At 61.0% G+C, this 115,343-nt stretch carries 86 protein-coding genes, 1 other RNA gene and 2 pseudogenes (1 of these 89 only partly in view); 44 read left to right on the top strand and 45 right to left on the bottom strand.

What is annotated here, in order from left to right:
* The 6 genes from BFP89_RS12995 to BFP89_RS12970 form a co-directional block, all read left to right on the top strand.
* A protein-coding gene (locus tag BFP89_RS12995) for a DUF1120 domain-containing protein (protein WP_065885880.1) crosses the window boundary here: on the top strand, nucleotides 1–265 show its 3' portion. 356 nt of this gene lie to the left of the window's left edge; the window shows 265 of its 621 coding nt (coding positions 357–621); the start codon falls outside the window, past its left edge; the stop codon is at nucleotides 263–265.
* 3 nt (nucleotides 266–268) lie between these two features.
* Entirely contained in the window at nucleotides 269–952 is a 684-nt protein-coding gene (locus BFP89_RS12990; RefSeq protein WP_065885879.1) for a DUF1120 domain-containing protein, read from the top strand.
* Between the two features lie 33 nt (nucleotides 953–985).
* Nucleotides 986–1,690: a fimbria/pilus chaperone family protein gene (locus tag BFP89_RS12985; RefSeq protein WP_065885878.1), complete on the top strand. Its 705-nt coding sequence runs from the start codon at nucleotides 986–988 to the stop codon at nucleotides 1,688–1,690.
* A gap of 115 nt (nucleotides 1,691–1,805) precedes the next feature.
* Complete coding sequence (locus BFP89_RS12980) at nucleotides 1,806–4,241, top strand: fimbria/pilus outer membrane usher protein (protein WP_176718416.1); 2,436 nt, start codon at nucleotides 1,806–1,808, stop codon at nucleotides 4,239–4,241.
* A gap of 11 nt (nucleotides 4,242–4,252) precedes the next feature.
* Nucleotides 4,253–5,392, top strand: a complete 1,140-nt coding sequence (locus BFP89_RS12975) for a DUF1120 domain-containing protein (protein ID WP_065885876.1) — start codon at nucleotides 4,253–4,255, stop codon at nucleotides 5,390–5,392.
* Nucleotides 5,393–5,417: 25 nt separating this feature from the next.
* The gene (locus BFP89_RS12970) at nucleotides 5,418–6,062 is read left to right on the top strand and encodes a DUF1120 domain-containing protein (protein ID WP_065885875.1); all 645 of its coding nucleotides are present in this window, start codon (nucleotides 5,418–5,420) and stop codon (nucleotides 6,060–6,062) included.
* On the opposite strand, the gene BFP89_RS12965 is transcribed toward BFP89_RS12970, so the two are convergent.
* Nucleotides 6,059–7,324: a CynX/NimT family MFS transporter gene (locus tag BFP89_RS12965; protein WP_065885874.1), complete on the bottom strand. Its 1,266-nt coding sequence runs from the start codon at nucleotides 7,322–7,324 to the stop codon at nucleotides 6,059–6,061. The genes BFP89_RS12970 and BFP89_RS12965 overlap by 4 nt on opposite strands.
* Before the next feature lie 220 nt (nucleotides 7,325–7,544).
* Here BFP89_RS12965 and BFP89_RS12960 point away from each other — a divergent pair, with 220 nt between their 5' ends.
* Together BFP89_RS12960 and BFP89_RS12955 are read left to right on the top strand one after the other, a co-directional pair.
* On the top strand, nucleotides 7,545–7,856 hold the full coding sequence (locus tag BFP89_RS12960) for a type II toxin-antitoxin system MqsR family toxin (RefSeq protein WP_065885873.1): 312 nt from the start codon (nucleotides 7,545–7,547) through the stop codon (nucleotides 7,854–7,856).
* On the top strand, nucleotides 7,853–8,335 hold the full coding sequence (locus BFP89_RS12955; protein WP_065885872.1) for a type II toxin-antitoxin system MqsA family antitoxin: 483 nt from the start codon (nucleotides 7,853–7,855) through the stop codon (nucleotides 8,333–8,335). The genes BFP89_RS12960 and BFP89_RS12955 overlap by 4 nt, the downstream gene beginning before the upstream one ends.
* Before the next feature lie 50 nt (nucleotides 8,336–8,385).
* On the opposite strand, the gene BFP89_RS12950 is transcribed toward BFP89_RS12955, so the two are convergent.
* The 4 genes from BFP89_RS12950 to BFP89_RS12935 all read right to left on the bottom strand — a co-directional run bounded on the left by BFP89_RS12950 (nucleotide 8,386) and on the right by BFP89_RS12935 (nucleotide 12,555).
* Complete coding sequence (locus tag BFP89_RS12950; RefSeq protein WP_003171943.1) at nucleotides 8,386–9,150, bottom strand: amino acid ABC transporter ATP-binding protein; 765 nt, start codon at nucleotides 9,148–9,150, stop codon at nucleotides 8,386–8,388.
* An 11-nt stretch (nucleotides 9,151–9,161) separates the two neighbouring features.
* Nucleotides 9,162–10,259, bottom strand: a complete 1,098-nt coding sequence (locus BFP89_RS12945; RefSeq protein WP_016978216.1) for an amino acid ABC transporter permease — start codon at nucleotides 10,257–10,259, stop codon at nucleotides 9,162–9,164.
* Between the two features lie 10 nt (nucleotides 10,260–10,269).
* Nucleotides 10,270–11,451: an amino acid ABC transporter permease gene (locus BFP89_RS12940; RefSeq protein WP_065885871.1), complete on the bottom strand. Its 1,182-nt coding sequence runs from the start codon at nucleotides 11,449–11,451 to the stop codon at nucleotides 10,270–10,272.
* 72 nt (nucleotides 11,452–11,523) lie between these two features.
* Entirely contained in the window at nucleotides 11,524–12,555 is a 1,032-nt protein-coding gene (locus BFP89_RS12935; RefSeq protein ID WP_016978213.1) for an amino acid ABC transporter substrate-binding protein, read from the bottom strand.
* 345 nt (nucleotides 12,556–12,900) lie between these two features.
* Here BFP89_RS12935 and BFP89_RS12930 point away from each other — a divergent pair, with 345 nt between their 5' ends.
* Both BFP89_RS12930 and rhlB read left to right on the top strand, forming a co-directional pair.
* Nucleotides 12,901–13,557, top strand: a complete 657-nt coding sequence (locus tag BFP89_RS12930) for an alpha/beta hydrolase (protein WP_065885870.1) — start codon at nucleotides 12,901–12,903, stop codon at nucleotides 13,555–13,557.
* A gap of 95 nt (nucleotides 13,558–13,652) precedes the next feature.
* Entirely contained in the window at nucleotides 13,653–15,113 is a 1,461-nt protein-coding gene (gene rhlB, locus BFP89_RS12925; RefSeq protein WP_065885869.1) for an ATP-dependent RNA helicase RhlB, read from the top strand.
* Between the two features lie 145 nt (nucleotides 15,114–15,258).
* On the opposite strand, the gene moaE is transcribed toward rhlB, so the two are convergent.
* The 5 genes from moaE to BFP89_RS12900 all read right to left on the bottom strand — a co-directional run bounded on the left by moaE (nucleotide 15,259) and on the right by BFP89_RS12900 (nucleotide 19,434).
* Entirely contained in the window at nucleotides 15,259–15,708 is a 450-nt protein-coding gene (gene moaE / locus BFP89_RS12920) for a molybdopterin synthase catalytic subunit MoaE (RefSeq protein WP_065885868.1), read from the bottom strand.
* Between the two features lie 2 nt (nucleotides 15,709–15,710).
* Entirely contained in the window at nucleotides 15,711–15,953 is a 243-nt protein-coding gene (gene moaD / locus BFP89_RS12915; RefSeq protein ID WP_065885867.1) for a molybdopterin converting factor subunit 1, read from the bottom strand.
* Nucleotides 15,950–16,423, bottom strand: a complete 474-nt coding sequence (gene moaC, locus BFP89_RS12910) for a cyclic pyranopterin monophosphate synthase MoaC (RefSeq protein WP_065885866.1) — start codon at nucleotides 16,421–16,423, stop codon at nucleotides 15,950–15,952. Before moaC ends, moaD begins: the two co-directional genes overlap by 4 nt.
* A 151-nt stretch (nucleotides 16,424–16,574) precedes the next feature.
* Entirely contained in the window at nucleotides 16,575–17,969 is a 1,395-nt protein-coding gene (locus BFP89_RS12905; protein ID WP_065885865.1) for a PhoH family protein, read from the bottom strand.
* A gap of 340 nt (nucleotides 17,970–18,309) precedes the next feature.
* Complete coding sequence (locus BFP89_RS12900) at nucleotides 18,310–19,434, bottom strand: polysaccharide deacetylase family protein (RefSeq protein ID WP_065885864.1); 1,125 nt, start codon at nucleotides 19,432–19,434, stop codon at nucleotides 18,310–18,312.
* A 121-nt stretch (nucleotides 19,435–19,555) separates the two neighbouring features.
* On the opposite strand from BFP89_RS12900, the gene yaaA reads away from it, so the two are divergent.
* The 13 genes from yaaA (at nucleotide 19,556) to BFP89_RS12835 (ending at nucleotide 38,064) form a co-directional block, all read left to right on the top strand.
* A complete protein-coding gene (yaaA, locus tag BFP89_RS12895) occupies nucleotides 19,556–20,335 on the top strand; it encodes a peroxide stress protein YaaA (RefSeq protein WP_065885863.1) in 780 nt (259 codons plus the stop codon).
* A gap of 1,257 nt (nucleotides 20,336–21,592) precedes the next feature.
* Complete coding sequence (locus tag BFP89_RS12890) at nucleotides 21,593–22,909, top strand: nucleotide sugar dehydrogenase (RefSeq protein ID WP_057724657.1); 1,317 nt, start codon at nucleotides 21,593–21,595, stop codon at nucleotides 22,907–22,909.
* Between the two features lie 83 nt (nucleotides 22,910–22,992).
* The gene (alg8, locus tag BFP89_RS12885) at nucleotides 22,993–24,474 is read left to right on the top strand and encodes a mannuronan synthase (RefSeq protein WP_163001686.1); all 1,482 of its coding nucleotides are present in this window, start codon (nucleotides 22,993–22,995) and stop codon (nucleotides 24,472–24,474) included.
* A 36-nt stretch (nucleotides 24,475–24,510) separates the two neighbouring features.
* A complete protein-coding gene (locus BFP89_RS12880) occupies nucleotides 24,511–25,677 on the top strand; it encodes an alginate biosynthesis protein Alg44 (RefSeq protein ID WP_065885861.1) in 1,167 nt (388 codons plus the stop codon).
* Between the two features lie 80 nt (nucleotides 25,678–25,757).
* Nucleotides 25,758–27,137, top strand: coding sequence for an alginate biosynthesis TPR repeat lipoprotein AlgK (gene algK, locus BFP89_RS12875; RefSeq protein ID WP_065885860.1), 1,380 nt, complete (start codon nucleotides 25,758–25,760; stop codon nucleotides 27,135–27,137).
* A complete protein-coding gene (locus BFP89_RS12870) occupies nucleotides 27,134–28,621 on the top strand; it encodes an alginate export family protein (RefSeq protein WP_065885859.1) in 1,488 nt (495 codons plus the stop codon). The genes algK and BFP89_RS12870 overlap by 4 nt, the downstream gene beginning before the upstream one ends.
* Complete coding sequence (algG, locus tag BFP89_RS12865) at nucleotides 28,621–30,189, top strand: mannuronan 5-epimerase AlgG (protein ID WP_065885858.1); 1,569 nt, start codon at nucleotides 28,621–28,623, stop codon at nucleotides 30,187–30,189. Before BFP89_RS12870 ends, algG begins: the two co-directional genes overlap by 1 nt.
* A gap of 11 nt (nucleotides 30,190–30,200) precedes the next feature.
* Nucleotides 30,201–31,649 carry an alginate O-acetyltransferase gene (locus BFP89_RS12860; RefSeq protein WP_065886443.1) on the top strand — a complete coding sequence of 483 codons (1,449 nt, stop codon included), beginning with the start codon at nucleotides 30,201–30,203 and terminating at the stop codon, nucleotides 31,647–31,649.
* Nucleotides 31,650–31,657: 8 nt separating this feature from the next.
* A complete protein-coding gene (locus BFP89_RS12855; protein WP_065885857.1) occupies nucleotides 31,658–32,767 on the top strand; it encodes a mannuronate-specific alginate lyase in 1,110 nt (369 codons plus the stop codon).
* Nucleotides 32,768–32,985: 218 nt separating this feature from the next.
* Entirely contained in the window at nucleotides 32,986–34,518 is a 1,533-nt protein-coding gene (locus BFP89_RS12850) for an MBOAT family O-acyltransferase (RefSeq protein ID WP_065885856.1), read from the top strand.
* 11 nt (nucleotides 34,519–34,529) lie between these two features.
* Nucleotides 34,530–35,717, top strand: a complete 1,188-nt coding sequence (locus tag BFP89_RS12845) for an alginate O-acetyltransferase (RefSeq protein WP_065885855.1) — start codon at nucleotides 34,530–34,532, stop codon at nucleotides 35,715–35,717.
* A gap of 16 nt (nucleotides 35,718–35,733) precedes the next feature.
* Nucleotides 35,734–36,390, top strand: a complete 657-nt coding sequence (locus BFP89_RS12840; RefSeq protein ID WP_016978194.1) for an alginate O-acetyltransferase AlgF — start codon at nucleotides 35,734–35,736, stop codon at nucleotides 36,388–36,390.
* A gap of 222 nt (nucleotides 36,391–36,612) precedes the next feature.
* Nucleotides 36,613–38,064 (top strand): mannose-1-phosphate guanylyltransferase/mannose-6-phosphate isomerase, encoded by a 1,452-nt coding sequence (locus BFP89_RS12835; protein WP_057724648.1) that lies wholly within the window; start codon nucleotides 36,613–36,615, stop codon nucleotides 38,062–38,064.
* A gap of 98 nt (nucleotides 38,065–38,162) precedes the next feature.
* Here BFP89_RS12835 and BFP89_RS12830 read toward each other — a convergent pair whose 3' ends face one another.
* Genes BFP89_RS12830 through BFP89_RS12815 form a run of 4 tightly spaced genes read right to left on the bottom strand, consistent with a single transcriptional unit; the run spans nucleotide 38,163 to nucleotide 54,172 of the window.
* Nucleotides 38,163–40,817 (bottom strand): RHS repeat domain-containing protein, encoded by a 2,655-nt coding sequence (locus BFP89_RS12830; protein ID WP_065885854.1) that lies wholly within the window; start codon nucleotides 40,815–40,817, stop codon nucleotides 38,163–38,165.
* A complete protein-coding gene (locus BFP89_RS12825; RefSeq protein ID WP_141689085.1) occupies nucleotides 40,814–45,352 on the bottom strand; it encodes a SpvB/TcaC N-terminal domain-containing protein in 4,539 nt (1,512 codons plus the stop codon). The genes BFP89_RS12830 and BFP89_RS12825 overlap by 4 nt, the downstream gene beginning before the upstream one ends.
* 9 nt (nucleotides 45,353–45,361) lie before the next feature.
* Entirely contained in the window at nucleotides 45,362–50,182 is a 4,821-nt protein-coding gene (locus tag BFP89_RS12820) for a Tc toxin subunit A-related protein (protein WP_065885853.1), read from the bottom strand.
* A 36-nt stretch (nucleotides 50,183–50,218) separates the two neighbouring features.
* A complete protein-coding gene (locus BFP89_RS12815; protein WP_065885852.1) occupies nucleotides 50,219–54,172 on the bottom strand; it encodes a Tc toxin subunit A in 3,954 nt (1,317 codons plus the stop codon).
* A gap of 277 nt (nucleotides 54,173–54,449) precedes the next feature.
* Here BFP89_RS12815 and BFP89_RS12810 point away from each other — a divergent pair, with 277 nt between their 5' ends.
* From BFP89_RS12810 to BFP89_RS12795, 4 genes are all read left to right on the top strand, one after another.
* Nucleotides 54,450–54,914, top strand: a complete 465-nt coding sequence (locus tag BFP89_RS12810) for a hypothetical protein (protein WP_014716998.1) — start codon at nucleotides 54,450–54,452, stop codon at nucleotides 54,912–54,914.
* Nucleotides 54,915–54,928: 14 nt separating this feature from the next.
* Nucleotides 54,929–55,741, top strand: coding sequence for an SDR family oxidoreductase (locus BFP89_RS12805; protein ID WP_065885851.1), 813 nt, complete (start codon nucleotides 54,929–54,931; stop codon nucleotides 55,739–55,741).
* Between the two features lie 91 nt (nucleotides 55,742–55,832).
* Nucleotides 55,833–57,179 carry an AAA family ATPase gene (locus BFP89_RS12800; RefSeq protein WP_065885850.1) on the top strand — a complete coding sequence of 449 codons (1,347 nt, stop codon included), beginning with the start codon at nucleotides 55,833–55,835 and terminating at the stop codon, nucleotides 57,177–57,179.
* Complete coding sequence (locus BFP89_RS12795) at nucleotides 57,172–57,801, top strand: retron system putative HNH endonuclease (RefSeq protein WP_065885849.1); 630 nt, start codon at nucleotides 57,172–57,174, stop codon at nucleotides 57,799–57,801. Before BFP89_RS12800 ends, BFP89_RS12795 begins: the two co-directional genes overlap by 8 nt.
* Here BFP89_RS12795 and BFP89_RS29725 read toward each other — a convergent pair.
* Nucleotides 57,798–57,934 (bottom strand): annotated as a pseudogene (locus BFP89_RS29725) (LysR family transcriptional regulator); the annotation flags it as partial. The gene BFP89_RS12795 and the pseudogene BFP89_RS29725 overlap by 4 nt on opposite strands.
* A 4-nt stretch (nucleotides 57,935–57,938) precedes the next feature.
* Nucleotides 57,939–58,106, bottom strand: a pseudogene (locus BFP89_RS29720) (LysR family transcriptional regulator); the annotation flags it as partial.
* Nucleotides 58,107–58,214: 108 nt separating this feature from the next.
* Here BFP89_RS29720 and BFP89_RS12785 point away from each other — a divergent pair.
* Nucleotides 58,215–58,616: a DUF4440 domain-containing protein gene (locus BFP89_RS12785; RefSeq protein WP_065885847.1), complete on the top strand. Its 402-nt coding sequence runs from the start codon at nucleotides 58,215–58,217 to the stop codon at nucleotides 58,614–58,616.
* A 785-nt stretch (nucleotides 58,617–59,401) separates the two neighbouring features.
* Here the strand turns inward: BFP89_RS12785 and BFP89_RS12780 are convergent.
* The 4 genes from BFP89_RS12780 to BFP89_RS12765 are packed head-to-tail and all read right to left on the bottom strand — an operon-like array spanning nucleotide 59,402 to nucleotide 64,162.
* On the bottom strand, nucleotides 59,402–60,262 hold the full coding sequence (locus BFP89_RS12780) for an efflux RND transporter periplasmic adaptor subunit (protein ID WP_065885846.1): 861 nt from the start codon (nucleotides 60,260–60,262) through the stop codon (nucleotides 59,402–59,404).
* 10 nt (nucleotides 60,263–60,272) lie between these two features.
* Nucleotides 60,273–60,473: a DUF1656 domain-containing protein gene (locus tag BFP89_RS12775; RefSeq protein ID WP_003171907.1), complete on the bottom strand. Its 201-nt coding sequence runs from the start codon at nucleotides 60,471–60,473 to the stop codon at nucleotides 60,273–60,275.
* Nucleotides 60,463–62,640 carry an FUSC family protein gene (locus tag BFP89_RS12770; protein ID WP_065885845.1) on the bottom strand — a complete coding sequence of 726 codons (2,178 nt, stop codon included), beginning with the start codon at nucleotides 62,638–62,640 and terminating at the stop codon, nucleotides 60,463–60,465. The genes BFP89_RS12775 and BFP89_RS12770 overlap by 11 nt, the downstream gene beginning before the upstream one ends.
* 10 nt (nucleotides 62,641–62,650) lie before the next feature.
* Nucleotides 62,651–64,162: an efflux transporter outer membrane subunit gene (locus BFP89_RS12765; protein ID WP_065885844.1), complete on the bottom strand. Its 1,512-nt coding sequence runs from the start codon at nucleotides 64,160–64,162 to the stop codon at nucleotides 62,651–62,653.
* Nucleotides 64,163–64,392: 230 nt separating this feature from the next.
* Here BFP89_RS12765 and BFP89_RS12760 point away from each other — a divergent pair, with 230 nt between their 5' ends.
* The 6 genes from BFP89_RS12760 to BFP89_RS12735 all read left to right on the top strand — a co-directional run bounded on the left by BFP89_RS12760 (nucleotide 64,393) and on the right by BFP89_RS12735 (nucleotide 71,233).
* Nucleotides 64,393–66,588 (top strand): hypothetical protein, encoded by a 2,196-nt coding sequence (locus BFP89_RS12760; protein ID WP_065885843.1) that lies wholly within the window; start codon nucleotides 64,393–64,395, stop codon nucleotides 66,586–66,588.
* Nucleotides 66,589–66,662: 74 nt separating this feature from the next.
* The gene (locus BFP89_RS12755; RefSeq protein ID WP_065885842.1) at nucleotides 66,663–67,631 is read left to right on the top strand and encodes a LysR family transcriptional regulator; all 969 of its coding nucleotides are present in this window, start codon (nucleotides 66,663–66,665) and stop codon (nucleotides 67,629–67,631) included.
* A 212-nt stretch (nucleotides 67,632–67,843) separates the two neighbouring features.
* On the top strand, nucleotides 67,844–68,818 hold the full coding sequence (locus BFP89_RS12750; protein WP_065885841.1) for a 2-hydroxyacid dehydrogenase: 975 nt from the start codon (nucleotides 67,844–67,846) through the stop codon (nucleotides 68,816–68,818).
* A 173-nt stretch (nucleotides 68,819–68,991) separates the two neighbouring features.
* A complete protein-coding gene (locus BFP89_RS12745) occupies nucleotides 68,992–69,894 on the top strand; it encodes a chemotaxis protein CheV (protein ID WP_065885840.1) in 903 nt (300 codons plus the stop codon).
* 3 nt (nucleotides 69,895–69,897) lie between these two features.
* On the top strand, nucleotides 69,898–70,380 hold the full coding sequence (locus BFP89_RS12740; protein ID WP_065885839.1) for a GNAT family N-acetyltransferase: 483 nt from the start codon (nucleotides 69,898–69,900) through the stop codon (nucleotides 70,378–70,380).
* Between the two features lie 109 nt (nucleotides 70,381–70,489).
* The gene (locus BFP89_RS12735) at nucleotides 70,490–71,233 is read left to right on the top strand and encodes a YkgJ family cysteine cluster protein (protein ID WP_065885838.1); all 744 of its coding nucleotides are present in this window, start codon (nucleotides 70,490–70,492) and stop codon (nucleotides 71,231–71,233) included.
* Here BFP89_RS12735 and BFP89_RS12730 read toward each other — a convergent pair.
* Both BFP89_RS12730 and BFP89_RS12725 read right to left on the bottom strand, forming a co-directional pair.
* Nucleotides 71,211–72,020, bottom strand: a complete 810-nt coding sequence (locus BFP89_RS12730) for a transporter substrate-binding domain-containing protein (protein WP_065885837.1) — start codon at nucleotides 72,018–72,020, stop codon at nucleotides 71,211–71,213. The two genes, BFP89_RS12735 and BFP89_RS12730, sit on opposite strands and share 23 nt — an antisense overlap.
* Before the next feature lie 165 nt (nucleotides 72,021–72,185).
* Nucleotides 72,186–72,401, bottom strand: a complete 216-nt coding sequence (locus tag BFP89_RS12725; protein WP_065885836.1) for a hypothetical protein — start codon at nucleotides 72,399–72,401, stop codon at nucleotides 72,186–72,188.
* A gap of 211 nt (nucleotides 72,402–72,612) precedes the next feature.
* On the opposite strand from BFP89_RS12725, the gene BFP89_RS12720 reads away from it, so the two are divergent.
* The 6 genes from BFP89_RS12720 (at nucleotide 72,613) to BFP89_RS12695 (ending at nucleotide 82,328) form a co-directional block, all read left to right on the top strand.
* Nucleotides 72,613–73,779, top strand: coding sequence for an efflux RND transporter periplasmic adaptor subunit (locus BFP89_RS12720; RefSeq protein ID WP_065885835.1), 1,167 nt, complete (start codon nucleotides 72,613–72,615; stop codon nucleotides 73,777–73,779).
* A complete protein-coding gene (locus BFP89_RS12715) occupies nucleotides 73,776–76,871 on the top strand; it encodes a multidrug efflux RND transporter permease subunit (RefSeq protein ID WP_065885834.1) in 3,096 nt (1,031 codons plus the stop codon). The genes BFP89_RS12720 and BFP89_RS12715 overlap by 4 nt, the downstream gene beginning before the upstream one ends.
* Nucleotides 76,872–76,902: 31 nt before the next feature.
* Complete coding sequence (locus BFP89_RS12710) at nucleotides 76,903–77,580, top strand: heavy metal response regulator transcription factor (protein WP_065885833.1); 678 nt, start codon at nucleotides 76,903–76,905, stop codon at nucleotides 77,578–77,580.
* Nucleotides 77,570–78,934 (top strand): heavy metal sensor histidine kinase, encoded by a 1,365-nt coding sequence (locus BFP89_RS12705; protein ID WP_065885832.1) that lies wholly within the window; start codon nucleotides 77,570–77,572, stop codon nucleotides 78,932–78,934. The genes BFP89_RS12710 and BFP89_RS12705 overlap by 11 nt, the downstream gene beginning before the upstream one ends.
* A gap of 388 nt (nucleotides 78,935–79,322) precedes the next feature.
* Complete coding sequence (locus BFP89_RS12700) at nucleotides 79,323–80,645, top strand: OprD family porin (RefSeq protein ID WP_065885831.1); 1,323 nt, start codon at nucleotides 79,323–79,325, stop codon at nucleotides 80,643–80,645.
* Between the two features lie 186 nt (nucleotides 80,646–80,831).
* Complete coding sequence (locus BFP89_RS12695; RefSeq protein ID WP_065885830.1) at nucleotides 80,832–82,328, top strand: sensor domain-containing diguanylate cyclase; 1,497 nt, start codon at nucleotides 80,832–80,834, stop codon at nucleotides 82,326–82,328.
* Between the two features lie 73 nt (nucleotides 82,329–82,401).
* Here BFP89_RS12695 and lpxC read toward each other — a convergent pair whose 3' ends face one another.
* From lpxC to rsmI, 18 genes are all read right to left on the bottom strand, one after another.
* Complete coding sequence (gene lpxC, locus BFP89_RS12690) at nucleotides 82,402–83,313, bottom strand: UDP-3-O-acyl-N-acetylglucosamine deacetylase (protein WP_003171886.1); 912 nt, start codon at nucleotides 83,311–83,313, stop codon at nucleotides 82,402–82,404.
* Nucleotides 83,314–83,425: 112 nt separating this feature from the next.
* Nucleotides 83,426–84,631: a cell division protein FtsZ gene (ftsZ, locus tag BFP89_RS12685; protein WP_012722300.1), complete on the bottom strand. Its 1,206-nt coding sequence runs from the start codon at nucleotides 84,629–84,631 to the stop codon at nucleotides 83,426–83,428.
* A 75-nt stretch (nucleotides 84,632–84,706) separates the two neighbouring features.
* Nucleotides 84,707–85,969, bottom strand: a complete 1,263-nt coding sequence (gene ftsA, locus BFP89_RS12680) for a cell division protein FtsA (RefSeq protein WP_057724626.1) — start codon at nucleotides 85,967–85,969, stop codon at nucleotides 84,707–84,709.
* Nucleotides 85,970–85,984: 15 nt separating this feature from the next.
* Nucleotides 85,985–86,854 carry a cell division protein FtsQ/DivIB gene (locus BFP89_RS12675; protein WP_065885829.1) on the bottom strand — a complete coding sequence of 290 codons (870 nt, stop codon included), beginning with the start codon at nucleotides 86,852–86,854 and terminating at the stop codon, nucleotides 85,985–85,987.
* 3 nt (nucleotides 86,855–86,857) lie between these two features.
* On the bottom strand, nucleotides 86,858–87,814 hold the full coding sequence (locus BFP89_RS12670; RefSeq protein WP_065885828.1) for a D-alanine--D-alanine ligase: 957 nt from the start codon (nucleotides 87,812–87,814) through the stop codon (nucleotides 86,858–86,860).
* Nucleotides 87,811–89,256 (bottom strand): UDP-N-acetylmuramate--L-alanine ligase, encoded by a 1,446-nt coding sequence (gene murC, locus BFP89_RS12665; protein WP_065885827.1) that lies wholly within the window; start codon nucleotides 89,254–89,256, stop codon nucleotides 87,811–87,813. Before murC ends, BFP89_RS12670 begins: the two co-directional genes overlap by 4 nt.
* Nucleotides 89,249–90,319 (bottom strand): undecaprenyldiphospho-muramoylpentapeptide beta-N-acetylglucosaminyltransferase, encoded by a 1,071-nt coding sequence (gene murG / locus BFP89_RS12660; RefSeq protein ID WP_065885826.1) that lies wholly within the window; start codon nucleotides 90,317–90,319, stop codon nucleotides 89,249–89,251. Before murG ends, murC begins: the two co-directional genes overlap by 8 nt.
* Nucleotides 90,309–91,532: a putative lipid II flippase FtsW gene (gene ftsW, locus BFP89_RS12655; RefSeq protein WP_065885825.1), complete on the bottom strand. Its 1,224-nt coding sequence runs from the start codon at nucleotides 91,530–91,532 to the stop codon at nucleotides 90,309–90,311. Before ftsW ends, murG begins: the two co-directional genes overlap by 11 nt.
* Nucleotides 91,529–92,875: a UDP-N-acetylmuramoyl-L-alanine--D-glutamate ligase gene (gene murD, locus BFP89_RS12650; protein ID WP_065885824.1), complete on the bottom strand. Its 1,347-nt coding sequence runs from the start codon at nucleotides 92,873–92,875 to the stop codon at nucleotides 91,529–91,531. Before murD ends, ftsW begins: the two co-directional genes overlap by 4 nt.
* Before the next feature lie 6 nt (nucleotides 92,876–92,881).
* Entirely contained in the window at nucleotides 92,882–93,964 is a 1,083-nt protein-coding gene (mraY, locus tag BFP89_RS12645) for a phospho-N-acetylmuramoyl-pentapeptide-transferase (RefSeq protein WP_057724619.1), read from the bottom strand.
* Complete coding sequence (gene murF / locus BFP89_RS12640) at nucleotides 93,964–95,334, bottom strand: UDP-N-acetylmuramoyl-tripeptide--D-alanyl-D-alanine ligase (protein WP_065885823.1); 1,371 nt, start codon at nucleotides 95,332–95,334, stop codon at nucleotides 93,964–93,966. The genes mraY and murF overlap by 1 nt, the downstream gene beginning before the upstream one ends.
* On the bottom strand, nucleotides 95,327–96,790 hold the full coding sequence (locus BFP89_RS12635) for a UDP-N-acetylmuramoyl-L-alanyl-D-glutamate--2,6-diaminopimelate ligase (RefSeq protein ID WP_065885822.1): 1,464 nt from the start codon (nucleotides 96,788–96,790) through the stop codon (nucleotides 95,327–95,329). Before BFP89_RS12635 ends, murF begins: the two co-directional genes overlap by 8 nt.
* Nucleotides 96,790–98,532, bottom strand: a complete 1,743-nt coding sequence (locus BFP89_RS12630; protein ID WP_163001703.1) for a peptidoglycan D,D-transpeptidase FtsI family protein — start codon at nucleotides 98,530–98,532, stop codon at nucleotides 96,790–96,792. The genes BFP89_RS12635 and BFP89_RS12630 overlap by 1 nt, the downstream gene beginning before the upstream one ends.
* Nucleotides 98,532–98,825: a cell division protein FtsL gene (gene ftsL / locus BFP89_RS12625; RefSeq protein WP_057724615.1), complete on the bottom strand. Its 294-nt coding sequence runs from the start codon at nucleotides 98,823–98,825 to the stop codon at nucleotides 98,532–98,534. The genes BFP89_RS12630 and ftsL overlap by 1 nt, the downstream gene beginning before the upstream one ends.
* Nucleotides 98,822–99,769 (bottom strand): 16S rRNA (cytosine(1402)-N(4))-methyltransferase RsmH, encoded by a 948-nt coding sequence (rsmH, locus tag BFP89_RS12620; RefSeq protein ID WP_057724614.1) that lies wholly within the window; start codon nucleotides 99,767–99,769, stop codon nucleotides 98,822–98,824. Before rsmH ends, ftsL begins: the two co-directional genes overlap by 4 nt.
* Nucleotides 99,766–100,221, bottom strand: coding sequence for a division/cell wall cluster transcriptional repressor MraZ (gene mraZ / locus BFP89_RS12615; protein WP_004371993.1), 456 nt, complete (start codon nucleotides 100,219–100,221; stop codon nucleotides 99,766–99,768). The genes rsmH and mraZ overlap by 4 nt, the downstream gene beginning before the upstream one ends.
* A 353-nt stretch (nucleotides 100,222–100,574) precedes the next feature.
* Nucleotides 100,575–100,928: RNase P RNA component class A (gene rnpB / locus BFP89_RS12610), an RNA gene on the bottom strand.
* A 96-nt stretch (nucleotides 100,929–101,024) separates the two neighbouring features.
* Nucleotides 101,025–101,930, bottom strand: coding sequence for a 16S rRNA (cytidine(1402)-2'-O)-methyltransferase (gene rsmI / locus BFP89_RS12605; RefSeq protein ID WP_163001701.1), 906 nt, complete (start codon nucleotides 101,928–101,930; stop codon nucleotides 101,025–101,027).
* A 176-nt stretch (nucleotides 101,931–102,106) separates the two neighbouring features.
* On the opposite strand from rsmI, the gene BFP89_RS12600 reads away from it, so the two are divergent.
* From BFP89_RS12600 to BFP89_RS12585, 4 genes are all read left to right on the top strand, one after another.
* Entirely contained in the window at nucleotides 102,107–103,918 is a 1,812-nt protein-coding gene (locus BFP89_RS12600; RefSeq protein ID WP_065885821.1) for a penicillin-binding protein activator, read from the top strand.
* Nucleotides 103,918–104,289: a YraN family protein gene (locus tag BFP89_RS12595; RefSeq protein ID WP_065885820.1), complete on the top strand. Its 372-nt coding sequence runs from the start codon at nucleotides 103,918–103,920 to the stop codon at nucleotides 104,287–104,289. Before BFP89_RS12600 ends, BFP89_RS12595 begins: the two co-directional genes overlap by 1 nt.
* 92 nt (nucleotides 104,290–104,381) lie before the next feature.
* On the top strand, nucleotides 104,382–104,975 hold the full coding sequence (locus BFP89_RS12590; protein ID WP_003216190.1) for a phosphoheptose isomerase: 594 nt from the start codon (nucleotides 104,382–104,384) through the stop codon (nucleotides 104,973–104,975).
* Nucleotides 104,972–105,553, top strand: coding sequence for a BON domain-containing protein (locus BFP89_RS12585; RefSeq protein ID WP_065885819.1), 582 nt, complete (start codon nucleotides 104,972–104,974; stop codon nucleotides 105,551–105,553). Before BFP89_RS12590 ends, BFP89_RS12585 begins: the two co-directional genes overlap by 4 nt.
* A 68-nt stretch (nucleotides 105,554–105,621) precedes the next feature.
* Here BFP89_RS12585 and BFP89_RS12580 read toward each other — a convergent pair whose 3' ends face one another.
* From BFP89_RS12580 to BFP89_RS12560, 5 genes are all read right to left on the bottom strand, one after another.
* A complete protein-coding gene (locus BFP89_RS12580; RefSeq protein WP_065885818.1) occupies nucleotides 105,622–106,395 on the bottom strand; it encodes an OmpA family protein in 774 nt (257 codons plus the stop codon).
* A 202-nt stretch (nucleotides 106,396–106,597) separates the two neighbouring features.
* Nucleotides 106,598–109,327, bottom strand: a complete 2,730-nt coding sequence (locus tag BFP89_RS12575) for a LuxR C-terminal-related transcriptional regulator (protein ID WP_065885817.1) — start codon at nucleotides 109,325–109,327, stop codon at nucleotides 106,598–106,600.
* 252 nt (nucleotides 109,328–109,579) lie between these two features.
* Nucleotides 109,580–110,944 carry a DUF1329 domain-containing protein gene (locus BFP89_RS12570; RefSeq protein WP_065885816.1) on the bottom strand — a complete coding sequence of 455 codons (1,365 nt, stop codon included), beginning with the start codon at nucleotides 110,942–110,944 and terminating at the stop codon, nucleotides 109,580–109,582.
* Nucleotides 110,945–110,986: 42 nt separating this feature from the next.
* On the bottom strand, nucleotides 110,987–112,846 hold the full coding sequence (locus BFP89_RS12565) for a DUF1302 domain-containing protein (protein ID WP_065885815.1): 1,860 nt from the start codon (nucleotides 112,844–112,846) through the stop codon (nucleotides 110,987–110,989).
* Nucleotides 112,847–113,180: 334 nt separating this feature from the next.
* Nucleotides 113,181–114,863 (bottom strand): fatty acid--CoA ligase, encoded by a 1,683-nt coding sequence (locus tag BFP89_RS12560; RefSeq protein WP_065885814.1) that lies wholly within the window; start codon nucleotides 114,861–114,863, stop codon nucleotides 113,181–113,183.
* Nucleotides 114,864–115,343: the final 480 nt, after the last annotated feature.

Below are 115,343 nucleotides of genomic sequence, written 5' to 3'. Positions count from 1 at the left end.
GCGTAACCCGGTGGCTGACGACGGCGTAGCCGTACAGACAATCGCATCGATTGACCAAGGTAATACTTGGTACAGCGATTATTCCTGGGAGCCGAGTATGTATATGTCGGTAGCCTCGATGGATGACGACACCCAGCCACTGCCGGTCAAGGATTTGCGCATCGATCTGCAAGTCAACACGCTCATCAACCGTACCGATGGCCTGGATCTCAGCAATGAGGTAACCATCGACGGTTCCGCCACCATTGAAGTGAAGTACCTGTAACCCATGGCTGCCCATCCCTTGAATTCCGGCAGGCATGGGCGGCGCCTGGTTTTGCTCATGCACGCCGCATGGATGTGCACCTTGTCGAGCGTGATTGGCCTGGCGGCGATAACCCAAGCCCATGGGGCCTCGGCCGTCGACCTCACAGTCACCGGCCGAGTAACCCCGGATGCCTGCCATGTCGAGCTGACCCATGACGGCACCGTCGATCACGGCAAGATTGCTTCCCACAGCCTCAAGGACGACGAGTTCACCGTGCTGCCGATCCAGATGCTCGAACTGCGCGTGCAGTGCGCCAGGCCCATGCTGTTTGCGCTGGTGGGCATCGATAATCGCGCCGACTCTTCGTCGGCTCCCGATTATTTCTACGGGCTGGGCAGGAACATCCACGTCCCGCAAGAGCGCCTGGGCTCTGTGGCTTTGGCCTATCGCAACGCGGTGGGCGACGCGCAGCCCATGCAGGTATTGGCCTCCGCCGACAACGGCGAAACCTGGTCGCAGGAGCCCAATGCCTACCCCGGTATCCATATGGCCTTTGCACCGACGGGTGACCGTCAACCCGACTTCATCAGCCAGTTGATCGTCCAGCTTCAAGTGAGCACCGCCATCAACTTCTCGCGTTACCTGACCCTGGACCAGGAAGTCCCGCTCGACGGAGCCATCGTTCTGGACCTGCGCTACCTCTGATCGATCCTCTTTTCGGCCTAATGGAAACCCGTCATGACGACGACATTCTCAAACACCGCTGTGGGCCTCCTTGCCTTGTTCCTTGTGCTCGGCAATCAGGTAAAAGCCGACGGCATGGTCCCGGACACCTCCGTGGTGATCGTGCATGAAGAAGACGGCGAAGCATCCGTGTCGGTGACCAACACCGACAGCCAGCTCGCCCTGCTGCATGTCACCTTGCAGGACATTGCCGAGGACACCGAACCACTGCTGGTGGTGACACCGCCGCTGTCACGGGTCGAAGCGTCCAAATCCCAACTGGTGCGTTTCATTTTGCAAAACCAGCAGCCATTGCTCACACAACGGCTTAAACGCGTGGTGTTCGAAGGCATGCCCCAGGGCCGCGCAGCCACCGCCGCCGGGCATGCCCGCGTGGGCGTGACCGTGCGCCAGAACCTGCCGGTGATCGTACACCCCAAGGGCCTGGCCCCCAACCGTACACCCTGGACCGATCTGACCTGGACACTGCGCGACGGCCAGTTGCAAGTGCGCAACGACACGCCGTATGTGGTGCGGCTGGCGCAGGAGCTGCGACTGCTGCCCGGCGACGGCAGGGCCATGCTGCCGCGCACCTACGTGCTGCCGGGGGAAGCCTTGAGCGTACCGGCCAGTGGTGACCAGGCCCATACGGTAAGGCTGCAACCGGCCACCGTGTACGGGTTTGCGGTCAAGGCCTACGACGCACCGATCAGTTTCTGACGGAACATCCAGGCGGCATAACCTGCCGCCGCCTGAGTAACGCAGTGACCGCTCATTGAGCGGCACCCGAACGCCTGACCACAAGTCCCCGGCGTTCACCACTCGAGTACCTTGCGTGAAAACAGTATTGAGTTACCGTGACGGCGAAGCCGTGCCCGATCCCTCTGCCGGCGCCGCCCTGCCGCTGGTGTTGCTGCTGTGTGCGCTGCTACCGGCCAGGGTCTGCGCCGAGGATTCCAGCCCGTCCGGCTTCGATGCACAGACCTTGCATCAACGTGGCATCGATCCGCAGTTGGCCAGCCTGTTGCTGGCCGCACCGCGCTACGCGGCCGGGCAACATACCGTCAATCTGCGCGTCAACGGTCAACCCCGTGGCCGCTTGGCGGTGAATTTCGATCAGCAGGGCAATCTGTGCTTTGACCGCACCTTGCTGGACGGCGCCCAGCTGATGCGTGCCGATGAGGCGGCCGGGTGCGAGGATTTCCTTGTTCGCTACCCGCAAACCCTGGTGGAGCCGGACCCGGCAACGCTGACGGTGTCGCTGGTGGTGCCCACCCAAGCGCTGCGCACCGAACAGCAGGATATCTCCGGCTTCGAAACCGGTGGATTTGCCGGGCTGCTCAACTACGACCTCAGCGGCTTCTACAATCGCTTCGGTGATGACGCCAGTCGCTTTGGCTCGGCCAATACCGAGGTGGGCTTCAATGCCGGCGACTGGATCGTGCGCAGTCGCCAGGTGCAGACCTGGCAGGATGGCCTGTCACGCAGCACCCACCTGGAAGCCTATGCCCAGCGCACCTTCGCCAGCCACCAGGCGGTACTCCAGGCCGGGCAGATCAACCTGTACAACCCGGTGCTGTCCGGCGCGCAGATCACCGGCGTGCAGGTGCTCACCGAACACGCCCTTCAAGAACAGGGCCAGGGCGCGCAGATCCAGGGCATCGCCAACAGCCCGGCCCAGGTGGAGGTGCGCCAGAACGGCGCGTTGATTCATTCCACCGTCGTGCCCGCCGGGCCCTTTACCCTCACCGATGTGCGTCGCTTGAACACGCGCTCGGACGTCGAAGTCACGGTCAAGGAAAGCATCGGCGGCGAGCGGCGCTTTACCGTGCCGGCGGCGATGCTCGGGCTCGGGCTGCCGGCGCCGGGTTACTCCGTGGCGGCGGGCCGGGTGCGCAATGTGGGCGATGCCGAAGGCGATGATCCGTGGGTAATCAGTGGCGGCTGGACCGGCGCCCTGCACCCGCAGTTGACCCTGGGCACGGGCGTGCTGGCGGCCAGTGAATACCGCTCGATGGGCGCCACCCTGGGCGTGTTGCCGTGGCTGGAGAGTCAGCTTCAGTTGTCCACTCAACTGTCCAATACCCAGGCCCGGGAAAAGGTGTCCGGCATACATACCGATGTTTCCTGGTCCCAGCGCCTGGGCGAGCGATGGTCGATCAGCGCGGCCAATTCCTGGCGCAGCATCGGCTACCGCGAACTCGAAGAAAGCACTTACGCGCGCGACGACAACCACCGCGATTCGCGCTACCGCGACCAGCAAAGCCTCAACCTGGGCTGGTCCCATCCACGATTGGGTGCATTCAGCGCCGGGGTGTCGCGCTCGGCCAATTTTGCCGGCGACAGCAGCAGCCGTGCGCTGGCCTCCTGGGGCACAAGCCTGGGCGTGGTGTCGTTGTCAGCCAGTGCCGAGTGGCAAATGGGCGGTCGCCAGCAGCAGGACAACGCGGTGTACCTCACGATCGGCGTGCCGTTGGGCGAGAGTCGCCGGCTACGTAGCTGGGTGCGCAACTCCGGCGGCCAGAACCGCACCGGGCTGGGCATCACGGAACAGATCGACGACCAACTCGGCTATCGCGTCAGCGCCGAACACGACAGCAGCGACCATCAAGTGGAAACCACCCTGGGCCTGTCAGCATTGCCGCGCTACAGCCAACTCGACGTGAGCTACAGCCGCTCCGATGCCGAGCGCTCCAGCTACCAGGGCAGTGCGCGCGGCGGTGTGGTGCTGCACGGCGGCGGCGTGACCTTTTCCCCCTACCCGGTGCGTGACACCTTCGCCCTGGCGTCGGTGGGCGACATGAGCGGCATCAAGCTCAACACCCCCAGCGGCCCGGTATGGACCGACTGGCAAGGCCAGGCCGTGGTGCCGCAAGTGGCTGCCTACGGTCGCAGCCCGGTGGAAGTGCAGACGCGTTCATTGCCGCGCAACGCCGATATCAATAACGGCCTGGCGATGATCTCGGCCGGACGCGGTGCCGTGGAGCGCGTCGAATTCGGCGTCGGCCTGACCCGCCGCCTGTTGCTCACCGTCAGCACGGAACAGGGCGAACCGCTGCCCGCAGGCGCCTCCGTCAGCAGCGCTGACGGCGAGTTCATCACCCTGGTGCAGGACAGCAGCCAGGTGTTCCTGCCCAATGTGCTGGACCAATCGACGCTGTGGATAACCACGCCGCAAGGGCGTCGTTGCCAATTGCGCTACTCACTGCCGGAAAAAGCCGACCCCTCGGTGTACTTCGAAACGGCCCCCGCACGCTGTCATGCACCTTGAGGATTCCCGCAATGTCCCTTGCAACCTGCTTGCGTCAACTGTGCCTGTGGCTGTTGATCGGCGTCGCCGGCACTGCCCAGGCCATGGACGAATGCCAACTGAACGTCAGCGAACCGCTGCTGGATTTCGGCCTGATGAACCGCCTGGCGCAAAGCAACAGCGCGCCGGAACGCCTGCTCGGCGAACGCCGCCTGAGTGTGACCGTCAGCTGCCCGCAGGCCGAAGACCTCAGCCTGTTCTACCGTGCAAAAGCCGCCAGCCCACAGCGCCTGCGGTTTACCGAGCACGGCAGCTATGCCATTGAGGCCGGTAATGCCCTGCTCGATGGCCGGGCGGTGGAGCTGGGTTTGCTGCCGGCCGTGGGTCAGGCACCCGTCGCCAATGGCAGCGTCGTGCAATGGCGACCCGGTCATGGCATCGCGCCGGTCGAACGAGGCGCTGTGCTCACGGGAAAAACCCTGGCGCTGCAATTGACCGTGCGCGCCTGGGCTGACCCTGCCGCCACCCAAGTGCGCGATGCCACCACCTGGGAAATCTCCGACATGCTGTACGGCGCACGCCACGGGCGCTACCGGGAACTGACGCTGCGTGCGCACTTTGCCCCGATCGCCTGCCTGCCGACGCTATCCGACCAGGGTGTGGTGGACTATGGCACTTTGTATGCCAAAGACCTCAACAGCAGCACTGAAACGCCCTTGCCCACTCGCACCCTGCGCCTGAACGTGACGTGCGACGCGCCGATCCGCTTCGCCCTGCACATGAAGGACAACCGCGATGGCTCGGCCACCGGCGGCATCGATGAAACCGCCTATGGCCTGGACCTGGATGCGAGCCGTGGCAAGATCGGGCGTTTTTACCTCACCCTTGATCCGGCGGAGTTCAGCGCCGACACCTTCCCCGCGTTGTACCGCACCGACTCCACCAGCAATGGCGTGGCGTGGAGCAGTTCCACCGCGCGGCAAATCCCCATGGCCGCCAACAGCATCATGGGGTTTACCGACAAAACCGGCGTCACCAGCGGGCCTGTGGCCCTGCAGACCCTGACCGGCACGATGCGCATCAAGACTTATCTTGCGCCCATGCAAACCCTGGACCTGCGCGAGGTCGTGCGGATCAACGGTTCCGGCACGCTCGAAATCGTCTACCCCTGAGCCATCACTGTGAGGAGTCCGTCCCATGAAAACCCGTCTCTTTTCCAGCCTGTTGCTACTGGCCAGCGCCCCCTCGGCGCTGGCCGCCTCGACTGTGGACCTGAGTGTCCATGGCCTGATCACTCCCGCCGCCTGCTCACCGCAGCTGTCCAGCGGTGGCCTGATCGACTACGGCAAGATCGCCCGGCAGGACTTGAACCTGGAGACCGCCACGCGCCTGCCGCCAAAGACCCTGCATATTGGCATCGCCTGCAATGGCCCCGTGCGCTATGCCTTGCGCATGCGCGACAACCGTGACGGTTCAGCCATGGTCAACAGCGAGATTTATTACGGGCTGGGGTTCGATAACAGCGGCAATCGCCTGGGGGTCTACTCCATGACCTTCGACCCAAGGCAAACCCAGGCCGGCAACACCGCGCAGGTCTATGGCACCGAATCCACCACCGGTGGCCTGGCGTGGCGCACCTCCAATCTCAACCCCATCGACATCGGTTCCAGAAGCTACCTGGGCTTTACCGCTGTCGAAGGCAGCGTCAGCGGGCCCACAGCCATCAGTCTCCTGGACGGCATTGTCACGGTGCAGACCGTGATCAATGCCCGGCAGAACCTGGACTTGAGCGTGGAGACCGCGCTCGATGGGTCAGCCACGCTGGAAGTGGTGTACCTCTAGACTTGCTCGCTGGTGACTTGCACGTAGCGCGCACGCCCGGCACCGAGGCCCGCGACGATGGCGCCCAGGCCGATCACGGCGAAGATCCAGCCGATGGCTGTCCAGCCGCCGGTCCAGTCATGCACCAGGCCGACCGCAAAAGGGCCGAGGGACGCCAGGGTGTAACCGATGCCCTGGGCCATGCTCGACAGGTTGGCCGCCACGTGGGAATCGCGTGAACGCAACACGATCAAGGTCAGCGCCAGGCTGAAGGTACCGCCCTGCCCCAGGCCCAGCACAATCGCCCACCCCCATAAGCCCTCCAGCGGTGCGTAAAGACAACCGAACAAACCGCCCAGGGTCAGCAGCATCACCACCACGATTGCCAGGCGCTGGTCCTTGCCACGGGTGGCGAGCCAGGGGGCGGCAAGGGAGCTGAGCAGTTGCACGATGATCGAACCGGATAATGCCAACCCGGCCTCGGTGGCGCTCAGGCCGCGACCGATCAGGATCGACGGCAACCAGCCGAACACGATGTAGGCCAGCGACGACTGCAGGCCCATGTAGAGTGTGACCTGCCAGGCCAGTGGGTCGCGCAGCAGACCCTTTACGCGATAAGCAACGCGGTGGCTGCCGTGCTGTTGGCCGACCTGGGGCAACCAGACCAACGCCGCCGCCAGCGCCGGCAGTATCCAGAAGCCCAGGCCAATGGTCCAACGGTCACCAAAGTAGTGGCTCAACGGCACGGTAGCGCCCGCTGCCATGGCGGCGCCCAGGCACAACGCCATGGTGTAGACCCCGGTCATGGTCCCGGCCTGCCTGGCAAAATCACGCTTGACGATGCCCGGCAACAGCACGCCGATAATGCCGATGCTCGCACCGGCAATCAGGCTGCCGACGAACAGGCCCACTTCGCCGAACGAACTGCGCAGGATGATCCCGGCGGCCAGGGTCAACAGAATGCCCAGCACCACGCGCTCGGCGCCAAAACGTCGCGCCAGCATCGGCGCGGTCGGCGCGAACAGGCCCAGGCACAGCACCGGCAAGGTGGTCAGCAAGCCGGCCTTGGCGGCCGACAAACCCAGGCTGCTGGAGACTTCAGCCAGCAGCGGCGACAGGCTCGACAGCGCCGGGCGCAGGTTCAGCGCCACCAGGACCAGGCCGAGCAACAGCAACCAGGGTCGCGCCACACTCGGCTGCGCGTGTTGCACACCCTCATCGTCGGCCTCGGCGTCAATCAGCAGCTCTTCAAGTTCAGTCTTGCGTTGCGTTTCAGGGGTCATTGATCAACTGCCGGCAGGGGGATTTGGCGCGTTGCGGATCTTGCCGAGCGCAGTGCCTGCTACTCGCCTGCAGTACGGCCAATCATGGGATGAATTTTCCCACAGGCTATTCGGAGCTGCCTACAAAGGCAACGCACTAGGGTTCTTGGGCAGGAAAAGGAGCAGTATTTTCGATTGGTAAAATTACCCTTAGAGGGTAATTATTGGCCTCAGGTGTCTTATGGAAAAGTACACACCTCATTACGATTTGGCGGTGATAAAGGCGGATGTCAGGCGGCTTGGCTTCAGCGCCTTTACCGCGACCGCGCGGCTGAGCGGTAAAGACCTTGGCCTGGATATAGGAGAGATGCAGGCAGTCATCTACGCGCTGAAAAGAACGATGTTGTACAAGTCGATGACAAGTTATGACGATCATCGTGCCTGGCAGGACGTTTACCACATTTGCTCGCACGGTTTGGAGATCTACATAAAGGTGACTTACCGTCCAGGCGACGGACCTCCGGTGATCTCCTTCAAGGAGAAAAACACATGAAAAGACAACAATGTTGCAGTTGCGGAAGGCAGGACGGGATGCTTCATTTCTCGGGACGCAGCGAGACAATGGAAGTGAAAGGCTTGCTTCGCCGTATCGACAATTTGTCTGGGTGGGAATGCGAGGCGTGTGGAGAAGTGCTCCTCGATCCGCAAGACGCAGAACGCTATTCGAACCTGTGCGATGACATAGTCCACACCTTCCGGCGAATGATCGGCACAGAGCTGAAACGCATACGCCGCAAATTGCATCTGTCACAAAAGGAAACCGTGGAACTGTTGTCAGGTGGCGGGCACAACGCGGTTTCTCGCTACGAACGCGGCGAAGTATTACCACCCAAGTCACTGGTCATACTGATGCGCTTGCTTGAGCGTCATCCACACTTGATGGTCGATGCGAAAGTCCTGAGTGAAGGTGCAGACCTGCGCAATTCCAAGAATACGGTACATAGAGAACATGAAACCCTGACAACACCTTGAGAACAGACACAAAAAACCCGGCGTAAAAGCCGGGTTTCTTTAAGCTGCAATCAATGCAAAATCTGGCTCAGGAACAACTTGGTCCGATCATTCTGCGGATTGTCGAAGAAGTCATTCGGCGCCGCCTGCTCCACGATCTCGCCCTTGTCCATGAAGATCACGCGGTTGGCCACGGTGCGCGCAAACCCCATCTCATGGGTCACGCACAACATGGTCATGCCGTCTTCGGCCAGGCCGATCATGGTGTCCAACACCTCCTTGACCATTTCCGGGTCGAGTGCCGAGGTCGGCTCGTCGAACAGCATGATCTTGGGCTTCATGCACAGGGCGCGGGCAATCGCCACACGCTGTTGCTGGCCACCTGAAAGCTGCCCCGGAAACTTGTGGGCCTGCTCCGGGATGCGCACGCGCTCAAGGTAATGCATGGCGATTTCCTCGGCCTTGCGCTTGGGCATCTTGCGCACCCACATCGGCGCCAGCGTGCAGTTCTGCAGGATGGTCAGGTGCGGGAACAGGTTGAAGTGCTGGAAGACCATGCCGACTTCGCGGCGGATCGCTTCGATCTGCTTGAGGTCATTGGTCAGTTCCACGCCATCGACCACGATACGGCCCTGCTGGTGCTCTTCCAGACGGTTGAGGCAGCGGATGGTGGTGGACTTGCCCGAACCCGACGGGCCGCACAGCACGATACGCTCGCCCTGCTTGACGTTGAGGTTGATGTCTTTCAACACGTGGAACTGGCCGTACCACTTGTTAACGCCCTGCATCTGGATAATGCCTTCAGGGCTCACAGGCTGTTTGATCGCTTCGCTCATAACAACAACTCCTAACGCTTGTGGCCTGTGTCGAGCTTGTGTTCCAAATGAATGGAATAGCGCGACATACCAAAACAGAAAATCCAGAACACCAGGGCGGCGAACACGTAGCCTTCGGTGGCCATGCCCAGCCATTTGGGGTCGGCGGCGGCTTGCTTGACGCTGTTGAGCAGGTCGAACAGGCCGATGATGATCACAAGGCTGGTGTCCTTGAACAACGCGATGAACGTGTTGACGATGCCGGGGATCACCATCTTCAGGGCTTGCGGCAGAATCACCAGGCCCATGCTGCGCCAGTAACCCAGGCCCATCGCCGCAGCCGCTTCGTACTGGCCCTTGGGAATCGCCTGCAAGCCGCCGCGCACCACTTCGGCCACGTAGGCCGACTGGAACAGGATCACGCCGATCAATGCGCGCAGCAGCTTGTCGATGCCCATGCCCTCAGGCAGGAACAGCGGCAGCATCACCGAGGACATGAACAGCACGGTGATCAACGGCACGCCGCGCCAGAATTCGATGAAGGTCACGCAGACCACCCGAATCGCCGGCATGTTCGAACGCCGCCCCAACGCCAGCATGATGCCCAGCGGCAACGCGCCGGCAATGCCCACGGTGGCAATGACCAGGGTCAGCATCAAGCCGCCCCACTGGCTGGTGGCCACGTTGGTCAGCCCGAACGCACCGCCGTGCAGCAGGAAGAACGCGATGATCGGGTACAGCACCAGAAAGCTCAGGCCATAGACCGCCTTGCGTTGAAAGCGCGAGATGAACAACGGCGCCACGCCGACAATCGCCAGCCAGACGGTGAGGTCCACGCGCCAGCGCAGGTCGCCGGGGTAGTAGCCGTACATGAACTGGCCGAAGCGCTGTTGGATGAACACCCAGCAGGCGCCTTCCTTGGTGCAGTCGGCGCGCGTGGTGCCGACCCAGTTGGCATCGATGATCGCCCAACTGAGGATCGGCGGCACTACCAGGTAGATCAGGTAGAACGCCAGCAACGTCAGCAGCGTGTTGAGCCAGCTGGAGAACAGGTTGGCGCGCATCCATGCCATCGGCCCGAAGACTTTGTTCGGCGGCGGCATATCAGGTTTGAACGTATGTGAACTCATGGGCGTTTCCTCACCGCTCGATCAGCGCAATGCGCTTGTTGTACCAGTTCATCAGCAGGGAAATGCTGATGCTGATCGCCAGGTACACGCTCATGGTGATGGCAATGACTTCGACGGCCTGGCCGGTCTGGTTGAGCACCGTGCCGGCAAACAGCGAAACCATTTCCGGGTAACCGATACCGGCGGCCAGTGACGAGTTTTTCGCCAGGTTCAGGTATTGGCTGGTCAGCGGCGGAATGATCACCCGCAGGGCCTGCGGGATGATGACCTTGCGCAGCGTCGGCCCGGGGCGCAGGCCCAGGGAACGTGCCGCTTCGGTCTGGCCATGGCTGACCGACTTGATGCCCGAACGCACGATCTCCGCAATAAATGCAGCGGTGTAGACGGTCAGCGCCAGGGTCAGTGCCAGCAGTTCAGGGATCAGTACCCAGCCGCCGACGAAGTTGAAGCCTTTGAGCTCGGGCATTTCCCAGTGCAGCGGCGCGCCGAAGAGCAATGCGCACAACGCCGGGATCACGATGAACAACGCCAGCCCCGCCCAGAATTTATGGAACGGAACACCGGTGGCTTCAAAGCGCTTGTTGGCCCAGCGTGCCATCAGCACGATTGCCACGATGGCAACCACGACGCTGGCCACGAACGGCCAGAAACCATCAGCGGCAATCGCTGCCGGCATGTTCAGGCCACGGCTGCTGACAAAGAAGGTGTCGCCGAAATTGTGACTGTTGCGCGGCCCCGGCATGGTCAGGAACACCGCAAAGTACCAGAACAGGATTTGCAGCAGCGGCGGAATGTTGCGGAATACTTCCACATACACGGTCGCCAGCTTATTGATCATCCAGTTCGGCGACAGCCGCGCCACGCCGATGATGAAGCCGAGCAGGGTCGCCAGGACCACACCGATCACGGTCACCAGCAAGGTGTTGAGCAAACCGATCACAAACACCCGGGCATAGCTGTCCGACTCGGTGTAATCGATCAAGTGCTGCGCGATGCCGAAGCCGGCACTGCGCTCGAGAAAGTCGAAACCCGAGGTAATGCCCCGGTGCTGCAGGTTGGTCTGGGTGTTATTGAAGAGGTACCAGCCCAGCGAGACCACCGCCACAATCGTGATGATCTGGAAGAGCCACGCACGCACTTTGGGATCGCTGAAGCTGAGCTTCTGCTTGGGTGCGCCGATTTGATTTTGCATGAAGTGCCCCGAAAAGAATGGAACAGAACATCACCCGGCGGTTGGCCCACCGGGTGACAGAACCATCAGCGATCAGCGCACAGGCGGTGCGTATTGAATGCCGCCGTTGTTCCACAGCGCGTTCAGGCCACGGTCGATTTCCAGCGGGGTGCTCTTGCCCAGGTTGCGCTCGAACACTTCGCCGTAGTTACCGACCTGCTTGACGATCTGCACGACCCAGTCTTTCTTCACTTTCAGGTCTTTGCCGTATTCGCCGTCGGCACCGAGCAGACGGGCAACGTCCGGGTTCTTGGTGGACTTGGCTTCAGCTTCAACGTTTTTCGAGGTGATACCGGCTTCTTCGGCATTGAGCATGGCGTAGCCAACCCAGCGCACGATGGCCAGCCACTCGTCATCGCCGTTACGCACGACCGGGCCCAGGGGTTCCTTGGAAATGGTTTCCGGCAGCACCACGTAGTCCTTCGGCGCGGCCAGCTTGCTGCGCTGGGCGAACAGTTGGGACTTGTCGGAGGTCAGCACGTCGCAACGCCCGGATTCCAGCGACTTGGCGCTTTCATCGGAGGTGTCAAAGGTGATCGGGGTGTATTTGAGGTTGTTGCCACGGAAGTAGTCGGAAACGTTCAGCTCGGTGGTGGTACCAGCCTGGATGCAGATGGTTGCACCGTCCAGTTCCTTGGCGCTTTTCACGCCCAGCTTGTTGTTAACCAGGAAACCGATGCCGTCGTAGTAGGTGATGAAACCCGGGAATTTCAGGCCCATGCCCGCATCGCGGGAGCTGGTCATGGTGGTGTTGCGCGACAGGATGTCGACTTCGCCGGACTGCAGCGCGGTGAAACGCTCCTTGGCGTTCAACTGGCTGAACTTGACCTTGGTCGCGTCACCGAAAACGGCGGCGGCGACGGCACGGCACACGTCAGCGTCGATCCCGAGGATCTTGCCGCTGGCATCCGGCACCGAGAAACCCGGCAGGCCGTCACTCACGCCACACTGTACAAAGCCTTTCTTCTGCACGGCGTCCAGGGTGGCGCCAGCCTGGGCAAAACCACTGACACCCAATACGGCGGCCGCGGTCACGATGGCCAGGGTGGATTTCAATACCTTCATTCAAACCTCCAGTTGCTCTTGTTGTGTCGGAGCTCCAACCTCAGCGCACCCTTATGAGGCGATATCGACCCGTGTTGGCTTTTTTTGGGGTCAAGCAGCATGAGATCTTTGCGGTAATTCCAGTTGCTTCCCCACAAGCGGCAGTCACTGATAGTGTTACCGCCCTGGGAGAGTTCTGACATCGACCTACACATAGCAAGGCCCGTACCAGAGTGCCGGCTGAGTCGCTGAGTACCCGGTTCAATAGCAAAAGATTCAACCTTGCGACATTCTCTTAACAGATCAACCTGTCGCGCACCGTTGCGACGCACCCAATCGGAGCGCCTGCACATCTATGGAGCAAACATGACCGAACCCTTGATTCTAGAGCCCGCCAAGCCCGCAGACGCCTGCGTAATCTGGCTGCATGGCCTGGGCGCCGATCGCTATGACTTTCTGCCGGTAGCCGAAATGCTGCAGGAAACGTTACTGACCACCCGCTTCGTTTTACCCCAGGCACCCAGCCGCCCGGTGACGATCAACGGTGGCTACGAGATGCCGAGCTGGTACGACATCAAGGCCATGAGCCCGGCCCGTTCGATCAGCCTGGAAGAACTGGAAGCGTCGACCGAGACGGTCACGGATTTGATCGAAACGCAGAAGAGAACCGGGGTAGACGCTTCGCGTGTTTTCCTGGCTGGCTTTTCCCAAGGGGGAGCGGTGGTTTTCCACACAGCCTTTAAAAAATGGCAGGGCCCGCTGGGTGGCGTGATCGCCCTCTCCACTTACGCGCCGACGTTCGACGATGAGCTGGAATTATCCGCCAGCCAGCAGCGCATTCCGGCCCTGTGCCTGCACGGCCAGTACGACGAGGTGGTACAGAACGCCATGGGCCGCAGCGCCTATGAGCATCTGAAGACCCGTAGTGTCACCGTGACATGGCAGGAATACCCAATGGGCCACGAAGTGTTACCCGAAGAGATACGCGATATCGGCACTTGGCTGGCTGAGTGCCTGCGCTGACTCGCGCGTTTATGTAGTTGTATGACAGACGCACTACGCCGCGCCCGATTCTTGCATTACACTGGCCGGCGTACATTCCTTAACCAATTAATGAGATGACCGTGCTCAAAGCACTCAAGAAGATGTTCGGCAAAAGCGAGGCTGAGCCGCTCGCGCCTGTTCCCAGTGCTCCCGTCCCGCCAACCGGCAGCCGCAATGACGGCAGGCAGCCCGCCCGCACGGCACCTGTTGCCCAGCCAAACGTGACAGCGCCTGAACAGACAAGACCGGTTGAGGTCGCTGCCGCGCCGGTCGCGCCGAAGCCTCGCCGCGAGCACGCCCCAAAGCCGGTCGTCATCCCGTGGAAACTCGAAGACTTCGTCGTCGAACCCCAGGAAGGCAAGACCCGCTTCCACGACTTCGACCTGGCCCCGGAACTGATGCACGCCATCCAGGACCTGGGCTTCCCGTACTGCACGCCGATCCAGGCGCAGGTGCTGGGCTTCACCCTGGCCGGCAAAGACGCCATCGGCCGCGCACAGACCGGCACCGGCAAGACCGCCGCGTTCCTGATCTCGATCATCACCCAACTGCTGCAAACGCCGCCGCCCAAGGAACGCTACATGGGCGAACCGCGCGCGCTGATCATCGCCCCTACCCGGGAGCTGGTGGTGCAGATCGCCAAGGACGCCGCCGACCTGACCAAGTACACCGGCCTTAACGTCATGACGTTCGTCGGCGGCATGGACTTCGACAAGCAGCTCAAGCACCTCGAGGCGCGTCACTGCGACATCCTGGTCGCCACCCCAGGCCGTCTGCTCGACTTCAACCAGCGTGGCGACGTGCACCTGGACATGGTCGAAGTGATGGTGCTGGACGAAGCCGACCGCATGCTCGACATGGGTTTTATCCCGCAAGTGCGCCAGATCATTCGCCAGACCCCACCAAAAGCCGAGCGCCAGACCCTGCTGTTCTCCGCGACCTTCACCGAAGACGTGATGAACCTCGCCAAGCAGTGGACCACCGATCCGTCCATCGTCGAAATCGAGGCGCTGAACGTCGCCAGCGAAAACGTCGAGCAGCACATCTATGCCGTGGCCGGTGCCGACAAGTACAAATTGCTCTACAACCTGATCAACGACAACGGTTGGGAACGCGTGATGGTCTTCGCCAACCGCAAGGACGAAGTGCGCCGCATCGAAGAGCGCCTGGTGCGCGATGGCGTCAACGCCGCGCAACTGTCCGGCGACGTGCCGCAGCACAAACGCATCAAGACCCTGGAAGGTTTCCGCGAAGGCAAGATCCGCGTGCTGGTGGCCACCGACGTGGCCGGGCGCGGGATTCACATCGACGGCATCAGCCACGTGATCAACTTCACCCTGCCGGAAGTGCCGGACGACTACGTACACCGTATCGGTCGTACCGGGCGTGCCGGGGCTGCGGGCGTGTCGATCAGCTTTGCGGGCGAGGATGACTCGTACCAGCTGCCGTCGATCGAGACGCTGCTGGGGCGCAAGATCAGTTGTGAGACGCCGCCGACGCACTTGCTGCGGGCTGTAGAACGCAAACGCCCTTAAGCTGAAATGCAATAAAAGTGTGGGAGGGGGCTTGCCCCCGATAGCGGTGGGTCAGCTCGACATAAGCTGGCTGATCCACCGTCATCGGGGGCAAGCCCCCTCCCACACTTTGATCTCTGCTGGTTTTGAGATTTGTCCTGGCTGGCTATTTCCAGCGATCTGCTGCCGAGTGATCACTGGTCCGCCCTTCAACCCAACGCGCACCTTCCGGCGTGTTCTCTTTCTTCCAGAACGGCGCACGCGTTTTCAAGTAATCCATCACAAACGCACAGGCATCGAATGCCGCCTGACGATGCGCACTGGCCGCCGCCACAAACACAATCGGCTCACCCGGCTCCAGCGCGCCGATGCGATGCAGCACCTCCAGCTTGAGCAACGGCCAGCGCTGCTCGGCCTCCACGGCGATCTTGGCCAGGGCTTTTTCGGTCATGACCGGGTAGTGTTCCAGAAACATCCCCGACACGTCGCGGCCATCGTTGAAATCGCGCACATAGCCGACAAAACTCACCACCGCGCCCACGCCCACATTGGCTGCGTGCATCGCATTGACTTCGGCACCGGGATCAAAGGCCTCGACCTGCACACGAATGGCCATGCTCAGCCTCCGGTCACGGGCGGGAAAAACGCGATTTCGTCACCGGCCTCGACCGGCTCGTCGAGATTGCACAGTTCTTCGTTGCGCGCACACATCAGGCTCGCCTCGTTGAGTACCGCGAACTCCGGGTCAGCGGCCAGTGCCAGGCGCACAGCATCAACGGTGGCAAACTCACCTTCCATCTCCAGCGAATCAAAGCCCACCGCTTCGGCGTAACGCGCAAAAAACAATACGTTGATGCTCATGCCTGGTCCGCCTTGAAATGCCCGCTTTTACCGCCCAGTTTTTCCAGCAGTCGAATATTTTCGATGGTCATGCCGCGATCCACGGCCTTGCACATGTCGTAGATGGTCAGTGCCGCGACACTCGCCGCCGTCAGCGCTTCCATCTCTACACCGGTCTGCCCGGAAAGCTTGCAGCGCGCCAGGATATGCACGGCATCCACGCCATCGGCGCGCAGTTCGACCTTGACGCCAGTGAGCATCAGCGGGTGGCACAGGGGGATCAAGTCACTGGTTTTTTTCGCCGCCTGGATCCCGGCAATGCGGGCCACGGCAAACACGTCGCCCTTGGGATGGGCGCCGTCGACAATCATTTTCAGGGTGTCGGGCAACATGCGCACCCGCGCTTCGGCCACGGCTTCACGGAACGTCACGGCTTTGTCGGTGACGTCGACCATGTGGGCGCGACCTTGGGAATCGAGATGAGTCAGCACAGCGATACTCCTGATCAGGAGCAGCGATTGTAAACCCAACACGGAACAAAATGTGGGAGGGGGCTTGCCCCCGATTGCGGTGGGTCAGTCAACAGACATGTTGAATGTGCCACCGGTATCGGGGGCGAGCCCCCTCCCACATTGATCGCGTTTACAGGTGAGACTCGGCGTACTCGGCCAGAATCGAACGTGGTACGCCCTGCAGCGCGATGTGCACGCCGTTCGGGAAGTCCTTGAAGCGTTCCGTCAGGTAAGTCAGCCCGGAGCTGGTCGCGGACAGGTAAGGGGTGTCGATCTGTGCCAGGTTGCCCAGGCACACCACTTTGGAACCGGCGCCGGCACGGGTGATGATGGTTTTCATCTGGTGCGGGGTAAGGTTCTGGCATTCGTCGATCAAAATCAGGCTCTGCTGGAAGCTGCGACCTCGAATGTAGTTGAGGGATTTGAACTGCAACGGCACTTTGCTGAGGATGTAGTCGACGCTGCCATGGGTGTTTTCGTCATCCATGTGCAAGGCTTCGAGGTTGTCGGTGATCGCCCCCAGCCACGGCTCCATTTTTTCCGCCTCGGTGCCGGGCAAAAAGCCGATTTCCTGGTCCAGGCCCTGCACGCTGCGGGTGGCGATGATGCGGCGATAGCGCTTGGTCACCATGGTCTGTTCGATGGCGGCGGCCAGGGCGAGGATGGTTTTCCCCGAACCTGCGGCGCCCGTCAGGTTGACCAGGTGAATGTCCGGGTCGAGCAGCGCATACAGCGCCAGGCTCTGGTAGATGTCACGCGGTTTCAGGCCCCAGGCTTCCTGGTGCAACAGGGGTTCCTGATGCAGGTCGAGGATCAGCAGCTTGTCGACCTGAATCTCCTTGATCCAGCCCACGAAGCCCTGCTCGTCGACGATGAATTCGTTGATATGTACTGCCGGCAGGTTGTCGGTCAGTTGCACCTGATGCCAGGTGCGGCCGTGGTCCTGGCGGGTTTCGACCTTGCTGACACGGTCCCAGAACGAGCCGGTCATCATGTGATAACCCCGGGACAGCATCGACACGTCGTCCACCAACTGGTCGGTACTGTAGTCCTCGGCAGCGATCCCACACGCTCGTGCCTTGAGGCGCATATTGATGTCTTTGGTCACCAGCACCAGACGCAGGTCCTTGTCGCGCGCGTGCAGGTCGATCAATTGGTTGATGATTTTGTTGTCGTTGAGGTTTTCCGGCAGCAGGCTGCTGGGCTCGCTGCGTTTGTTCATCAGGATCGACAGCAACCCCTTGGGCCCGCTCTTGCCACGCTGGATCGGCACGCCGACTTCAACGTCCTCGGGCGAGGCTTCGCCCAGGGTCTTGTCGATCAGGCGGATGGCCTGGCGGCATTCGGCAGCGACGCTGTGGTGGCCGCTTTTGAGTTTGTCCAGTTCCTCCAGCACGATCATGGGGATGGCGACGTGGTGTTCTTCAAAGTTAAGCAGTGCGTTTGGATCGTGAATCAATACGTTGGTATCAAGCACATAAAGGATTGGCTGGTCGGAAGAAGGGGTGCGTCCATGATCATCCATACTCGGTCACCTTTGTGGGAGCCAGTCGACGCAATACCTTGGCGGTGCTGCGCCTCGATTCGACCACCGGCTGCACCTGGTGTGACGTCAAGTGCAGTGCCCACATTAGGAGTCTTGGAAGACGCCACCTGTGCTGCAGGTTTCGGCGGTCTGACTTCGTAATACCGCAAAACCCATGACAGGAAAAAGCACTTTGACGCTTTTTTGAAGTTTATTTTTCAGGATGACGAATAGCACTAGCCGAGTGCCATGCACCCCGTTAAAGTCGGAAGTCCGCCTGCATCGAAATGTCGCGGCAAATTACCCCGAAAATCCCCCTCGACCAACAGGGCCGGGCATTTCATCGAAATGCTTCACGACAGTCCTGCCAACCCAGGCCACTCTGCGCCGTCGACTGCAACAACATTGGCAATGCCACCCGCGCCTTGTCCTGGGGATCGTGGAACACAATCACGCCTTTGCGCCACAGCAGCATCAGCGTCAGCACCCGCTGCGCCGACTCTTCGGCCTTGAGCTTGCCCGGATCGTCCTGGGAATCGATGTCCCATAGCGCCACTTGCAGACCCTGGGCCTGAAAGAAGCCCTGGCTGTCCGCGCGCCGTTGCCCGTAAGGCGGTCGAAACAGCGGCACATAGTTTTCCGGCAGCAGGTTTTGCACCAGTGATGCGCTGCGGGTGATGGAATCCTGCCAATCGACCCAGTGGCTGTGAGAGCGATACTGCCAACCCTGGATACCCACGCACTGCCCCTGGTACAACGCCTGCACATCCGCAGCGGAACTGCGCTCCACACGGGTTTGCAGGCTGCTGCCGAGGGCGAAGAACGTGGCGTTGATCTTTTGCTTGCGCAGGTAATCGGCGAGCCAGTCGGTATTGCCGCCGACCGTAGCCGGGCCGCCATCGAAGGTCAGCAGGAACATGCGATCGTTAAGCTCATCGCCATTGCGCTCGTGGTCGCCAAAGCGCGCCACTTCGCTGCTGATCTGCGGCATCAGCGCGGCCTTGCGCAGCAGTTCATCGAGATAGCGCTCATGAAAGTGCCGGCTGGGCGCGGCCCAGCCTATATAGAACGAGTCGTCACTGACGGCGAACTTGCCGGCCTGCTCGCGCAGGTCGTCCATGTTTTCCACCAGATAACAGAACGAAGCGTCCTCTTCGCAGCTTTGCTGGGCGAACGTGTAGTTCTCCAACAACCGTTGCCAGAGTTGGCGGCGCAGGTCGTCGATTGCGGCCAGGTTGATGATCTTCAGGCCCAGGCGCTGCTTGAGCGCGGTTTCGTCCAAGGCTTCGCTGGCGATCAAACCATGGGCGAACATCAGGATTTCCGCCCGCGAGGCCACGTCGAACAGCGCCGGGCTGCCGAGTTTTTCCGGCCAGGTGGCGCGGTCGAGGCTGGCGACATCAACCGGCGCGGCCTGGGCGTTCAGGCAGAGCAGGCAAGCCGATAACAAAAGCGCTAATCGCACACGGGGTCTCCCTCTCCAGAGTTACCGCCCATCATAGCGGATCGCATCTATTGCCATCATAGGTGGAGTCAAAACGCCCCAACCCCTAGAATCTCGCCCAACGATTCCAGGAGCCAACTTCATGCTGATGGTGATTTCCCCCGCCAAAACCCTCGACTTCGAGTCCAAGCCGGTCACTGCGCGCTTCACCCAGCCGCAGTACCTGGACCATTCCCAGGAACTGATCGAGCAACTGCGCGAACTGAGCCCGGCGCAGATCAGCGAGTTGATGCACGTCTCCGACAAGATCGGCGGCCTCAATGCCGCCCGCTTCGGCAGCTGGACGCCCGCTTTCACCCCGGCCAATGCCAAGCAGGCCCTGCTGGCGTTCAAGGGCGATGTATACACCGGCCTTAACGCCGAAACCTTCAGCGATGCCGATTTCAGCTACGCCCAGGACCACCTGCGCATGCTCTCCGGCCTCTACGGCCTGTTGCGCCCGCTGGATTTGATGATGCCGTACCGCCTGGAGATGGGCACCAAGCTGGCCAACACCCGTGGCAAGGACCTCTACGCGTTCTGGGGCACGCGCATCAGCGAATGGTTGAATGAAGCGCTGGCCGCGCAAGGCGACGACGTGCTGCTCAACCTGGCTTCCAACGAATACTTCTCGGCGGTCAAGCGCACGGCCCTGAACGCGCGCATCATCAACACCGAGTTCAAGGACCTGAAAAACGGTCAGTACAAGATCATCAGCTTCTACGCAAAAAAAGCCCGGGGCATGATGAGCCGGTTTGTGATTGAAGAACGCATCAACGATCCGGCCAGGCTCAAGCAGTTCGATATGCAGGGCTATCGCTTCAATGCGGAGCAATCCAAACCGGATAACCTGGTGTTTTTGCGCGATCACGCACCGGAATAAGACCGTACAGAGACTGACGATCAAATGTGGGAGGGGGCTTGCCCCCGATAGCGGTGGATCAGTCGATACTTTACATAGGTATCTACACAACTCTGTAGCGCCCAACCGTAACCACGATGCGAAGCGAGTCGCTCTGGCTCTGGCTTTTGATCTGCTTTTGATCTTAGGCGCCCCGTTAAACCACGCTGGCCGAACGCAGGCTTGAATCCGTGGGTAACCCGGCAGGACGCCGGGTTAGCCGCACTGGGCCAGGGATGGCCCATTGCGGCGGCCCACGGATTCAAGCCTTCGTTCGGGCACACCGAGCCCAGGCGAGGTGCCGAGTGGTGGGGCAAGAGCCCTTTTGGTTACTTTTGGGGCTCTTTTCCAAAAGTGACCCGCTGTAAAAGCGGAACCAATAGAGGCCGTCACCGCAGAAACGGATATGTACTCGGTCTGATCCAGCATCCTGGTCGGCCCTGAGGCCCCCATCGGGGGCAAGCCCCCTCCCACATTTTGCTGGTATTCCAAACCAGTGAAACGTCATTTATTTGGCGCCATAAAATCATCCAGATACAACCCTAACGATTTATTCACTCGACATTCATCGTTTTTTTTCGTAGTGGCACCAATTTTTTTATTCAGTAGTGGCACAAAACTATCCCCTCGCGCCAACTCCCCATAACTACTGGCCTAAATAGCAAGTGCTATCAATATACTACCAGTGCCATCCTTCCTAATATTTCAAGAAATTTCCGGAAACAGGATGAGTGGCCAGGAACTTCGTCCTGAAGCACCGCTCATACCACCGGTAACGAAATTCTCTGCTGCTGTAAGAGATGACTTACATAACGACCAATGGAAGTAGTCAAGTTGTCTTAAAACACTTTGACTCTATGGTCACACCATCAACTGATCGAGTTAAGGGTGGCGATAAGTACGCATTGCTATCCCCTACAGGCCAAGGCAGCGCTGACCTAAATGAGCCCGTGCAACCACTCAAGGCATTGAAAAAAAAGGCAATTTGCCTGCATCGATACCTTGCCGCACCGGCGCCGAAGTCTTCCTCCAGGGAAGCACGGCTGCATTTCAGGGCAAGCCCCAATAATAAGGCCTGGCTGCGCACAACTTGAGTGCACTAGTGAGTCACTCGTTTATTCAACATGCCTGCACGCGATAAGTCGGCGTCTATTCGCCTAACTTTTGCGGCATCAGTGACGCTTGTAAACATGAACTCCGGCCATCTAATGGCATGATTTAAATATTGAGGTAATTGCGATGCGCATCAGCATATTCGGTTTGGGTTACGTTGGCGCAGTATGTGCCGGTTGCCTGTCTGCCCGTGGCCACGAAGTGGTCGGCGTAGACATCTCCAAGGAAAAAATCGACCTGATCAATGCGGGTAAATCGCCGATCGTTGAGCCGGGTCTGGGCGAGCTGTTGAGCCAGGGTATCCAGACGGGCCGACTGCGTGGCACCACCAACTTCGCCGAAGCCATCCGCGATACCGACCTGTCGATGATTTGCGTGGGCACGCCGAGCAAGAAAAACGGCGACCTGGAACTCAACTACATCGAATCGGTATGCCGCGAGATCGGTTTTGTCCTGCGTGACAAGACCACCCGCCATACCATCGTGGTGCGCAGCACCGTACTGCCGGGCACCGTCGCCAACGTGGTGATCCCGATCCTCGAAGACTGCTCCGGCAAGAAAGCCGGCGTCGATTTCGGCGTTGCGGTCAACCCTGAATTCCTGCGCGAATCCACCGCCATCGCCGACTACGACCTGCCACCGATGACTGTTATCGGCGAGTTCGACACCGCTTCCGGCGATGTCCTGCAGTCGCTCTACGAAGAACTCGACGCACCGATCATCCGCAAGGACATCGCCGTTGCCGAGATGATCAAGTACACCTGCAACGTGTGGCACGCCACCAAAGTCACTTTCGCCAACGAGATCGGCAACATCGCCAAGGCCGTCGGCGTCGATGGCCGTGAAGTGATGGACGTGGTCTGCCAGGACAAGACGCTCAACCTGTCCCAGTACTACATGCGCCCGGGTTTCGCTTTCGGCGGCTCGTGCCTGCCCAAAGACGTGCGCGCCCTGACCTACCGCGCCGGCTCCCTGGACGTGGAAGCGCCGCTGCTCAACTCGCTGATGCGCAGCAACGAATCCCAGGTGCAGAACGCCTTCGACATCGTCTCCAGCCACGACAAGCGCAAAGTCGCCCTGCTGGGCCTGAGCTTCAAGGCCGGTACCGATGACCTGCGTGAAAGCCCGTTGGTGGAGCTGGCGGAAATGCTGATCGGTAAGGGCTACGACCTGAGCATCTACGACAGCAACGTCGAGTACGCCCGCGTGCACGGTGCGAACAAGGACTACATCGAAGGCAAGATCCCCCACGTGTCGTCCCTGCTCAACTCGGACTTCGATGATGTGATCAACAACTCCGACGTGATCATCCTCGGTAACCGTGACGAGAAGTTCCGTGCCCTGGCGCATAACGCTCCGGAAGGCAAGCAAGTGGTCGACCTGGTGGGCTTCATGTCCAAGGCCACCAGCGTAAGCGGCCGTACTGAAGGTATTTGCTGGTAACAGCAACGGCAAGTTTCAGGCTGCCAGTGGCTTAATCCCCAGCGCTTGCAGCCTGAAGCCTCCTCCCCTTCCGGATGACGCTTATGTCCAAGTTAAAACATGTATTTCTGCAAGCCGCCGGCTGGCTGTTGTTTCTCAGCCTGCTGATGGGACTCGCCCTGCTGTTGCCGGCGAGCACCTTCGATTCGCAATCGAAGAATTTTATTTTCCTGATTGGCGCCGTCGGTATCTGGCGCTACTCGATGGGTGCAACGCATTTCTTTCGCGGCATGCTGTTCCTGTACGTGGTGTACCCGCACCTGCGCCGCAAAGTGCGCAAGCTGGGCAAGGCCGCCGACCCATCCCATGTGTTCCTGATGGTCACCAGCTTCAGGATCGATGCGCTGACCACTGCGCAGGTCTACAGCTCGGTGATTCGCGAAGCCATCGAATGCGGCTTCCCCACCACCGTGGTCTGCTCGCTGGTGGAAATGTCCGACGAGCTGCTGGTCAAGAGCCTCTGGGAAAAAATGAACCCACCGGCTCACGTCAAGCTCGACTTCGTGCGCATCGCCGGTACCGGCAAGCGCGACGGCCTGGCCTTCGGTTTCCGCGCCATCTCACGCCACCTGCCGGATGACCGCGCCGTGGTGGCCGTGATCGATGGCGACACCGTGCTGGCCGAAGGCGTGGTGCGCAAGACCGTGCCGTGGTTCCAGCTGTTCGGCAATGTCGGTGGCCTGACCACCAACGAATTCTGCGAAGTGCGCGGCGGCTACATCATGAGCGAGTGGCACAAGCTGCGCTTCGCCCAGCGCCACATCAACATGTGCTCCATGGCCCTGTCCAAGCGCGTGCTGACCATGACCGGGCGTATGTCGGTGTTCCGCGCCAGCGTGGTGACTGACCCGGGCTTTATCGCCGACGTGGAAAGCGACTCGCTGCAACACTGGCGCCTGGGCCGCTTCAAGTTCCTCACCGGTGATGACAAGTCCAGCTGGTTCAGCCTGATGCGCCTGGGCTACGACACCTTCTACGTGCCGGATGCCGCGATCAACACCGTGGAACACCCGCCGGAAAAGAGCTTTATCAAGGCCAGCCGCAAGCTGATGTTCCGCTGGTACGGCAACAACCTGCGCCAGAACTCTCGCGCCCTGGGCCTGGGTGTGCGCCGCCTCGGCGTGTTCACCAGCGTGGTGCTGTTCGACCAGCGCGTGTCGATGTGGACCTCGCTGCTCGGCCTGACCGTGGCAATCATCGCCACCTTCAAATACGGCGGCGCGTTCATCCTCGCGTACCTGCTGTGGATCGGCATCACCCGCCTGATCCTCACGCTGCTGCTGTCGTGCTCCGGCCACAAGATCGGCCCGGCCTACCCGCTGATTCTCTATTACAACCAGATCATGGGCGCGCTGGTGAAGATCTACGTGTTCTTCCGCCTTGATCAACAGTCCTGGACCCGCCAGGACACCAAACTGACCCGCGATTTGGCCAGCTTTCAACGTTGGTTCAACACCTGGTCGTCTCGGACCATGACCTTCTCCGCCGGCAGCATTTTCGTCGCCGTGTTGCTGATGATGGTCTGACCCTGCCAAGCCTGAATTAACTTAAGGAATGCCCTGATGAACAGCCAAGTAAACGCCAACGTAGTCCACGAATCCGAAGCCCAGCGCCAGCACGCCCGGGTCAAAATCCCGGCCAAGCTGCGCTTCTTCAACACCGACCGCACGCAGACCGAAGCGCGGGTGATCGACTTGTCCGCCGGCGGCCTGGCGTTCACCGCCACCCAGCCGCTGACCATCGGTGAGGTGCACAAGGGTCGCCTGCAGTTCGTGATCGACAACCTCGGTCTGGCGATGGATGTGGAGCTGCAGATTCGCTCCTACGACCGCCAGACCGGCCGCACCGGCTGCCAGTTCCAGAACCTCGATGCCCAGGATATTTCCACCCTGCGCCACCTGATCACCTCGCACTTGTCCGGTGACATCGTGACCATGGGCGACGTGCTGGCCACCTTGCAACGCGACAACTTCACCAAGGCCCGCAATGTCAAGGACGGCGGCAGCAACATGAGCGCCTTTGGCCGCTTGCGCGCCGTGACCTTCAGCCTGGCGATCTTCCTGGTCGGCCTCGCCGCGTTCGGTTTCGTCTTCAAGTCCCTCTACGGCATGTACTTCGTCAGCCACGCCCAGGCAGGTATCGTCAGCGTACCGGGCATGAACGTGACCATGCCGCGTGACGGCACCGTGCAAAGCCTGCTCAAGGGTGACGCGGTAGCGGCCAAAGGCGCGCCGCTGGCGACCTTCAGCACCAGCATGCTCGATGTGCTCAAGGGCCATCTGGACGAAGACCAACTGCAACCGGCCAAGGTTGAAGAACTGTTCGGCAAGCAAATGACCGGCACCCTGACCTCGCCGTGCGATTGCGTGGTCGCCCAGCAACTGGTCGCCGACGGCCAGTACGCCAGCAAGGGCGATGTGATCTTCCAACTGGTGCCGCGTGGCAGTCAGGCCAACGTCGAAGCCCGCTTCACCTACCGCCAGTTTGGCGATGTGCGCCCCGGTACGCCGGTGAGCTTCCAGGTCGCCGACGAAGAGCAGGTGCGCACCGGCACTATCGTCAGCAGCACCAGCCTGAACAGCGCCGACCTGTCCTCCGACATCCGCGTGCAGATCAAGCCGGATGCCCCGCTGGACAGCACCTACGCCGGCCGCCCGGTGGAAGTCACCAGTGACCGCGGCCCTTCGCTGAACTGGCTGATCGATAAAGCCATGGCTCACGGTCTGTAAGCGAGGACATGCCTGTGAACCCTATTTCAAGAACAACACAATCCCTGTGGGAGCGGGCTTGCCACAAAAAACCCTCCCACATGGGTTCGGTGGCGTTGCTGGCGGTTGCGGTGAGCCTGGCCGGTTGTGCCGGCCTGCCCGACCAGCGTCTGGCCAATGAAGCGCTCAAGCGTGGCGACACCGTCACCGCCCAGCAGAATTACCAGCAACTGGCAGACCTGGGCTACAGCGAGGCCCAGGTGGGCCTGGCCGATATCCAGGTCGGTACCCGCGATCCGGCGCAAATCAAACAGGCCGAGGCCACCTACCGCGCGGCGGCGGACACTTCGCCCCGGGCCCAGGCGCGCCTGGGTCGCCTGCTGGTGGCCAAGCCCGGCGCCACCGAAGCTGAACACCATGAAGCCCAAACGTTGCTGAAAAAAGCCTTTGCCAATGGCGAAGGCAATACCCTGATTCCGCTGGCGATGCTGTACCTGCAATACCCGCACAGCTTCCCCGACGTGAACGCCCAGCAACAGATCAGCCAATGGCAGGCCGCCGGTTACCCGGAAGCCGGCCTGGCCCAGGTGCTGCTGTACCGCACCCAGAACACCTACGACCAGCATCTGGATGATGTCGAGCGCATCTGCAAGGCGGCGCTCAACACCACCGATATCTGCTACGTTGAGCTGGCCACCGTCTACCAGAAAAAAGCCGAGCCGGAAAAACAGGCCGAGCTGCTCAAGCAGATGGAAGCAGGCTACAGCCGTGGCACCGTCACCGCCCAGCGCGTCGACAGCGTCGCCCGCGTACTCGGCGATGCCACCCTCGGCACGCCGGACGAGAAAACCGCCCAGGCCTTGCTTGAAAAAATCGCCCCGGGTTACCCGGCATCCTGGGTCAGCCTGGCGCAACTGCTCTACGACTTCCCCGAACTGGGCGATGTCGACCAGATGATGAAGTACCTGGACAACGGCCGCGCCGCCGACCAGCCACGCGCCGAATTGCTGCTGGGCAAGCTCTACTACGAAGGCAAGTGGGTACCGGCCGACGCCAAGGCTGCCGAGGCGCATTTCGAGAAAGCCGTGGGCCGTGAAGTGGCCGCCGATTATTACCTCGGCCAGATCTACCGCCGTGGCTACCTGGGCAAGGTCTACTCGCAAAAAGCCCTCGACCACCTGCTGACCGCAGCGCGCAACGGCCAGAACAGCGCCGATTTCGCCATTGCCCAACTGTTTTCCCAGGGCAAGGGCACCAAGCCCGACCCGCTCAACGCCTATGTTTTCAGCCAACTGGCCAAGGCCCAGGACACGCCGGAAGCCAATGAGCTGGCCACCCAGCTCGAAGCCCCGCTGACGCCTGAGCAACGCGCCGAAGGCCAACGCCTGGTGCAACAGGAGCTAGCCGCCCGCGGCACCCTGGCCCAAAGCACGCTGCAACTGCACGCCCTGCAAGAAGAAGACGGCGAGGAATCCCTATGAAGCTCAATCCATTCGTCAAGGCCGGCATCGGCCTGTCCTTCGCCCTGCTGTGGTCGTGCCCGACCCTGGCCGCGCTGACCGAAGCCAAGAACTTCGGCCTGGAAGTCAAAGCCACTGCGCAGTCCGAAGACGACCGCGACCTGGGCACCCAGAAAGGCGGCGACGTCAACGGTATCGGCCTTGACCTGCGCCCGTGGATCTACGGCGAAAGCGGCGCGTGGAGCGCCTATGCCATGGGCCAGGCGGTGGCCTCCAGCGACATCATCGAGACCGACACCCTGCAACAGTCGGCGGATGACACGACCGAACAATCGAGCAACGACGACCGCAAGGCCAAGAAAAACTACCTGGCCCTGCGCGAGTTCTGGGTCGGCTACAGCGGCTTCACGCCCTACCCCGGCGAGATCCTCAAGTTCGGTCGCCAGCGCCTGCGCAATGACGACGGTCAATGGCGCGACACCAACATCGAAGCGCTGAACTGGACCTTCGACACCACCCTGCTCAAGGCCAACGTCGGCGCCGCCGAACGCTTCAGCGAATACCGCACCGACCTCAAGGAACTGTCGCCGGTCGACAAGGACCGCCAGCACTTCTACGCCGACGCCGCCTACCAGTGGACGCCGGGCCAGTGGATCGGCCTGCGCGGGCACCATACCCATGACGACGGCAAGCTCGACTACGCCGAACCGGGCGTGGCCAGCGACCCATTGGACAAGCGCGAAAACGGCGACCTGACCTGGCTCGGCATCGAAGCCAACAGCGACGCCTATAACTGGCGCAACACCAACACGGTCAACTACTGGGCCAGCATCACCGGCATGAAGGGCGACCGCGACACGGTCAATGCCTTGAACGCCGATGGCAGCCGCCCGACCAATGCCAAGCGCAGTGATGACGTCAGCGGCTGGGCCACGGATATCGGCGTGCGCCTGCGCCTCGACCCGCAGTGGCAAGTGGGCGCGGCCTATTCGCGCGCCAGCGCCGAGTACGAACAGAACGGCCTGCAAAGCAACCGTTCGAACTGGACCGGCACCCAGTCCCGCGTGCACCGCTTCGGCGAGGCGTTTCGCGGCGAGATGAACAACATGCAGTCCATGAGCCTGTTCGGTTCCTGGCAGCTGCGCGAGGACTACGACGCCAGCCTGGTGTACCACAAGTTCTGGCGCGTGGACGGCAACAAGCCGGTGGGCAGCAACGGCATCGACGCAGTGCAGAACAACACCGACGACGTGACCGGCGCGATCCTCTCCAGCACCTCCCTGCCCCTTGAAGACGGCAAGAAGGACCTCGGCCAGGAGATGGACCTGGTCGTCACCAAGTACTTCAAGAAAGGCTTGCTGCCCGCCGCGCTGAGCCAGTCGATCGACGAGCCCTCGGCCCTGGTGCGCTTGCGTGCCGGCGTGTTCAAGCCGGGTGACGCCTATGGCAGCCAGGTCGACTCCTACATGCACCGCGCCTTTGTCGACGTGGTCTGGAAATTCTGATGGGAGCCTGCGCAATGAATGCTCAAAGCCTACTCGTCGCGGCAATGCTGGTGGCCAGTGCCCCAGCGTTTGCCGACACGGCGGCCAAGGCGCCGACCATCGCCAAGGAACTGCAACAGGCCAAGACCTACACCATTTCCAGCCCGCCCACCGCGCCGCTGGAAATGGCCAAGCCGGCGCTGCCCGACCTGTCGGGCTACACCGCTGCGGCCATGGAAAAGAAAATCGTCAGAAGCAAACCGGGCAAGATCAGCATCCGCCGCATGATGCAGGAAGACGCGCTCAAGGACTTTATCGGCGGCGACAACAAGATGGCCGAATGGGTGGTGCGCCAGCATGGCATTCCCCAGGCGATCTTTGTCGACGACGGCTACATGAACCTCAAGGACCTGCTGGGCAAGGTGCCCAAGCAGTACTTCAGCGAGACATCGCCCGGTGTGTTCCTGGCCAAGTTGCCCATCGTGGTCGGTCGTAAAGGCATCCTCGATATCGACAAGAACACCCAGGAACTGCGCCTGTCCCAGCAAGCCGGTTCGTTCCTGATCAACGACGGCCAACTGTTCGTGCGTGACACCAAGGTTACCGGTTGGGATGAAAAAACCAACGGCCCGGCGCTGTTCAAGTCGCCCAAGGAGTTCCGCCCGTTCCTGCTGGCCTGGGGCGGCACCGAGACCTATATCTCCAAGACCAAGATGGCCAGCTTCGGCTATGCCAACAGTAAGTCGTACGGGGTGAGTATTTCCCAGTACACGCCGAACATGGCCAAGGTGCTCAAGCGTCCCGAGCCGACCGGCTGGATCATCGACTCCGAGTTCTCGGACATGTGGTACGGCTTCTACTGCTACGAGACCACAGGCTTTGTGATCAAGGGCAATACCTACAAGGACAACATCGTCTACGGCATTGACCCCCACGACCGTTCCCATGGCCTGATCATCGCCGACAACACCGTGTACGGCACGAAGAAGAAGCACGGCATCATCATTTCCCGGGAAGTGAACGACAGCTTCATCTTCAACAACCGCAGCTACGACAACAAACTGTCGGGCCTGGTGATCGACCGTAACAGCGTGAACAACCTGATCGTCGACAACGAGATCTACCGCAACCACACCGACGGCATCACCCTCTATGAGAGCGGTGACAACCTGCTGTGGGGCAACAAGGTGATCAGCAACCGTCGCCATGGCATCCGCGTGCGTAACAGCGTGAACATCAAGCTCTACGAAAACACCGCCATGGCCAACGGCCTGACCGGCGTGTACGGCCACATCAAGGACTTGACCGACACCGACCGTGACATCGCCCTCGACCCGTTCGACGCCAAGGTCTCGCTGATCGTGGTCGGCGGCGAACTGGCGGGTAACGGCAGCGGGCCGCTGTCCATCGATTCGCCGTTGAGTATCGAGCTGTATCGCGTGTCGATGCTGGCGCCGACCAAATCCAGCGGCATCAGCTTCTCCGGCATTCTGGGCGAGCGCCAGGAAGAGATTCTCGACCTGCTGGTGCGCCAGCAGAAAGCCGTGCTGATCGACCCCGTCGAACGCCAGACCGAACTGCAGGACTGAGGATGACCCTTATGCACCCACACATGATCAAACTGCTGAGCCTCTCGGGTCTGACCCTCGGCCTGCTCGCGGCCAGCCAGGGCGTGCGCGCCGATGAAGTGAAGGCACCGACTTTCACTGCCGAACCGTGCTGCAGCCTGTGCCCGGCCGCCCACGACGCGAAGAACTACACCACGCGCTACCAGCAGAACTTCACCACCCTGGTGCAAGCCCAGGGCGACTGGCTGTTCCGTACCCAGGAAGACCTGCGCACCGAATTCGACACCACGCCGGCCGGCTACAAGCGCATGCAGCAGTTGCACGACGCGTTCAAGAGCAAGGGCGTGGAACTGGTGGTGGTCTACCAGCCGACCCGTGGCCTGGTGAACCGCAACAAGCTCAACCCCGAAGAAAAAGCCAGGTTCGATTTCGACAAGGCCCTGGGCAACTACAAAACCATGCTCGGCCGTTTCGCCAAGATGGGCTATGTGGTGCCGGACCTGTCGCCGCTCACCAACGAGCAATTGCCCGACGAGTTGCCGGCCCATGATTTCTACTTCCGTGGCGACCAGCACTGGACCCCGTACGGCGCCCAGCGCACCGCCAAAATCGTCGCGGCCAAGGTCAAGCAGATGCCGCAATACGCGGAAATTCCCAAGCGCGAATTCGAGACCAAACGCTCGGGCCGCATGGGCAAGACCGGCACCCTGCACAACATGGCCGGGCAACTGTGCGGCACCAGCTACGCGATCCAGTACATGGACCAGTTCACCACCGAACCCAAGGGTGAAGCCGGTGACGGCGACCTGTTCGGCGATTCGGGCGACCCGCAGATCACCCTGGTGGGCACCAGCCACAGCGGCAAGAACTACAACTTCGCCGGTTTCCTGCAGGAAGAAATCGGTGCCGACATCCTCAACGTCGCCTTCCCTGGCGGCGGCCTGGAAGGCTCGATGATCCAGTACCTGGGCAGCGAAGAGTTCCAGAAAAACCCGCCGAAGATCCTCATCTGGGAATTTTCGCCGCTGTACCGTCTCGACCAGGAAACCATCTACCGCCAGATGATGGCGCTGCTCGACAACGGCTGCGAAGGCAAGACTGCGCAGATGTCGGCCAGCACCACATTGAAACCGGGCAAAAACGAACTGATGGTCAACAGCGCGAACAAAGACCTGCGCAACGCCAACCATCAGGTCGATATCCGCTTCGCCGATCCGTCGGTGAAAACCTTGCAAGCCACCCTCTGGTACATGAACGGGCGCCACGAGGACATCAAGATCGAGAAACCCGAAACATCCGATACAGACGGGCGTTTCGCCTTTGAACTGCGCACCGATGAAGACTGGGCCTCGCAGAACTTGCTGGCCGTGGAAGTGCAGGGCCCGGAAAAGGGCGCTGCCGCGCAGAAAGTCGAAGCGAAAATTTGCACACGCAACGTATTCCCAAGCGGTGGTCAGCAGACCGCCCAACTCGGGAAGTGAGGTTACCTATGCAAAAGTTATTGCTCCCCACCCTGCTGGGCCTGGCCATGTTTGCCGGCGCCGTGAATGCGGCCGCGCCACTGCGTCCGCCCCAGGGCTATTTCGCCCCGATCGAAGCGTTCAAGACCGGCGACTTCAAGGAAAACTGCGACACCATGCCGACGCCCTACACCGGGCCGTTGCAGTTTCGCAGCAAGTACGAAGGCTCGGACAAGGCTCGCTCGACACTGAATGTGCAGTCGGAAAAAGCCTTTCGTGACAGCACCGCCGACATCACCAAGCTGGAGAAAGACACCAGCAAACGCGTGATGCAGTTCATGCGCGACGGCCGCCCACAGCAGCTCGAATGCACGCTGAACTGGCTGGTGTCGTGGGCCAAGGCCGATGCCTTGATGTCCAAGGACTTCAACCACACCGGCAAGTCCATGCGCAAATGGGCACTGGGCAGCATGGCCTCGGCCTATGTGCGTTTGAAGTTCTCCGAGTCGCACCCGCTGGCCAACCACCAGCAGGAATCGCAACTGATCGAAGCCTGGTTCAACAAACTGGCCGATCAGGTGGTGAGCGACTGGGACAACCTGCCGCTGGAAAAAACCAACAACCATTCCTACTGGGCCGCCTGGTCGGTGATGGCGACCTCCATCGCCACCAACCGTCGCGACCTGTTTGACTGGGCCGTCAAGGAATACAAGGTCGGTGTGAACCAGGTCGACGACCAGGGCTTCCTGCCGAACGAACTGAAGCGTCAGCAACGCGCCCTGTCGTACCACAACTACGCCCTGCCGCCGCTGTCGATGATCGCCAGTTTTGCCCTGGTCAACGGCGTGGACCTGCGCCAGGAAAACAACAGCGCGCTCAAGCGCCTGGGCGACAAGGTGCTGGCCGGGGTCAAGGACCCGGACATCTTCGAACAGAAGAACGGCAAGGAGCAGGACATGAAGGACTTGAAGCAGGACATGAAATTCGCCTGGCTCGAGCCTTTCTGCACCCTCTACACCTGTGCCCCGGAAGTGATCGAGCGCAAGCACGGCATGCAGCCGTTCAAGACCTTCCGTCTGGGCGGCGACCTGACCAAGGTCTACGACCCGACGCATGAAAAAGGCAACAAAGGCAGCTGACTAAACGCGGTAGGAAATGTGGGAGGGGGCTTGCCCCCGATGGCGGAGTAACAGTCGCCATCTGTGTTGAATGACACACCGCTATCGGGGGCAAGCCCCCTCCCACATTTTTGAGCCGGTTTCGTCAGTCGGAATGTTGTACCGCCCTCCCCGAATTTCGTGGGGGGTTTGGGGGGGCTGCGGCCCTTGACTGTTGGTTTAAACATGGAGAGATCGGGATGGTTTTCTCGTCCAACGTGTTCCTGTTTCTGTTCTTGCCGATCTTTCTCGGCTTGTACTACTTGAGCGGGCAACGCTATCGCAACCTGCTGCTGCTGATTGCCAGCTACGTGTTCTACGCCTGGTGGCGAGTGGACTTCCTGGCGCTGTTCGCCGCCGTCACGCTGTGGAACTACTGGATCGGCCTCAAGGTTGGTGCCGCCGGTGTGCGCACCCAACCGGCGCAGCGCTGGCTGCTGCTCGGCGTGGCCGTCGACCTGTGCATCCTCGGCTACTTCAAGTACGCCAACTTCGGCGTCGACAGCATCAATGTGATGATGAAGTCGGCGGGCCTGGAGCCGTTTATCCTCACCCACGTGCTGTTGCCGATCGGGATCTCGTTCTACATCTTCGAGTCCATCAGCTACATCATCGACGTGTATCGCGGCGACACCCCGGCAACGCGCAACCTGATCGACTTCGCGGCGTTCGTGGCGATCTTCCCGCACCTGATCGCCGGCCCCGTGTTGCGCTTTCGCGACCTGGCCGACCAGTTCAACAACCGCACCCACACCCTCGACAAGTTCTCCGAAGGCTGCACGCGGTTCATGCAGGGTTTCATCAAGAAAGTCTTCATCGCCGATACCCTGGCGGTGGTGGCCGACCACTGCTTCGCCCTGCAAAACCCGACCACGGGTGACGCCTGGCTCGGCGCGCTGGCCTACACCGCGCAGCTGTACTTCGACTTCTCCGGCTACAGCGACATGGCCATCGGCCTGGGCTTGATGATGGGTTTCCGCTTCATGGAAAACTTCAAGCAGCCGTACATCAGCCAGTCGATCACCGAGTTCTGGCGGCGCTGGCATATCAGCCTGTCCACCTGGCTGCGTGACTACCTGTACATCACCCTGGGCGGCAACCGCAAAGGCACGCTGACCACCTACCGCAACCTGTTCCTGACCATGCTGCTCGGTGGCCTGTGGCACGGTGCGAACATCACCTACATCGTCTGGGGTGCCTGGCACGGCATGTGGCTGGCGATTGAAAAAGCCATCGGCCTCAACACCGCGCCACGCAGCTTCAACGTGCTGCGCTGGGCCTTCACCTTCCTGCTGGTGGTGATGGGCTGGGTGATCTTCCGTGCCGAAAACCTGCACGTCGCCGGGCGTATGTACGGTGCGATGTTCAGCTTCAGCGAGTGGTCGCTGTCGGAACTCAACCGCGCCAGCCTCACCGGCCTGCAAGTGGCGACCCTGGTGGTGGCCTACGCAACGCTGGCGTTCTTTGGCCTGCGTGATTTCTACCGCAACCGCCCTGCCGAGAAATTCAAGCCGAGTGATCCGAGCCTGATCAAGGCAGTACCCGGCGACAACCCCGGCAGCATCCACGAGCCCGGCTTCAGCGTGGGCCGTGACGCTGCCGTGCAACCGGCCTACTGGACCGCTGACTGGCCACGCTACGCCATGCGCGCGGCGGTGCTGCTGCTGTTCGTGGCCTCGATCCTGAAACTGTCGGCGCAGAGTTTCTCGCCGTTCCTTTACTTCCAATTCTGAGGGAGCCGACCATGACCCGTTCATTACGCATCCTCTATATCAGCCTGTTCCTGGCGCTGCTGCTGGCACTGGGCGCCTGGTCGCTGCGCAGCTTCCTGGGCTTCAGCACCAATGCCGATGCCACTGTGCTCAACGGCCGCTGGACCAAGGCCGTCGAGACGCACTACGACGACGCGTTCCCGATCAAGCGCCTGGGCACCAACCTGTGGGCCGCGCTGGACTACAAGCTGTTCAACGAAGGTCGCCCTGGCGTGGTGCTGGGCCGCGATCACTGGCTGTACAGCGACGAGGAATTCAACCCCGCCGTCAACGAAGACCAGAACCTGCAAGGCAACTACGCGCTGGTCGAAGGCGTGCGCCAGAAGCTCAAGGCCCAGGGCATCCAACTGGTGATGGCGATCGTGCCGGCCAAGGTGCGCCTGTACCCCGAACACCTGGGTGAAGTGAAACCGGCAAGCATCCACGCCAACCTGTATCAGGACTTCCACGCCCGTGTCGCGGCAGACAACATCCCCGCCCCGGACCTGCTCGGCCCGCTGCAACAGGCCAAGCTCGCCGGCAAGCAAGTGTTCCTGCGCACCGACACCCACTGGACCCCGGACGGCGCGGAAATCGCCGCCAAGCAATTGGCCAGGGCGATTGCCGACAAGACCCCGCTGAGCGGCGAGCCGCAGCGCTTTGTCACCGAAGCGGAAAAGACCGAGCCGCATAAAGGCGACCTGCGCCTGTTCCTGCCCCTGGATCCGTTGTTTGAAAACCTGATGCCCCCCAAGGAGCCGCTGCAAAAACGCGTCACCCACCTGGCCGAAGAGAAAGGTGATGACGCGCTGTTCAGCGACAGCGAAACGCCGGTGGCCCTGGTGGGCACCAGCTACAGCGCCAACCCCAACTGGAACTTCGTCGGCGCCCTCAAGCAAGCCCTGGGCAGCGACGTGGTCAGCTACGCCGAAGACGGCCACGGCCCGATCCTGCCGATGCTCAGCTACCTGAAAAGTGACGACTTCAAGAACAGCCCGCCTCAGGTGCTGATCTGGGAATTCCCTGAACGCTATCTGCCCGTCAACAACGAAATCGGTGATGCCGACCCCGCGTGGGTTGCGCAGCTTAAACAAGCCGGTTCGCGCCAACAGAACATGGCAAGCAACACCCCTGCTTTTAAAAATCAGAAATCCGAGACGCCCGACCGGGCGCAAAACTGAAAGAGAGGTAACTCACATGACTTTCACTACAACTCCTCGTCGTCTCGCCAAGACCCTGGCTATCGCCGCCGGCCTGAGCTTCGTATCCATGTCCGCCTTCGCCGGTGGTGACGCCGCGCTCTACGGCCCAACGGCGCCGAAAGGCTCGAGCTTCGTGCGCATCTACAACGCCAGCAACCAGGAAGTCAGCGCCACGGTCGGCGCCACCAACCTCAGCGACGTTGCGCCACTGGCCAGCAGCGACTTCAGCTTCATGCCGGGCGGCGACTACAGCGCCAAAGTCGGCAGCCAGACCGTACCGGTCAAGCTCGCCGCCGATCACTACTACACCCTGGTCAACAGCGGCAGCGGCCAGCCTCAGTTGATCGAGGAACCGCCGTTCAAGAACAAGCAGAAATCCCTGGTGCGCGTGCAGAACCTCAGCGACAAGGCCCTGACCCTGAAGACTGCCGACGGCAAGACCGACGTGGTCAAGTCGGTGGCCGCCAAGGGCCGTGGCGAACGTGAAATCAACCCGGTGAAGGTGAGCCTGGCGTTGTATGACGGTGACAAGAAAGTCGGCGATGTGAAGCCGGTTGCCCTGGAGCGCGGTGAGGCAGCGGTGCTGTACGTCACCGGTTCCGGTTCAAGCCTGTCGCCGGTCTGGGTGAAACGCCCAGTGTCGACCCGCTGATTATTTCCCGAACTGAACGCAATCTACTGTAGGAGCGGGCTTGCCCGCGAGGAACGTCAACGATGACGCAGCGCCTTTGGTTTATCGCGCTGCTCTCAGGTTTTTCGCGAGCAAGCTCGCTCCTACAGGGGATCGAGGCGCCGGTTCGGACCGAGACAAAAACAAGAGTGAAACGACAAACCTTCGTAGCTCTGACCCAAACTGATTCAAGGAGAAACACCCATGATTCCAGTCATCCTTTCCGGTGGTAGCGGCTCACGTCTTTGGCCGCTTTCGCGTAAACAGTTCCCCAAGCAATTTCTGGCCCTGACCGGCGAGCACACGTTGTTCCAGCAAACCCTGGAACGCCTGGTGTTCGAAGGCATGGACGCCCCCATCGTGGTCTGCAACAAGGACCACCGCTTTATCGTCAACGAGCAACTGAGCGCGCGCAAGCTTGAGTGCCAGCGGATCCTGATGGAGCCGTTCGGCCGCAACACCGCGCCGGCCGTGGCCCTGACCGCGATGATGCTGGTCAATGAAGGCCGTGACGAGCTGATGCTGGTGCTGCCTGCCGACCACGTGATCGACGACCAGAAAGCCCTGCAACGCGCCCTGGCCCTGGCCACCGTGGCCGCCGAGCGCGGCGAAATGGTGCTGTTCGGCGTGCCGGCAACCCGTCCGGAAACCGGTTACGGCTACATCAAGTCCAGCAACGATTCGCTGCTGCCTGAAGGCGTAAGCCGCGTGCAGCAGTTCGTGGAAAAACCCGATGAAAAACGCGCCGTCGAGTTCGTCAAAAGCGGCGGCTACTTCTGGAACAGCGGCATGTTCCTGTTCCGCGCCAGCCGCTTCCTGGAAGAGCTGAAAAAGCACGACCCGGACATCTACGACACTTGCGTGCTGACCCTGGAACGCAGCGAGCAGACCGCCGACACCGTGACCTTCGACGAAGCCACCTTCGCCTGCTGCCCGGACAACTCCATCGACTACGCCGTGATGGAAAAAACCCAGCGCGCCTGTGTGGTGCCGTTGAGCGCCGGCTGGAGCGATGTGGGCTGCTGGGCCTCGCTGTGGGCGGTCAATGACAAAGACGCCAACGGCAACGTGAGCAAAGGCGACGTGGTGATCCAGGACAGCCGCAACTGCATGGTGCATGGCAACGGCAAGCTGGTCTCGGTGATCGGCCTGGACAACATCGTGGTGGTGGAAACCAAGGACGCGATGATGATTGCCCACAAGGACAAGGTCCAGGGCGTCAAGCAGATGGTCAACACCCTCAACGAACAGGGCCGCAGCGAGACCCAGAATCACTGTGAAGTCTATCGTCCGTGGGGCTCCTACGACTCGGTGGACATGGGCGGGCGTTTCCAGGTCAAGCACATCTCGGTCAAGCCGGGCGCCTGCCTGTCGCTGCAGATGCACCACCACCGCGCCGAACACTGGATCGTGGTCAGCGGCACCGCTGAAGTCACCTGTGACGACAACGTGTTCCTGCTCTGCGAGAACCAGTCCACCTACATCCCGATCGCCTCGGTGCACCGCCTGCGCAACCCGGGCAAGATCCCGCTGGAGATCATCGAGGTGCAATCGGGCAGCTACCTGGGCGAAGACGATATCGAGCGCTTCGAAGATATCTACGGTCGCTCCACGCCGATTGAACGTGGCGTGTCGGTGAAAACTATCGCGCAGTAAAACAGTCGTACAAGAAGCCCTCACCCAGCCCATTGCGTCCCCTATCCGCAGTGGGTTGGGTGGGGGCTTTTACCTGACGGTTCACTGGCCGCCACCAATCATCTCAGCGCCCATTGGGAGAGCGAACTCATCAGACTTCTGCCGGGCTTTATGCCCACCACGTAGACCGCTCCTTTGATATGGCGGTTTGCGCCAGCTTCGGTGACATTCCGTTTAACGATCGAGTATCCACGCTTCTTGAGTTGCACAACCGCCAGATCAAGGTAAGGCTGATGCGCATTGTAAAACCGCACCTCGCCACCGGGCACGAGCAACTCATTCGCGGCGTTGAACCATACATCGAAGTGATTTTGCGTGAAGGGGTGTCGCGGTCCTCGGTTCAAGTACTCGAAGCTGACCGTATCGAATTGACCAGGCCCATTTATTCCGAGGGGAGTACCTTTGTATAAGGTGAAGTCAAACGCCAGGTCAGGCCGGGCGCCACTGTCGATATCCACCGTAAAGTCCCGCGCATGTGTGCTTCCCAACGAGCAGGAAGTGCCGGAAAACCCCATGACGGTGGTGCCTTCAGGACTGGCACCGCAACCCACCACCAGGTTGCGTTGACCGGGTGGAACCTTGCGCAAGTACCGCTGAATGGTCCATCTGGGCTTGCCATCGACTGCCGGCAGCGCGGCAGCGCCTTCGGGTGACAGGGCGGTAGAGGAGGATGAAGCGGCTCCCGGCGCCTCCTGCTCCCGTTCAGGGCTGCTGACCACTTCAGCGGGTTCATACGGTACCGCGCCATTGACCCACTCTTTGACCAGCCCACTATTGTCGCGGTAAACCAGCGGCCGATTACCCACCATGCAATAAAGATTCAACCCGTCGACGGTGCCGGCCGGATCCGCCGCCGACCACCGCTGTAACCCGCATAGGTAATAACGTCGACCAAAATAATAGAGGCCTGTAGCGTCCTGCTCCTTGCCCGAATAACGCAACGTGCGATAACTCTCCTCGCTCGAATCACCTCTCTCGGCGAACGCGGTACTGCCAAACGGATGATAAGTCTCGCGACTGATGACCCGCGCTTCACTGTCCAACTCCAGCGAACAGGAGCCCAGGTGGTCACTCAGGTTGTAGCGGTACTGATCTTTGGCAAGCTGCCTCGGTGGTGGGGTTTCCCAGTGCAGCACCTGCACGGTCTCCCGCCCAACCTGCACCTTGATGACCTGCATCACGTCGGCATCGACGCGGCGAACCTCCAGCCCCGCTGGCAAGTAGCGCGTTTCGCTGATCACGGTACGCGTGTTGGTCTGGCTCGAAGAGATTTTACGTTGGCGCATACCGTCGGCACCGTAGACGTAGCGCTCGGTGTCATCCAGGCCCAGGGTGCGTTCCACGGTATGCACGTGGCTCAGTTGATTACGCGCATCCCAGCTCAGTGTGCGGCCCCGATCCAACACCAACAGGTTACCGTTGGCATCGAAGCCTTCGGCGATCTGCGCTTCAGTCGGCGGCCTCCCCCCCACCTCGGGCAAGCAGCGATTACTGTGCCTGGCCGCCGTCAACACCCGCCCATGTTGCTGCGGGCCATGGTGAATCAGCTCCAACAGATTAGCGCCAGCGTCATAACGATAGGTTTGACGATAGTTAGCCACGGCAGCTGGGTCTTCGATATGGGCCGGTCCGCGATTAGCGCTACCGGCCTCCCAGCCGGTGGCTTCGATCAACTGGTAAAGGCTGTCATAGGTATAGCGGTTGATCGGCTCGATGCGTTGGTTGGCGTAGAAACGAACCGGCAGGGCTTTGTCCTCGATGCTCAGGATATTGCCTACTGGGTCATAGACGTAGCGCAAATCCTGTAGCGGTTCGTCGCCAGGTCCTGCAGCCCACAGACGGATCAATCGCCCGTTTTTCGGGCAGTAATCAAACCGACTGGTGACCTTGTTGCCTGCCGTTTGCCGTTCGACCTGCCCTTGCGCGTTATAGCAAATTTCATGCACCAGCCGTTGAGGGACAGTCGCGTTTTTCAGCTGCAGCCAGGCCTCGCGCAACTGGCCGTCGATGGTGTGATTGAAACGCTGCCGATTACCCTGCGCATCGGTTTGCTCCAGCACATTGCCCAGCGGGTTGAACTGCAAAGTACTGCGAGCACCGGCTGCTCGCTCAAGCAAATCATCACGCTCATCAAGGGGCAGTGGCCAGTCGGGCACGTCCAGGCGTTGCAGAAAGTGTTGATGCTGCTCCAGCACCGCGCCGGCTAAGCCGAACTCATTGAAATGCTGTGTTCCGGCAGGATTATCGTGGCGAATCAACTGGCCGCACTGATTATGCGCGCCGAAGTGCGGCGCGGCCTCGGCGTAGTGCAGGCGTTCAACGCACGCGGCCTGCTCGAACACCGCCACAGGCCTGAGCAACGTATCGTACTCAATCCACCGCTCATTGCCGCGGGCATCCCACCCGTGTACCTGTTGACCAGCCTCTGCAAACAGACTGGCCCGCCACCCCGCATCAACACTGTCGGAGCCCAACACCTTGTTGCTGAGCGAATACACCCGCGTCAGGTTGGCCGGTGCCGTAGGTTGCGCGACTAAACGCGGGTCCCATTCAGCCACGACGCGACCGACACTATCGATAACACTGCGATTGACCCGTGCCTGAGCCGGTGCCAGCGCACTGTCGCGCCAATAGCTCACGGCGCGAACCGTGAGGCCGCGAGGGTCACGAACACTCAACCCCGGTGTCTGCCGATGTACCGCCGGCGCGTTCATTGCAGTGTCTCCCCCTGAGCCTCTTTCATCGCCATCACCTCTGCATAGGTGTCGTTTTCATCCTCGTAAATGCTGTACCAAGGCCAGTAGGTATGACGCCGCAGGTAATCTTCCTGGGCGAGGACGGTGCGGGTAGGCCGGCCTAACGGGTCATAGAATTGGCGATCGCTGTAACCATGCTGCCTGAAACTGACATCGTTGATGTAGCGATGATGATCGGCAAAATAGGGCCGGTACATGCGCACGGCCAGCCCTTTGTTGTTGTACTCGATCCGTTCGCTGACCCGCCAACGCGCGACATCCTGCACCATCACCGGCCGGCCTTCGTCGTCAAGGGCCAATGAACCATCGTCCTGCACATGGTAGGCGTACCCGCGCTCGACCTTTTGCTTGCTCTGCAAGGCGCGCCCGAAACCGTCCCAGCAGTCCAAGGTGATGCGGATCTGTTTTTCCGGGTCGAGCGGGTAGCGATCAGCCTGCAAGCTCACGGCATGCACAGGCTCGCGACGCACCTGCGGGATCAAGTTCAACAGGCGTTGCTGCGCGGGCGTCAACGCATCGGATGGCAACAGCAGGCGGGCAGGCGCACGAATATGCCCACTGGGCAGCAGGTCGCCGCGTGCCACGCATTCGTCCAACCATTGGCGGTCCTGCAGGTCGGCGTCGGGCACCCTGCCCATCCAACTGAACGGGTCTTCAAAGTGCGCAATGGCGGCATCCTGCAAAGCAGTGTCCGCCGCTTCAATGACCTGGCTCGGCGTGCTGCCCAGGAGGGGCAGGTAGTCACTGAGCGGTGCAAAACCCACTGCGGCTCCCAGTTCGGTACCGTAGAAACTGCTGGCGATCACCTGGCCAAACGCGCCGAAAAGCACCTCCCGGGTGTTTTGATTGGGGTCGATCACTCGCGCCGGTTGCAGCAAGCGGTAGTCGATCGAATCGACATACGTCTCACAGCCGTCAGGTAGGTGTACGCGGGTATTCAGGCACCCATAGGGGTCGTAGCTCAATTGGGTCACACCATGACTGCGGGTTTGCTGCACAGTGAGGGTGTTATAGAAACCCGCAAGGCCAGCGTAGGTATTGAACCCGCGCTTGACCGACCACAATGACGCTTGCGCCCGAGCAATCGACGGCAACACCAGACGCATTTTGTGGTAGCCGACTTCCAGGAGCTTTTGCTCCAGGTCGAACGGCATTTCACCTGCGTCGTTGCGCAGCAAGTCGTAGGCTTTGAGCGCCGTCTCATCCAGTTCGGCAATTTCCAGCTCGTCGGCCAAGGCCAGAAACGTGGCCTCGCCATCCGGTGATGGGTGAATCCCGGACCGGTCCCGATAGCGTTGCACCGACTGCCCCACCAGCGTACGTTGAGCCTTGGGGTTCAAGGGGTTCACGTCGGTTTGCGCGATGAAGGCCTCATAGCTGATCGCTTTGGGTTGCAAGCCTTTGGGGCCAGGCCCTTTACCCAGTACCAGCGCGTTTTCCCGTTGCTGGAAAGGCAGGTGCAAACGCCAGCCCTGGGGGTCTGTCAGGTGGATATACTGCGCCAGGTTTTCACTCAGGTAATAAACCTGCTGCGCCGCGTCATGGGCATCACACCACCAGCGTTTCTGCGGTGCGATTTCATTCGGGTCCAACTGGCAGGCTGGATCATCCTGGGCCGTCAGGCGCCGGGCATAACTGACCCTGACGCCATGGGTCAGGCTGCCAAAGGCATCCCAGCGCAGGTTGATCTCGTGCTGGCACTGCGGGTCATCTGCCTGTTGTTCGTACTGGTAGGCAATCGACTCCAGGGCCAAAGCCAGCATCACTTTATAGGGCGCAAATTGACCGCCCACTGGCCGGTCCAGCACGCGTATCAGGTAGCGACTTTGCTCTACCGCATAAGGGACGTCGCAGGCGTTGCGCCCCCCATAGGTTTCCACACGCATTACCTGGCCCGCCAGCGCTTGGAGCATGCCCGGTAAGTCATCGGTCTTGGGGACGACGAGTTCATCGACACCATCGGCCTCGTGATAACAGCTGAGCAAGGTTGCACCCAAGGGGTGGGCCGCCTGATCGCCGTGGAAATAATCATCGCCGGCCGGGTCAATCGCCTGTCCGACATGAAACCAGGTCTTGCGCAACACCGGTTCACTGAAGCCCGACTCCCGTAGCTCCTCGTCAGCAACGTCGGCGTCTGTCTCCAGGAGCAGGGCAAAACCTCGAAAGGTTCGCAGTAGACCGTCGTAAAAGCCTTTTCGATATTCGAAACGTTGCGTCAGCCGATTACGGGTGATTTCGTCAAATTGAACCTGCTCGCTCACCACCGGCACGGGGAAGGGTAAACGACACACGGCCGGTTGGTTGCTAGCGAGCAATTGCTGTTTCTCATCCAGCCACTCCTGGGCCGAACTGCGATATTTCACGCTCGCGGCGGCGCCCAGGTTGTTATTGGTGGCACCTAACAAATAGGGTTTGGCCGCGACAAAGTCATACCGCCAATGCCTGGGCGACATATGCGGCACCGTCAGCACCAGGCTGGAGCAGCCCAGCCCTTGCAGGTCGGCGGTGCTCACCTGGCAAAAGCGGTCGTAGAGAACGCCTTCGGGCCAAGGGAGCTCAACGGCGGCATCGAAGCCGTTGCCACCACGGTTCATGAATACCAGCGCGCATTCAGCCTTCAAGTAGATCAGGTCAGCGGCCCCGGAGCCGTCCAGATCCGCCAGCAAGACCCGCGACGCATCGAACGCGTCATAAGCAAAATCCAGGGCGCTGAACGTGAAACCTTTGCCGAAGCGGCCCCGTCCCAGGTTGGGCCAGCATTCAAGCTGGTTGTGGCGGATGCGGATCAGATGCTGCTGGCCGCTGCCGAGCACGTCACTGAAGGCGACCAGTTCGGTGGGGGCGTTACTGATCAATGGCAGATCATCCTCGTCTGCCTGACGCGAAACCTGGGTCGCGGGGGCAAAACCGGCTCGCCGCAGGTTGGCATACAAACGCACACTGCGCGGGCCAATCATCGCCAGGTCAGACAAGCCCGCCCCCACCAGGTTGGCCAACTGCCCCTGAGGATGGAAAAACTCGTGAGGGACAGCGTCCAAGGTCGCGAAGTTCGACCAGCTGCGGTCCGGGTTGCAGGTAAAAAAACCACACAGCCCCGGCTGGGCGACGAGCCATTCAAGGCAGCCATCACCGGTGATGTCGCTTAAAAACTGCCGGGGTGCCTGCAGGCGGTCGGCTACCGGAATCTCTGGCAACTCATGCCAATCGTCATAGGCCACTTCGTCGAGGTCGCTCGTAGCCTTCGCCCGCATGGGCGCACGGTAGTACCAGGCTTTGTCATCCGTATACAAAATGCCCGGCAGCCCCTCGCCGTATAGGTCGACGAACTGATAACGCTGGCCGTCGCTAAGGCCCGGCATTTTTTCGAAGGCTTGATAGCGCCGGGGGTCGGGCGCGAGTTCGAACCGGTTATAGGTGAACTCCAGCGGTGGCCGACTCTGTATCTTTCCCTCTCGGTCAACGGCCTGTTCATGGGCCGCGTGCAACAGGCTATAACCCAGTGACGATGGCCGATACTCCAGCACCAGCCGGCGCACCAGCACGGGCGCCGGGCCCATATCCGGCTCCTCGGGAAAACAATGGAACATCAACACTTGCCGACACAGTTGCCGCGTCCTGAGCTCAAACCCATAGGCATAGCTGGAAAACGGATCGCCGCGTCCAGGCCATGCCGAGGTGGCCTCATAAGGAGGCACGGACAAGAGGGCAGCAGAACGTTCTCCATGGTCGAACACCAGGTGAAAGTGCCATAGCACACCTTGCCAACCGTCAATGCGCCACGCGTACAGTTGGTCATCTGCCAGCGCGTTACCGTAAAGCACCTTGCTCAAATAACGCTGGGCACTGATGCCATCGTCGGCCTGGTATTGGTAGACAATATGCTCGCCACGAGGGTTGAGGCTTTCATCCAGCAGCCACGCCCCTACACGTGCATCATCCAGCGGATCGACACGTCGCGAAGCCGCCGTTTTACCGTACACGTGCAGATTGCCGTCCGCACTGTGAATCAGCCAGAACCCTGCCGGGTCGGCGCTATCGGACCAATGCTCGATCAGTGCAAATGCGCCTTCGATGCGAGGCCAGTGACGTACCACGGTGTAAGGCCCTACCGGCAAGCCGTTATAGGCCGTCACGACCCGTGAGAGCTGTGCGCCCGTCGTCGGGTTGCGCTCCGGCATCCAGGGCTCCCCGTCCGGCCCCAGGATCACATCTTTATCGGTGTAGGCCGGCACCCCTGTGGACGTTCGTCGAGTGATCGCATTGGGCGTCTTGCTCCAACCGATGCCGAACGGGCTGTTGCCGCCGCTGCTGCTGTAACCCAGGGCCAGATCCGGGGCGAAACCTCGACCGACAGAAATCGGCAAGGGCAGCTCGAACGATGCGTCACCGCTGGTACCGATCGGCCCCAGGCCGTTGCCGATACTTTGGATAGCGCCGCCACCCTTGGGCAGGGACGGCGCGGCGATCTGCACAGACTCGTGGTTGTTCAGCATGCCGTCCTCCTAGCCAGCCTTGGCCGTGTAATCCAGTTTCAGGATGATATCGGTCAGCGATTTGAGCTGGCGTTCTCGCGCCACAAGGTCGGTAGAGGTGAATTCCAACGCCCAGCGTGAAATGGCGCCCGTACCTTCAAAGGGCAAGTAACGGTCATCGGTGAAACTGAAGGTGAACAGCCCGTCGTCATCCACCCCGCCAGACAAGACGATTTGCTGACTGGCGCGCAGGTTTTCCTTAAGGGTGTCGCCTATCTGCACGGCGCTGTAGGTTTGGGTCAAGGTGGCGTGAATGTCTTCGTAAGGCCCCAGCAGCACCGGCAACGACACGCTGATACGCCTGACGCGACGCACGGTATGCCCTGGGTAATTGCTGTCGAACATCGGCTGGGTCAACTCGAAATCGGCGCGGCCGTTGTCTATCAGGCCAAGCAGGATGGTGTCCCAGTCCTGATTGATGGCGGAGTTCGGATCCTTGGCCTTGAGTTGACGCAGAGACACCGTTTTGGTGATTTCCAGCAGTCGCTCATTGCGGCTCAGATACGCCGACTCCATTTTCAACAATGACAATTTCAACGCCTCGCCGGCGCTCAGGCCTCGATAGCTGTCCTTCCAGACACCCGCCTGGATAAAGCGTGTGCTGAAGTCGGCCAGTTCAAATTGCCAACAGGCTTCAGCGGCCAGGCACAGCGCCAAGGTGGCATCGTAGGCCTGGTAATAGAAAGTCGCGAACTGGTCGTTGAGCCATTGATAGAGTTGCGCATTGCTGAAACGCGTGCGTAGAAAATCGTAGCTGGCCAGTGCCTGATCCTGGGCGGTGCGGGACTGGTTCAATTGGAGAGTGGTGGCACGAACCTGCGCTTCAAGCACCTGCATCTGAGCCTCGATCTGGGTAATTTCCAACGCGGCTTGATCACGGGCTTGCATCCATTCCTGGTGGCGGCGGCGGAAGTGTTCAGTGCGATCCGCCGCTTCCGCGGTACCATGGAGCCTTGTGGCTGCGGCTGCGGAAAAAGCACTGACCATTTCGGCAACGCCCTCCAGGCGCCACCCGCCGGAGGACCCTACAGCAATAATACCGCCGGCCATGCCTGCAATAGCCCCACCGCCAGCGCCGAACGCATTGGGAGGGGCCTTCATGGCGGCGCCTACGGCCCTGGCTGCGTGACTGACGCCGTCTGCCACCTGACCAACCAGGTGCAGCGACGCTGCGGTGACTTCAACGACGCTCACCACCTCATCGGCCAACTTACTGTAAAATCTCAAGCGCCCCTGGGCCAGCGCCTTACTCGCCTCCAACGCTTTTTTCTGCTCGGCATCGATTCTTTGTGCCTGTTCTTGCAGGTCCACGGCAAATTGGGCGAACTCCCACGCCTGGTGGTATTGCAGTTCTTGCAGCTGCGCCTGCTCCTTACGTTCAATCAACGACAACAGGTTACTGCCGAACTGAATCAGGGTTTCCACTGCACTGCTGGCACGGTTGTGCATCACGCTGAACCGGTAGTGCGGTACCTCCTGGGCCAACAACCGCACAGCACCACCAGAGGCCGCGCCCTGGCCAAACGCAGCCAACAGGTCGCGCGGGTTCAAGGGGGCGGCGAACAGCGGCAGCATCAAGGGTTTGCCATCCAGCGTACGGTTGTTACGCAGGTTCTCCAGGCGCGCCTCGGCGATATCCCAGCTCTGCACCAGCTCACGGTTGAAGGGCAAGCGCAGGTAGGCGTTATCCAGCTCAAGCAATGTTGGGTCAGGCGCAAAAGTGCGCAGGTACAGCGGCGGTTCGGCAAACTGGTAAAGCGACTCGCCATGGTTGGCCGCAGCGCTTTCTTCGCGCAGTTGGTCCTGCCGAATCAGGCGCTGTTCGAACTCGCGCAATGTTGGGTTGCTGGCGTCGCTCAAGGTTTTCAGGGACATGGGTTGCCAATGAGACACCACCTTGATATCCGGGCGCGGCCCCAGCAGGTCAAGGACGCGCACATACCACAGCTTGGCTTCTGCGAGGCTGTCGGGGGTCAGCTGCCGGTAGGCGGCGTCGCCCCGATCCAGCAGGTTCTTGATGTAGAACATGTAGATCGCCTTGCGATAACGCACCGGGTGGCTGCTGGCGATACCGTCCGGGTCGGCAGGTTTGCGCGTGACATAGTCCATTTCCACCGGGTCATCCATCAATGGCCGTACGTTCCAGTAGTCCGGGCGGCCCTTCTCGTCTTTTTTGCGCGAGGGGTCGAAGATAAAGCTCAGCCACTGTTCGGCGCCCTCGAAGTTCTGCTCCTGGTTCAGGCGATGGCTGACCATGAAGGGCAGGTGCAGGAACAGCTCCCAGAAATACAATCCATTGGCACCGTGAAAATCCATCTGGTTAATCATTGCAGGTGGTTCAAGAGGGGGCTCCTCAAGGAGCTGGGTGCCCCAGGACAGGAGGTTTTCCAGGGCGATATTCGCGCGGTTGATCAATTCGCGTGCAAACAGGGTGTTCATGCGGATGGGTTGGCGTGGGGCGGTGCCGGCGTCGTTTAGGTTGATGCCCGAGTCGGTGAAGTCGATAAATTCGGCGGCGCCCAGAGTTGGGCTGACGCGAGTGTTGATACGAGGGGCAATCAGCGGTGTGGTGACTTGGGTGACAAGCTCCAGTTCTACGTAGGTCATTTTCAGGGCATGTCCCAAGACCGCCCAAGTGACATTATCAAATACTTTGATGCCATGGATAATCGGGATTTTTTTCGAACCGGTAGGCCAGGTGCCAGGCCAATCAGGCAACAGGGTCTCAGGGTTAATGGGGAGCTCTAGTGTATGGGTATCGGGAGGATTTATTACTGGAAAACCGGCTGAGTACCAAAGCGACTGCGCGCCGGGGTTAGCTGGCATCGGATCACTCAGATTCACAGGCCGAAGAATAACGTGTTGGAAGGAATAAATACGAGGTTTTATAAACTCCAAGGTATCAGACCAAAAAACCTCCCCCCTCAAGTTCCCCTTAATCCTTTTTGCTTGAAAATCTGGCCGATCAAAATATTTTCGCCGCGCACTTTTAAAAACCTTAGAGGCTATTGATATAAAGCCGTTTGCATCCGGCACACCAAGAGTGCAATGCAAAAGATCTGGCGTATCACGTAAAAAATCACGCACTACATATTCTACTATCCCACCGCAATAAATAAATTCAAATCTACATTCCCCCCCGGACGCAAACAGCTGACCACTCAACACTTGAATTCTCGAGCCCTCCAAAAGCACCTCATAATCACTAGTCGATTCTGGAATTGCGGGAAGAACCAATTCAAGCTTATATCGATCATTCGCCAACCAATAATAAGCCTCCATAGTAAACGTCACAGTTCGCATTGAAAAAGAAGCCGAGACTTTAGAGCTGAAGTTAATTACATTTTTAATCTTATCAAATACAACATCAACGCCACGGATCGGACTAACAATCGCAACTTGCCTCCCTTCAAAATCCCAACCATCCAAATTTTGATGCGGTCGATGCGACTCAACACTTTTCACCGCTATACTCAGCCCAGGCACCTCGAACTGAAACCCCCCTTTATTATCCTTAGCAAATAGCCGCCCCACCTTCAAGACATGCAGTTTTTTGATCTCCGTACTATCCCCGACAATGGGCACATACCCTCGGCTGGGAAACAGCGCCGTTATATTAAAGTTTTTGTCGATCATCGCTGTTTTTAAAAACGCATATTGATCCGCCGCCCCGTCCATCGCATTACCTGCGATATACCCTGCATACATAGCCACAAACAGCGAGTCCGGCATCGTCGAACTGTCGGCCACGGCAATGCTATCAACCAACTCCGCCAAATCCATAGTCTTGAACAACGGCGACTCACTCCAGGCTTCAATGACGGTTTGCGGCACACTCCAACTGCCATCGTATTTTTTATAAACCATGTTCAAACGCAACATCGGATTACTGTGCACCTTGGTTTCCGGTGACCCCACATCAGGCGGCTTGGGTGTACCTGGGAGATAGCCCTGTACAACCGTCATGCTGGCCGGACTGTTATCGACACACTCCACCCAAAATACAAATATGCGGTTATTGAACAACACCGGCCGGATCGTGCGCTCAATGGCACTGGCCGAAATCGGCAGGTTAGCCTTGTGCCAGTCCGACCACGCCCCCGGCTGCGGATAATCGAACTTTGGCCGGTCGGGGTCCGAGCCGTTGAGGTTCACGTAAGTACGCTGGGACATATCCACCGAGCGCCAGTAGTACACACTCTCGGCCCGGGACTTGCCAATGAAGTAATACATGCCGTTCTTGAAATCGGCGGTATTGATGTAACCATTGATAATAGTCAGGTTGGCCACTTCCTCAAAACTGGCCAGATAAGACAGCACCGCCTCTTGCGTCGTGTCGATATGGATCCTGTTCTGATTAAGGTCGTTTTCCAGCTGCTGGAAGTACTTGGATTTGGTCAGGCGCAACGAGGGGTCGATATACAGTTCCGGGTAATAGCTCAACTGCTGGTTGGCCGCCCAGATCGGGTACTGGCTGTTGATCTCGCGCCATTGACTGACCAGATGATCTTCCATTACCTCGGTTTCATAGCCAGGCTCCATGCCCATCAGCGCGGCATTGATGTACTGCTGAATACTGGCGATGGCCGAGGCCACCGGGCTGGTGGGCACGGCCTGGCTGACCTGCACATCCAACAGTTTGTATTGGTAGAGATCGTTGGCGGTCTTGATTTTTTCGCTTAACTGCGCGTTGACAAACTCCGGGGCATTGGGCACCACCTCATCCAGATAGTAGGCCACCAAGGCATCGCGCAGGGTTTCGTTGAGCTGACTATCGATTGAGCTGGACATGCTCGCTCCTCATTCATCGTGAAAGTGTGCAGGCGCTCAGCGCCGGGCAGCCATGACCGCATCGCCTACCGTTTGCCAGGCCGTACCTGTACTGTCGCCGTGCAGGGCGGTGGCCCTGAGCAAGTCCGCCGCAGCCAGGCCACTGGCGGCACAGGTGGCCTGGCTGCGCAGTATCCAGTCGATGTCGGCCATGGAGCAGGCGCGTTTTTGCGCCAGCTGTTGGAAAAGGTGATGCACTTCGTCGTGCTGCCACCCCACCAACCGGGCCAATACGGAAGCGGCCTGGTCGCTGACCGCTGCGCGCAACGTTTTGTTTTTGAGCGCTGTTTTCCCAGGGTTGGCCGCAATGAAGTAACCCAGCAACGCCTCTTCCGCCTGGCTTTGGCCATGAAACCACTGGCTGTAGCGGCTCAGCAGGTAGAAACTCTTGAGGTTCAACTCCAGATTTTTACCGGGGACTCCCAGCCATTGGGGGTTAAGCAAAAATACACGCAAGGCACTGGTGCTCAACCGCAGGTCCATCACCACTTTGCCATGGCGCAGGACTCGCTCGAATTGACTGAGCAACGAGTCGGTAGCGCTTGCGGTAGCCAACCCCAACACCGCGGACAACAGGGTGTGAACCGAGGTCTGCGCCCAACGTAATACAACCTGGGTGCGGTCCATCGGCAGGTTGATCATTTCTTGTACCAAACCTTCGATCAGCCGCAGTTGGCGGTCATGGCCGGCCAGTAGCAGGTCAGTAAGTACCGCTACGCTCTTCTCGCGCTCATGAGGGAAGAGGTTCAGTTGCCCCACCCGGTATTCAATAGCGCCTTGCAAGTAGTGATGGGGGTCTTCGAGACCTGTGAGCGGAACAGCGTTCACCAGCCCCTGCGGGTCCAGCAAATACTGCAGCACTTCACGCCATTTGATGGGTTCTCTTGCGCCGGCGGAGCTGGGGCGTTCATAGACAGGCAGATTCAGCGCCGAGATCTGCTCGTCGGTAATCAATACCTCTCGCGTCGCGGCAGCCAATAGACCCAAGCGGTCCACCATACCCTGGGGCGGCAGGTAATCCCCGGGCTCCAGGCCCAACGCGCGCCGTACCGCGGTAACGCTTTGCTTGCTGTCCTTGAGCCAATTTACAGCCCAATCCATCTGCATCAACACATCGAGCACGTCAGGCGCGGGCTCCAGGGCATTCTCTTCCCAAACCTCTACCGTCGGCAGAAGTTTTTTGGGCAGCGCGCCGCACTTCACTTGCAGGTCGTGAATGGAAGACGATTGGTCGGTTATCACTTCCCATGCGGACCTTGAAAGGGTTTTGCCGCTGAGCGACAACGTCCCACCCGCGCTCAACGGTTCAAGCGTGAGCGTGCTGCCATCAAGATTACGCACGAAGCTTACTTCGTCTGAATACTGCGGCTGCCGCTCCAGAGTAAACACCCGCGTGCCAGTTGCTGCTGCAAAATCGGTCCCCGCCAGCACAAACAAGGCGGAACCTGGCAGCAACCGCAATAAGTTTCCTTCTTGCGCAGCATCGACCACCAGCACCAGCCTGATGCTCAGATCATTGTCTCCGCGCGCAGCCAATGACCATGTACTGAAGGACGACAAGGAGGGTTGCAGCAGGCGCCCGGTACAGAGCAATCGCTGGTACTCCACCCCTCCCAGCATATCCACCAAGCCCCAGCTTTCCTCCGCAGACAGACCAAACATTTTCGCAATACGCGCCTGACGGTAGAGAGATGACAGGGTGCCAAGGTCACGGAGTAACGGCCCGACAAAATCCTTCGTTTGGCCGGCCAAGCGAAAAAGCGATGACTCTGTAGGCTCAAGGCCGAGCGCGACACAGAGTTGTGCCACGATTTTTTTGTTCGCAGCGTCTGTCCCACGGACATTGAAGGGGGCTCGATTAAGCACCAATGGCGTATCGAACAGCGCAGAAGGATTAAAGACTTGGTCAAACAGCGGCACCCTGTCACCCGTGGCGTAAGGCGTGAGATCGTGGAGGAACGCTGCAAATTCTTCGGGCTGGATGCCATAACGTCGGCTGAAATAGCGATAAACACCCAGGACCCGCAGGGTATTGGTGTTCAGGTCCATGGTCAGGTTGTGTTCACCCTCACTGCGGATGGCGCAGATGAGCAGTGTGTCCAGTTCGGCAAAGGACAGGTTCATACCCAGGTCCTTTTGCAGCCAGCGCTGCAGCCGAATCATCCGTTGCAGGCGGTCGAACCGCTGAGGGGAGGTTTTAGTCAAGTACCAGACCGTGCGGTTAGCGGTCGTGGTTTCCCTGAGGTCCATGGAGTTGTCGAATTGGTCCGCACGAGTAGAGCCAATGGTTACAGGCACACCGCTGTCATAACGCTCACTGCCATGGCCGTTGACGTAACACGCGCCATAGTGAGAGGCGTGCGGGTATGCCTTGTCGATTGCGCTCCCCGTCCACTGTGGATTGCCGCTAGGGCAGTTGGGGGATACACGGGGGAAATACTGACGCTGAGATATAAGCGCCTCGACCTGCTCGGCATCCAGTTCCGTGCGCTGCATGAAGGTCTCGAGCTGCACCAGTGGGCTGTCAATGTCACTAAGACCTTGAAGACCGTAATTGTGCTGAAAAAAAGCCTGCTGCTCGGCGGTCCACGTCACGTACTCATCCAGGACAATGGTGAAACTGAGTACCGCCAGTGAAACTGGCTGAGTGGTAGTACCACTGGTGCTGGTGACGGTAAATGAGGCTCGATAGCCTGGTTCGATTGGAAACGGCCCTTCTCCCCCCCAGCGTATAGCCGTGCAGATCGTTGTGGTGTTCGCAGGGTGAAGATAATTAGGTGTCCATAATCCAAACGTGCTCGTATACCCTGGCCACGATGAATTAATCCAGAAAAGCCCCTCGCGTTTAGCACCTTCAGGCCCCGAGAATTCAATAGCTGCGGCAGCAGTCAATTGCACATTGCTGACGAAGGTTTGCGCCTGAGGATCAACACTCTTCAAGCTTGGCTGCGGGGGGATCAGTAAACCAACCCTGATGGCCGAGTGCGGACTCAGATGGGAAGTCCCCGGCCCCCTCCAGACCCCCGTCAGCTCAGCCTTAGAGAGATAAAACGTCGTAAACAACGACGGTTCGATCAACAACTGCTGCTGCTGAGGACTCAGACCCGACATCAACAGTTGCGCTTGCGCTGCGGCATTCTGCACCACGCCATAATCGTTCAAGCCCCTTTGGCTGATGGGCAACTGCAAGCTGATTCGATAGCTCAACTCCCCCAGCTCAAGCTTCTTTTCGGCCAGGCCCAATCGGCATTGGTGGTGAGGGTAGTAATACGGGAACATGAACGGATAGCGCCGCTCGGCCAGTACCTCGTAGATGGGTTTGTTCTTATCCGGCATCCCACTGCGGTAGCGGGTGATATCGGCCATGAGGATCTCATTGACCAGTTCCAGCATCGGCCTTGGGGTAAAGGTGCTGTGCTGGTCAATGATCAGCTCCTGCAAATCGCGCCGCCGAGTCTCCAACAGGATCTTGGGCCGAGTGCCCTGGCCGGAGCCCTCCAAGGTGCGCGTGGCGAAACGATATTGAGCGCAGAGGTAAGACACCGGCGAGTCGACCGCCGCTATATCGCCCACTTTGCAGAACTCATCCCAGTTTTCCTTGAACAGGTTAGGGAAACTGGGCCCGACATCGACCAACGCACGCACACCGGTCCGCATACCCGGATCCTGGGCTCTCCCGCTAGACACTCGGTGTTCACGGTACAGCCGACCAATCTGCACCGCGTAGCACATGGCATTGTCATAAGCCACCTCGCCATCCGCCTCGCAGATCTCACCCAGACGTTGCACGAAGTGAGGCTTGGGTTGGGCAATGATGTCGAACACCGACTCCATACCCAACTGCTGCATCGCGTTGATGAAGCTGACTTTTTCCAGATCCTCTACCTGCAGTTCTGGCTCATCTACTACAAGCGTGCGTAGCAGACGGTCACTTCTCGATTCGTTGTCCATGCCCGCGTATTCCTTCAGATAGAGATACACACCGATATGTCCAACAAACTGAGCGCCACACGAAAAAAAAGAACCTGTGAGTTCTGACAGTAGCGACGAACGGCTTGGCGTTGGTTGAGGCGTCGATTGATGGTGCGCAGGCAGATGCTTCTGCTCAGTAAGTAAGCCATCGCGGGCTTGCCTGCGAATGCGTCCGGCCGGACAACGCAATGCTCCAGGTAACCAATCCAACCTACGCTTAAGTTAGGATGCTCGCTCCCTATGCGAGGTGGTCTCCATGTTCTTCGGCGTTCTCCTGATCATTACCTGGCTGATCCTGCTGCTGCGCTACCCGGCCAAAGCGTTGCCGGTGTCGCTGGCGGCGGCCGTCGGCCTGGGCTTCGTTGCCGTTTGGGTAGTCTGGCTGGACAACCGCGAAGCCGCGCAACTGGCCCGGCTTGAGCTGCGCATCACCTATGCCCCGCAGGAATGCCCGGCCGACCGTCCTTTGAAACTGACCCTGAACAACGGCAACGACGTGCCCTTGACCGAACTGCGTTGGCGCGTCGCCGCCTATGCACCCGGCGATACCGTGAATCTGGCCGACAACGTCTACGCCGCCCCACGCTATCGCGGCCCCGGCGAATTGCAGGCCGGTGCCACCTGGGACGATTGCCTGCCCACTCCGCCCCTACGCCCCGGCTATCGCCCGCAAACCCTGGAATTTCGCGCCGAGCACCTGCAAGGCAGTTTCTCGGACTGACAAAGGAATGATGCATGCCCAACGTACTGATCACCGGTTGCTCCAGCGGCATCGGCCGCGCTTTGGCCGACAGCTTCAAAACTGCAGGCTTTAACGTATGGGCCAGCGCCCGCCGCCCGGACGACGTCGCCGCCCTCGCCGCCTCCGGCTTCAACGCCGTGCAACTGGACGTCAACGACAGCGCCGCCTTGCAGCAACTGGCTGCACAATTGGGCGAGCTGGACGTGCTGGTCAACAACGCCGGTTACGGTGCCATGGGCCCGCTGCTCGATGGCGGCACCGACGCCATGCAACGTCAGTTCGAAACCAATGTGTTCTCCATCGTTGGCGTCACCCAGGCGCTGTTCCCTGCCCTGCGTCGCAGCAAAGGTTTGGTGGTGAATATCGGCAGCGTTTCCGGCGTGTTGGTGACGCCCTTCGCCGGAGCCTACTGCGCCTCCAAAGCCGCCGTGCATGCCTTGAGCGATGCGTTGCGCATGGAGCTGGCGCCGTTCGGTGTACGGGTCATGGAAGTACAGCCCGGCGCAATCAATACAAGCTTTGCAAAAAACGCCGGCGCCCAGGCCGAATTGCTGATCAACGAACAATCACCCTGGTGGCCGTTGCGCGAAGGTATTCGTGCGCGCAGTCAGGCGTCCCAGGACAAGCCAACCCCAGCCAGTGAATTTGCGGCGGATGTGCTCAAGGCCGTGCAGCAAGCACGACCACCGCGCCTGTTGCGTTCGGGCAATGGCAGCCGCGCGTTGCCGTTGATGGCCGCGCTGGTGCCCAAGGGGTTGTTGGAAGCCGTACTGAAGAAACGCTTTGGGTTGGGGGGTGTGTTGTAAGCAGGCGTGAAGCCTACCTGCCAAAACCTCGGATGAGTGCCATAATCGCCGCCTGTCTCTTGAAACTGACTAGCTCCACAAGGGTAACGCGATGCAAATCAGAGAAATTCGACTGAAAAACGTCGGTCGTTTTACCGACTTGGAAATCGCCTTTGCGCCGACCGAAAAACATGCATCGAAGGTGACGGTGTTTGTGGGGAATAACGGGGCGGGGAAGACGACGATTTTGAAGTCATTGGGGACGGCACTTAGCTGGTTCGTTGCCAGAGTCAAGACGGAGAAAGGGAAAGGAGCATCGATTGCTAATGAGGTAATCAAGAACTCAGCTCATACCGCAGCGATCTATATCCAACTCAACGACGTCAATCACTCAAAAAACTCTGACTATTATTGGACGCTCTCTCATTCACGGCAGGGGCGTGCGACCTCTATAGTGAGCGAGCTCGCAAATGCAACTGAGTTGGCTGGCAACTACCGATACCACTGGGCCCTAGTGGATGAAAACATCTCTCTGCCTCTCGTGGCTTTTTATCCTGTAGAGCGATCTGTTCTTCAAATTCCGCTTAATGTCAAAAAAACAAACAAAAATATCGATCAACTTGATGGGTATGAAAACTCACTGAGCGGAAGCGTAAATTTTGCCCGTTTTTTTGAATGGTTTCGGGACAGAGAGGATAGCGAAAACGAAACCGGCATACCTTTTGAAATTTTGACTCATCTAAAGAATACGTTCGAATCAGACGAGAAATTTGTCACCGAGCTTAATCGTGTACAGAACGCCTCAAGAGATCGACAGCTATCGGCCGTACGTTCCGCTATCAGCTTCTTCATGCCTGGCTTTGATAATTTGCGCGTTCAGAGAATGCCCAGTCCGCACATGGCTATCGATAAAAACGGCGAAACGCTTAATGTCGCACAGCTTTCGCAGGGTGAAAAATCCTTGATGGCGTTGGTGGGTGATATCGCTCGTCGCCTCGCCATAATGAATCCTGCACTGACAAATCCTTTGGAAGGTCAGGGTGTTGTATTGATCGATGAAGTAGATCTCCATCTCCATCCAAAGTGGCAGCGTCAATTGATCCAACAGCTTACGACAACCTTCCCCAACTGCCAATTCATCCTGACCACCCATTCCCCATTGGTGATTAGCGATACCAAAGACGTCCTTTGCTACGTCCTCGATGATGGCGAATTGGAAGAACGCAACGGCCTCTATGGCCTTGATGCCAATCAGGTACTGCTCAGCGTTATGGACACAGATATACGCAACAGTGAAGTTCAGTCTCGACTGGATCGCTTGCTAGAATCACTGCAAGACAAAAAGCTGAAAGAAGCCAAGGCACTGTTCGAAGAGCTGTCCACTGACCTGCCCCCTGGCCATATCGAACTGGCCAAAGCCGCTCTTCTGATTCGCAAGTTGGAGTTGCGCAGTGCGTAAGATCACCAAAGGAAATGAACCGACAGAGTTGAAAAAATGGATTCGCGATAATCCGAAGGGACGATACTCCGATTTAACCCATGCAGAAAGAAACGTTATTCGCCAGGCGTGTATCGAAGAGCAGCATGGTTTGTGCGCATATTGCTGCCATGCAATCACACACGAGACTGCCCATAACGAGCATGTTGCGGCCAGAGAGACCAGTCCCCATCGGACGCTCGATTATTCAAATATCGTCGCCAGCTGCAACCGCAGCAAACAGTGTGGCAAGGCCCATGCACATCAGACATTGCCATTAACATCCTTAATGGATGAATGCGAAACCGAATTGAAATTTTATCTCTCAGGGCGTGTGGAAGGTTTGAGCCCCAGAGCGGTCACGTCCATCCAAGTGCTGAACCTGGGCGACTGCCGTGAAAATAATCGCACACTGTACAGCGCCAGAAAATCCATTCTTGATACGCTGCTCTTCGACTACGGAATGGAAGGCAACGATCTTGCAGCCGAAGACATCGAACTCCTGAAGACCTTATTGGAGGACTTAAAACTGCCAGATGCGCAGAACCAGCTGAAGCCTTTCTCCCCCGTCCTCGTGAATGTCATTCGTCAACTAACCAACTAGCCCTTCATAAAATCAATAAATGCCCGCACCTTCAGCGGCAAATGCCGCGTATCCGGATACATCGCATACATGCTTGAGGCGCGAAGCGATGGCCCGGCAACACGCGTATCAGTTGCCCTGCTTCTAAATCCTCCGTGTTCGCCCGCGTCGGCCAGTGGCAACTGACGGATATTGCGCGTGAGCAAGGTAATCCCCAGCTCCGCTTCCAGGCGCTTGAGGTTGGAGCTGAACACGGCGCGTGTTTGCCCTAGCAAATCGGCCGCACTGCTCAGTGCAGTCCTGTCGGCCTTGGATTCTTTCGCCATAACCTTCACGATGGCCGCAGCCCTGACCCTGTTGCCTGTTTCGCAGTGCTGCGCCTGGATGCGTCCCGCGTACACGTACTGCTTCACCCCCTCCAGCGAGCCTGACCGATGATCGACTACAGCGATTTTTTTGAAGAAGTAATCCAGACCCACGTCGAAATCGAGCAATGGTTCGCCGGCGTCGCGCCCGAGGGCACCTTGCAGAATTTGCTGGCGCGCTTCTCGCCTGAATTCAGCATGGTTGCGCCTGCCACCGGCACACGCGTCAATGCAGCCGGGGTCAACGCGCTGTTTACTCGCCTGGGCGGCATGCGTCCTGGGCTGAAAATCACCTTGAGTGAAATGGCCGGGATTGACCGGCATGCACGCGGTGCGACGGTGACGTATCGGGAGCATCAGGTGGACCACAGCGGCACCCGGACGGATCGTCGCGCGACCGTGGTGTTCGAGAAGCAGGCAAGTGGCGCGCTGTTGTGGCGACACTTGCATGAAACCTTCATCAAGGCATAACACGAGTCTAAATGTGCGAGGGGGCTTGCCCCCGATGGCCATAGGTACCTACACAACTCAGCAGCGCCCAACCGTAACCACGATGCGAAGCGAGCCGCTCTTGATCTTGCTCTTGATCTGCTTTTGATCTCAGGCGCCCCGTTAAACCACGCTGGCCGAACGCAGGCGAGGTGCCGAGTGGTGGGGCAAGAGCCCTTTGGTTACTTTGGGGCTTTTCCAAAGTGACCCGCCGTTGAACGGAACCCTAAGTGGCCGTTACCGCAGAAACGGATATGTACGCAGTCCAATCCAACATCCCGGCCAGCCCCGAGGCCGCCATCGGGGGCAAGCCCCCTCCCACATTTGGACCGGGGTCGACACAAAATACCGGTCGGCTCTAAGGCCGCCGCGCTTTTGCTTTTGATCCTAGGCGCCCCGTTAAACCACGCTGGCCGAACGCAGGCTTGAATCCGTGGGCAACCCGGCAGGACTCCGGGTTAGCCGCACTGGGCCATGAATGGCCCATTGCGGCGGCCCACGGATTCAAGCCTTCGATCGGGCACACCGAGCCCAGGCGAGGTGCCGAGTGGTGGGGCAAGAGCGTTTTGCTTACTTTTGCGCTTTTCAAAAGTGAGCCGCTGTAAAAGCGGAACCATTAGCAGCCGTTACCGCAGAAACGGATATGTACTCGATCTGATCCAACATCCCGGCCAGCCCAGAGGCCGCCATCGGGGGCAAGCCCCCTCCCACAGGGGCCCGCGTAGTACCTAAAAGTTGTGTAGATACTCACGCCCCTCCCACATTTTTTAGTTTTGTGTTGGGCTTACGATGACTGTGCAGGTAATGCCTGCCGCCAACAACACGCCTTCGGGCACTTCATCAATGTGAATCCGCACCGGCACACGCTGAGCCAAACGCACCCAGTTGAACGTCGGGTTCACATCGGCAATCAGCTCGCGGCTCTCGGGGTTGTCGCGGTCGTAGATGCCACGGGAGATGCTTTCCACGTGGCCCTTGAGCGTTTCGCCGCTCATCAATTGCATATCGGCTTTGTCGCCGACCTTCACGTAGGGCAGTTTGGTTTCTTCAAAGAAGCCATAGACCCAGAACGAGTTCATATCCACCACGGCCATTTTCGCTTCGCCGATGCGCGCATAGTCGCCGCGATGCACATTGAGGTTGGTGACATAACCGTCGACAGCCGCCACGACGTGGGTGCGTTTCAAGTTCAGTTCAGCGGCTTCCAGTTGCGCCAGCGCATGCTGGTAATCGGCCAGGGCCGCATCGGCGATGTTGCTGGCGTCGTCGCGATTTTCCCGGGAGATCACCAGGGCGTCGAGGTCGGCGCGGCGGTGGGCGTTGAGCTTGCGCATCTCCCAGGTGGCTTTGCGTGAAGCCACCAGCGACTGCGCCTGCTTGACCGCGATGCGGTAGTGCTCGGGGTCGATCTGCATCAGCAGGTCGCCTTTTTTCACCCACTGGTTATCGCGTACCGGCACGTCCACCACCTCGCCCGTCACATCGGCCGCGACGTTGATAATGTCAGCACGCACACGGCCGTCGCGGGTCCAGGGCGTCTGCATGTAATGCACCCACAACGTGCGGCCAATCCAGATCGCCAACGCCAGTACGAGCAGGGTCGCGAGCAGGCTGAAAAACTTTTTCATCGGGACATTCTCAACGGTAGACGCTCAGCGCCAGGGCGCCGAACAGGCAAACGAACAGGCTCAGGCGCAGCAACGCCGGGTGCCAGAAAAACCGGTACAGGTCGAACCCGGCCAGGAAGCGGTCCAGGGCCCAGGCCAGGACGGCCGCGATCAGGAACATCAGGGTCATGGTCGGCATGTAAAGACCGTGGAAGGCGATTTCACGGGGCATTTGCAGATCCTTTTAGCGCCGCCAACGGCGATTGCGGGTCCATCAATGAGGTGCGGATAAAGTGCAGGTAGCTTTTCACCCGGCGCAGGGCCGAGGTGTCGAAGTGCGGGGCGAACGGTTCGTCGGTGGCCTGCACGCGGCTGAGCGCATGGTCGACGGCGATCAAGCCGCGCTCCAGGTTGCTGGCGCTGGGTTGCAGGAACAGCCGCACCAGCGAGCGCCCCATGACGCGGATGGCCTGGCGCCACGGCTGGGATTGCGCGTACGCCGGATGCACCGGCAGGATCGCCTGTTCCTTGCGCAACTCGATGATCGCGTGACCGACCTCCAGCACCACGAACATCCAGCGCAGCAGGTCGCGCTGCACCTGCGGCTGGCCGGCGGCGAGGCCATAGGCCTGGTGCAGCAGGTCACGGGTGCGGCTTTCAAAGCTCGACGCCAGGCCCTTGAGCTTGCCGCTGATCGCGTACACCACTTGCTCGCGCAGGTCCTGCTCCAGGCGCTGCCACAGCCAGCGGCTGTTGGGCGGCAGGATGATCGCTCCGGCTGCCGCGCACACCAGCATGCCGATGACCATGGCGATGTAGTCGTTGATAAAGAGGTAGGGGTTATAGACCGTCAGGTTATCCGGCACCGAGCCGGTGCTGAAGAAGATCAGCAAGCCCACGCCGACCCCGGCGTACTGCGGGCGGGAGGCAAGGAAGGCGCCGAAGATGATCACCGGCGCGAGCATCACGCACAGCAGCGGGAAGCCATCGATCAAGGGAAACACGAAGAACATTTCGACAAAGCCCACCAGCGCACCGATCAAGGTGCCGCAGGCCATCTGGAAGGCCATGCGCTTGGGGTTGGGCGTGGCGGCGGACAGCCCGACCGTGGCGGCTGCGATCAGGGTCATGGTTGCCCCACTGGGCCAGGCAGTGGCCACCCAGTAGCTGCCGAGCACGATCAGGATGAACGAGGCGCGTAGACCGGCGGCAGCGCAGGCCAGCCAGTTGGTTTTCGGCGTATAGACCTCGTTCCAGTCTTCCCGTGCGTGACGGTGATCGGCCAGGGACGCGTGGGTTTGCGCATAGTTGTGCAGGTCGTCGACAAAGCGGTACAGCAGCTCGTAGGCGGTATGAAAGTCCAGTTGCTCGGCTTCGGTGGGGTTGCCTTCCTGGAAGGTCGCGCGCAGGTTGCGCACCTTGGCGGGCAGGCTGTCCCGGTAGGCGCTGAGCACGTTGACCAGGCGCGCCGCGTCGGGGCTGGTCAGGGCGCGCGCGGAAAAACCGTCGAGCACTTCGGCCAGGTCCTGCAGGCCGGGCTTGATCGCCGCCGCCACATGATCGGCGGCGTCGGCGCGCAGTCGCGCCAGCAACTGATGCAAGGCGTTGAAGCGTGTGGTGATGCCCATGAACTCGCTGTTGAGGCGACTGAGCCGACCGTTGCGCCGGCGCATATGCGGGTCTTCGAACACGGTGACGCTGCGCAGGCTCTCCAGGCCAACCGCTTCGGCGATAAAGCGCACGTTGGCGCTTTCAAAGGCTTCACGCCGGCTGCGCCCGCGCAGGCCGTCGGTGACGAACAGCGCGAACACCCCGAAACGTTGATAGAGCGCATTGCGCATCGCGGCGCTAGAGGTTTGCGGCAGGATCGCGGCGCTGACCAGCGTCGAGCAGAGAATCCCCAGGGAGATTTCCAACACCCGCCACACCGCCGCCATAAAGGCGCCCTCCGGGTGGGCCAGGGCCGGCAAACCGACCATCGCCGCCGTGTAGCCGGCGAGCACAAACCCGTAGGCGCGAAAATTGCGATTACGCGTGGCGCCGGCGGTGCAGATGCCCACCCAGATGGCCAGGGCGCCGAGGAACAGTTCGGTGTTCTGCGCAAACAATGCGATCAGCAGCACCATCACCGCAGACCCCGCCAGCGTGCCGAGGAAGCGGTAAAAGCTCTTGGCAAACACCTGGCCGCTCTGCGGTTGCATCACGATAAACACCGTGATCATTGCGGTGCGCGGCTGCGGCAGTTCCAGGCGCATCGCCAGCCACAGGGTGAGGAATGCGGCGAGCAGCACCTTGAAGATATACACCCAGGTCACGCCATCGCTGCGTGCCCAGTCGAAAAAACCACGGCGCCACTCAAGGGAGTGCAGCCAGCGCAGTGGTGCAGGCAAGGGAGTCATCGCCATCTACTCAGTGATCGAACACGGCCAGCGCCGCCGGAGTCGTGCCGGGGAGGGTTTTGTCGTTACGCGGCACATCGTCGCCGGCACCCAGGCCACCGCCCAGGGCGGTCACCAGTTCGGCGTGGGCGCTCAGGCGCGCCGCCTGTACCTGTTGCTCCAGCTGCTGCTGGCGAAACAGCAGGGTCTGGGCGTTCAGCACAGTGAGGTAGTCAGTCAGGCCACGTTGGTAGGCGATGGTGGCGATGTCGTAGGTTTTCTGCGCCGACGCCACCGATTGCGCGGCAAACGACGCCTGCTTGTCCATGGACTCGCGGCGGATCAACTGGTCGCTGATGCCCTTGAGCGCATTGACCAGGGTCTGGTTGTAGTGCGCCACGGCGCTGTCATAAGCGGCGCTGGCTTGACCCAGCTCCGCACGCAGACGCCCACCGTCGAAGATCGGCAGGGTGATTGCCGGGCCGACGTTGTAGTTGAATTTCTTGCCCGCGAGAAACGCCAGCATGCCGCCACCGGTGGCCATGTAACCGAGGCTGCCGACCAGGTCGACGTTGGGATAGAAACCCGCGTGGGCGACATCGATACCCCGCGCCTGAGCCGCCACCTGCCAGCGACTGGCGACGATATCCGGGCGCTGGCCGAGCAACTGCGCGGGCAAGGTCGAGGGCAACCTCAACACAGCGGCAAGCGACAGGCTCGGGCGTCGCAACTGCGCGCCCTCCCCCGGCCCTTTACCGGCCAACGCCGCCAGCTGGTTGCGGCTCAGGGCGATTTGCTCATCCAGCGCGTCCAACTGCCGGTGGGTCTCAGGCAGCGGGGTTTGGGCCTGGCTGACGTCCAGGTGCGTGCCGATCCCGGCGCTCAGGCGCTTGTTGGCCAGGTCCAGGATCTGCTCCTGCTGGGCCAGGGTGGCGACGACGATATCGCGTTCGGCGTAGTGCAAGGACAACTGGATATAGGCGCGCACCACGTTGTTCTGCAGCTCGAGCTGGGCCTGGCGCGCCTGGGCGACGCGCATGTGGGCGAGGTCGACGGCACGCTCGCTGGCATTGCGCTCGCGCCCCCACAGGTCAAGGGCGTAGCTCAACCCCAGGGACGCGTTGTTGTCCCAGGTGTTCGCACCGCTCAACTCGCCCGGGCCATAGAACTGATCCTTCGGCCAGTTGTGGCGCCTGAGGGTGGTGTCGCTGTTGATCTGCAGCGACTCTGCCGACTCGGCCACTCCGGCCAGCGCCCGCGCCTCACGCACCCGTGCGGCGGCCATGGCCAGACTGGGGCTGTCTTGCGTGGCGAGTTCAACCCAACGGTTGAGCTGTGCATCGCCGTAGGCTCGCCACCATTGCGCGGTGGGCCAATGGGCGTCGCTGGCGGCGCTCTGGATCGCTTCGTCGGTGGCCAGATCATTGGCGTCCAAGGCCTGGCCCCGGGGGCCGATGCCAGAGGTTCCGATGCAGCCGCTTATTGCTAACGATAAGGCCCAAACACTGAGAGTCTTCAGCTCTCTGCTGATGCGACGCGGCACGGCTTGCGAATTCCTGAGGTGGTTGACGCGGGGAAAGTGGCGCAATTCTAGGGGGCACGACCGGGAACGATAAGCGGGCATTCCTGTGAATCTTTATTACCGTTCCGACGATAATCCAGGCGGGGCCTGCACGGTTCAGACGGTTTTCCAGAGACCCAAGAACTCCTCCTACATCGCCCGGCATTACCAGCCTTCACAATCCTGAGCCCGTCCGGCCTCAGGAACATCCGATGCTTCGCGTCCACAGCCCAGTGTCGACTCAGCCGCCCCTGTATGACACCGCCGCAGTGCTGCAAAGGCAGCTGCATATGCAGCCGGGGCCTTCGAGCCCCGGCACGCTGCCGCTGCAAAGAGACGTGCGCTGGATCGCCGACCACATCGTGCAACAGCTGGAACCGCTTGGCGGCGATCAACGCCACCGGCTCGCCATTGAGGCGCTTCACCAGCGACTGTGCAACAGCCAACAGCGGCTGGAACTGTCGACCGACGAGCTACCGGGTTTCTACACCTTCTTCAAAAAGGCCGAACATCTGCTCAAGCAACATCGCACCCGCCGACACCCGGATATCGAGGCGGACTACACACTGTGCCGCGCCCTGAAGTGGCAGTTTCGCGCAGCGATCAGCGACGGCCGGCATCAACGCCTGACGCAACGGTTACTGACGTCGCTGGCCTACGTGCGCAAGGGTGGAGAACGCAGCAACCATCGTCATATCGGCATCGACTACCCATTGGAGTCAACGCGCCAGCTCAGTGCAGGCCCGCACCTGGCCATCGACTCGCACCTGCACACCGGCCCGGACCAGCGGGTGCACAGCACCCGTGTGATCGCCCTGCAAGGCAAACTCAAGTCCACGCTGACGGAACTGAGTGAGGGCCGGTCTGAGCAGCAACTCAGCCTGGGACATGTGATGTCCCGCACGTACGCCGGCCTGGAGCATTACGCCGACAGCCGCAGCGGCTCGCTACGCACGTCGCTGAGCGAAAGCATCGGGCGTACGCTCGGGCAAATGCGCGAGCTGGTGAGCGACCATCGCCACCTGCATCGACACCGGGCCTATTCGGCGCTGAGCCAGCCCTACGTTCGCCAGGCACTGGCGCGTGCAGGCCTGGCCGCAGTGGAATTACCCGTCCTGCACCCGCCCTCGGCGCCGATCATCCGCGAAAAAGGCATCGCACTGACGGTACACAGCAAGGTGGCGATGGACTTTTTCAGCGTATTGAACGTCAATTCCACCCTGACGCTGACCCTGCAACGCACCCGCCTGAGCAAAGTGCTGGATATCCTCGGCCTGCACGACATGGCGCCGACCCTGGCGCTGCAACACATGGCCGGCTCCAACCGCCAGGATGACGACGCAGTGACGCTGCTCACTGCGATGAACACCCACGTGGCCGACAGCAGCCGGCGGTTCACCCTGCGGGCCAGTGCGCGCCTGCCGGCATCCGAATTCAACCGCTGCCTGAGCGCAGACCACCGGCACGCCTGCGCGCTGCTGGAACGCTATGTGCGGCTCAAGGCCAACTCGCGTATCGATCCCGAGCAGGACAACGCCATACGCGCCCTGATCGATCAACATCGCGTATTGCTTCGACCCGATTCGTTGAAGGTGTACACGCTCACAGCCCCCTCCCGCACGCTGAGCGGCTCGGCCGGCATCACGGCGTCGTCACAGGCAGACAGCGGCAAAGGGGTGACGATTGAAATCAGCCACCGCCAACGGGATGACCCGCATCTGAGCGGCGATTACCTGACGATCGACATTGCCCCGCTCAAACCTGCCGATGCGCTGAAAAAAAGCCTGCGCCAGGCGTTGTCGGCGATTGGCGAGCAGACTTTCGAGTGGGACCCTCTGATCCGCTCGATCAGCGAATCGCTGCTCAACCCCGCCAAGCCGTCGCACACTCAGGTGCTGGTTAAAATCAAGCACGGGGAGCCGGTGGTGCTGCTCACCCGTCATACGCTGAGCAAGGCGCGTGACCTGACGCTGCCCGTCCCGGTCACGCAGCACAGCGGTCTTGACGTGCAGTCGTTGCGCACCCGGCAGACCTTGCGCACCGAGCACGTGGGCAGCCAGTCCCTGGACCATCTGTTGCCGATCGCCCGACACTGCCTGCAATCCTCCAAACAATCACACGCCTGGGACGCTTACCGGCAGCAGCACGCCGATGACGTTCAGGCACTGCTCGACAGGATCGGCGAGCAACACCCTGGTACGGTGCTGAGCAGCGAACTCGACGCGCTCAAACGCATCACTCCGGCGCTCGCCTCGGCGGTTGACACACTCACCCGGCAGGCGCGCACCGCGGCTGCTAGCCCCACTGCCGAAAACCGCAGCCAGGCGCTGGCGGCGTTCAATGCCGTGCTAGTGGCCTACCTGCCGCACTATGGGGCGAAAGTCAGTGAAGCCTGGACGCTGTCCTGAAGCGCCAGGCCGAGCGGATACACACCTGTGCGCTACTTCATGTCACAATTTGCCATCTCCCTTGAGAACACCCCATGGACACCCTGCAAAACATGCGCGCGTTCAGTTGTGTTGCAGAGGCCGGCAGCTTCACCGCCGCCGCCGCGCAACTGGACACCACCACCGCCAACGTCTCGCGCGCGGTCTCAAACCTTGAGGCCCACCTGCAAACCCGCTTGCTCAACCGCACCACCCGCCGCATTGCGCTGACCGAGGCGGGCAAACGCTATCTGCTGCGCTGTGAGCAGATCCTCGCCTACGTCGAGGAAGCCGAAGCAGAAGCCAGCGACGCCCACGCGCGCCCCGCCGGGCAATTGAAAGTGCACACCATGACCGGTATCGGCCAGCATTTCGTGATCGACGCCATCGCCCGCTACCGCCGCACCCACCCCGATGTGACCTTCGACCTGACCCTGGCCAACCGCGTGCCGGACTTGCTCGATGAGGGCTACGACGTGTCCATCGTCCTGGCCAGCGAACTGCCGGATTCGGGTTTCGTCTCGCAACGCCTGGGCATCACCTACAGCATCGCCTGCGCCTCGCCGGAGTACGTCAAGGCCAAGGGCTGCGCACAACGGCCCCAGGATTTGCTCAACCATGCCTGCCTGCGCCTGGTCAGTCCGGTGATCCAGTTGGACAAATGGACCTTCAACGGCCCTGAAGGCCAGGAAAGCGTGGCGATCAACAGCTCGCCGTTCCTGGTGAATTCGGCCGATGCGATGAAAACCGCCATCACCAGCGGCATGGGCGTCGGCCTGCTGCCGGTGTACGCCGCCATCGAAGGGCTGCGCAACGGCACGCTGGTGCGCGTGATGCCGACCTACCGGTCCCAGGAGTTGAACCTGTACGCCATCTACCCGTCGCGCCAATACCTGGATGCGAAGATCAAGACCTGGGTGGAATACCTGCGCGGTTCGCTGCCGGAAATCCTCGCGGCGCACCAGGCGGAGCTGGTGGCGTATGAGTTGAGCGGTGGCTTGGGTGGCGTGCGGATGGCGAACTGATTCTGCCTGACCACACGGATCAACTGTGGGAGGGGGCTTGCCCCCGATAGCAGTGGGTCAGTTTGAGCATCTTTGACTGACACACCGCAATCGGGGGCAAGCCCCCTCCCACATTAAGAACCTGCCCACTTTAGAGCTGCGGTGTCCTGACAATCAACGGCGGGAATGTTAGCGTGCCAGGCATTCTTTCGTCGTCGATGAGCCCGCCAGCCATGAAAAAGACTGTCCTCGCCTTCAGCCGTGTCACGCCGCAGATGATCGAGCGCCTGCAACAGGATTTCGAGGTGATCGCGCCCAATCCGAAGCTGGGCGACATCAACGCGCAATTCAACGAAGCCCTGCCCCATGCCCATGGCTTGATCGGTGTGGGCCGCAAGCTGGGCCGCGAACAGCTTGAAGGCGCGCGCCACCTGGAGGTGGTGTCCAGTGTGTCGGTGGGCTACGACAACTACGATGTCGCGTACTTCAATGAGCGCGGGATCATGCTCACCAACACCCCTGACGTGCTCACCGAAAGCACCGCCGACCTGGCCTTCGCCCTGTTGATGAGCAGCGCGCGCCGCGTGGCCGAACTCGACGCCTGGACCAAGGCCGGGCAGTGGAAAGCCAGCGTCGGCGCGCCGTTGTTCGGCTGCGATGTGCACGGCAAGACCCTGGGCATCGTCGGCATGGGCAATATCGGTGCGGCCGTGGCCCGACGTGGGCGCCTGGGCTTCAATATGCCGATTCTGTACAGCGGCAACAGCCGCAAGAACGCGCTGGAACAGGAACTGGGCGCACAGTTTCGCAGCCTCGATCAATTGCTGGCCGAGGCGGATTTCGTCTGCCTGGTGGTGCCCTTGAGCGACAAGACCCGTCACCTGATCAGCCGCCGGGAGCTGGCGTTGATGAAGCCCGGCGCCATCCTGATCAACATCTCCCGTGGCCCGGTGGTGGACGAGCCGGCGCTGATCGAAGCCCTGCAAACCCAGCGCATTCGTGGCGCCGGGCTGGATGTGTATGAAAAGGAACCGCTGGCCGAGTCGCCCTTGTTCCAACTGAGCAATGCGGTGACCCTGCCGCACATCGGCTCGGCCACCGGTGAAACCCGCGAAGCCATGGCCAACCGCGCGCTGGACAACCTGCGCAGCGCCTTGCTCGGACAGCGCCCCCAGGACCTGGTGAACCCGCAGGTGTGGAAGGGCTGACACCCCCCACTGTAGGAGCGAGCTTGCTCGCGAAAAACCTGAGAACGCCGCGTTAAACCAGATTCGCTGCGTTATCGTTGACGTTCTTCGCGAGCAAGCTCGCTCCTACAGTTTTCGGGGTCAGGGCCGATAACGGTGTATAGATCGTCTTCCCTGATCCCCAGAAGGTTTTTATGTCCACCACCAAAGCCCGCGCAGACTCACTCTCGCTTCTGCTATTTACCTTGCGCAGCGGCAAGCTGATGGCGATCAACCTGCTGAAAGTCAGCGAAATCATCCCCTGCCCGCCGCTGACCAAACTGCCGGAGTCGCATCCCCACGTCAAAGGCATTGCCACGTTGCGCGGTAACTCGTTGGCCGTGATCGACCTGAGCCGCGCCCTGGGCGAGATGCCGTTGCTGGACCCGAACGGCGGCTGCCTGATCGTCACCGATGTCAGCCGCTCCAAGCAGGGCTTGCATGTGCAGGCGGTGAGCAAGATCGTGCATTGCCTGACCACCGATATCCGTCCACCGCCCTATGGCTCCGGCGGCAATCGCGCGTTCATTACCGGGGTCACCCAGGTGGAAGGTGGCCTGGTGCAAGTGCTGGATATCGAAAAAGTCATCCATGGCATCGCCCCGGCGCCGATCGAAGTCGCGCCGACCGACCTGACCATGGAAGAAGCCGAAGTCCTCGGCAACGCGCGCATTCTGGTGGTCGACGACAGCCAAGTGGCGCTGCAGCAATCGGTGCACACCTTGCGCAACCTCGGCCTGACCTGTCACACCGCACGCAGCGCCAAGGAAGCCATCGATGTGCTGCTGGAGCTGCAAGGCACCGGCGAGCAGATCAATGTGGTGGTGTCGGACATCGAAATGTCCGAGATGGACGGTTATGCCCTCACCCGCACTTTGCGCGAAACCCCGGACTTCCAGCACCTCTACATCTTGCTGCACACCTCCCTGGACAGCGCGATGAACAGTGAGAAAGCGCGCCTGGCCGGTGCCGATGCGGTGCTGACCAAGTTTTCCTCCCCTGAACTGACCAAGTGCCTGGTCGTCGCTGCGCAAACCGTGGCGCAAAAGGGTTTGTAAGCCTTGGCGGAGTATTTCCAGCTGCTGCGTCGCGATCTCACCGGTAGCCTGCCCGCCCCGCAGTGGCCGGCCGGTACGCAACTGGATCACTACCGCGATGAATTGGCCCCGGCCATTCACGCGGTATTGCGCATGACCCAGGATCAGGGCGGTGGCCGTGTGGTGAGCCTTGAGCCGTGGCGCCGGCAATTCGTCACCGATGCCGAGTTCGACCCCAGGCTGTGCCTGGTGGCCAGCAATGCCGATGGCATGCTCGGCGTGGCCGTGTGCTGGACCAGCGCCTTTATCAAGAACCTCTCGGTCCACCCCTGCGCGCAAGGCCAGGGGCTGGGCCGGGCGTTGTTGCTGCATGCCTTCCACGCGTTCAAGCAGCGTGGCGAACCTTATGTGGATCTCAAGGTGCTGGAGCGTAATCTGCGCGCGCGGCAATTGTATGAAAGCGCAGGCATGGGCCTGGTCCTGCGCGACGTGGTTGCCGAGGACTGACGTTCACTGGCGCATAACTTGCTTCCAGGTAGGCCAAGCGGTGAACAGAGGTCAAAACCCGTCACCGCTCACGCTTGCCTTCTGACCTTGCCTGGTGACAGATCACGCCATGAACACTCACTTTTCCTGCGTAGGTTGCGGCAAATGCTGCTCCGATCACCACGTCCCCCTGACCCTCGAAGAAGCCCGTCACTGGGCGGCGGACGGCGGTAACGTGATCGTGCTGGTCGAAGGTTTTCTGGCCAGCGGCCTGGGCTTGCCCCAGCAGCAACGTGAACATGCCGAGCGCCGTTCAGTGGTGGTCCCCAGCGGCAATACCGAGGCCTTCGTGGCAATCACCTTCGCCGCGTATAACGCCGGACGCTGCCGGAATCTTGACGAAGACAATCGCTGCAGCATCTACGAACGACGCCCGCTGGTGTGCCGGATCTATCCGATGGAGATCAATCCGCATATCCCGTTGAACCCGAGCGCCAAGGATTGCCCACCGGAGTCCTGGGAACAGGGACCGGCGTTGATCGTTGGTGGTGAGTTGATGGACGCTGAACTGGCTGAACTGATCCGCCGTTCGCGCCAGGCCGACCGTGATGATGTGCACACCAAAGAGTCCGTGTGCGCCTTGCTGGGCATTCGTACCGCGGCGCTCAAGGGCGACGGGTTCACCGCGTACCTCCCGGATATGCAGGCGTTCGCCCAGGCCATTGACGCGGCGACTGCCCAGCCGGCGCCGGCCAATCAGTGGGTGTTTCATGTGTCCGGCATGGACATTGCCGAACAACTGCTGGACGCCGGCGCGCAGATTGCCACCGAGGTGCCGGCCAATTACGCGTTTATCCCGTTGCGGGCGGCCTGAGCGTCGCTGGATCAATAGGGGTTGTGTCGAGGCGGTAGGGCTGGAGAATGCGCTGGTATTCGCCGTTTTGCTTGAGTTGCTCCAGGGCACGGTTGAGCTCGGTACGCAGGACGGTATCGGTCTTGCGTAACGCAATCGCGACACTGCTGCCCAACAGCCTGGACAACACCGGGGAGCCCATGAAAGCGAAATCCATACCTTCGGGCTTGTCGAGCAGGGCTTCGCGGATTTCCACCGCGCCTTGCAGGGTGGCATCGATCTCGCCTGCGAGGAGGCTGCCCACCAGTTGGTCATTGAGCCAGAAACTCTTGATATACACGCCCGAAGGCGCCCAGCGTGACAGGGCAAAGGCTTCCCGGTTGCTCCTTAACAGAACCCCGACACGCTTGCCCTTGAGTGACTGCCTGTCCGGGCTCAAGCCTGAATCCTTGCGTGCCACAAGGCGCGTGGTGATCGGGTAAAGGTCATCGCTGAAATTGACCCATTGCTGTCGGCTCGAGGTCGGCGCCATCCCCATGATCGCGTCAAATTGCCGGGCGTCGAGGGCGGGGAAATTTTCCATGACGACCTGGTCGACCCAGGTGCACTGCACATTGAGCTGCACGCACAAGGCGTTACCCAATTCGATATTGAGCCCCACCAATTGCCCTTGCGGGTTGCGGCTTTGAAAAGGCGGGAAATGCGCCGCGACGGCGAAGCGGATTTCGCGTCGCGGCGGCTCGACGGCGACCACGGCCGCCACCGACAGCAGGAGGGCAAGCGCCACACAAAGGTGTATCAGGGCCACGGGAAACGTCCTTTTCCAGAGAGAGCGGCATCGCCATGTCCCGGTACAGCTGATCAGGGCATGGCGATGCCGGGCAAGCTTTCAAGAAACGGTCGCGGACCTACAAGCAGAAATATCGACGCAAGTTGTAGGCAAATGCCTATACCGTACACGCCGGTATTACTCTCAACGTTTACCCATCGAACGGCGTGTACCCGGCGGCGCCATGCCTGGCGTCTTGGTATGGCCGTTTTTGGCGCCACCTTTGTACCAGGGCTGGCCGGCCTGCTTGCCACCGGCCAGTTCTCCCGGCTTGAAGGGAAACTTGAACGCCGGGATTTCGGCTTTTTCAACGCCGTCGGCGTCGACCGCTTCAACGGGGGGTTGGATCGGGGAAGTCATAAGGGCTCCGGCGCAGCAATGTGTGTAAAGGCGTGAGTATACGGGGCCGCAGCTTTCAGCGGTAAGCTTCAGGTCGCACGTTAAAAAGCTCAGCTGTCACGGCTGTCAGTTTGCAGTCACCGTACTGACCGGCTTACCGCGTTATAAGCCATGGACACAAACTTGCAGCTTGCAGCTTGAAACTTGCAACTGCGCCTGCGGCGTTCATCCTATGCACCTGAAACGAAACACGGCCCTGCTGGTGGGCGCCCTTCTGGTCCTGGCAGTGACGGCCTGGACGCTGACTCGCCCCGCCAAGACCCGGCTGGCGGCCCCCAGCGCGATTCCAGTACGCGTGGTGAGCGTGGCGCAACAGGACGTGCCCCGCTTCGTCAGCGGCATCGGCTCGGTGTTGTCGTTGCACAGCGTGGTGATCCGTCCGCAGATCGACGGCATCCTCACTCGCTTGCTGGTCAAGGAAGGCCAGCGGGTGAAGGCCGGGGACTTGCTGGCAACCATCGATGACCGCTCGATCCGCGCCAGCCTCGACCAGGCCAGGGCGCAACGGGGGGAAAGCCAGGCGCAGCTGCAAGTGGCATTGGTCAACCTCAAGCGCTACAAGGCCCTGAGTATCGACGACGGTGTGTCGAAGCAGACCTACGATCAGCAACAAGCACTGGTCAATCAGCTCAAGGCCAGCGTCCAGGGTAACCAGGCAGCGATTGATGCGGCTCAAGTACAACTTTCCTACACGCAGATTCGCTCCCCCGTCAGTGGCCGCGTGGGCATTCGCACGGTAGATGAAGGAAACTTCCTGCGCATGAGCGATACCCAGGGGTTGTTCTCGGTCACCCAGATCGACCCGATTGCTGTCGAGTTTTCCCTGCCGCAGCAGATGCTGCCGAGCCTGCAAGGCCTGATCGCCGCGCCCGAGAAAGCCAGCGTGAATGCCTACCTGGGTGCCGACACCGACGGCCAGACCGGTGACTTGCTCGGCGAAGGCCACTTGAGCGTGATCGACAACCAGATCAGTTCCAGCACCGGCACCCTGCGCGCCAAGGCCGAGTTCGCGAACGGCGCGCAGAAGCTGTGGCCGGGACAACTGGTGACCATCAAGATCCAGACCGCGCTCGACAGGAACGCCCTGGTGGTGCCGCCGACCGTGGTGCAGCGTGGCCTGGATTCGCATTTCGTGTACCGGCTCAAGGGTGACCACGTTGAAGTGGTGCCAGTGCGGGTCAGCTACCGGAACAGCGAGGTGAATATCATCGAGGGCGTGCGGGCCGGGGATGTGCTGGTCAGCGACGGCCAGTCGCGGCTCAAGGCCGGCGCCGAGGTGGAAGTGCTCAAGGAGCCGCCGCAAATCATCCAGACCGCCGATGCCAGGGTGCAGCCATGAGCGGCAGTCGCTCGCCCTCGGCCTGGTGCGTTGATCACCCGGTCGCCACCCTGCTGCTGACATTTGCCCTGGTGCTGCTGGGCATCATTGCCTTCCCGCGCCTGGCCGTCGCGCCACTGCCGGAAGCGGAATTTCCGACGATCCAGGTCACGGCCCAGTTACCCGGCGCCAGCCCGGACACCATGGCCTCCTCGGTGGCGACGCCGCTTGAGGTGCAATTCAGCGCCATCCCCGGCATGACCCAGATGACCTCCAGCAGCGCCTTGGGCTCGAGCCTGTTGACCCTGCAATTCACCCTGGACAAAAGCATCGACACCGCCGCCCAGGAAGTGCAGGCCGCGATCAACACCGCCTCCGGCAAGCTGCCCGGCGATATGCCAAGCCTGCCGACCTGGAAGAAGGTCAACCCGGCCGACAGCCCGGTGCTGATCCTCAGCGTCAGCTCCGCCAGCATGCCCGGCACCGAACTGAGCGACTACGTGGAAACCCTGCTGGCGCGCCAGATCAGCCAGATCGACGGTGTCGGCCAGATCAACATCACCGGCCAGCAACGCCCGGCGATTCGCGTGCAGGCCTCCCCCGACAAACTCGCGGCGGTCGGCCTGACGCTCGCGGACATCCGCCTGGCCATCCAGCAGTCCAGCCTGAACCTGGCCAAGGGCGCGATCTACGGCGCCGACAGCGTGTCGACCCTGTCGACCAACGACCAACTGTTTCACCCCGACGAATACGGCCAGTTGATTGTGTCCTACAAAAATGGCGCGCCAGTGCAGTTGCGTGATATCGCCAGGGTCGTCAACGGTGCGGAAAACGCCTACGTGCAGGCCTGGTCCGGCGATACCCCGGGGGTCAACCTGGTGATCTCGCGCCAGCCCGGCGCGAATATCGTCGACACGGTCGACCGCATCCAGCAAGCACTGCCACGCCTGGAAGAGATGCTGCCGGCCTCGGTGCAGGTCAGCGTCTTGACCGACCGCACCAAGACCATCCGCGCCTCCCTGCATGAAGTGGAAATGACCCTGCTGATCGCCATCCTGCTGGTGGTGGCGGTGATGGCGCTGTTCCTGCGCCAACTGTCGGCGACGTTGATTGTATCGGCCGTGCTCGGTGTTTCGCTGGTGGCCACTTTCGCGCTGATGTATGTGATGGGCTTCAGCCTGAACAACCTGACGCTGGTCGCCATCGTGATTGCGGTGGGCTTTGTGGTGGACGATGCGATTGTGGTGGTGGAGAACATCCATCGGCACCTGGAGGCCGGGCTGGGCAAGCGCGAGGCCGCGATCAAAGGCTCGGGTGAAATCGGCTTTACCGTGGTGTCCATCAGCTTCTCGCTGGTGGCGGCATTCATTCCGCTGCTGTTCATGGGCGGTGTGGTCGGGCGGCTGTTCAAGGAGTTTGCGCTGACCGCCACCTCGACCATCCTGATTTCGGTGGTGGTCTCGCTGACCCTGGCGCCCACCCTCGCGGCACTGTTCATGGGTGCGCCGACCCATCCCGCCCATGCCAAACCCACGTTCAGCGAGCGCCTGCTGACCGGTTATGCGCGCAACCTGCGCCGCGCCCTGGCCCATCAACGCAGCATGGCGGCGATCTTCGTGGTGACCCTGGCCCTGGCCGTGGTCGGCTACGTGTTTATCCCCAAGGGATTTTTCCCGGTGCAGGACACCGGTTTTGTGCTCGGCACCAGTGAGGCGGCGGCCGATGTGTCGTACCCGGACATGGTCGCCAAGCACAAGGCCCTGGCCGAGATCGTCAAGGCCGACCCGGCGGTGCAGGCGTTCTCCCACTCGGTGGGGGTGACCGGCAGCAACCAGACTATCGCCAACGGCCGCTTCTGGATTGCCTTGAAAGACCGCGCCGACCGCGACGTGTCCGCCAGCCAGTTCATCGACCGCATCCGCCCGCAACTGGCAAAGGTGCCGGGCATCGTCCTGTACCTGCGCGCCGGCCAGGACATCAACTTGAGCTCCGGCCCCAGCCGCGCCCAGTACCAATACGTGCTCAAGAGCAACGACGGTCCGACACTGAACACCTGGACCCAGCGACTCACCGAAAAACTGCGCACCAACCCGGCGTTTCGTGACCTGTCCAACGACCTGCAACTGGGCGGCAGCATCACCCACATCACGATCGACCGCCAGGCCGCCGCGCGCTTCGGCCTGAACGCCACCGATGTCGACCAGGCGTTGTACGATGCCTTCGGCCAGCGCCAGATCAACGAGTACCAGACCGAAATCAACCAGTACCAGGTGGTGCTGGAGCTGGACCGCCAACAGCGCGGCAAGGCCGAGAGCCTCAACTATTTTTACCTGCGCTCGCCACTGACCAACGAGATGGTGCCCCTGTCGGCGCTGGCCAGGGTCGACCCGCCGACCGTGGGGCCGTTGTCCATCAGCCATGACGGCATGTTCCCCGCCGCCAACCTGTCGTTCAACCTGGCCCCCGGGGTGGCGCTGGGCGACGCGGTGATCATGCTCAACCAGGCCAAGAACGATATCGGCATGCCCGCTGCGATCATCGGTAATTTCCAGGGCGCGGCCCAGGCGTTCCAGAGTTCGCTGGCCAGCCAGCCGTGGTTGATCCTCGCGGCACTGGTGGCGGTCTACATTATTCTGGGCGTGCTGTACGAGAGTTTCGTGCACCCGCTGACGATCATTTCCACCCTGCCCTCGGCAGGCCTGGGCGCGTTGATCATGCTGTGGCTGTTGGGCCAGGACTTTTCGATCATGGCCTTGATCGGCCTGGTGCTGCTGATCGGTATCGTCAAGAAAAACGGCATCCTGATGATCGACTTCGCCCTGGAGGCCCAGCGCGTGCGTGGCCTGCCACCTGAGGATGCGATCTACGAAGCCTGTGTCACGCGGTTCCGGCCGATCATCATGACCACCCTCGCCGCCTTGCTGGGCGCGGTGCCGTTGATGCTCGGTTCCGGCCCCGGCGCGGAGCTGCGCCAACCGCTGGGCATCGCGGTGGTCGGTGGCTTGCTGGTGAGCCAGGCGCTGACGCTGTTCACCACGCCAGTCATATACTTGTACCTTGAACGTTTTTTCCACAGGCCCAAACCGGCGCTCGCGCTGGCGACCACACACTGAGGCCAAGGCCCCGCCCTGGAACAAAAGGCTGATGCGCGTCCTGATTATTGAAGATGAAGAAAAAACCGCGGACTACCTGCACCGCGGCCTGACGGAGCAAGGCTACACCGTCGACGTGGCGCGCGAAGGCGTCGAGGGTTTGCACCTGGCGCTGGAGAACGATTACGCAGTGATCGTGCTCGACGTGATGCTGCCGGCGCTCGACGGCTTCGGCGTGTTGCGTGCCTTGCGTGCGCGCAAACAGACCCCGGTGATCATGCTCACTGCCCGCGAACGCGTGGAAGATCGCATCCGTGGCCTGCGCGAAGGCGCCGACGACTACCTGGGCAAGCCGTTTTCCTTCCTGGAACTGGTGGCGCGCCTGCAAGCACTGACCCGACGCAGCGGCGGCCATGAGCCGGTGCAGGTGACGGTGGCCGACCTGTGGATCGACCTGATCAGCCGCAAGGCCAGCCGCAACGGCGTGCGCCTGGACTTGACCGCCAAGGAGTTCTCGCTGCTCAGCGTATTGGCGCGACGCCAGGGCGAAATCCTGTCCAAGACCGCGATTGCCGAGATGGTCTGGGACATCAATTTCGACAGCGATGCCAATGTCGTCGAAGTGGCAATCAAACGCCTGCGCGCCAAACTCGACGGGCCCTTCGAGCACAAGCTGCTGCACACCATCCGTGGCATGGGCTACGTGCTGGAGAACCGCAGTGCCGGCTAACTCCATCGCCCTGCGCCTGAGCGGCATGTTCAGCCTGGTGGCGCTGCTGATCTTCGTACTGATCGGCGGCGCGCTCTATCAGCAAGTGGACCGCGGCCTGGGTCTGTTGCCGGGGGCCGAGCTGGATGCGCGCTACAGCGTGCTGGAATCCTCGGTGAACCGTTTTGGTACGCCCGAGCATTGGGTCAAGATAAAGGCCAAGCTCAAGCTGCTGGGCGAAGAAGACAAGCGCATTCGCTTCTGGGTGGTCAGCAGCGACCCAGGTTACGAATACGGCGAGCCCGATGCGCAGATTCGTGCGTTTGCCCAGGGCCCGACGGGTAAACGCGACCTGCGCCTGCCCGGCCATGATTATCCGTTCAAGGTGCTGGTCAGCCAGTTTGCCGCCAAGGAGCAACGCCCACCGCTGCGCTTCATGATCGCCATCGACACCGAGAATTTCCGCGCCACCCAGCACCATCTGCTGGTGGCGCTGGTCAGCCTGGCGCTGGTCGGCGTGATCATGGCCTCGCTGCTGGGTTTCTGGGTGTCGCGCATCGGTCTCAAACCCCTGGAAAAACTTTCGGCCGAAGCGCGCAAACTTGCGCCGCCCAAGCTCTCCGGGCGCCTGCAACTGTCACCGCTGCCGCCGGAACTGAGCCAGTTCGTCAACTCGTTCAACGCCACCCTCGACCGCGTCGAACTCGCCTACTCGCGCCTGGAATCCTTCAACGCCGACGTGGCCCACGAACTGCGCTCGCCGCTGACCAACCTGATCGGCCAGACCCAGGTCGCACTGACCCGCGGGCGCTCGGCCGAGCATTATTTCGAGGTGCTGCAATCGAACCTGGAAGAACTGGAGCGGCTGCGCTCGATCATCAACGACATGCTGTTCCTCGCCAGTGCCGACCAGGGCAGCAAGGCCACCAAGCTGATCGAAAGCGCCCTGGCCGATGAAGTCGCCACCACCCTCGACTACCTGGACTTCATTCTTGAAGACGCCCAGGTAACCGTACGTGTGCACGGCGATGCTCGGGTGCAGATCGAAAAGGCCCACCTGCGACGCGCGCTGATCAACCTGCTGAGCAATGCCGTGCAACACACCGCGCCGGGGCAGGTCATCGACGTGCATATAGAGGTGCAGGGCCAACAGGTAATGATCGGCGTGACCAATCCCGGCGAGGCGATTGCCAGCGAGCATTTGCCGCGCCTGTTCGAACGGTTTTACCGAGTGGACGCGTCGCGCAGCAACAGCGGCGCGAATCACGGGCTGGGACTGGCCATCGTCAAGGCGATTGCGTTGATGCATGGCGGGGATGTGTTCGTACGCAGCGAGGGTGGCGGCAATACCTTCGGCATGACCCTGCCTGTCTAGAACACCTCAATCAAATGTGGGAGGGGGCTTGCCCCCGATTGCGGTATGCCTGCTACAGATGAGTCGGCTGATCCACCGCCATCGGGGGCAAGCCCCCTCCCACAGTCAGAATATCCATACCCGTACAAACTGTTGCAATTTGGGCAACAGTCATTATCTTGTTACACTCTGTATCACAGCGCTCACCTGCGTTACTTTGACGCATCGATGAGCGCGCCGGCAAAGGCAGCTGACCCTCACCCGAATTTCCCTCGACTTATTTCCAGGGCTCTACACTGGGAATCTGTCTTAAAGCCGCTGACTTCAGCGGCTTTTTTTTGCCGTGAAAAAAGGCCGGGCACACCCCCACGACACTGGCCGTTCATGCTTGACCAAAGGAGCTCCAGCGGTGAAGAACTCGCTGACGTTGACCCCGTTATTCCTCGCAATCGCAGCAACGATCACCCCCCTTGCCCATGCGTCAGACACGGCACCCGACGAAGGTTTCGTCGAAGGCTCGCACCTCACGATCAACACCCGCAATTACTACATGAACCGCGACCGCCGCGACCTTCACACCGATGACAGCAAGGAGTGGGGCCAGGGCTTTATCGGTACCTTCGAATCCGGCTACACCCAGGGCGCGGTCGGTTTCGGCCTGGACCTCAACGCCATGCTCGGCCTCAAGCTCGACGGCGGTGGCGGCACGGACGGCTCCACCATCCTTCCGTACGGCAGCGGTAACGGCAAGGCGCCCGGCGCGTTTTCCACCGCTGGCGGCACCTTGAAAATGCGGGCGTTCGATACCGAGTTGAAGGCCGGCGACCTGTTCCTCAACAACCCGGTGATTGCCGGCGGCATGACGCGCATGCTGCCCCAGACGTTTCGCGGTGTGAGCCTGAGCAACCACAGTCTCGATGGCTGGATGTTCGAAGGCGGCCAGGCCAGCTTTACCAAGCTCTACAACCAGAGCGGCCACCGGCGCATCGGCACCAGCTACGGCGCGTTGCCGGCCAACGCCGACAGCCGGCACCTGAACTGGGCCGGTGTCTCGTTCAGCGCAATCCCGGCGCTGACCAGCAACCTGTACGCCGCCGAACTCAAGGACGTATGGCACCAGTACTACTACGACCTTGAATACACCTACGCACTGAACGACCTGGTCAGCCTGACCCCCGGCCTGCACTACTACCACACCCAGGACACCGGCCAGGCGCTGCTCGGCAATATCGACAACAACACCTACAGCCTGCATGTCACCGTGGGCGTGGGCAACCACAGCGTCACCGCCGCGTACCAGCGGGTCAACGGCAACACGCCGTTCGACTACATCACCCAGGGCGACAGCGTGTACCTGGACAACTCCCAGCAATACTCGGACTTCAACGGCCCCAACGAGCGTTCGTGGAAGCTCAAGTACGCCTACGATTTTGCCGGTGTCGGCCTGCCGGGCCTGACGTCCGCCGTGTCCTATATCAGCGGCAAGACCGACCTGACCCGCGTCGACCCCAACAGCCGCGGCTACGGCAACTGGTACAGCGCCGATGGCAAGAACGCCAGGCACTGGGAGCGGGACATCGACCTGAAGTACGTGGTGCAAGATGGCAAGGCCAAGGACCTGGCGGTGCGCCTGCAATGGGCGACCCACCGGGGTGGCAATGGCTATTCGGCGGTGGACCGGGATGTGGATGAGTACCGGGTGATTGTGGACTATCCGATCAACGTGTTCTGAGCACGATCGTTCTGACGATGAAGATCCAATGTGGGAGGGGGCTTGCCCCCGATAGCGGTGGGCCAGTCAACATATCATTTGCTGACACTCTGCTATCGGGGGCAAGCCCCCTCCCACATTTGGATCTGCGCCATATTCCGGAGTTGCTACTACGCTAAAGGGCATCTCAACGCAGAAGTACGTCCGATGAGCCCAAGCCCTGCCCGCCCTACCCGCCGCCCGGAGCGCTTGCTGATCCTGGGCAGCACCCTCACGGTATTGCTGATCGTAGGCATCGTCACCGCCTTGTTGATTCGTGAACACGCCAATACCTTGCAGACCGCCAAGCGCACCGCCAACACCATCACTCAATTGATCGACGCCGATGTGCTGCGCAACGTCGAGCTGTATGACATGGCGCTGGAAGGCCTGATCGCCGCGGCCGCGCGCACCGACCTGCAGGACCTGCCCGCCAGCATCCGGCACCTGGTGCTGTTCGACCGTTCCAACGCAGCGCCCTACAAGGGCGACATCCTGCTGCTGGGTCCAGGCGGCGAGGTGATCGCCGACTCTTCCCAGCTCACACCCAAGACCGGCAACTTCGCCGACCGCGACTATTTCCAGATTCACCGTGGCAATTCCGACATCGGGCTGTATATCAGTCGCCCGTTCATGGCCCGCTGTGAATGCGAAGACCCCTGGCGCATCGCATTCAGCCGCCGCCTTTCATCGGCGGACGGGCGCTTTCAAGGGGTGGCCGTCGCCTCCATGCGTCTTTCGTACTTCCACCAACTGTTCAGCAGCCTGAATATCGGCGCCGGCAGCACCATCACTCTGCTCAACCATCAAGGCATCCTGTTGGCGCAGGAGCCTTTGCTGGAAGCGGACATGATCAACAAGGACCTGAGTGCGCGGCCCAATGTGGCACGCATGCTGCGCGAGCGAGACGGCAATTTTCGCAGCGTATCCAGTGTCGACCATCGGGGGCGGCTCTACAGTTTCTCGAGTGTCGGCAATTTGCCGCTGATCGTCGCAGTGGCCCTGGCCAGCGACGAAGTATTCGCGCCCTGGCGACGCGCCGCTTGGTTGGTCGGCCTGGCAACAGGGGTGTTGTGCATTGGCCTGTTATGGCTGACCTGGGCGCTGAGCAAGGAGCTGCGCCGGCGCCACCGGGTCGAGCAGGTGCTGTCAGAACTGGCAGGTACCGATGCCCTTACCGGCCTGGCCAACCGCCGCACCCTGGACCAGCGCCTGCGCCTGGAATGGGACCGCGCACAACGCTCGACCGAGCCGCTGACGGTGCTGATGATCGATGTCGACCACTTCAAGGCTTTCAACGACCGCCATGGTCATCAGGGTGGAGATGATGCGCTGCGCGCCGTGGCGCAGGTGATAGACAGCAATATCCGCCGCCCGGCCGACCTGGCGGCGCGTTATGGCGGTGAAGAATTCGCGGTGGTGCTGCCCCATACCGATGCCAAGGGCGCGTGGGTGATTGCCGAGCGTATCCGCCAGAGCGTCCAGTACTTGCCACGGATGGCTGGGGATGATCAGCCGATCACGGTGAGCATCGGCATGAGCACGTGGCACAAACACAGCCGTAACACGCTTGAGGATCTGCTGTTCAAGGCCGACCAGGCGTTGTACGAGGCCAAGCACAGCGGACGCAATCGGACGTTGGACGCGGCAACCCTGCCTGTGTAGGAACGATCTATCAGCGCATAAAAAAAGGCCACCCGAAGGCAGCCTTTAAAAACTAAAGAAAGAGAGTTGTTACTTACACCGCCGCAACGGGACGCATGTAAGAGATCGGTGCGGTGCTGGCATCTTCGAAGGTCACGACTTCCCAAGCGTCTGTCTGCTCAATCAACTTGCGCAGCAGCTGGTTGTTAAGGGCGTGGCCCGACTTGAAGCCTTTGAACTCGCCTATCAGGCTATTGCCCAGCAGGTAGAGGTCACCGATTGCATCGAGGATCTTGTGCTTGACGAATTCGTCTTCGTAGCGAAGACCGTCTTCGTTCAGTACACCATCCGCGTCGACCACAATGGCGTTTTCAACGCTGCCGCCGAGTGCGAGGTTGTGCTTGCGCAGGTACTCGATGTCACTCATGAAACCAAAGGTACGGGCGCGGCTGACTTCTTTTACGAACGAAGTGCTGGAAAAATCCACGCTTGCACTCTGGGTGCGGTCACGGAATACCGGGTGATCGAAATCGATCTCAAAGCTCACTTTAAAGCCTTCGAACGGGACGAAGGTGGCGCGCTTGTCGCCGTCTTCTACTGTCACTTCCCGCAGAATGCGAATGAACTTCTTGGCTGCGTCCTGTTCTTCCAGGCCGGCAGATTGAATCAGGAATACGAAGGGTCCAGCGCTGCCATCCATGATCGGGACTTCGGACGCGGAGAGCTCGACGTAGGCGTTATCGATGCCCAGGCCAGCCATGGCCGAGAGCAAATGCTCCACCGTATCCACTTTGACGTCACCGTTGACCAGTGTGGTCGACATCGTGGTTTCGCCAACGTTTTCCGCGCGAGCAGGAATCTGCACCACAGGGTCCAGGTCGGCACGCACAAACACGATGCCGGTGTCGACAGGTGCAGGCTTGAGGGTCAGGTATACCTTCTCCCCGGAGTGCAGACCTACACCTGTGGCACGAATAATATTCTTCAGGGTGCGTTGTTTAATCATGGCTTGGACCGCTTCAGCGCAAATTGCGAACTGGTATCAACAAAGGCTGGCGATAATAGCAGACCAGACCTTTGCTGAACACCAATCACCTTCATAGCCCTGATACATTCCATTAATCGGCCTGACGACGCAGGAATGCCGGGATATCCAGGTAGTCCAGATCGTCTTGCGGATTCGGGCTACGGGACGCCGCAGCACCGGCCTGAGCCTGGTTGCGCATCACGGTCGGACGGTCCAGGTCACGGTAGTTCACCGACGGCAGTTCCTGGCGCGAAGGCGCTGGAGCGGCAGCCGACTGGCTGGCGTGGCTGGCCTGGCTGTTGTGCAGGGTGTTGTCGATGACCTTCACAGGCTTCTCGATTTTCGCACCCAGGCCGGTCGCAACCACGGTCACGTGCAGCTCGTCGCGCATGTCCGGATCGATAACGGTACCGACCTTGACCATGGCGTGCTCGGAAGCGAAGGCTTCGATGATGCTACCCACGTCGGAGTACTCACCCAGGGACAGGTCAGGGCCGGCGGTGATATTCACCAGGATGCCGCGTGCACCTTGCAGGTTCACGTCTTCGAGCAGCGGGTTGCGGATGGCCGCTTCGGTGGCTTCGCGTGCACGGTTCGGACCGCTGGCGCAGCCGGTGCCCATCATCGCCATGCCCATTTCACTCATGACGGTACGTACGTCGGCAAAGTCGACGTTGATCATGCCCGGGCGCTTGATGATGTCGGAGATACCGCGAACGGCACCGGCCAGTACATCGTCAGCCTTGGCGAACGCGGACAGCAGGCTTGCGTCCTTGCCCAGGATGGTCAGCAGTTTCTCGTTGGGAATGGTGATCAACGAGTCGACGCTTTCAGACAGCAGACGGATACCTTCGTCGGCGATCTGCATGCGCTTGCGGCCTTCGAACGGGAACGGACGGGTCACGACAGCAACCGTCAGGATCCCCATTTCCTTGGCCACTTCGGCAATGATCGGCGCTGCACCGGTACCGGTACCGCCGCCCATGCCGGTGGTGATGAACACCATGTTAGTGCCTTGCAGCACTTCGGCAATACGCTCGCGGTCTTCCAGAGCGGCTTGACGGCCGACTTCCGGGTTGGCGCCAGCGCCGAGGCCCTTGGTCACGGCTGTGCCCAATTGCAGGATGGTCCGCGCGCCGATACTTTTCAGCGCCTGGGCATCAGTGTTGGCGCAGATGAATTCAACGCCTTCAATGTTGCTCTTGACCATATGGTTGACAGCGTTGCCGCCGCCACCGCCGACACCGATTACTTTGATAACCGGGCTAGCGGGGATGTTGTCTACGAGTTCAAACATGTTCCCTCTCCTTTCGTTTTCTCTAGTTTTTTCGCCTACTGCTTGTTACGGGTGTTGCGGTGTCACGGTAAGTCTTTAGAAATTGCCTTTGACCCACGCCTGCAGCCGCTCGAACAACGGCGCTTTGGCTTCGTCATCGCTGCGGTAGCTGTCACGGATACTCGGGCCCGACAGGGAAATGCCGTCGGTCTGCTTTTGCAGTCCGTACAACAGCAAGCCCACACCAGTGGAATAAATCGGGTTGCGCACCACGTCGCCCAGGCCCTTGACGCCATGGGGCACGCCGAGGCGCACCGGCATGTGGAAGATTTCCTCGGCCAGTTCGACCGCGCCTTCCATCTTCGAGGTGCCACCGGTCAGCACGATGCCGGCCGGGATCAAATCTTCGTAGCCGCTGCGACGCAGCTCTGCCTGGATCAGGGTGAACAGCTCGTCGTAACGCGGCTCGACCACTTCGGCCAGGGCCTGGCGCGACAGTTCGCGCGGCGGACGGTCGCCGACGCTCGGTACCTTGATGGTTTCACCGGCACCGGCCAGCTTGGCCAGGGCGCAGGCGTAGCGGATCTTGATTTCTTCGGCGTACTGGGTCGGTGTACGCAACGCCATGGCGATGTCGTTGGTGACCTGGTCGCCGGCGATCGGGATCACGGCGGTGTGACGGATCGCACCCTCGGTGAAGATCGCGATGTCGGTGGTGCCGCCGCCGATGTCCACCAGGCACACGCCCAGTTCTTTTTCGTCGTCGGTCAGTACCGAATACGCGGACGCCAATTGCTCAAGAATGATGTCGTCAATTTCCAGGCCACAGCGGCGCACGCATTTTTCAATGTTCTGTGCAGCGTTGACGGCGCAGGTCACCACGTGGACCTTGGCTTCCAGGCGCACGCCCGACATGCCCAGCGGCTCGCGCACGCCTTCCTGGTTATCGATCACGTAGTCCTGCGGCAAGGTGTGCAGCACACGCTGGTCAGCCGGGATCGCCACGGCCTGGGCGGCGTCGAGGACGCGCTCGAGGTCGGCCGCGCTGACCTCACGGTCGCGGATCGCCACGATGCCGTGGGAGTTCAGGCTGCGGATATGGTTGCCGGCCACGCCGACGAACGCCGAGTGAATCCGGCAACCGGCCATCAGCTGCGCTTCTTCGATGGCGCGCTGGATCGATTGCACGGTGGACTCGATGTTCACCACCACGCCCTTCTTCAGGCCCCGGGACGGATGCGTGCCAATACCGACGATTTCGATCGTGCCGTCTTCACCGACCTCGCCGACCAGCGCCACCACCTTGGAGGTGCCGATATCGAGACCGACGATCATTTTGCCGCTTTGCACGTTTGCCATGGGTCCTGCCTCTTCTTAATTCTTCGCGACAGCGGGTTGTGCTGCCGTGGGCGCCGCCGGTACACGCCAACCGACGGCCAGGCCGTTGGCGTAACGCAGGTCGACGCTCGCAATGTTCGTGATCTGTTCTTTCAAGGTTTTTTCATAGATGGCAATAAAGCGGCGCATCTTTTCCACCAAGCGGTCGCGTCCCAGCAACAACTCGATGCCCGGGCCGGAACTGCCTGCCCCGGTCGTCAGAAACCAGCTGCCCCGCTCACGCAATTCCAGGCGTGCAATGGAGAAGCCCAGTGGCCGCAGCATCTGGCTCAAGGCCTGGTACTGCTGCATCACTTGCTGTTGCGCCCGCTGCGGCCCGAACAGCTGCGGCAGGTGCTCATAGTTCGCCACTTCACGCGGCGCAAACGCCTGCCCCTGGTTGTTCAACAGTGCACCATCGCCCCAGCGGGCCACGGGCAGTTGTTCTTCCAGGCGGATCGTGACCTGGTCCGGCCATACGCGACGGACTTCGGCGTGGGCGATCCACGGCATCTGTTCCAGCTCGGCGCGCATGCCGGCCAGGTCGATGGTGAAGAAGCTCGCCGCCAGGAACGGGCTGATGCGCTGCTGCACCGCTTGCTGGCTGATGTAGCTCAAGTCGCCCTGCACGCTGATTTTGGTGATCGGCCGATCGGCATACGGCAACAGACGCTGCGCGCCCTCGTAGGTGCCAAAACCCAGCACCACCAGCAACACCGGCCAGAACAGCGCCTTGATGAAACCAAAGTTGGCTTTGGGCAGGCGCGCCGACATCGGCTCTTTGGCCACCATGCGGCTGGCACCCCGTGGCACCGGCTTGCGGCTCGGTGCTTGTGGGGGCTGATGACGAAGCGATGCGCCTTTCATGTCTTAGCCTCTTGGCTCGATGCTGGCGGCCAGGATCGCCAGCACCAACTGCTGGAAATCCAGGCCGGCGGCACGGGCGGCCATGGGGACCAGGCTGTGGTCGGTCATGCCCGGTGCGGTGTTGACTTCCAGGAACCAGAAATTGCCCTGGTCATCCTGCATCACGTCTGCCCGCGCCCAGCCGGCGATACCCAGCGCCTCACAGGCTTTCGCCGTGAGGTCCATCAAGTGTTGTTCCTTGGTTGCGTCAAGACCGCAGGGAATCCGGTACTGGGTATCGGAAGCCACGTACTTGGCGTCGTAATCGTAAAAAGTGTGGGGCGTGCCCAAGGCGATGGGCGGCAATACCTGGCCACGCAGGGTGGCGATGGTGTACTCGGGACCCTGGATCCACTGTTCCACCATCACTTGCGAATCGTAGGTGCTTGCCGCTTTCCATGCGTCGATCAATTCGGCGGCCGAGTTCACTTTGGCCATGCCGATACTGGAGCCTTCATGGGCTGGTTTGACGATCAAAGGCAGGCCCAGTTCCTTGGCTGCAGAAATACAATCGTCTTCGCTGCACAGCACGGCATGACGCGGGGTTGGAATCCCCAGGCTGTGCCACACCTGCTTGGTGCGCAACTTGTCCATCGCCAGCGCCGACGCCAGGATGCCGCTGCCGGTGTAGGGAATGCCGGCGCACTCGAGCAGGCCCTGCATGCTGCCGTCTTCACCGCCACGGCCATGCAGAATGATGAAGGCGCGGTCGATTTTTTCGGCCTGCAGGCGGGCGAGGAAGTCATCGCCCACGTCGATGCCGAACGCGTTCACGCCGGCGCTTTGCAGGGCTTGCAGCACGGCATTGCCGGACTTGAGCGACACTTCGCGCTCGGCGCTCTTGCCGCCGAACAGCACCGCGACGCGACCGAAGTCGGCCGGCGCGACCGTGGAGAACAGGGAGGCGTAATCAGTGATCATTTCGATGCTCCCTTCTCGGCGGTGAACAAAGGACTCGCGAGCAGTTTGGGGGCAAGACCACCGATATCACCGGCACCCTGGCACAGCAGGATGTCGCCGGCGCGCAGCAGCGGCTTGACGATCGGCGCCAGGTCCACACCACGCTCGATGTAGATCGGGTCCAACTGCCCGCGCTGACGGATGCTGTTGCACAGCTTGCGGCTGTCGGCGCCCGGGATCGGTTCTTCACCGGCCGGGTAGACCTCCATCAGCAGCAGCACGTTGGCATCGGCCAATACATTGACGAAGTCGTCGTACAGGTCGCGGGTGCGGCTGTAGCGGTGCGGCTGGTAGACCATCACCAGGCGGCGCTCCGGCCAGCCACCGCGCACGGCCTTGATCACGGCGGCGACTTCGGTCGGGTGGTGACCGTAGTCGTCCACCAGCATCACGTCGCCGCCTTCGACCGGCAGTTGGCCGTAGACCTGGAAGCGTCGGCCGACACCGGCAAAGCGCGACAGGCCCTCGACAATGGCTTCATCGCTGACGCCCTCATCGGTGGCAATGCAAATGGTCGCCAGGGAGTTCAGTACGTTGTGGTTGCCCGGCATATTCACCGAGACATCCAGCGGCTCGCGGTCGGGGCGCAGCACGGTGAAGAAGGTCTGCATGCCTTGCTGACGTACATTGATCGCACGCACGTCGGCGTCTTCGCTGAAGCCGTAGGTCACGGTCGGGCGCTTGACCTGCGGCAGGATTTCGCGCACCACCGGATCGTCCAGGCACACCACCGCCAAGCCGTAGAACGGCAGGTTGTGCAGGAAATCGACGAAGGTTTTCTTCAACTTGTTGAAGTCACCGTCGTAGGTCGCCATGTGGTCTTCGTCGATGTTGGTGACGACGGCGACCAGCGGTTGCAGGTGCAGGAAGCTCGCGTCACTTTCATCGGCTTCTGCGATCAGGTAGCGGCTGGTGCCGAGCTGGGCATTGGTGCCGGCTGCATTCAGGCGGCCACCGATGACGAAGGTCGGGTCCAGGCCGCCGGCGGCGAACACCGAGGCGATCAGGCTGGTGGTGGTGGTCTTGCCGTGAGTACCGGCGACGGCGATGCCGTGGCGGTAGCGCATCAGCTCGGCGAGCATTTCGGCGCGCGGCACCACGGGTATACGACGTTCGAGGGCGGTGGCCACTTCCGGGTTGGAGGTATTCACAGCGCTGGATACCACCAGCACATCGGCCTCGGCGGCATTCTCGGCACGGTGGCCGATAAAGATCTGCGCGCCAAAGGACTTCAGGCGCTCGGTGACCGGCGACTCTTTCAAATCGGAGCCGGACACCTGATAGCCCAGGTTCAGCAATACTTCGGCAATGCCGCACATGCCCACGCCGCCGATACCGACGAAGTGGATGCGACGGATGCGGCGCATTTCCGGTTGCGGCATGGCTTTCTGATTCTCAACCATGGGCCACCTCCAGGCAGATATCGACCACGGTGCGGGTTGCGTCAGGTTTGGCCAGGCGGCTTGCGGTGCTCGCCATGCTGTTGAGTCGTTCCGGTTGCATCAAAACCTCGGTCAGGCGTGCGGCCAAATCGGCGGCGCCAGTCGTTCTTTGCGGCAGCAGGAAGGCAGCGCCCTCCCCGGCCAAATATTCGGCGTTGCGGGTCTGGTGATCGTCGATTGCATGGGGCAGAGGCACCAGCAATGACGGCAGACCGGCGGCAGCCAGTTCACTGACGGTCAGCGCACCAGCGCGACAGACCACCAGGTCGGCCCAGCCATAGGCTTGGGCCATGTCTTTGATGAAGGGCTGTACGTTCGCCTCGACACCGGCTTCGCGATAGCGCGTGGCGGTGACTTCATCGTGGTTTTTGCCGGCCTGATGGAAGATTTCCGGACGCAGTGCTTCGGGCAGTTGCGCAACGGCTTCAGGCAGCAATTTGTTCAGTGGCTCGGCGCCCAGGCTTCCGCCCAGGATCAGCAGGTGTGCCTTGCGTCCGGCCAGCGCTTCACGTGCGATGGTCATGAACAGTTCGGTACGCACCGGGTTGCCGGTGGTGCGAAGCTTGTCCGAAGCCGCGAACGTTTTCGGGAAGGCTTCACACACCCGCGCGGCCAACGGCACCAGCAGACGGTTGGCGGTACCGGCGACGGCGTTCTGTTCATGGACAATCACCGGTACGCCGGCGAGTTTCGCCGCCACACCACCGGGGCCGGTCACATAACCGCCAAAGCCGAGCACGCACACCGGCTTCAGTTCGCGGATGATCTTGCGTGCCTGCAGGACCGCCTTGAGCAACACGAACGGCGCCTTGAGCAGGGACAATTTGCCCTTGCCACGCAGGCCGGTGACGTTGATCAGGTGCAGCGTCAAACCGGCGTTCGGCACCAGTTCGTTCTCGATGCCGCGCGGCGTGCCCAACCAGTGCACGCTGTAGCCACGGCTCTGGAATTCACGCGCGCAGGCCAGGGCCGGGAACACATGGCCCCCGGTGCCGCCGGCCATGATCAGCACGTTAGCGCCCATGGGTCGGCTCCTCGGCGAAGTCGCTTTCGCTGAACTCCATCTCTTCGCTGCCCAGGTGCGTACGACTTTCCCACTCGATGCGCAGCAACAAGCCCAGGCAAGCGCAGCAAATCACCAGCGAACTGCCGCCGTAACTGAGGAACGGCAGGGTCAGGCCCTTGGTCGGCAGCAAGCCGACGTTCACGCCGATATTGATCAGGAACTGGCCGATCCACAGGAACGACAAGCCGTACGCCACATAGGCGGCGAAATACTGTTTGGCTTTCTCGGCCCACAAGCCGATGTACATGCCGCGCACGCAGACAAATACGAACAGCGCGACGGTGCACAGCGAACCGACCACGCCCAGTTCCTCGGCGAGCACCGAGAACACGAAGTCGGTGTGCGCTTCCGGCAGGTAGAACTGCTTCTGCACGCTGTTGCCCAGGCCCACGCCCAGCCACTCGCCGCGCCCGAACGCGATCAACGCCTGGGTCAGCTGGTAGCCGGAGCCGAACTGGTCGGACCACGGGTCGGTAAAGGTAATCAGGCGCGCCATCCGGTAGGGTTGCGCCTGCACCAGGATCGTGACCGCCGCGACGGCCAGCACCACCATCAAGGTGAAACGGAACAGACCGACACCGCCGAGGAACAGCATCGCGGCGGCAGCCCCCATCATCACCACGGTGGCACCGAAGTCGGGCTCCATCAGCAGCAGGCCGGCCATGGGCAGCAGCACGATGAACGGCTTGAAGAAGCCCATCCAGCTTTCGCGCACTTCTTTCTGACGGCGTACCAGGTAGCCGGCCAGGTAAATCACCACGAACACCTTGGCGATTTCCGACGGCTGTACGTTGAACGCACCGAAGCCGATCCAGCGCATCGAACCGTTCACCTCGCGGCCGATGCCGGGCAGGATCACCATGACCAGCAAACCGAACGCGCCGATCAGCATCAGCCAACCCAGGCGCTGCCAGGTGGCGATCGGAATCATCATGGTGACGATGCACGCACCGAGGCCGATCACCAGGTACACCAGGTGGCGGATCATCATGTACAGGGTGTTGCCCGACTGCACGGCGGCCACTTCGGAAGATGCCGAGGTGATCATCACCAGGCCCAGGCCGAGCAGCGCCAGGCAACCGGCGAGCATTGGGAAATCCAGGTCGATGCCGCGCCCGGTAATGATCGGCGACGGGTACGGCTTGATAATGTTCTTAAGGTTGAGGCTCATGCCAAAGCCTCCACGGCGCGGGCGAACAGCTGGCCGCGCTCTTCATAGTTCTTGAACATGTCGAAACTGGCGCAGGCCGGCGACAGCAGCACCGCATCACCCGGCTGGGCCAGGGCCTTGCACCGGGCAATCGCGTCATCCAGGGAAGTGGCACGCACCTGCGGCACAGCGTCACCCAGGGCGGCGGCGATCAGGTCCGAATCGCGGCCCATCAACACCACGGCGCGGCAATGCGCAGCCACCGGGCCTTTAAGGTCCTTGAAGTCGGCACCCTTGCCGTCGCCACCGGCGATCAGCACCACCTTGCCGTCGATATCGGCACCCAGGCCTTCGATGGCTGCCAGGGCAGCACCGACATTGGTGGCTTTGGAATCGTTGTAATAGCTGACGCCATCGAGGTCGCGCACCCACTGGCAGCGATGCTCAAGGCCGGCGAACGTGCGCAGGGCGGCGAGCATGGCGTCGAACGGCAGGCCAACCGCGTGGCCGAGCGCCAGGGCTGCCAGGGCATTGGATTGGTTATGGGCGCCACGGATTTTCAGTTCGCGCGCCGGCATCAGGTTCTGGAATTCGAAGGCCAGGTACTTCTCGCCGTTCTCTTCGCGAATGCCGAATGCCTTGAAGTCGGGCTTGCCCAGGCCGAAGGTCCAGCACGGCATGCCCTCGCCGATCAGTGGACGGCTCAGGGCATCCTGGCGGTTGACCACAAACTGCCTGGCACCGCGGAAGATCCGATGCTTGGCCAGGTGATAAGCCGGCAGGCCGCTGTAGCGGTCCATGTGGTCTTCGCTGACGTTCAACACGGTGGCCACTTCGGCGCCCAGCTCGTGAGTGGTTTCCAGCTGGAAACTCGACAGCTCCATCACGTACAGCTCGACGTCGTCGCTGAGCAGGTCCAGCGCAGGCATCCCCAGGTTGCCGCCCACCGCCACGCGCTTGCCGGCCGCAGCCGCCATTTCGCCGACCAGGGTGGTCACGGTGCTTTTTGCGTTGGAACCGCTGATGGCCACGATCGGCGCCTTGGCGTTGCGCGCAAACAGGTCGATATCGCCGGACAGCTTCACGCCCCGCGCCGCAGCGGCTTGCAGGGCCGGTGTAGCCAGCGCCAGGCCGGGGCTCACGTAGAGCTCATCGGCGCGGCACAGAAACTCGACATCCAGTTCGCCACAGCGCACTTCCACGTGCGGGTAGTCACGGCGCAGCGTGACCAGCTCCGGTGGATTTTCCCGCGTATCGGCCACGGCGAACGACGTGCCCCGGTTCGCCAGGAAGCGAACCAGGGACATGCCGCTCTTGCCGAGGCCGACAACGATGCGGAAGTGGTCTGAAGCGATCAGGGACACTCGTTTCTACCTCAGTTTCAGGGTGGCAAGGCCGACCAGTACCAGAATCACGGTGATGATCCAGAAACGGACGATCACGCGTGGCTCGGGCCAGCCCTTGAGTTCAAAGTGGTGGTGAATCGGCGCCATGCGAAATACGCGGCGCCCGGTCAATTTGAAGGAGGCCACCTGGATGACCACCGACAGGGTTTCCATCACGAACACACCGCCCATGATGAACAGCACGATTTCCTGGCGCACGATCACCGCGATGGTGCCCAGTGCCGCGCCCAGCGCCAGTGCGCCGACGTCGCCCATGAACACTTGCGCCGGGTAGGTGTTGAACCACAGGAACCCCAGGCCGGCACCGATCAGCGCGCCGCAGAACACGATCAACTCGCCCGCGCCCGGCACATAGGGAATCAGCAGGTATTCAGCGAATTTCACGTTACCCGACAGGTAGCAGAAGATGCCGAGCGCGCCGCCCACCATCACCGTCGGCATGATCGCCAGGCCGTCGAGGCCGTCGGTCAGGTTCACCGCGTTGCTGGAGCCGACAATCACGAAATAGGTCAGCACCACGAAGCCGATGCCCAGTGGAATGCTGGCGTCCTTGAGCATCGGGATGATCAGGGTGGTTTCAACGGCGCTAGGCGCGGTGGTGTAGAGGAAGATCGCCGCCGCCAGGCCGAATACCGATTGCCAGAAATACTTCCAGCGGCTTGGCAGGCCCTTGGAGTTTTTCTCGATCACTTTGCGGTAGTCATCCACCCAGCCGATGGCGCCGAACAGCAGGGTCACCAGCAGCACCACCCACACATAGCGGTTATGCAGATCGGCCCAGAGCAGGGTGCTGACGCCGATGGACGACAGGATCAACGCACCGCCCATGGTCGGGGTGCCGGACTTGGACAGGTGCGACTGCGGTCCGTCATTGCGAACCGATTGACCAATTTGCAGGTTCTGCAGGGTGCGGATCATCCACGGCCCCAGGAACAGCGACAAACACAGCGCGGTCAGCACACCCAGGATCCCGCGCAGGGTCAGGTACTGAAAGACCGCGAAGCCTTTGTGGAACTGTTGCAGATACTCAGCCAGCAGCAGCAGCATTAATGTTTCTCCGTACTTGAGCCACACAAGGCTGCGACGACGTTTTCCATCACCGCGCTGCGCGATCCCTTGATCAAAATGGTTGTGTGTTTATCGTGCTCGGCCGCAGCCAACGCCTGGATCAATTCGGCCTGGGTCGCGAAATGGCGCGCGCCGGGGCCGAAGGCGTCTACCGCGTGAGCCATGTTCGGGCCGACTGCGTAGAGCGCGTCGACTTTACCGGCGGCATAGGCACCGACTTCGCGGTGGCCTTGCTCGGCCCAGTCGCCCAGTTCGCCGATATCGCCCAGTACCAGCACTTTGCGCCCATCGAAGCCTGTGAGCAGGTCCACGGCGGCATTGATGGAAGACGGGTTGGCGTTGTAGGTGTCATCGATCACGCGCATGCCGTTACTGGCCAATTGCGCCACGGTGCGCCCCTTGACCGGCTGCACCGCGCCCAGGCCTGTGGCGATGCCGAACAGCGACACGCCCAGGGCGTAAGCGGCAGCGGCGGCGGCCAGGGCGTTGGCGACGTTATGGTTGCCCAGCAGGTTCAATTGCACGTGCTCATTGCCTTGCGGGGTATGCAAGGTGAAGGACGGGCAACCCCGTGCATCGACGGTAATGGTGGAGGCGTGGAAATCGGCCGCAGCGTTCAGCACGGCAAACGTCAGTACCTTGCGACCGGCAGCGCGTGCACGCCAGGTCTCGAACGCCTTGTCATCCAGATTCAGTACAGCAGTGCCCGAAGCGTCGAGGCCTTCAAGGATTTCGCCCTTGGCTTCGACGATTTTTTCCGGGCCGCCGAACTCACCGACGTGGGCGGTGCCTGCGTTGTTGATAATCGCGACGTGAGGCTGGGTCAGCGCCACGGTGTAGGCAATCTCGCCGATGCGTGAAGCGCCCAGCTCGATCACCGCCGCCGTGTGTTCCGGGGCCAGTTCGAGCAGGGTCAGCGGTGCGCCGAAATCATTGTTCAGGTTGCCACGGGTAGCGAGCACCGGCCCGCGCGTGCGCAGTACACCGGCCAACAGCTCTTTGACGGTGGTCTTGCCACTGGAACCGGTGACGGCGGCAACCGGCTTGTCGAAGGCGGCGCGGTTCAGCGCGCCCAGTTGACCCAGGGCCAGGCGGGTATCGGCAACCAGCAACTGCGGCAACGTGGCGTGTGCCACTTCGCGTTGCACCAGGGCACCCACGGCGCCTTTGGCGGCGACTTCGTTAAGGTAGTCATGGCCATCGAAGCGCGGGCCTGCGAGGGCGACGAACAACTGGCCCGGCGTGATGTTGCGGCTGTCGATACTGACGCCGTCGAACGTGCAATCGCTGGACAGCACGCGGGCGGACAACGCCTGGGCCAGTTCGCTGAATGTCATCGCCTTAAGCATGGGCGACCTCCCAGGCAGTCAAGGCGCGATCCGCCTCGACCAGATCGGAAAAGGCATGACGCTCGCCGTTGATTTCCTGGTAATCCTCATGCCCCTTGCCGGCCAGCACGACCACGTCATCCGCGCTGGCGCCAGCGATCAATTGCGCGATGGCGGCGCCGCGACCGGCCACGAAGGTGACGTTGGCGGTGTCTTTGAAGCCTTCGCGGATATCGTCGAAAATCCGCCCTGGGTCTTCGCTGCGCGGGTTGTCGTCGGTCACCAGCACGCCGTCAGCCAGGCGCTCGACAATCTCGGCCATCAACGGACGCTTGCCGCGATCGCGGTCGCCGCCGCAGCCGAACAGGCACAACAGCTTGCCCTTGGCATGGGGGCGCAGCGCCAGCAGGACTTTTTCCAGGGCGTCAGGGGTGTGAGCGTAGTCGACCACCACCAGCGGTTGTGTGCCGCCACCCAGGCGCTGCATGCGACCGGCAGGGCCTTCCAGCTTCGGCAAGACCTTGAGGATTTCGTCGAGGGCGTAATCCAGGCCGAGCAGCGCGCCGATAGCGGCCAGCACGTTGCTCAGGTTGAAGCGACCGAGCAAGGTGCTGCGCAAATGGTGTTCGCCCTGAGGCGTAACCAACGTAGCGCGCACGCCTTCGTCATTGAATTGGGCCTCACGGCAATACAGGTAGGCGCTGGAATCCTCCAGGCTATAGCTGATCAGGCGCGCTTCGCTGTCCTGGGCAGCCAGCTGGCGGCCAAACGCGTCGTCGAGGTTGACCACCCGGCATTTCAGATCATTCCAGGCGAACAGCTTGGCCTTGGCGGCGGCGTACGCCTCCATGGTGCCGTGGTAGTCCAGGTGGTCACGGGACAGGTTGGTTATCACGGCCACATCAAACGCCAACGCTGTCACGCGGCCCTGGTCCAGGCCATGGGACGAGACTTCCATGGCAACCGCCCTGGCGCCGGCCTTTTTCAGGTCGGCCAGGGTCGCCTGCACGGCAATCGGGTTCGGCGTGGTGTGCAGGCCGCTTTGCAACGCGCCATAAAAGCCGGTGCCCAGGGTACCGACGATGCCGCAGTGCTGGCCCAGCAGGTCCAGCGCCTGGGCGACCAGCTGGGTCACGCTGGTCTTGCCGTTGGTGCCGGTCACGCCGACCAGATTGAGGTGGCGGCTCGGCTCGCCATAGAAGCGCCCGGCGATGTCGGACAGCTGGGCGGCCAGGTTCTTCACCGGAATCAACGGCACATCGGTGATTGGCAGCACAGTCGCGCCATCCACTTCATAGGCCACGGCGGCAGCGCCACGCTGCAGGGCATCGGCGATGTGCGCACGGCCATCGAATTTGCCACCAGGCACCGCCAGGAACAAGTCACCGGCGCGTACCGTGCGGCTGTCCAGGCTCAACTCGCGGATCAACAGATCGCGGCCGGCGTGGGCAAAAATCTTGTTCAGGCTAAGAGACATCAGCCGCGCCCTCCATTGGCTTTTACGGCGGCTACCGGCGGTGCGGCGTTCGCTTGCTGGGTCGGCGGCAGGTTGTCCGGCGTGATGTTCATGAGGCGCAGGGTGCCGGACATGACTTTGCTGAACACCGGCGCCGAGACCAGGCCACCGAAGTAACCGGCCTTGCTCGGCTCATCGATCACCACGACGATGGCGTAGCGTGGGTCGCTCATCGGACCGAAACCGGCGAACAGCGAGCGATAGGAATTTTCCGCATAGCCCTTGGTGCCGACCGAGGTTTTACGTGCGGTACCGGACTTGCCGGCCACGTGATAAGCCGGCACCTGGGCGCGGAATACACCACGCGGCGCCTCGATCACTTGTTGCAGCATGCCTTGCATGGTCTTGGCGACTTTTTCCGGGATCACCTGGGTGGCTTTCGGCGCTTCGTCGACATGGATCAGGCTCAGCGGAACCATGCGGCCGTTATTGGCCAATACAGAGAAAGCATGGGCCAGCTGGATCGCGGTCACCGACAGGCCGTAGCCGTAGGACAGCGTGGCGGTCTCGGCTTTTTTCCAGTCGCGGTAGTTCGGCAGGTTGCCTACGCGCTCACCGGGGAAGTCGAGCCCGGTGGGTTGACCCAGGCCGATTTTCTGCGCCAGGTGGTAGATGGTCTCGCCGCCGATATCAAAGGCGACCTTGCTCATGCCCACGTTACTGGAGTTGATCAGGATGCCGGTCAGGTCCAACACCGGGCCCTCGGTACGGGACACGTCACGAATGGTGTATTTGCCCAACTGCAACGTACCTGGATACACCTCGACCTTGTCGCTGGGCTTCCAGCGTCCGGTTTCCAGGGCGGCGCTCATGGAGATGGCTTTCATGGTCGAACCCGGCTCGAACACGTCGATCATGGCGCGGTTGCGCATCATCGCCGGTTGCAGGTTGCGACGGTTGTTCGGGTTGTACGTAGGCTGGTTGACCATGGCGAGGATCTCGCCAGTCTTCACGTCCATGATCACCAGGCTGCCGGCTTTTGCGCCGTTCTCGATGATCGCGTTACGCAGTTCACGGTTGGCCAGGTACTGCAGGCGCAAGTCAATCGACAACGCCAAGGGCTTGCCGGCCTTGGCGTTCTTGGTGACCTGTACATCCTTGATCAGTCTGCCGCGCCGATCCTTGATGACCTGGCGCTTGCCCGGAACCCCGGCCAGCCATTCGTCGTAGGCCAACTCGACCCCTTCGCGGCCATGGTCATCGATATCGGTAAAACCGACCATGTGCGCAGTGGTTTCCCCGGCCGGGTAGAAACGACGAAATTCCTCGATGCCATAGACACCGGGAATTTTAAGGTCGAGCACTTGCTGACCCTGCTCAGGGGTGAGCCCGCGAACCAGGTAGATGAATTCTTTATTGGCCTGGGCTTCCAGGCGCTCGGTCAGGGCCTTGCGATCCTGCCCCAGGGCAGCGGCGAGTTCGGGCCACTTGTCCTTGGCCACCTGCAATTCCTTGGCGTTGGCCCACAGGGTGGTCACCGGCGTACTCACGGCCAGGGGCTCGCCGTTACGGTCGGTGATCAGGCCGCGGTGCGCGGGAATCGGGATATGTCGCAGGCTACGGGCGTCGCCCTGGCCGATCAGGAAGTCACGGTCGACCACCTGCAGGTCGAAGATCCGCCAGACGATCGCGCCTACCATCAACGCCAGCAAGCCGAGCATCAGACGGAAGCGCCATGGGTAGAGTGCGCCCTCGAGCTTCATCATGGCGCCACCATGCGAACGTCGGCAGCGCCCGGAATGTGCATTTTCAGTTGTTCGGTGGCCAGCACTTCGATACGGCTATGGGCCGTCCAGGTGCTCTGCTCCAGGATCAGCCGACCCCATTCCGCCTGCGCCTTGTCGCGCACGCTCAATTCCCCGTAGAGGGTATTGAGCAACTGACGGTTCCAATGCGCGCTGTAGGACACCGCAATCGCGGACACCAGCACGCCGACAAACAGCAGCAACATAAAGAAGCTGCCGCCCGGCAGGGGTTTGGCGAAAAGCTTGCTCACCGCAACTTCTCCGCGACGCGCATGACGGCGCTACGGGAACGTGGGTTGGCCTTGAGTTCGGCTTCGGAGGCGAACTGCGCTTTGCCATGGATTTTGATTTTCGGCACAAAGGCTTCGAAACGCACCGGCAGGTTGCGCGGCAGGTTGTCCGACTCGCCCTTGACCAGACGCCGCATGAACAGTTTGACGATGCGGTCTTCCAGGGAATGGAAACTGATCACCACCAGGCGACCGCCCACTTCCAGCGCCTCGAGGGCAGCCTCGAGGCCGGCCTCCAGATCGCCCAATTCGTTGTTGACGTGAATGCGCAAGCCCTGGAACGCACGGGTCGCCGGGTTCTTGCCCTTCTCCCAGGCCGGGTTGGCGACCTTGAGCACTTCGGCCAGGTCGGCGGTGCGTTCGAACGGCTGGATCTCGCGGCGCTCGACCACGGCGCGGGCCATGCGGCCGGCGAAGCGTTCTTCACCGTATTCCTTGAACACCCGGGCGATTTCTTCGACTGGCGCGGTGGCGATGAACTGCGCGGCGCTGACGCCACGCGTCGGGTCCATGCGCATATCGAGGGGGCCGTCGTTCATGAAGCTGAAGCCGCGCTCCGGGTCATCGAGCTGCGGCGAAGACACGCCCAGGTCGAGCAGAACCCCGGCCACCTTGCCCGCCATGCCGCGCTCGGCGACTTCGGCGCCAAGCTCGGCAAAGCTGCGCTGCACAACGACAAAGCGGCCGTCTTCGGCCGCTAGCGCTTGCCCGGTGGCAATCGCTTGAGGGTCTTTGTCGAACCCGAGGAGTTTACCGCCGGGCCCGAGTTGGCTGAGTATCAACCGACTGTGCCCGCCCCTGCCGAAGGTGCCGTCCAGATAGCAGCCATCCGCGCGTACGGCGAGAGCCTCAACGGCTTCGTCAAGCAGTACGGTGATGTGGTTAAAGCCGCTATCAATAGTCACAGGATCAAATCACGCAGTTCATCAGGCATGGCGCCCGGTTGTTGAATAGCAGCCAGGTCAGCTGCAGAAACAGCATCCCAGGCATCTTCGTCCCACAATTGGAACTTGTTCAATTGGCCTACCAGCATCGCGCGCTTGTCGAGCCTGGCGTATTCGCGCAACCGCGGAGGCACCAGGAAACGACCGCTACCATCGAGTTCAAGGTCGACGGCATTACCGATCAGCAAACGCTGGAGGCGGCGGTTTTCTTCACGCAATGAAGGCAGCGCGCGCAACTTGGTTTCGATCAACTCCCACTCATCGAGGGGGTAAACACATAAACAAGGGTCAACAGCGTCAATCGTGATGATTAACTGCCCTGAACTTCGCGAAATGAGCTCGTCACGATACCGGCTCGGCATAGCGAGACGGCCTTTTGCATCGAGACTGATAGCGTTAGCTCCGCGAAACACAGATGCGTTTCTCCAAATTTTAGCGTTTTACGTTCAAAAAACCCACTTTGTGCCACTTTCCGCCACTTGCGCACACTATAGGAATGCGCCCACCACACCGTCAAGGCGCGGATAGAAGGAAAAGCCTTACAGAACGGAGATTTACGAGCGTAAAGAGAGGAGAAACCCGACTTCAGCGTTGTTTTTGACTCAACAAGCGCAAAGAACTCAAAGAGCTGAGGCTCAAAGTTAAAGTAATTTATTAAGAGTAAGATTTTTTTGGTATTACGAAGACGCATCTGCCAATGATTTGGCAGGGAGGGATTCTTGCGTTACTACCGGTTTCTGCCCGAGATTCGGACGGAAGGAAAAAGGTGGAGAGTCGATCTGTAAGCCGGGTTCTGTCTTGAACAGTCATTCGTCTACGATGGCCATCACTGGACATCTTTAGCAACCTACCCGGTCCCAGCGCGGGCCACGCCTTGGGACCCTATTTGGTCTTGCTCCAAGTGGGGTTTACCTAGCCACGAACTGTTGCCAGTCGTGCGGTGCGCTCTTACCGCACCTTTTCACCCTTACCGGCACCGAAGTGCTTAGGCGGTTATTTTCTGTGGCACTTTCCGTAGGCTCACGCCTCCCAGGCATTACCTGGCACTTCGCCCTATGGAGCCCGGACTTTCCTCCCCCCCCTAATTTTCATAGAGGGCAGCGACTGTCCAATCGACTCTCCGCCGCGCAGGTTAACGGCACGACGGCTTCAGGACAAGTATTAAAAGTGCAGCATTGCCATCACGTTCGGACGAAACACCGGCCTGGCCCCGGAACTATTCGGCTTTCTGTTTATCGAGCGCGGCCTGATACAACACATTCTTGCGCACCCCGGTAATTTCCGCCGCCAGGGCAGCGGCGCGCTTGAGCGGCATTTCCTTCAACAGCAAATCGAGGATGCGCATGGCCTCGCTACCGACCGCGTCCTCACTCTCGGGAGCCGTCCAGCCGGCCACCAGCACGACGCACTCGCCACGCTGCTGATTGCTGTCGCCTTCGACAAATCCACGCAGCTCTTCCAGGGGCAAGCCCTTGAGGGTCTCGAAGGTCTTGGTCAACTCACGCGCCAGCAGCGCCAGACGCTCGCCGCCGAACACCAGCTCCATATCCTGCAGGCATTCCAGGATGCGGTGCGGGGCTTCGTAGAAAATCAGGGTGCGCGGTTCTTCCTTCAACGCCTGGAGACGGGCGCGACGCCCCACGGTCTTGGCGGGCAGGAAGCCTTCGAAGATAAAACGGTCAGACGGCAAGCCGGCTGCAGATAATGCGGCAATCAGCGCGCACGCTCCCGGAACAGGCACTACATTGATACCTGCGGCGCGCGCCTGGCGAACCAGATGGTACCCGGGGTCGGAAATCAGCGGCGTGCCCGCATCGGAGATCAGCGCAACATCATCACCCGCCAGCAAACGGGTGATAAAACGGCTGCCCTCCTCGCGCTCGTTGTGTTCATGGCACGCCGCCAGTGGCGTGCTGATACCAAAATGCTGCATCAACCGTTGGGAGTGCCGCGTGTCTTCCGCCGCGATCAATTTGACCTCGCGCAACACCTTCAATGCCCGGGCACTGATGTCGTCCAGGTTGCCAATCGGCGTCGCCACCACAAAAAGCGAGCCTGCAGTGGAATTCAAAGGACCTGGAGCAGTCAAAACGCACACCTCGATGATTGGCAAAAGCCACATTGTAGCGCGTCGACGCGCTGAAAATATGCCGTCACGGCGGATGTCGTTTCAGCCACTGTTAGCAACCGGCAACAATTGCACGACCTAAATCCACGGTTTCACGCCACGAACATCGCGCCTGAGCCAGTGCTTGGGTACACTTCCACGCTAATTTGTTCGGTATCAGGAACACTTACATGATCGCTTGCCTGCGGCTGCTCTTCGCCCTCTGCCTCGCTGCCTTGCTGGCCGCTTGCGCCAGCTCGCCCTCGTCGAGTCTTGGCGACCTTCCACGCACCCCGGATGCCAGTATCGAGCAATTGCTTGAACAGGCCACGACCGCCAGCACACCGGAAAAGGCCGCATTGCTGCGCCTGAGTGCGGCTGACCTGGCCTACCGGCAGAACAATGCTGGCCGTTCCTCGCAGATCCTGGCCCAAGTGCCCCTGAATGTACTGAAGCCGGCCGCGCAGATATTTGCCAGCACCCTGGCAGCGGAACTGGCGATGACCCGCAACCAGCCCAAGGCTGCCTTGACGGCGCTGGACCATCCCAGCCTGCAAAGCCTGAAGGAGCTGCCGGCCGATCAGCAGGTCCGCACCGGCACCGTGCATGCCCGCGCCTATGAAGCCGACGGCCAGACCCTGGCTGCGGCGCGCGAGCGTGTCGCCATGGCGCCTCTGCTCAGCGGCGATGCGGCCAACAACAACCACGAAGCGATCTGGGCGTTGATTGCCGCACTGCCGTCCGAGCAGTTGCAAGCGACCGGCAACCCGACGCTGGACGGCTGGATCACCCTGGCCCAGGCGGTCAAGGGCGCCGGCACACTGGAACAACAGCAAACCGCCATCGACACCTGGCGTGCGCGCAACCCGGGCCATCCGGCGGCGGTGCAATTGCCGACGCCGCTGACCAAACTCAAGGAACTGGCCAGCCAGCCTCTCAACAAGATCGCCCTGCTGCTGCCGCAGGAAGGCGCACTGGCGGCAGTCGGCAAGGCGTTGCGTGAAGGCTTCATGGCCGCGCACTACCAGGCCGAACAGGCCGGGCAGAAACCGCCCGTGATTGAGTTTTACGACAGCTCGCGCCTGACCTCCATCGACGACTTCTACGCCAAGGCCCAGGCCGCCGGCGTGCAACTGGTAGTCGGCCCACTGGAGAAGCCGCTGGTCAAACAGCTCAGTGCCCGCCCGCAACTCCCCATCACCACCCTGGCGCTGAACTACAGCGAAACCGATCAAGGCCCGGCGCAACTGTTCCAGTTCGGCCTGGCCGCTGAAGATGAAGCCCGTGAAGTGTCGCGCCGCGCCCGGGCCGACGGCCTGCACCGCGCCGCCGCCATGGTGCCTCGTGGCGAATGGGGCGAGCGTGTGTACAAAGCGTTCCGTCAGGATTGGGAAGCCAACGGCGGCACCGTCATGGGCGTCGAGTACGTCGATCAGCCGGTGGCACTGGCCCAGCAGATCGCCGACCTGTTCCAGCTGCGCAAGAGCGAAGGCCGCGCCAAGAGCCTGCAAAGCACGGTCGGTACTGACGTTGCCGCCCAGCCGTCGCGTCGCCAGGACATCGAGTTCATCTTCCTGGCCGTGCCCCCGCAACTGGCCCAGCAGATCAAGCCGACCCTGAACTTCCAATACGCCGGTGATGTGCCTGTCTACGCGACTTCCCACGTATTCAGCGCCAGCGGCGACCGCAACCAGTACCTGGACATGACCAACGTGATGTTCTGCGAAACCCCTTGGTTGCTCAACACCACCGACCCGCTGCGCAACCAGGTTGCCGCACAATGGCCGCAAGCCAATGGCAGCCTGGGCCGCCTCTACGCGATGGGCGTCGATGCCTATCGCCTGGCGCCACGCCTGGGCCAGCTCAAGGCGCTGCCGGACACCCGGGTCGACGGTCTCTCCGGTAACCTGGGCATCGGCGCCAACCAGCGCGTTGATCGCCAGATGCCTTGGGCGAAGTTTGTCGGCGGCGAAATCCAGCGCCTGCCGGACACCCCGCGCTGATGCCCGAGCGGTCCAGCGCACAAAGCGGCAAGGATGCCGAACACCACGCATTGAGCTACCTGCAACAACAGGGTCTGCGCCTTCTGGCGCAGAACTGGTTATGTAAACGCGGTGAGCTTGATCTGGTCATGCTTGACGGCGATACAGTAGTATTCGTCGAAGTCCGCTACAGAAAACACGCACAATGGGGTGGCGCGCTCGCCAGTATCGATGGGCGCAAGCGTCAGAAGCTGATACTCGCCGCGCAGTTTTTCCTGTTAAAAGAGCATCGCTGGGCCAATTCCCCCTGCCGTTTCGATGTGGTTGCCATAGAAAGCACACCGTCGGGCCCTGCTGATCTGAACTGGCTCAAAGATGCCTTCGACAGCTGACTCACCCGGCACCTTCACCACACACTTTTGCTCTTTGCTTTGCGGGCTGCACATTTCCGTGTCAAACAGCCGCGCTAATTAAGGTCACACAGATGGACATGCAATCCCGAATTCGCCAGCTTTTCCAGGCCAGCATCGACACCAAGCAACAGGCGATGGACGTACTTGCACCGCACATCGAGCAAGCCAGTCAGGTCATGGTCAATGCCTTGCTCAACGAAGGCAAAATGCTTTCGTGCGGTAACGGCGGCTCGGCCGGTGACGCCCAGCATTTTTCCTCCGAGCTGCTCAACCGCTTCGAGCGCGAGCGCCCGAGCCTGCCGGCGATCGCCCTGACCACCGACACGTCGACGATCACCTCGATCGCCAACGACTACAGCTACAACGAAATCTTCTCCAAACAAATCCGCGCCCTCGGCCAGCCGGGCGATGTGTTGCTGGCGATTTCCACCAGCGGCAACTCGGCGAACATCATTCAAGCGATCCAGGCCGCACATGATCGCGAAATGATTGTCGTAGCCTTGACCGGACGCGACGGCGGCGGCATGGCCTCATTGCTGCTGCCTGAGGACGTGGAGATTCGCGTCCCGGCCAATGTCACTGCACGCATTCAAGAAGTCCACCTGCTGGCGATCCACTGCCTGTGCGATCTGATCGACAGCCAACTGTTCGGGAGTGAAGAATGACCGTTAACCGCCTTAGCCTTTTGGCTATCACGCTGTGCCTCGCCATCAGCGGTTGCAGCACGGCAATCACCGCAACACGGGACACCCCCATCCAGGACGACCGCGGCACACGCACCTTCGGCAGCACCATCGATGACTCGCTGATCGAAACCAAGGTCAAGGTCAACGTCGCCAAAGCGGCTACGGACCTGGGTAATGGCGCATCGCGCATCGTCGTGACCAGCTTCAACGGCGTCGTGCTGCTGGCCGGTCAGACTCCGCGCGAAGAGCTCAAGGCCCAGGCCGAACAGGCTGCCTCGACGGTGCAGCGGGTCAAGAAGGTGCACAACGAACTGCAGGTCATGGACCCGATCACCCTGCTGGCGATCAGCAACGATGCGTTGCTGACCACCAAGATCAAGGCGCAGATGCTTACCGACAGCGCCGTACCGGGCTCGCGTATCAAGATCGTCACCGACAACGGCATCGTCTACATGATGGGCCTGCTGACCCAGGCTGAAGCCACTCGCGCGGCCAACCTGGTACAGGGCGTGTCGGGTGTGCAGAAAATCGTGAAGGTGTTCGAATACATCGACTGATGTAACCGTCAGCCACGAAAAAGGGCGCCGTGCATTGACTGCACGGCGCCCTTTTTTGTATCGGTTGTTTACTGGTATTGCGAGTACGGGTTGCCCTGGAACTGGTTGTTCTGCTGCGGCGCCTGTTGCTGGGCGCCCGGCTGGCCGTACTGCTGGCCCGGGATAGGGCCAAGGTTCACTTCTACACGACGGTTCTGGGCACGACCATTGACGTCGGCGTTACTGGCAATCGGATTATCCGGGCCGGCACCGCGTGCGCTCAGGTTGGCGGCGCTGACGCCTTGGGAAGTCAGGTAGTTGGCCACGCTCTGCGCACGGCGCTGGGACAGGTCCATGTTCAACTGGCGACTGCCGGTGCTGTCGGTGTAGCCAACGATCTGGATGGTGTTCTGGTTGAACTGCTTGAGGGAGTTGGCCAGGTTGTTCAGCGGCTGGTAGAAGCTGCTGGCGATAGCGTCGGAGTTGGTGGCGAAGGTGATATTGCCGGGCATGATCAACTTGATCTGGTCACCCTGGCGTTGCACTTCAACGCCGGTGTTGGCCATGCTTTCGCGCAGTTTTTTCTCTTGCTGGTCGGCGTAGTAGCCATAGCCGGCAGCGCCGGCGCCCGCGACCACTGCGCCAATCAGCGCGCCCTTGCCACGGTTGTTATGGTCGATGGCCGCACCGGCCAATGCCCCGGCCAGCGCGCCGAGGCCGCCGTACTTGGCGGTCTTGCTCATGCCGCTCTCGGAACCATTGCCGGCCTGTCCCTGGCTGCCATCATAAGGATTAGGTGAAGCGCAGCCGGATAAAAGGGCTACGGCGGTAGCAACAACAAGCAGACGACGCGGAGTGAACATGAAGGAAGCTCCTACTTTTGCATTCGGTGATGCAGAGGACGTGGGCAATGGACCTGTGCCGGGTTTGGAACACGACAAACGGTAAAAATTCCGTGAGCGAGGCGAAAACCGGAGCCAGGCCATGAATCATTCAGGTTCGGGAGGTACGTGCTCCCGACAGCGGTGGATCATTCAATTCAACGCTGCACAATGCGCAGCGCCATCAGCCCAACAGCCCCATCGACTTGGCCCGCGCCACCGCCTGGGTACGGCGCTCCACGCCGAGCTTGCTGTTGATATGGCTGGCGTGGGTTTTCACGGTGTGCAGGGAAATGAACAGCTGGTTGCTGATCTCCTGATTTGAACAGCCCTGGGCGATCAGTTGCAGTACCGCCAGCTCCCGTGTGCTCAGGGTTTCATGGTGAGGGGAGATCTCAACGGCGGCGATTGCCGGTAGCAGTGCCAGCAACGCCTGGTTCAGCACGTTATGTGGATGCTTGCCCAACTGCTCGCGCATCCACTGCGGGTATTGCTCCAGCAACCGCTGGAACGGTTGCAGTGCGCCCCCCGTACCGGCCTCGAGGGCGCGGGCCAGCACCAACCCGGCCCTGGCTTGCTGACCACACGCCAGCAACAAATGCGCCTGCTGGGCCAGGGCGATCAGGGCAATTATCTGGCGACCGCTGTTGAGCGCCTGTTGCGCCACGTCCTCAAGCCGTTGCAGCGCCTTGTCGGGCTGTTGGCGAATGGCATCCAGCGCGGCCTGTTGCAGCTCCACATGTTGCGGCAAGTGCGGGTGAAACTCCGGTGCGGCGGCGGCCTGCTCACCGGTGTAGGTCTGTCCCAGCCGGGCCAGCCAGGCTTCGGCCAGGTCGGTACGGCCCTGGGCCAGCCACAGCTCGCATTTGATCAGGGTGATCATCGCCAGGTAGTAGATCGGCGGCACGTCCCAGATGTGCATCAGGCGTTCAGCCTCGGCCAGTTCGGCAAAAGCTGTGGAAAAATCGCCACGCCGGCATTCGAAGCTGGCGATCACACAATGTCCGATCAGCACGCTGATATCCCGGCAGGCGCGGGCTTCAGTCAGGCCGGCGCGCAACCGCGCAAGGCCGGCTTCGGGCTGGTAACGCAGCAGCAACAGGAAACCTTCATAGAGCGACAACCGCGCGCGCACGGCATACAGCCGCTGAGCCGCCAGCCCGTGCAGGCGCTGCAGGCCCTGGCGCACTTCGTCCAGGGCACGCAGGACCTCGCCGCGCGCCTGCAGCACCCGGGCGCGGTCGTAATGGGCCAGGGCTTCAAACAGCGGGTTACCGACACGCTGCGCCAATTCCAGGGACTCACGATTCAGGCCACGGGCACGCCACAGATCGGCATCGACGATCGCCAGGTTGGACAAGGTCGACAGGCACATCAGGCGCTGGCCATAACGCTTGTGGGGCAGGCTTTCCAGGGCCTCGCTGCAATAGCGCTGGGTCAATTCACGGTCCCCTCGCCCGCGGGCGATGATCCCGCTCAGTGCCAGCCATTGGGCCAGCATGGATTTCTGCGCGGTGGCCGACGGCGCCGGCAGGAAACGACTGAGGTAGCTGGATAATTCCTGCGCCGCGTCCAACTGGCACGCCAGCCCCAGCGCCCAGCTGTAGAGCACGATCAAGCGCGGCGTGCTGATCAACAGGCTGTCGGGCAAGTCCATTTTCCAGCGCAGCAACATGCCGATATTCTGTTCCGCCAGCAGTTGTTCCTCGGACAGGTTCTGCACCAGGTTCGCCGCCACATCCAGGTGACCGGCCCGCAGCGCCTGCTCCACCGCCTCATCGATCAAGCCCTGGGCGTTGAACCAGCGACAGGCCCGCAGGTGCAGACTGGCCAGGGGTAACGTGGCGCTCTTTTCGCGGCGCGCGCGCAGCAGGTCGGAAAACAAATGGTGGTAACGGTACCAGTGGCCCTGTTCATCCAACGGCACCAGAAATACCTGGTGGGCCTGCAGGTAGCGCAGGATTTCCGGGCTGTCATGGGCCTCGCGGATCGCGTCGCACAGCTCGCTGCAGAAACGCTCCTGGGGCGCGGTGTCGTACAGGAACGCCTGCACCTGCGCAGGCAGGCAGTCGATGACCTCTTCCAGCAAATAATCGCGAATCAGCCCTTCGCCGCCGTTCAGGCCCTGGGGCAAGGCACCGTCGCTGCCGGCTTCGGAGGCCGCCAGCAGCCAGAAGCGCAGGCCGGCGACCCAGCCCTCACTGCGACGGATCAGGTTCTCCAGAGCCTCACCGCGCAGCGAACTGCTGTGCCGGTGCAGCACGGCCAGGGATTCGTCATGGGTCAGGCGCAAGTCCTGCTCATGCAGTTCCAGCAGGTGCCGCGACAGGCGCAGGCGCGCCAGATGCCAGTCCGGACGCTGGCGGCTGGTAACCAGCATCACCAGGCCATCGGGCAAATGATTGAGGAAAAATTGCAGGCAACGGTCCAGCACCGGCCCCTGGGCCAAATGGTAGTCATCGAGCACCAGCAGCAGCGGCGCGTGGACAGACAAATGCACCGTCAGCTCATCGAGCAGGCCATCGAGCCATTCTTCAAAGGCGAAGGGTTGGTGACGCTGACGCATTTTCAGCAAGCCCAGGGACTGGGCACCCAGTTGCGGGAAATACGCGCGCAAGCCTTCGAGCAGGCGCTCGAGAAAACGGCCAGGGTCGTTGTCCCGTGGGCTCAGGCCCAGCCACAGGTTTTGCCAGTGGGCCGGCAGGCTCTGGCAGAACTCGACCGCCAGGGAACTCTTGCCGAACCCCGCCGGCGCGCTGACCAGCAACAGCCGCCCTTCCAGGCCGGCGCCCAGGCGTTCGCACAGGCGTGGGCGCAGCACGTAACCGTCGGGCAACGGCGGCCTGTAGAAACGGCCTTCCAGGCTCGGAATCACCGCGCCGGCAGGCCCCTGGATTCGGGACAGATCAGTCATCGCCGGGCTCTTGTAGAAGGCTGTTGTCGGCATTACAGATGTCCGCAGACTAGCGGTAAAAGCGGCGGGATTGTAGATCTTTGCAACAAATGTCTGAAAAAGAACTGCGACAAAAAATATCCCTACAGACACCCCCAAACAAAATGTGGGAGGGGGCTTGCTCCCGATGGCGGTGGATCAGTCAATACATGCATCGACTGTCGCGCCGCTATCGGGGGCAAGCCCCCTCCCACATTTGAGGATCAGCGCAGGTTAGCGAACGCCGTCCTGGCGCAGGGCTGCCGGGGTGAAGTCGCTGGTGGTGGCGGTGAAGCCGAAGTCATACGCCTGCTTCTCTTCGTTCTTCATGCCCAGGGCCAGGTAGCGGCCGGACTGCAAGTCGTAGAGGGTTTCCAGGGCATACCACGGCACTTGCTTGTCGTAGTAGTTCTCGGCATGGGCTTCGGCGACGCGCCACAGTTGGCCACGGCCGTCGTAATGGTCGATCACCGCAGCTTGCCAGGTGTCCTCGTCGATGTAGAAGTCACGTTTGGCATAGATGTGGCGCTGACCTTCCTTCAAGGTCGCGACCACATGCCAGACGCGGCGCAGCTCGTAGCGCGTCAGGTCCTGGTTGATGTGGCCGGCCTTGATGATGTCGGCGTATTTCAACTTCGGATCGTCGATTTTGTAGCTGTTGGCGGCGATGTAGATTTCCTTCTTGCCTTCCAGTTTCCAGTCGTAGCGGTCCGGCGCGCCGTTGTACATGTCGAGGTTGTCGGAGGTGCGCAGGCCATCGGCGGCCGTGCCCGGCCCGTCATAGGACACCTGCGGCGCCCGGCGCACGCGGCGTTGCCCGGCGTTGTAGACCCACGCCGAGCGCGGTTCCTTGACCTGGTCCAGAGTCTCGTGCACCAGCAGAACACCACCGGCCAGACGCGCCGGCGCGGTGACTTGCTGCTTGAAGTAGAACAGCACGTTGCCGGGGTTTTTCGGGTCGAAGTCCTTCATTTTGTCGCGGAACACAAACTGGTCGCGAAAGTACACCAGGCTGTAGGAACCGTTGGTTTGCGGCGTGGCCTGGGTCACCAGGCGGGTGACGCTGCCGCCGCGATAACGGGTGATGTGGTTCCAGATCACCTCGACGCCACTTTTCGGAATCGGGAACGGCACCGCCGTCTCAAAGTTTTCCAGGCCGTTGCCGCCGGACACCAGGTTGGTCGTGGTGGCGTTTTTCTTGATGGAGGCGAACACGTCAGCCGGCACCGTGGCGCCGCGATGGGTCGGGTACACCGGCATCTTGAAGCTGTCCGGGTAACGCTTGAACATCGCGTACTGCCCGGGGGCCAGTTTGTCTTTGTATTGCTCGACGTTCTGCGCGGTGATGGTGAACTGCGGTTGTTCGCTGGCGTACGGGTTGGCCAGGAAACCCTTGGCATCCACCGCCCCTGCGTTCACCGGCATCGGCGACCATTTGGGGATGGTACCGGCTGCGTTCCCGGCCATTTCGGCGCCCATCGGGGTCAGGCTGGTGCCCAGCTTGGCGGCTTCATCCGCCGACACCGCCGCCATGACGTTGCTCGCCAGGATCGACAGCCCAAGCACACCCACGTGCAACAGACTTTTAGTTATTTTCATGTTCTGGACTTCCTGAATACATACCACTTGAAAAGAGTGTGCTTAAAAGTTGGCGCCGAAGCTCAGCGCGACAAAGTCGCGGTCATCCACGGTACTGAACTTGCCACCAAAGAAGTTGGTGTAGGCCAGGCTGGCGGTGTAGGTGTTCTGGTATTCGGCATCCAGGCCCAGGCTGACCGCCTTGCGCCCTTCTTCGAAGTTGCCCCCAGGGCCTGGCGAGTAACCTTTGACGTCATGGGACCAGGCGACGTTGGGCTTGAGGTTGACCCCGGCAAACACGTCCGGGTATTCCCAGATGGCACGGGCGCGGTAGCCCCAGGAGGTTGCGGTGGTGTAGCCGTCGTTGTTGCAGTTGGTGTTCAGGCCGGCAGCGTTGGGCAGGCCGGCACCGGTTGCGGTCGAGTTATTGAGGGCGTTGCAGAACCCACCTGGCAAGCTGCCAGGGCCAAATACCGGGTCGCGGCCATAGCGGGCCTGGGATTTGCTTTCCAGGCCACCCACATGGGTCACGCCGATTTCACCGACGGTGGTCAGGCGGCTGGCGCCCATCACCTGGTCGAAGAAGTGCGTGAAGGTGGTCTGGAACTGGGTCACTTCCTTGCGGTTGTAACCGTGCAGGTCCTGGCCCGGCGTGCCCTTGAGCACGGACGCATTGCCAAAGCCCGGGATCGGCGTGACACCGGCGAACAGAATGTCGGTGGTGCTCAGTTGCACCGGCGCATTCGGCCGGTAGCTCAACTCACCGCTCCACGCGGTGCCGGTGGGCAAGGTGGTGGAGAAACTCAGACCGTAGAGGCGGATATCTTCCGGGTACTCGACGAAGTAGTTCGAACTGCCCGCCACGATCAGCGGACGCAATGCCCCCAGCGGGCCCAGCGGACGGGTGTAGGCCGCCGATGGCGCGCCCTGTGCGCTGAAGATCGGCGCACGGCTGTGGTAGTTCATGAAGTAGGCGCCGAATTCGGTATCCAGCGGTTCGAAGTTATAGTGCATGGCCACGCCGAACTGGCCGCTGTCGCGGGCATCACGGTCCGGGCCACGGCGCACGAGTACGCCTTCGCTGTTGACGTCCACACCCAGCGCACCCAGGGTCGGCAGCGCTGCGGCAGGGATGGTCGAGCGCTTGTTCAGTACCCGCAGGTTATTGCTGCAGCCGTCGGAAATCACGTCCGGCTGCGAGAAGAAGGTGCCGCAGTTGTCGGTGACGGTCTGGTCCCATTCCAACTGGTAAAACGCCTCGGCCGACAGGTTGTCGGTGAGGGTCTGGGACACGTAGAACATGTTGACCGGAATCAAGCCTTCCTTGATCTCGGCCCCCGGACGGCGAAACGCCGAGACGTCGATCGGGTTGATCGAGTTGATACCGCCGCCAATGAAGGTACTTTCGCCCCAGCTCACGACCTGCTTGCCGAAACGCACGGAACCCGGCGCGTCGGCGATCGAGTAGTTGTGGTAGACGAACGCATCGAGGATCTGCCCGCCGGAAGACTTGGCGCCTTCCTTGCGGTTGTTGTCGCTGATGTCCTTGAACGGACGGCTTTCGTCCTTGAGTTCAAAGTCGTACCAGTACTTGCCACGCACAAACACACCGGTGTCGCCGTACTTCAGTTCCAGGTCGTGGATGCCCTTGAAGATCTTCGAAAAGGTTTCTCCGCGCTTGAAGTTCAGGTGCCCGTCGTCGGAGGTCTGGGACAGGCCCCTGCCGCCGTTGTTGGCGCCGATCAGGTCGCGATTGGCCTTGGACGTGCTCCAACTGGCGCCTACCGACAGGGATGAGTCAAAGCTCCCTTCGATTTCGCCAATGTTGAAACTGACGCCGAATGCGGGCCCGGCGAGCGTAGAAGCGAGACTGACGGCCAGGGGCAGACGTGCCCGGCGCCAGAACTGGTTTACTGAGGTCATCGACGCTACTCCATGTGCATTTTATTGTTATGGCAGCGAGCTCTTTCGGAAGATGCATGTAACGGCCGGGATACAACGATTCCAATGCCGAGCGACAACCGGGCCACCTTCACCCGAAGCGCAACATCCGCGAAAAACTCTGGAAGGGACTATAGCCAGCAGGGGGTAGTGCTTGATCCCTCTAAAGTGTGATTTGCATCACCAACCCGTCTGCCCCGACCCTTTCGCCACGCCGACGAAGGTCGACGCGGCAAGGATGGCTGAAATTCCACAAATCACAAGTAAAGGCCTGAGATAGAGCATTGCCGCCCCCGAACGGGCACGGCAAGCGGCGTCACAGGGTCGACAGGAACGTGCTGTTGTTGGCCTGCCATTCGATGATGTCGATACGGATACGTTTTTTGTCGAGCTTGCCGACGCTGGTCTTGGGAATTTCAGTAACAACGGCGATCTGGCTCGGAATCGCCCACTTGCTCAAGTGGCCCAATTCAACGAACGGCTTGAGGTGTTCCTTGAGCTCACGAGCCCCTATCACATGGCCATCACGCAACACCAACAGGGCAAACGGACGCTCGCCCCACTGCGGGTCGGCCATCCCCACCACCGCTACTTCGCGTACCGCCGGGTGGCGGCTGACCAGGTCTTCCAGGGCCAGGGACGAGACCCACTCGCCACCGGTCTTGATCACATCCTTGATGCGGTCACGGATATCGATCACGCCGAACGCATCCAGGGTGGCGACATCACCGGTGTGCATCCAGCCACCGGCCCACAGCTCGGCGCCCTTTTGCGGCTCGTTGTAATAGCCCTCGGTGAGCCAGGGTGCGCGCAGTACCAACTCACCCTGGGATTCGCCGTCGGCAGGCAGGAAGTTGCCATCGGTGTCCATGATCGCCGCCTCCACCAGCGGCCCGGGCACACCGGCCTTGATCCGATAGGTGGTGCGTTCGTCTTCGCTGCCGGCCATCAGCTCGTCGTTGAGATGAGCACAGGACACCAGCGGCCCGGTCTCGGACATGCCGTACGCAGCCGTCAACTGAATGCCACGGGCCTTGGCGGCTTCGTACAGCGAACGGTTGAGGGCGCTGCCGCCGATAACGATTTTCCAACCGCCGAAATCCACGTCCTGGGCGGCCCTGGCATTGAGCACCATTTGCAGGATGGTCGGCACGCAATGGGAAAAGGTGACCTTTTCCTTGCGCCATAGCTCCACCAGGTATTCGGGGTCGTAGCGGCCGGGGTAGACCTGCTTCAAACCGAGCATGGTCGCCACGTAAGGCAGGCCCCAGGCGTGCACGTGGAACATCGGTGTGATGGGCATGTACACGTCGTTGGTGCCGAGCAAACGCACGCTGTCGACACTGCCCATGATGGTCGCCACGCCGATGGTGTGCAGCACCAGTTGGCGATGGGTGAAATACACGCCCTTGGGGTTGCCGGTGGTGCCGGTGGTGTAGAAGGTGGTGGCCACGGAGTTCTCGTCGAAATCCTCGAAGTGGTACGTCGGGCTCGCCGCCGCCAGCAGGGTTTCGTACTCGCCCACCAAGTTGGGCAGGTCGGCCGTCTTGCTGTCGCCGTCGGTAATCAGCACGGTCTTGTCGACGCTGGTGAGCTGCCCGGCGATCGCCTGGTAAAGCCCCACGAACTCGCTGTTGACCAGCACAAAGCGGTCCTCGGCGTGGTTCATGGTGTAGAGGATCTGTTCCGGCGACAGGCGCACGTTGATGGTATGAATCACCGCGCCGATCATCGGGATGGCGAACATGCACTCCAGGTAACGGTGGCTGTCCCAGTCCATCACCGCCACCGTGTCACCGGCCTTGACCCCGGCTTCGGTCAGCACATTGGCCAGGCGCGCGACGCGCTCGATCAGCGTCGGGTAGGTGTAGCGCAGTTTGTCGCGGTAGATGATTTCCCGGGTTTTCTCGTAACGCACCCCGGACATCAACAGGCGTTTGATCAACAGCGGGTATTGGTAAGCGCCTTCGGCGGGTGGGATAACACGGGTCTGCAACATACGACTCCCTTTTATGACTGCGCGGTCTTGGCGTGAAGACCTGCACTGTAGAGAGGTTATGTTGCAGCTAAATCAGCCAAAGGAATGATTTGCAGGGTCCGGTAAATGCTAGCTTTTAGCCATGATCTTGGACGCATGCAGATCCAATGTGGGAGGGGGCTTGCCCCCGATGGCGGTGTTTCAGCCAAGTATTTATTAGCTGATCCACCGCTATCGGGGCATAGGTATCTACACAACTTTGATATGACACCGACATGTGGCGAGGGAGCTAGCTCCCGATGGCGGCCTCTGGGCCGACCAGGATGTTGGTGTCGATCCCGGTCCAAATGTGGGAGGGGGCTTGCCCCCGATGGCGGCCTCAGGACTGGCCGGGATGTTGGTTGGACCGAGTACATATCCGTTTCTGCGGTAACGGCCACTTAGGGTTCCGCCCTGACGGCGGCTCACTTTTGAAAAGCGCAAAAGTAAGCAAAACGCTCT

Origin of the sequence: Pseudomonas sp. 31 R 17, from assembly GCF_900004915.1 — a bacterium.
Lineage (GTDB): Bacteria > Pseudomonadota > Gammaproteobacteria > Pseudomonadales > Pseudomonadaceae > Aquipseudomonas > Aquipseudomonas orientalis_A.
The sequence above is the reverse complement of the archived record's forward strand: the minus strand, read 5'-3'. Positions and strand labels throughout refer to the sequence as shown.

What these genes read in the sequence shown, in the direction of transcription:
- BFP89_RS12745 (WP_065885840.1), top strand. Translation starts at nt 68,992, where the DNA reads ATGTCCACCACCAAAGCCCGCGCAGACTCACTCTCGCTTCTGCTATTT.
- BFP89_RS12575 (WP_065885817.1), bottom strand. Translation starts at nt 109,327, where the DNA reads ATGACTGATCTGTCCCGAATCCAGGGGCCTGCCGGCGCGGTGATTCCG.
- mraY (WP_057724619.1), bottom strand. Translation starts at nt 93,964, where the DNA reads ATGCTGCTGCTGCTGGCTGAGTATCTGCAACAGTTCCACAAAGGCTTC.
- BFP89_RS12955 (WP_065885872.1), top strand. Translation starts at nt 7,853, where the DNA reads ATGAAAAGACAACAATGTTGCAGTTGCGGAAGGCAGGACGGGATGCTT.
- algG (WP_065885858.1), top strand. Translation starts at nt 28,621, where the DNA reads ATGGGAGCCTGCGCAATGAATGCTCAAAGCCTACTCGTCGCGGCAATG.
- lpxC (WP_003171886.1), bottom strand. Translation starts at nt 83,313, where the DNA reads ATGATTAAACAACGCACCCTGAAGAATATTATTCGTGCCACAGGTGTA.
- BFP89_RS12815 (WP_065885852.1), bottom strand. Translation starts at nt 54,172, where the DNA reads ATGGACAACGAATCGAGAAGTGACCGTCTGCTACGCACGCTTGTAGTA.
- BFP89_RS12960 (WP_065885873.1), top strand. Translation starts at nt 7,545, where the DNA reads ATGGAAAAGTACACACCTCATTACGATTTGGCGGTGATAAAGGCGGAT.
- BFP89_RS12715 (WP_065885834.1), top strand. Translation starts at nt 73,776, where the DNA reads ATGAGCGGCAGTCGCTCGCCCTCGGCCTGGTGCGTTGATCACCCGGTC.
- rhlB (WP_065885869.1), top strand. Translation starts at nt 13,653, where the DNA reads ATGACCGTGCTCAAAGCACTCAAGAAGATGTTCGGCAAAAGCGAGGCT.
- BFP89_RS12735 (WP_065885838.1), top strand. Translation starts at nt 70,490, where the DNA reads ATGAACACTCACTTTTCCTGCGTAGGTTGCGGCAAATGCTGCTCCGAT.
- BFP89_RS12935 (WP_016978213.1), bottom strand. Translation starts at nt 12,555, where the DNA reads ATGAAGGTATTGAAATCCACCCTGGCCATCGTGACCGCGGCCGCCGTA.
- BFP89_RS12760 (WP_065885843.1), top strand. Translation starts at nt 64,393, where the DNA reads ATGCTTCGCGTCCACAGCCCAGTGTCGACTCAGCCGCCCCTGTATGAC.
- ftsA (WP_057724626.1), bottom strand. Translation starts at nt 85,969, where the DNA reads ATGGCAAACGTGCAAAGCGGCAAAATGATCGTCGGTCTCGATATCGGC.
- BFP89_RS12950 (WP_003171943.1), bottom strand. Translation starts at nt 9,150, where the DNA reads ATGAGCGAAGCGATCAAACAGCCTGTGAGCCCTGAAGGCATTATCCAG.
- BFP89_RS12905 (WP_065885865.1), bottom strand. Translation starts at nt 17,969, where the DNA reads ATGGATGATCATGGACGCACCCCTTCTTCCGACCAGCCAATCCTTTAT.
- BFP89_RS12860 (WP_065886443.1), top strand. Translation starts at nt 30,201, where the DNA reads ATGCACCCACACATGATCAAACTGCTGAGCCTCTCGGGTCTGACCCTC.
- BFP89_RS12600 (WP_065885821.1), top strand. Translation starts at nt 102,107, where the DNA reads ATGATCGCTTGCCTGCGGCTGCTCTTCGCCCTCTGCCTCGCTGCCTTG.
- BFP89_RS12595 (WP_065885820.1), top strand. Translation starts at nt 103,918, where the DNA reads ATGCCCGAGCGGTCCAGCGCACAAAGCGGCAAGGATGCCGAACACCAC.
- BFP89_RS12755 (WP_065885842.1), top strand. Translation starts at nt 66,663, where the DNA reads ATGGACACCCTGCAAAACATGCGCGCGTTCAGTTGTGTTGCAGAGGCC.
- rsmI (WP_163001701.1), bottom strand. Translation starts at nt 101,930, where the DNA reads ATGTGGCTTTTGCCAATCATCGAGGTGTGCGTTTTGACTGCTCCAGGT.
- murG (WP_065885826.1), bottom strand. Translation starts at nt 90,319, where the DNA reads ATGGGCGCTAACGTGCTGATCATGGCCGGCGGCACCGGGGGCCATGTG.
- BFP89_RS12870 (WP_065885859.1), top strand. Translation starts at nt 27,134, where the DNA reads ATGAAGCTCAATCCATTCGTCAAGGCCGGCATCGGCCTGTCCTTCGCC.
- BFP89_RS12710 (WP_065885833.1), top strand. Translation starts at nt 76,903, where the DNA reads ATGCGCGTCCTGATTATTGAAGATGAAGAAAAAACCGCGGACTACCTG.
- BFP89_RS12830 (WP_065885854.1), bottom strand. Translation starts at nt 40,817, where the DNA reads ATGAACGCGCCGGCGGTACATCGGCAGACACCGGGGTTGAGTGTTCGT.
- BFP89_RS12845 (WP_065885855.1), top strand. Translation starts at nt 34,530, where the DNA reads ATGACCCGTTCATTACGCATCCTCTATATCAGCCTGTTCCTGGCGCTG.
- BFP89_RS12970 (WP_065885875.1), top strand. Translation starts at nt 5,418, where the DNA reads ATGAAAACCCGTCTCTTTTCCAGCCTGTTGCTACTGGCCAGCGCCCCC.
- BFP89_RS12675 (WP_065885829.1), bottom strand. Translation starts at nt 86,854, where the DNA reads ATGAAAGGCGCATCGCTTCGTCATCAGCCCCCACAAGCACCGAGCCGC.
- BFP89_RS12780 (WP_065885846.1), bottom strand. Translation starts at nt 60,262, where the DNA reads ATGAAAAAGTTTTTCAGCCTGCTCGCGACCCTGCTCGTACTGGCGTTG.
- BFP89_RS12975 (WP_065885876.1), top strand. Translation starts at nt 4,253, where the DNA reads ATGTCCCTTGCAACCTGCTTGCGTCAACTGTGCCTGTGGCTGTTGATC.
- yaaA (WP_065885863.1), top strand. Translation starts at nt 19,556, where the DNA reads ATGCTGATGGTGATTTCCCCCGCCAAAACCCTCGACTTCGAGTCCAAG.
- BFP89_RS12890 (WP_057724657.1), top strand. Translation starts at nt 21,593, where the DNA reads ATGCGCATCAGCATATTCGGTTTGGGTTACGTTGGCGCAGTATGTGCC.
- murC (WP_065885827.1), bottom strand. Translation starts at nt 89,256, where the DNA reads ATGGTTGAGAATCAGAAAGCCATGCCGCAACCGGAAATGCGCCGCATC.
- BFP89_RS12825 (WP_141689085.1), bottom strand. Translation starts at nt 45,352, where the DNA reads ATGCTGAACAACCACGAGTCTGTGCAGATCGCCGCGCCGTCCCTGCCC.
- BFP89_RS12800 (WP_065885850.1), top strand. Translation starts at nt 55,833, where the DNA reads ATGCAAATCAGAGAAATTCGACTGAAAAACGTCGGTCGTTTTACCGAC.
- BFP89_RS12725 (WP_065885836.1), bottom strand. Translation starts at nt 72,401, where the DNA reads ATGACTTCCCCGATCCAACCCCCCGTTGAAGCGGTCGACGCCGACGGC.
- moaE (WP_065885868.1), bottom strand. Translation starts at nt 15,708, where the DNA reads ATGGCCATTCGTGTGCAGGTCGAGGCCTTTGATCCCGGTGCCGAAGTC.
- BFP89_RS12590 (WP_003216190.1), top strand. Translation starts at nt 104,382, where the DNA reads ATGGACATGCAATCCCGAATTCGCCAGCTTTTCCAGGCCAGCATCGAC.
- BFP89_RS12855 (WP_065885857.1), top strand. Translation starts at nt 31,658, where the DNA reads ATGCAAAAGTTATTGCTCCCCACCCTGCTGGGCCTGGCCATGTTTGCC.
- algK (WP_065885860.1), top strand. Translation starts at nt 25,758, where the DNA reads ATGGGTTCGGTGGCGTTGCTGGCGGTTGCGGTGAGCCTGGCCGGTTGT.
- moaD (WP_065885867.1), bottom strand. Translation starts at nt 15,953, where the DNA reads ATGAGCATCAACGTATTGTTTTTTGCGCGTTACGCCGAAGCGGTGGGC.
- BFP89_RS12850 (WP_065885856.1), top strand. Translation starts at nt 32,986, where the DNA reads ATGGTTTTCTCGTCCAACGTGTTCCTGTTTCTGTTCTTGCCGATCTTT.
- BFP89_RS12880 (WP_065885861.1), top strand. Translation starts at nt 24,511, where the DNA reads ATGAACAGCCAAGTAAACGCCAACGTAGTCCACGAATCCGAAGCCCAG.
- BFP89_RS12750 (WP_065885841.1), top strand. Translation starts at nt 67,844, where the DNA reads ATGAAAAAGACTGTCCTCGCCTTCAGCCGTGTCACGCCGCAGATGATC.
- BFP89_RS12720 (WP_065885835.1), top strand. Translation starts at nt 72,613, where the DNA reads ATGCACCTGAAACGAAACACGGCCCTGCTGGTGGGCGCCCTTCTGGTC.
- BFP89_RS12580 (WP_065885818.1), bottom strand. Translation starts at nt 106,395, where the DNA reads ATGTTCACTCCGCGTCGTCTGCTTGTTGTTGCTACCGCCGTAGCCCTT.
- BFP89_RS12570 (WP_065885816.1), bottom strand. Translation starts at nt 110,944, where the DNA reads ATGAAAATAACTAAAAGTCTGTTGCACGTGGGTGTGCTTGGGCTGTCG.
- BFP89_RS12805 (WP_065885851.1), top strand. Translation starts at nt 54,929, where the DNA reads ATGCCCAACGTACTGATCACCGGTTGCTCCAGCGGCATCGGCCGCGCT.
- BFP89_RS12835 (WP_057724648.1), top strand. Translation starts at nt 36,613, where the DNA reads ATGATTCCAGTCATCCTTTCCGGTGGTAGCGGCTCACGTCTTTGGCCG.
- BFP89_RS12770 (WP_065885845.1), bottom strand. Translation starts at nt 62,640, where the DNA reads ATGACTCCCTTGCCTGCACCACTGCGCTGGCTGCACTCCCTTGAGTGG.
- BFP89_RS12840 (WP_016978194.1), top strand. Translation starts at nt 35,734, where the DNA reads ATGACTTTCACTACAACTCCTCGTCGTCTCGCCAAGACCCTGGCTATC.
- BFP89_RS12965 (WP_065885874.1), bottom strand. Translation starts at nt 7,324, where the DNA reads ATGACCCCTGAAACGCAACGCAAGACTGAACTTGAAGAGCTGCTGATT.
- ftsZ (WP_012722300.1), bottom strand. Translation starts at nt 84,631, where the DNA reads ATGTTTGAACTCGTAGACAACATCCCCGCTAGCCCGGTTATCAAAGTA.
- BFP89_RS12940 (WP_065885871.1), bottom strand. Translation starts at nt 11,451, where the DNA reads ATGCAAAATCAAATCGGCGCACCCAAGCAGAAGCTCAGCTTCAGCGAT.
- BFP89_RS12585 (WP_065885819.1), top strand. Translation starts at nt 104,972, where the DNA reads ATGACCGTTAACCGCCTTAGCCTTTTGGCTATCACGCTGTGCCTCGCC.
- BFP89_RS12990 (WP_065885879.1), top strand. Translation starts at nt 269, where the DNA reads ATGGCTGCCCATCCCTTGAATTCCGGCAGGCATGGGCGGCGCCTGGTT.
- BFP89_RS12985 (WP_065885878.1), top strand. Translation starts at nt 986, where the DNA reads ATGACGACGACATTCTCAAACACCGCTGTGGGCCTCCTTGCCTTGTTC.
- BFP89_RS12785 (WP_065885847.1), top strand. Translation starts at nt 58,215, where the DNA reads ATGATCGACTACAGCGATTTTTTTGAAGAAGTAATCCAGACCCACGTC.
- BFP89_RS12945 (WP_016978216.1), bottom strand. Translation starts at nt 10,259, where the DNA reads ATGAGTTCACATACGTTCAAACCTGATATGCCGCCGCCGAACAAAGTC.
- murF (WP_065885823.1), bottom strand. Translation starts at nt 95,334, where the DNA reads ATGCTTAAGGCGATGACATTCAGCGAACTGGCCCAGGCGTTGTCCGCC.
- alg8 (WP_163001686.1), top strand. Translation starts at nt 22,993, where the DNA reads ATGTCCAAGTTAAAACATGTATTTCTGCAAGCCGCCGGCTGGCTGTTG.
- BFP89_RS12775 (WP_003171907.1), bottom strand. Translation starts at nt 60,473, where the DNA reads ATGCCCCGTGAAATCGCCTTCCACGGTCTTTACATGCCGACCATGACC.
- BFP89_RS12565 (WP_065885815.1), bottom strand. Translation starts at nt 112,846, where the DNA reads ATGACCTCAGTAAACCAGTTCTGGCGCCGGGCACGTCTGCCCCTGGCC.
- BFP89_RS12810 (WP_014716998.1), top strand. Translation starts at nt 54,450, where the DNA reads ATGTTCTTCGGCGTTCTCCTGATCATTACCTGGCTGATCCTGCTGCTG.
- BFP89_RS12670 (WP_065885828.1), bottom strand. Translation starts at nt 87,814, where the DNA reads ATGATCACTGATTACGCCTCCCTGTTCTCCACGGTCGCGCCGGCCGAC.
- BFP89_RS12560 (WP_065885814.1), bottom strand. Translation starts at nt 114,863, where the DNA reads ATGTTGCAGACCCGTGTTATCCCACCCGCCGAAGGCGCTTACCAATAC.
- BFP89_RS12820 (WP_065885853.1), bottom strand. Translation starts at nt 50,182, where the DNA reads ATGTCCAGCTCAATCGATAGTCAGCTCAACGAAACCCTGCGCGATGCC.
- BFP89_RS12695 (WP_065885830.1), top strand. Translation starts at nt 80,832, where the DNA reads ATGAGCCCAAGCCCTGCCCGCCCTACCCGCCGCCCGGAGCGCTTGCTG.
- ftsW (WP_065885825.1), bottom strand. Translation starts at nt 91,532, where the DNA reads ATGAGCCTCAACCTTAAGAACATTATCAAGCCGTACCCGTCGCCGATC.
- BFP89_RS12930 (WP_065885870.1), top strand. Translation starts at nt 12,901, where the DNA reads ATGACCGAACCCTTGATTCTAGAGCCCGCCAAGCCCGCAGACGCCTGC.
- BFP89_RS12635 (WP_065885822.1), bottom strand. Translation starts at nt 96,790, where the DNA reads ATGTCTCTTAGCCTGAACAAGATTTTTGCCCACGCCGGCCGCGATCTG.
- BFP89_RS12630 (WP_163001703.1), bottom strand. Translation starts at nt 98,532, where the DNA reads ATGAAGCTCGAGGGCGCACTCTACCCATGGCGCTTCCGTCTGATGCTC.